Source organism: Robertmurraya sp., from assembly GCF_036676585.1.
In the GTDB taxonomy this organism is placed as follows: Bacteria; Bacillota; Bacilli; order Bacillales; family Cytobacillaceae; genus Robertmurraya_A.
On record NZ_JAKFCQ010000055.1, the window covers coordinates 57,672 to 173,014 of the forward strand.

Below are 115,343 nucleotides of genomic sequence, written 5' to 3' on the forward strand. Positions count from 1 at the left end.
CCACATTAATTTCATACGCTTTAGAGCCTAAATCGTATTCATCCAATACTAGACTAGTGGCACCGAATGTATTGGTTTCAATAATATCGGCTCCAGCACGTAAGTACTCTAGGTGAATTTTTTCAATCACATCAGGGGCGGTGAGGTTTAATATTTCATTGCAACCCTCATACTCTTCTCCACCAAAATCCTTAGCTGTTAATGCTTCTTGTTGGAGCATCGTACCCATCGCACCATCCATGATGAGAATTCGTTTATTTAGTTGTTCATTTAACGATGCTGTTTGCATTCAGCTTCCTCCTTAACACTTGGCTGTTTATCGTATTTGTATAGGTAGCGAGCTGTGCGGTCATTTCATATCGCATAAAAGGAGTTATTAAATAAATTCCATTAAACAATTCAGAAGCTGCGTCAATCAATGACTTAGTAATAGCGATTCCTTCATTAGTTGATTGAACAGGATCATCTTTTAAAGAAGCCATCAACTCTCTAATAGAATCAGAAATTTTTATTCCAGGTACCTCGTTATGAAGAAACTCCGCATTTTTACTCGATGTTAATGGCATTAACCCAATGTAAATAGGTTCGTTGATATGCCTAGTTGCATGGTAGATCTCTAATAGTTTTTCCTCTGAATACACGGGTTGAGTAATAAAGTAATCTGCTCCATACTTTGCTTTCTTTTCCATACGTAAAACAGCTTTATCTATATATTTTACATTTGGATTAAATGCGGCAGCAACAGAAAATACACCTTTTTCACCTAAGTCCTTGCCAGTAGGGGACAGACCTTCATTAAACTGCTTAATCATGCTAATGAGTTCGAATGAAGAGACATCATATACCGATGATGCACCAGGGAAATCACCGACACGGGCAGGGTCGCCTGTAATAGCTAAAATATCATGTAATCCCAGGGTATGAAGTCCCATTAGATGAGATTGAAGACCAATAATATTTCGATCACGACAAGTAATGTGAACAAGTGGTCGTAAGCCGATATTTGTTTTTGTCAATTGAGCCAAGCTAGTATTACAAATTCTTGGAGACGCTAGTGAATTATCAGCTAATGTAATAGCATCAACACCGGCTTCCTTAAGCGCTTGAGCTCCTTCAAAAAATTTCTTTGTGTTCAGCTTTCGAGGTGGGTCCAATTCAACAATGACTGATGATCTTTCTTTAACAATTTCCTGTAGAGGACGTTCCGTACGTTTTGGTTGTACAGATTTCACTTGAACCACTTCTTTTTTTACTTCCACTTGCTTTTCAGTCACAGGTGAGGTTCCTTTTAGCTCTGAAGCAAAGGCCTCAATATGGGCTGGAGTCGTACCACAGCAGCCTCCTAAAAGGCGAACACCTTGAGATCTGAATTCCTGAGCACTTTTTCGGAAATAATCCGCATCTCCTTCATAATGGAATTTTCCATCAGTGTACGTAGGAAGACTAGCATTTGGGTACGCGGATAAAAGCGCCGTTTTAGGTAATTCAACTTGTTCCAAGCTTTCAAGCATATGATGGGGACCAAGTCGACAGTTCACACCCACTACATCAGCACCAAGATTCTCTAAACGTAAAAGAGCTTCATTAATGGGCGTTCGGTTTTGCATAATGCCAGGGACCTGCATGGAAACTTGAGCAATAATAGGTAAATTTGTTTCCTTTCTCGCAATAGAAAGGACTGCTTCGATTTCATCTAAATCGTAGTAAGTTTCAAGTAACAGGCCATCAATATCTTCAAGCAATAAGTAATGTAGTTGCTGTGAAAAGCTTTGGACAATTTCCTCTAAAGAAAACGAGTTGTGTCGGATGCCACGGTTACCACCAATGGTTCCTACAACAAAGCTTTCATTTGTAATAGCTTGTTTCGCAATTTTTACGGCAGCACGATTAATTTTTTCTACAGAATCTTCAAGGCCATATCTTTGTAGCTTTAAGGAGTTGGCAGCATACGTGTTCGTTTGAATAACATCCGCTCCAGCTCGTAGATAGGCCTTATGGATGTTTAAAATATCATCCGGATGCGACAAGTTTAACTCTTCAAAACAACTATCCGTTCCATAAGAGTAGAGAAGGGTACCCATTGCACCATCACCAATGACAATGTCTTTTTTCAGTTTATCTAAAAGGCTCATCTTACTTTCTCTCCTTGGCTCTTCGCGGCTATCGTTTCAAGGGCAGCCGTGAAGTCTTTAATGATATCATCTGGATGTTCTAGGCCAACAGAAAGGCGAAGGAGACTTTGGCTGATTCCTCTTTTTAAACGTTGTTCAATCGGCATTGCCGCATGTGACATTTTCGCTGGGTAAGAGAGGATCGATTCAACAGCTCCTAAGCTAACAGCAAATACAGGGATCTCTGTTAATTCAACAAATTGTTTTACGGCTTCTTCACTTTCAAGTTCGAACGAAAGAACGGCACCGGCACCTTCTGATTGTTCTTTTTGTATTTCGTACTGTGGATGATCAGTAAGACCAGGGTAGTACACTTTTTTCACAGAAGGATGGTTCTGCAAGAAGTGTGCTATTTTTAGCGTAGATTTCATTGAGAAGTCCATCCGAACCGATAAGGTCTTCATTCCTCGTAACACTAACCAAGCATCTTGAACGCCTAACACAGCGCCAAAAGAGTTTTGTAAAAATCCAATCTGTTTAGCAAGGTCAGGATCGTTTACAACGATTGCACCAGCAACTACATCACTATGACCAGAAAGAAACTTCGTGGCACTATGAAGCACTACATCCGCACCAAGAAGTAAAGGCTTTTGTAGAGCAGGTGTTAAAAATGTATTGTCAACAAAGGTTAAAGCTCCAACACTTTTCGCAATGTCACTGATGGCTCGAATATCCGTCACCTTTAAAAGCGGATTCGAAGGAGTTTCTACATAGAAAACCTTCGTATTCGGACGAATCGCTTGTTTTACAGCTGTAAGGTCCGTCATATCAACAAATGTATGCTCGATTCCAAAACGCGAAAGGACTTCCGTCACCATTCTGTAGGTCCCACCATACACGTCTTCCGTGATCACTACATGGTCTCCTTGAGAGAGAAGGAGAAACGCAGTCGAAATGGCTGCCATACCTGATGAAAAGGCATATCCGTTTGTGCCTTCCTCAAGGTTTGCAATGACTGTTTCAAAAGCTTCACGAGTTGGATTCGCGCTTCGTCCATAGTCGTATTTTCCAAACTCATCCACGCTGTGCTGATGAAAGGTGGATGCATGTTGAATAGGAACGGAAACAGCACCGTTAGTAGGATCAAATTTATGTTCATTATGAAGTAGTTTTGTTTCAAATGAGAAATTGTGTTCTTTTGTCATTTTTATGCCTCCGAACTTAAACGAGTAAGAGCTTGGTCAATATCTTTAATTAAATCCTCCACGTCTTCAATACCAACAGAGAAACGAAGCAGGCGATTACAAACACCAATTGAAAAACGAATTTCTTCCGGAATATCCGCATGTGTCTGTGTAGCTGGGTATGTAATGAAGCTTTCTACACCCCCAAGACTTTCTGCAAACGTAATAAGGTTAAGATTTTGTAAGAATGAATTAACCCACTCTTCTTTTTTAATTCGGAAGGAAAGCATGCCGCCACGGCCAGGGTATAGAACATCTACTACATTTTCATGATTCTTTAAGAAGCTTGCAAGCTCTCTTGCATTTTTTTCATGCTGTTTCATTCTAAGTGCTAAAGTCTTCATCCCACGAATAAGAAGCCAAGAGTCAAACGGACTTAAAACAGCTCCAATAGAGTTGTGGTGGAATCCAAGCTGTTCACAAACCTCTTTTCCTTTCCCGACGATCAAGCCAGCTAGCACATCATTATGTCCACCTAAGTATTTGGTAGCACTATGAATGACAATATCAGCTCCAAGCTCAATCGGTCTTTGAAGTAATGGAGTGTAAAACGTATTGTCGACAATTAATAAAATATTATATTTCTTCGCTAGTTCAGCAACCGCTTGAATATCTGTTTCTTCCATTAAAGGATTGGTTGGTGTTTCAATGAATATGGCTTTCGTTTTTTCTGTAATGGCCTGTTCGATAATGCTCACATCATGAGTTTGTACATACGTACTCGAAAGTCCCCATTTTTTAAATCCTTGCTCTAGAATTCGATAGGTTCCACCGTATAAATCTCTTGAAACGATCCATTCATCGCCAGATTCAAAGAGTGCAAGAATGGTAGTGATTGCAGCCATTCCAGAACTACAGGCAAATCCTTGATCACCGCCTTCTAAATCTGCAATTGCCGCCTCTACAAGTTTTCTTGTTGGATTACCTGTGCGAATATAATCAAAGCCAGTTGATTGGCCAATTCCTTCGTGTCGATAAGCTGTCGAAAAGTAAACAGGTGGGTTTACTGTCCCAGTTTGAGTTTCACTTCTGTTCCCGATCTGTGCTACCTTTGTTTCGTTTTTGTACATTTTAGTCTCTCCCAACATCCAAATAATAAAAAAAAGTCTTCTCTCTAAGAAGAAGACTTTGTTATCAACATGAGCCATTCTTCTTATCTTCCAAGTAAAATACTTGCTGGAATTAGCACCTTTTCAAAAAATTGATGGTTGCTGAGGCTTCATAGGGCCAGACCCTCGACCTCTCTTGATAAGAAATCAAAACATTTAATTTTTTCTAACTTTACTACAGTAAATCGCTAAGTGTCAATCTTTTTTACAAATTAACGACAATTTTGTTCACAATTTCCTAAAATTTACTATATGAATATTCAGAACATTTAATATATAATGGGTTTGAGAACAAAAAGTGGAGGGAAATTCATGCAAACGAAAAGCAGATGTCATCATCGGTATATGTTGAGTGAAGACGCCTTTTTTGTTACCGAAGATGGAATTGAATTGTTTATTTCAAGTGAGAGTCTTCAAGGTTATCCTGTAGGTGGTCACGTGGATTTTCCTCTTGAAATGAGAGAAATGAATGAATCAGCTCAAAAGGAGAAACGACTCTCCAGTCACCCACCGCAACAACTTTACTTAAATATGATCGATCAGTTATAGACGGGGAAACCCGTCTTGTTTATTTTCGTACGATATATAAAACCACCGGCACATGGGAGCCGGTGGTTGTGTCCTACGATTTAATTGTCGGTTTCAAATTTCTTTTCTCAATTTCCTTCTTCAAAAACTTCGCCCATTCTTTATCCTTACCTGACTTTAATGCATTCCGATACGAGACAACTAACATTTCATTACTCATTATCTTCATTTGCAAGCCTCCTTAAATGGACTGAATTTTCTAGCTTTTTACCATTGTATCGGGTTTTAATCCATTTGAAAACCCAAAACTCCATATTTATTGCCATAAAATTATTAATATTCTGTTACAGGATTTTCACGTAATGATTTTTTTCATGATAAAATATGGTAAATAGTTTGTATGATGGGGGAGAAGGATGGATACGATTACACTTTTTGTTTATGGTACATTACGACGACATGAAACGAATCATGGATTAATCAGGGAAGCTACTTGCATAGCTGAACAGGCGTGGGTAAATGGTGTGCTTTTTGATACAGGTAACGGTTATCCTACCCTCGAACTTAATGAATCTGGTAAGGTGCATGGAGAGTTATATGAAGTTAGTAAAAACCTTTTACCTCAGCTCGATGCATTGGAGGATTATGAAGAGGGTAAAGAGTCTAATTTGTATGACAGAACAAATGTAACCGTTCATACTGATAAAGGCACTAAAGTAGCGCTAGTGTATGTGAATGTGGACGAATCAAGCAAGTTCGAAAAAATCACCCACGGAGATTGGAAGTTACATAGGTTCATGAAAAATCGTCCTGAACAAGTATACTACTTTGCATATGGTTCATGTATGGATGATGAACGATTCCGAAAAGCGGGGGTGGATCACTGTTTTAAAAATCTCGTCGGTGCTGCCGTACTAAAGGGATACACCATGAAATACCTTTTCAGAGTAAGTGATGGCGGAAGAGCAGATATTGTGGAAGATGGTGGTGAAACCGAAGGGTTGGTTTACTTAACTCCATATGAAGGGGTCGAGTATTTATTTGCTAGAGAGGGGTTTTATGGAGGATGGTATCGCCCTACCTTTGTAGATGTGGACATCGATGGGGAAACGTTTACGGATGTTTTGACATTTCATGTGTATAACAAAATGCCCGAAGTGTCACCACCCGAACATTATTCGACCGAAATCCTTAGAGGGGCAAAAGGAAGATTGAGCGAGCGATATTATCAATATTTACAAACGGAGCTTAATCGTCTAAAAAAGTCGAGCCATAGTTAATTTTTTATTGTACATCGGTTTAATACGAGTATCCATTGTGGTAAACACTTAATATCACCAACTTAAGGAAGTGGGTCAGAATATGAGTGGAAATCGAGACAATGGCTATTATGAGCTGGTGTATAATAATCGACAATACAACTATCTAGAGTTTATTAGATTAGATACAATATGTGAAATTAGTTATATAACTTTAAAAAATATCTTAACAGGCGAATTTTTCACCTTTGAAGAAAACAAAGTTCGAAAAGTGACAAAAAGAAATTTTCGAATTAGATCTTTTAAGAAGCATTTATTAGAAAAAGTTGCTAAGTAGTTACTTCCTTTCTATAATAAGATAGATAATGTAAAAGGAGTGACTGTAGTGATTCATCTAAAATGGTCAGAGTCAGAAACAATAAAAAAGGTAACTTGTGTTCACACAAAAGCTGAAAAATATATTGTTGATAATAAATTAACACCAGGAAATGTGTACGAAGTAAAAAATGAAACAGAAGAATTTTACTTTATTATAGATAATAGTGGAAAAGTTGGCGGCTATTACAAGGATTATTTTAAAGAAGCTTAACATCGGACTACATAATACTGTTAGCATGGTAGCTAACAGTATTTTCTTTTAATCTGTCATTTTTCTAATAATAGGGTGGATGATATGAAGTTATTATTTGTAGGGATCGGTGGCTCCATTGGAAGTGTGTTGAGATATAGTATTTACTACAATATGTTAGCCATCAATGGAGACTGGTTACCATTTTTAGGAACACTACTTGCTAATTTGTTAGGAGCATTTGCACTTGGTTGGTTTACTTCAAGACTGCTGCAATCAAAGAAGCTCCCTGATGATTTAGCAGCTGCTATTGGGACGGGGTTAATTGGTTCTTTTACAACTTTCTCAACCTTAAGTGTGGAGCTTAGCTCGCTTTTACAGGAGGGACAATATCTTCTAGCCATATGTTATGTATTTATTAGTATGATAGGTGGCCTGGTCTGTGCATTCGGCGGCTTCCGAATAGGGCAGAGAAGGGTGGCTGTTCAATGAATTTCATTCTAATCGCTGCAGGTGGGTTTATCGGAGCTAATGCTAGATATATTATTGGTCTACTTGCGAAAAAGTACATAAACGTTTCCATTCCTATCGGTACACTCTTTATTAATGCAATAGGTTCATTACTTTTAGGTTTGTTGGTAGGTAAGGGGATAAGAGGGGACGTATACTCCTTTTTAGGAGTTGGATTTATGGGTGCTTTTACTACATTCTCTACATTCAAACTTGAACTGGTACAGCTTTGGCAATCAAAAGAACATAAAGCATTCATCTTATATTTGATATTGAGCTACGGTTTAGGAATTGTCCTAGCTTCAATTGGATTTATGCTGGCATAAAGAAGGTCTGCTCTTAATAGAGCAGACCTTTTAGCTATGCTTTTTCTGTATTAGCTGTAAGTGATGGTGCAGGTGTTTGGTATAATTTTTTTCCTATTAGTGTTTGGATAATGAGAAAAGTACCCCCAACTGCCCAATAGAGAGGTAAAGCAGCAGGTGCATTAAATGAGAACATGACAATCATAATAGGTGAAAGAAGTCCCATAAACTTCATTTGCTGCTGTTGTTGACCACTTATGTTAGACATAGACACCTTGAATTGTAAATAATATACAATACCAGCAATAGCAGTAATCCAAATATCTGACTCACCTAAGTTGAACCATAAAAATGAGTGGGTTGCAATTTCGTGAGATCCCCGAATCGCGTAGTAAAATCCCATTAAAATAGGCATTTGAATGAGCATGGGTAGACAACCAATCGCTAACGGATTTACTCCGTGTTTTTGGTATAAACCCATCATTTCTTGCTGCAGCTTTTGTTGCTCTTTGCTATCTTTTGTTTTCTTTATCTTTGCTTGGATTGCATCTAATTCAGGCTTGAGTGCCTCCATTTTCTCTTTCATCTGCTGCTGACTTTTATACTGCTTAAGCATAAGTGGCATGAGAAGGAGACGAACAATTAATGTAAGAAATATAATGGATAAACCGAAGCTTCCGTTAAAAATCATCGCAATGGCATGAATTGCAGTTGAGAATGTGTTTACAAATACTGTTTGAAAAAATTCACTCATTTATCTTTCCTCCGTATCATTTTGTTTTATCTGGCTGAAGGAGGAAAGGTGCTATCTGTATCATCACTGCCTGCAACTTTTCGTCTAATGTATCGAAATATCCAGACGAGTGCAGGGTGTAGTTGGTGAGAGTATGTTCGCTCATAAACAAGTTGTCTATGTTCCGAGCTTAGATCGGTTGAGGAACAAACGGTATCAAGAAATTGGAACTCAATGTTCCAAATCCAAACCAATCGAAGGATCAGGCTGATCACGACAGATGCATAAATGGTATACATTGTTGAAAAATTTGTTAAGTCAAATAGAATCTCATCCATCGAAATCACCTCACTTCTTTTGAATGTTCTCCTTATAAGTATAGTAAATCATAAACTCCTGCGCAAATACGAAGATAATAAGGATTTATTTTGACAATTTACCTAAAATCGTGACATTTAAAGGTAGTTTCGCTATGATAGGTTAAAATGCATTTTTGAAGTTAAGGAGATTTTAGTAATGAAACGTGACTATCCAGACGATAGCTTGACCTTACATACGGATTTATACCAAATCAATATGGCAGAAACTTATTGGGAGGATGGGATACACAACAAGAAAGCAGTATTTGACTTATATTTTAGAAATTTGCCTTTTGGAAATGGCTACGCTATTTTTGCAGGCTTAGAAAGAGTCATTGATTACATAAGAGGATTTCGGTTTACAGATAGTGATATTGAATATTTAAGAGAGGTTGCTCATTATAAGGAAGACTTTCTTGATTATTTAAAAACGTTAACCTTTACAGGAAATATCCGTTCAATGGTTGAAGGGGAAATTGCTTTCGGAAATGAGCCGTTATTAAGAGTGGAAGCTCCATTAGCAGAGGCTCAACTAATTGAAACGGCACTGCTTAATATCATAAATTATCAAACGTTAATTGCAACGAAGGCATCGAGGATTAAACAAGTCATCGGTGATGGAGTGGGAATGGAGTTTGGTACTAGAAGAGCTCAAGAAATGGATGCGGCTATTTGGGGTACAAGAGCAGCTTTTATTGGAGGTTTCCAGGCTACCTCTAATGTCCGTGCAGGAAAGATGTTTGGCATACCTGTAGCTGGCACCCATGCTCACTCTTTGGTCCAAGCATATAAGGATGAGTATATTGCTTTTCATAAATACGCTCGTAGACATAAGGACTGTGTGTTTTTAGTAGATACATACGACACACTACGATCAGGTGTACCAAATGCGATAAAGGTTGCTAAGGAACTTGGTGATAAAATTAATTTTCTTGGTATTCGTCTCGATAGTGGAGACCTTGCTTATCTTTCAAAAAAAGCTCGTGAAATGCTTGACGAAGCTGGATTCACGGAGACGAAAATTATTGCCTCAAACGATCTTGATGAGTACACAATCATTAACTTAAAAGCCCAGGGAGCTATGATTGATACTTGGGGAGTAGGTACAAAGCTTATCACTGCTTATGACCAAGCCGCGTTAGGTGCTGTTTATAAGCTTGTGGCCATTGAGGGTGAAAATGGAGAGCTTGTTGATACAATTAAAATTAGTGGTAATCCGGAGAAGGTATCTACCCCTGGTTTAAAGAGGGTATACCGGATTATTAATAATGAAAATCATAAATCCGAAGGCGATTATATCACGATGGATGAGGAACATCCAGAAGCTGAATCTAGAATTAAAATGTTCCATCCTATACACACCTATATCAGTAAGTTTATTACAAATTTCACTGCCAAGGACCTTCATGAGGATATATTTATTAACGGAAAGCTTGTGTATGAAGTGCCTAGTTTGCTACAAATGCAAAATTACGTAAAAGAAAATCTCCAACTGTTGTGGGAGGAGTATACAAGAGCACTAAACCCAGAGGAATACCCAGTCGATTTAAGTCAAAAATGTTGGGATAACAAAATAAGAAATATAGAAGAAGTTAAGGCGAATATTAAATCTCAGAATATTAGATAAGGAGGAGAAGAGTTGAGAAACATTCAAAGTCTTATTATGAATGAGTTACATGTGAAGCCTTCTATTGACGCTCGCCAGGAGGTGAACGAACGCATTGCTTTTTTAAAGGCATATGTGAAGAAAACAAACGCAAAAGGGTTAGTGTTAGGAATCAGCGGGGGACAAGACAGTACACTAGCTGGTAGGTTATCCCAATTAGCGGTGGAAGAGCTAAGACGAGAAGGCTATGAATGTAAGTTTATCGCTGTACGTTTACCATACGGTATTCAGCAAGATGAAGAAGATGCTCAAAGCTCCCTTAAGTTCATACAGCCGGATGAGGAATTTGTATTTAATATTAAGGAAGCAGTGGATGCAGTAAAGTTTGAATATGATCAAAAAACGGCAGGAGAGCCGTTACGCGACTATCATAAAGGGAACGTCAAAGCGAGAATGAGAATGATTGCACAATATGCCATCGGAGGGCAGGAAGGCTTACTTGTCGTTGGTACAGACCATGCAGCTGAAGCCGTTACAGGTTTTTTTACAAAGTATGGAGACGGGGGAGCGGACTTGCTTCCTCTGTCTGGACTGTCGAAAAGACAAGGCCGAGAGTTACTGAAAGAACTCGGTGCAAGTGAACGTCTATATTTAAAAGTCCCAACAGCTGATCTATTGGATCAAAAGCCTGGTCAAGCTGATGAGACGGAACTCGGAATTACTTACGAGGAACTGGATGATTTTCTTGAAGGAAAAGAAGTGGCGAACGAGGTAGCGGAGAAAATTGAACAGAGATATCTCATAACGGAACATAAACGACGCCCACCGACAACGATGTTTGATGATTGGTGGAAATAAAAAGATGGGGAGCAAATAATTGCTCCCCATTTTCATTATGCATATTTTACTGAAGCAGTTAAAAGCTCAAGAGCCTCTTGGGCTTCTTCATCACTTGGTGGTTGAATACCTTTTAATGGATACTCCATTCCAAGAGCTTCCCATTTATATACTCCGAGCTCATGATACGGAAGAACTTCGACCTTTTTAACATTCGTAAGTGTACCGATGAATTCCCCAAGTTTTTTTAGATCATCACGATCATTTGAAATGGTTGGTACAAGAACATGGCGTATCCATACAGGAACATTTTGAGTAGATAGGAATTGTGCAAATTCTAAAATATGCTCATTAGCCATACCAGTTAAGGAGATATGCTTCTTTCGATCAATATGCTTGATATCAAGTAAAATTAAGTCTGTGTATTGCAACAATTCCTTGAGGTTTGCTTGAAAGTGTTCTGCGTGTGAGAAACAGCCTCCGGAAGAATCAATGGTTGTGTGAATCCCAAGCTTTTTACATTCTTTAAAGAGTTCAATTAAAAAGGGAATTTGTAGAAGCGGTTCGCCACCGCTAACAGTAATTCCGCCACCTGATGATTCGATGAAAGGTAGATATGTTTTTAAATCATCGATGATTTCGGAAACAGACATTTGTTTTCCAGTTCCGATTTCCCAAGTATCCGCATTATGACAAAATTGGCAACGAAGCAAGCAGCCTTGTGTAAATACGACATAGCGAATTCCAGGTCCGTCTACTGTTCCAAATGTTTCGATTGAATGAATGTTTCCGTTCATGATGAAAAACTCCTCTCATTTATCAGGTAGGGAGATGTTAGCAATCTCCCTACATCAGTTTTTATAGTGATCCATGGAATGTTCTGTTAATAACATCCATTTGTTGTTCTCTGGTTAACTTAATAAAGTTAACTGCGTAACCTGATACACGAATCGTTAACTGTGGGTATTCTTCTGGGTGCTCCATAGCATCAAGCAATGTTTCACGATTAAATACGTTTACGTTTAAGTGGTGTCCTTGCTTAACTGAGTAGCCATCAAGAATACTTACAAGGTTATTTTCACGGCTGTCTTCATCTTTCCCTAATGCTTTAGGTACGATGGAGAAAGTATTAGAAATGCCGTCTAATGAGTACGCATAAGGAAGCTTAGCAACAGATGCGAGAGAAGCTAGAGTTCCTTTTGTATCACGACCGTGCATTGGGTTTGCACCAGGAGCAAATGGCTCACCAGCGCGACGACCATCAGGTGTGTTACCTGTTTTCTTACCGTACACAACGTTAGAAGTGATTGTTAAAATAGACATAGTAGTCATAGAGTTTCTATACGTTTCGTGCTTTTTAAGCTTTTTCATGAAACGCTCAACTAAATCAACAGCGATGCTGTCCACACGATCATCATTGTTTCCGTATTTAGGGAAGTCGCCTTCAATTTCAAAGTCAACAGCAATACCGTTTTCATCACGAATTGGACGAACTTGAGCGTATTTAATCGCACTTAATGAGTCAGCAACAACACTTAGTCCAGCAATACCAGTTGCCATTGTACGAAGAATATTTGTATCGTGAAGAGCCATCTCAATTCTTTCATAGCTATACTTATCATGCATGTAGTGAATGATGTTTAGTGTATTAATATAAAGTCCAGCTAACCAATCCATTGTAGAATCAAATTTCGCCATCACTTCTTCATAGTTTAGGACTTCAGAAGTGATAGGGGAGAACTCTGGTGCTACTTGTAGTTTATGTTTTTCGTCTTTACCACCATTAATTGCATATAGAAGTGCTTTTGCAAGGTTTGCACGAGCACCGAAGAACTGCATTTGCTTACCAATTTCCATTGCAGACACACAGCATGCTATTCCGTAATCGTCTCCCCATTCTGGGCGCATAATATCGTCGTTTTCATATTGAATTGAACTTGTTTCGATTGACATTTTCGCACAGAACTTTTTGAAGCCTTCTGGAAGGCGAGTAGACCAAAGTACTGTTAAGTTTGGTTCTGGTGCCGGTCCTAGGTTAGTAAGAGTATGCAAGAAACGGAAAGAGTTTTTCGTTACTAATGCACGTCCGTCATTTGCAACACCACCGATAGACTCCGTTACCCAAGTTGGGTCTCCACTAAATAGTTCGTTATAATCAGGAGTACGAGCAAATTTCACAAGACGTAGCTTCATTACGAAGTGGTCAACCAATTCTTGTGCCTCTTGCTCAGTAAGCACACCGTTTTCTAAATCTCTTTCAATATAAATATCTAAGAAAGTTGAAACGCGTCCAAGACTCATCGCAGCTCCGTTTTGTTCTTTAATAGCTGCCAAGTATCCGAAGTATAACCATTGGAATGCTTCAGTAGCTGTAGTAGCCGGTTTAGAAATATCAAAGCCATAGCTAGCAGCTAATTTCTTTAATTCGTTAAGGGCACGAACCTGCTCTGATAATTCTTCACGAAGCTGAATAACAGATTCCTTCATTACTGGAGTAGTACCAGCAAGATCTTTTTTCTTTTCTTGAATCAAGAAGTCTACACCATATAAAGCAATGCGTCGGTAGTCACCGATAATCCGACCACGTCCGTATGCATCCGGTAAACCAGTAATGATACCAACCTTACGTGCCATTTTCATTTCATCAGTATAAGCATCGAATACACCTTGGTTATGTGTTTTACGGTAGTCAGTAAAGATTTTTTCAACATCTTTATTTAATTCAAAACCGTAAGATTCACAAGACTGTTGTGCCATACGAATTCCGCCATAAGGCTGTAAAGAGCGTTTGAACGGTTTGTCAGTTTGAACACCAACAACTTTTTCTAAATCTTGATTTAAGTACCCTGCACCATGAGAAACAATAGAAGAAACGATTTCAGTGTCCATATCAAGAACGCCACCGTTTTCTCTTTCTTGTTTTGTTAAATCCATTACTTGATCCCATAATTTTGTTGTTGCCTCAGTTGGGCCTGCAAGGAAGGAATCATTTCCTTCGTACGTTTTAAAGTTTCTTAGAATAAAGTCTCTAACGTTTACTTCTTTTCTCCAAGTACCTTCTGAAAAGCCTTTCCACTGTTCCATTTGAGTCCACCTCTTAGTAAATGTTTATATAACAGATGATACAAATACATCATACTTGAAGTATAACAGATAATTAGTGAAATACATCACATAATCTAGGTGACATTTTGACAATGTTATGAACATTAGGTTTGTCAGAGGTTCGTTATGTGACGGAATGATGAAAAAAGAAAACTGTACTATAATGATTCGGCAAAAAATCAAATCTGTTATACAAAAAGTTATTATTAATAACACTATTGTAACGTGATAAATCTCTTCTTGGTCAATTAGGTTATGTAGATATTTTGACAGTTTGAATAGACCAAAAAAAACGATTGTGCGTGTTACACACAATCGTCTACAAGTGTTAATTCACAACAATATAGGCCGTCATTGGTCCGTTTGAATCTGAATCATGGTGGGTTAAGCAAATCAATCGATAGACACCCTTCTTTTGAAACTGGAGATCTAGTTCGGTTTCTTCTCCTTGAAGAATTTTACCGCTAATGTTTGTACCCTCAATTATAAATGGATGATTAGCACCGTTTATGCCCATAATCTTTAATTTTACCTTCTCACCCTTTTGAAGAAAGATGGTGCCAGGGTCAAAGCGATACGCTTCGATTTCTTTTCCATCTTTAGTTGTCGCTTCAAACTCGCCAGTGACTAAATGAATTTCTCTCGTAGAATCATTGACCGATGTTTGAACGACTGCCTCGCTGCCCATGTTTAAATAAATCCAAAGGGAGGCGGAGAAAACCAAACCTAACAGAAGAAGTGAAAATATAATAGAACGTTTTTTGACGACTAGAAACTGCATCGTACCCCTCCAAAAAATTTATTTCTACTAATTTATATGCATCAAGGTAATGGAAACTTGTCTATACTTTGTCTATGAATGTAAATTTACGACCTTAGTATCGGTTTTTTCGTTATAAAGCACGAAATATTACCTAGTTTTTCAATTTCGTAACAAATGTATAATTTATGCGTTTACATGTTATTTTTTTGGTACAATCGAAAAAGACTGAATTCAAACAAGGTGTGTGCATACAGTGATAAAAAAACTATCTATTATTTTTCTAACTATCCTTGCATTAAGTGCAAATCAAGTGTTTGCTGAGCAAATGGACGAGCTGTCCATAATAAGCGATTCGGTAATATTAATGGACTCACAATCCAATGTGGTCCTTTACTCAAAAAATGAGCATGAACGTATGTATCCTGCTAGTTTAACAAAAATTGCAACTGCCATTTATGCAATTCAAACTGTAAAAGTAGATGAAGTTGTAAAAGTAAGTAGTGAAGCTATTGAAGTTGAAGGAACTAAAGTATATTTAAATGAGGGAGAAGAAGTTACTTTAAAGAAATTAATTCAAGGTATGCTTATTAACTCAGGAAATGATGCTGCAGCTGCCATTGCCCTTCATATCGACGGTAGCATGGAGACATACGAAAAAAATATCAATGAATTTCTAAAAAATGAGGTTGGAGTTAAGAATACTCATTTCACGAATCCGCATGGACTCTTTGATGAAAACCACTATACAACAGCGTATGATTTAGGTCTAATCACGAATTACGCACTAAAAAATGAAACATTTAAAGAAATTTTCGGAACAAAAGATTTGGCTTGGGATGGTCAATCATGGGATACGACTTTGTTTACACATCATTTACTCTTGAAGGGAGAAATCCCATTCGAAGGTATCACAGGTGGAAAGACTGGTTTTGTCAATGAATCAAGGCAAACGTTAGCAACGACTGCTTCTAATGGTCAAATTGGATTAACAGTCATTGGTTTAGGAGCAACGTATAAACGTGATATCTATAATGATACAATTAATTTGCTAAGCTTTGGATTTTCTAACTATAAAACTTCAACTATTCCTGTGAATACAACATTTGAAAATGAAAAGGATAAGTTTGTTGTGACGGATCCGTTATATATAACAGAACCTCTTACTGGTTCTGCTGTAGTGGATGTAACAAAAGAGGGAGACTTAACTGTATTTGATTCTTCGAATAAAGAGCTCCAAACGATCTCTTTAGCTAAATATAAACTCAAAACAGCTCCAGAGAGGGCTTCTGTCATAGGAGAAACCACATCGAATGATAAATCTACACCTATTATGATGAAAGCCATATCAATTGGATTATTATTTGCGTTAATTGGAGCATTCGTAGGAATGTGGAAAAAACGAATATTGAATGGATGAAAAATAGCCATGAGTAAGCTCATGGCTATTTTATATGGCTTGATAGATAAAGCATAACATACGATAAAATGATCATCAGAAGGACCCAGGACCAAGCGAGACTACTATTACCAGACTCGAAGGCAACATATATAGCTGTTGGAAGGGTTTGGGTTTTTCCAGGTATGTTTCCAGCGAACATGAGTGTAGCTCCAAATTCCCCAAGAGCACGGGCAAACGCAAGAATAGAACCAGAAACAATGGCCTTTACACTCAACGGAAGAGCGATAAATAAAAATACCTTCCATTCCCCAGCGCCGTCAACTCTTGCTGCATCCTCTATTTCACTATCTACCGATAAAAAACCGGTCTTACATGATTGATACATAAGAGGGAAGGCAACAACTGTTGAAGCAATGACTGCTGCCCACCAGGTAAACATAACGGGTTGTTTAAAAATTTGTTCAATGAATCGCCCTACAGGACTATTAACACCAAAAATCATGATTAATAAAAATCCAACAACGGTAGGGGGGAGAACGATAGGTAAAAGAAGTGCTGTTTCGATAATGGTTTTACCTTTAAAGGAAGATTGATACATCATCCTAGAAACGAACACGCCAGAAATAATCACAAAAAGTAGCGAAACCGAGGCAACTGTTAAGGAGAGTTGCACTGGTGACCAAAATTGTAAATTCATATAATCAATCCAATACGTTAAATCCATATTTTTTAAATACTTGTTGTGCAGCTGTTGATTGTAGAAATTCAAACAAGGATTTGCTCTCTTTGCTGTTGGTTGTATATTCTAAGACACCATAATAGTACATGATAGGGGAGTGAAGAGATGGATTTATGTTTTCAGTCACTTCTACTTTCTTTGATGTTAAGGCATCTGTTTTATAAACCATTCCAGCATCCACATTTTTCGTTTCTACATATGTAAGTACTTGAGAAACATCTTTCGTATATATTAGTTTGTCTTCGATTAGATTCCATAATTTAGCGTTTTGCAATACTTCCTTCGCATAACTTCCAGCAGGTACCGTTTCTGGTATTCCTATAGCAATTTTTTCAATTGTATGATCCTGAAGATTAGAGAGTCTCAATTGAATATTGTTATCAATCTTAGGTGTAATTAGAACAAGGGAATTAGCTACTAACGGTGAGTGGTAATTAGCGAGTATTCGTTGTGTTTCTACTAACTCATCAACATGATCCTTTGATGCCGAAATAAATAGATCAACAGGTGCTCCTTGAATAATTTGTTCCTTTAATGCCCCAGAACCACCAAAGTTAAATAAAAGCTCAACCTGATGATTTTGTTCGTATAATTCTTTAAGCTCAGTTAACACATCTTTCATACTTGCTGCGGCTGAGATCGTCAATTGAATAGGTTCCTCTTTTTCTTGGCTGCAGGAACTTAATAAGCTAAACAAGCATGAAATGAGGATGGCAATGGTTATTTTTCTCACAAGTAAAGAAGCCTCCTATTTATTATGCATACAAAAAATTATAGCGAAATTTAGACAGTTGTGACAGTGACAATTAAAAAAAGTTGTCTAAAGGTTCGGATAAAAACCATCGAAATATAAGAAAATAACAGAGGAGGTGTTTTCATTATGTCAAATAGAAAAAAAGATCCTTCTACCGTTGGATTAAGTTCTCCGCAAGTTGAAGGGCAAGGCACGACAGAAAATGAAATGGCTGGTACAAAAAAAGATAGTGCAAGACGAAAAACAAAAAGACATTAAAAGAGAGCCAATTGGCTCTCTTTTAAATTTATTTATACATTTCTTCTACTTGTTTTTGGATCTCGCTGTTTTCTAAATACTCATCATAAGTCATTTGCTTATCTACGATGCCGTTCGGTGTAATTTCAATAATTCTGTTTGCAATGGTTTGGATAAATTGATGGTCATGTGATGCAAACATAAGTGAACCTTTAAAGTTTATTAACCCATTATTTACAGAGGTGATGGATTCTAAGTCAAGGTGGTTAGTTGGCTCATCTAAAAGAAGTACATTCGCACCACTTAACATCATTTTAGAAAGCATACAGCGCACTTTTTCTCCTCCAGAAAGAACGCTAGCTTTCTTTAATACTTCTTCACCTGAAAATAACATTCTTCCCAAAAAGCCACGAAGGAAGCTTTCACTTTGATCCACTGGAGAGAACTGGCGTAACCAATCGACCAGGTTAAGCTCACTTCCTTCAAAGTAAGAAGTGTTGTCCTTTGGGAAATAGGCTTGAGAGGTGGTAACACCCCATTTATACGTACCACTGTCAGCTTCCATTTCTCCCATTAAGATCTTGAATAAGGTTGTTTTAGCAAGTTCATTTGCTCCAACAAGTGCAATTTTATCTTCCTTATTCATTACGAAGCTAACATTGTTTAAAACTTTTTCTCCGTCGATTGTTTTTGTTATTCCTTCAACACGTAATAGGTCGTTTCCAATTTCTCTTTCAGGAGTAAAACCAACATACGGGTATTTTCTAGAGGATGGACGAATGTCATCCAAAGAAATTTTATCAAGTAATTTTTTTCTTGATGTTGCTTGCTTTGATTTAGATGCGTTAGCGCTAAATCTCGCGATAAATGCTTGAAGTTCTTTGATTTTTTCTTCTTTTTTCTTATTTTGGTCTTGAGCCATTCTCTGAGCTAACTGACTTGACTCATACCAGAAATCGTAGTTTCCAACGTATATTTGGATTTTCGAGAAGTCTAAGTCAGCAATATGTGTACATACCTTATTAAGGAAATGTCTATCATGGGAAACAACAATAACAGTATTTTCAAAGTTAATTAAAAACTCTTCTAACCATTGAATGGCTTTTATGTCTAAGTGGTTCGTCGGCTCGTCAAGTAAAAGAACATCTGGCTTACCAAATAGTGCTTGAGCAAGTAATACTTTTACCTTTTCAGAACCAGAAATATCGGCCATCTTTTTTGTATGAAGGTCTTCAGTAATCCCAAGTCCCTTCAATAAAATGGCAGCTTCAGACTCAGCTTCCCAACCATTGAGTTCGGCAAATTCTCCTTCAAGCTCAGCAGCTCTCATACCATCTTCGTCTGTAAAGTCAGCTTTCATATAGATAGCATCTTTTTCCTGCATAACTTCATATAGACGCTTATGTCCCATGATAACGACTTTCATTACTTCTTCTTCTTCAAATTCATAGTGGTTTTGCTTTAAAACTGCCAATCTTTCTCCAGGTCCAAGCGAAACTTGACCTGTTTGTGACTCTATTTCACCAGAAAGGATTTTTAAAAATGTTGATTTTCCTGCACCATTTGCTCCGATTAATCCGTAGCAATTACCAGGAGTGAATTTAATATTTACATCTTCAAATAGTTTACGGTCACCATATCGTAGGCTTACGTCTGTTACTGTAATCATTTCTTTTCCTCCAAACAAAATAAACAATAATTTTCATTATAACACTTTTTACTGGTTGTTCGCATGAAATTCTATATCATCATCATTGCCAAAAAAATCAACCTTAAATAAAAGTTTCATTTTCATAGAAAAAAATGATGAAATTTCATATTTTTTTCATATTTATCATGTACAATAAAGCTAATCAGATCGGAAAAGGAGTCTTTAATATGGCTAAAAAACAATTAATAGACTTAGTTAATCGGTTAAAGGGGTCAGGAATTAAGGTAAGCTTTTCAAAACCTCGCCCAAAATCAATTCTCCTATTACAGCAACAGGCAAAATTATCATCTACAACAAATTAATAAAACGAGCGGCTATTGACGCCGCTCGTTTTATTGTATTTCCTTCATAATTTTATTAAAGACATCTTCTCGATTAAAATCATCACCCATAGGGAATTTCTTAATGAATTTATTGTTTTCATCTACTAGAAAAACGAAAGTAGAGTGGACATAGAATCCATCACCTGGATCTCTATATTGAAACTGAAAGGTATTGGCTAAACGTTCAATATCCTTTTGATCTTCCTTAATATGATTGGGGTCTCCAGTTAAGAAGATCCAGTTTCCATCGTCTTTAATTTCAAAATGGGACATGTGACTTTTCATCACTTCCGGTGTGTCACGATAGGAATCAATACTAACGGTTAGAAATTGAATTTTATCTCCGAATACGCCTTCCTCTTCAAGATCCTTTTTTAATTGATTCATTTTCAATGTTGTGGTTGGGCAAATATCAGGACAATGCGTATACATAAATTCAACTAGTTTTATTTTTTTCTCTGTTTTACTAAAATCAAAGCTTTCATTGTTCATTGTTGTTAAAACGATATCATCAGGAATGGTTGCATTTGCATCACGAATTAAAAAAAAGGATATACCAGCAGTTATACCAACGATGACAATAATTGAACAAATTATATATATTTTCTTCATGAACATACCCCCTCTATTTAAGATAATGAATCTTGAAGGAAAATCCTATGGACATATTGTGAACATATTTAATTGACCCCATATAGGACATTCATCTATACCGTTGACATCCCGTCTGAATACACTAGGAGTGAAAAGGCTATAGAGGAGGGTTAAATAACATGAGTGGAAATTATGGAGGCGGCTTCGCTTTAATCGTTGTCCTGTTTATCTTGCTAATCGTTGTTGGAGCAGGATTCTTCGGTGGAGGCTACGGCTACTAATATTTGTATATAAAAAAAGCGAGAGGGAAGACCCTCTCGCTTTCTTGTGGTTATTAATTCATACCGATCCAAACACTCTTAACTTCGGTATAGTTGTTGAGTGCATAAGAGCCCATTTCACGACCAAGACCAGATTGCTTATATCCACCGAACGGAGAAGCGGCATCAAATGCGTTGTAGCAGTTCACCCAAACCGTTCCAGCTCGTAAATTGTTTGCTACGTAGTGTGCTTGAGCTACGTCACGTGTCCATAACCCAGCAGCTAAGCCGTATTCACTTTGATTAGCACGAGCAATAAGCTCATCTAAGTCTTCATATGGAAGGGCAGAAATAACAGGGCCAAATATTTCTTCTTTAGCGATCGTCATTTGGTCACTAACATTGGCGAAGATCGTTGGTGAAACAAAGTATCCTTGCTCATATGGACTATTTCCACCAACCAATAGCTCGGCTCCTTCGTCAATTCCTTTTTCAATATACCCAAGAACGCGTTTTTGTTGTGTACTTGAAACAAGAGGTCCGATTTCTGTGTCAGAGTGTAGACCTGCCCCCTGCTTTATGTTCTTCGCATGACTCACCATATCAGCAACAACATTATCAAATTGCTTTTTCTGAATGAAGACACGAGAACCCGCACAGCACACTTGACCTTGGTTAAACATAACCCCATTTAGTGCTCCAGGAATTGCTTTTGAAAGATCAGCATCTGGCAGCAGGATGTTTGGTGATTTTCCGCCAAGTTCTAGGGTTACTCTCTTTAAGGTTTTTGCTGCTCTCTCCATAATCATTTTCCCAATTTCAGTTGAACCGGTGAAAGCAATTTTGTCAACTTGTGGATGGTCAACAAGCGGTTGACCTGCTGTTTCACCGAATCCAGGAATGATATTGACAACACCAGGAGGGAAGCCTGCCTCTTGAATTAACTCAGCTAAGTATAGGGCAGAAAGAGGTGTTTGCTCTGCTGGTTTTAGTACGATTGTACATCCTGTTGCTAGTGCAGCACCTAATTTCCACATTGCCATTAGAAGAGGGAAGTTCCAAGGAATAATTTGTCCAACAACACCGACCGCTTCGTGTCGTGTATAGTTAAAGTACGGCCCATTAACCGGAATAGTTTGCCCAACAATTTTCGTTGCCCAGCCAGCATAATATCGCATATGTTCAACAGCTAAAGGAATATCAGCATTCGTTGTTTCTCTAATTGGTTTACCGTTGTCCAATGTCTCAAGTTGAGCTAGTTCAGCTGCATTTTCTTCCATTAGGTCAGCAAGCTTATACATTAATCTACTTCTTTGAGCACTACCCATTTTTGACCAAGGACCTTCATCGAAAGCTTTTCTAGCTGCCTTCACAGCAAGGTCTACATCTACTTCATTGGCTTCAAAAACAGTTGCAAGCACTTCGCCAGTAGCAGGGTTATAGGTTTCGAATGTCTTTTGAGTTTGACTCTCGACGAATTCTCCATTAATAAAGAGCTTCTTTTTACCTGATAGGAACTTCTCTACTTTTTCATGCAATTGAACAGTTAATTGACTCATTGTTTCCCTCCCGCTATTAAATGGTTAAGTAATTTCCAAACTATGACAACGCTTACATCGTTAATACTATCATTTTATAAAACTACTTTTCAATCATAAATATAGTGAATATTACGATAATATTTGACACGATTTTTCGACAAAAATAAAATAATCGCCTAAAAAAGGCGATTACGATTAATCAATATTACAATATTCAATCGGACAATTCTCACAATCTATTTCTTTTTTTAAATAATCTAGGTCATGGACAGTAATTATTTTTTTGCTAATAGAAATGATATGGTTCTTTCTTAATTCAGTCAGCATTCTACTAACGCTTTCTCTTGCTGTACCACAGAAATTCGCTAGATCTTGATTTGTTAATGGAACCGATATTTCAATTCCATTTTCTCTTAATACACCATAACTATTACATAACCGGATAATGGTAGAATAGAGTGCACCTTTTTTTCCATTTAACACTAAATCACGAAACTTAGTAATGGTTTTTCTTATATGATCATTCATCCATCGGAGGAATTCAAAAGCCAACTGACTATTTTTAAAAAAGGCTTGTTCAAGATCGGCAATATTTATGGCTGCTGCTTCACCATTCTCTATTATTTTAGCATTAAATATATACCTTGGATCCACAGTAAATAAGGTTAGTTCTCCTACAATATCATTATGCTTACAAAGTCTTAAACTCAGTTCATTTCCTTCGGCGTTCATTTTAGAAATTTGAACCTTACCTGATAAGATAATATACATTTCTCGTGCTTCTTGTCCTTCTTTAAACAGATAGCTTCCTTTTTTTATAGGTACAATTCGTTCAGCCGATTTTAATAATTCGCCAAGTTCGTAGGACAATTCTTCCTTATATTTTTGATTCACCATCGGTATCCTCCTTTAAGCGGGGCCATATATTTTATTTAAAAGAATGTCATGTAGCTGGTCAATATAGTTTACTTAATAAAGAGTTAACGTTTTGTGACAGAAATCACGTTAAATTTAAAAATTTCTTTTTAAAAGTGATATTTGTAACAGGGGAGAAAGGGAAGTTTTTAATATTCCTATATTGAAAACCCTAGTTTTCAATATTTTAATAATGAAATAAGGAGTGTGAAACCGCTTCATAAAGAGTCACCAAGCGTTCAATAGTTTTTCTATTAACAAAAGCAGGAAAGAGGGGTAAAATGACAGTAAATATTGTGATGTTTTTCACATTTTGAAAAGAGAAAGGATCCTGAACATGTATAATGAGCTTACACCCATTGAGGAAGCGGCATTAAACGCTAAGAAAAAAAGAGATACTTGGATGTCATCTAAATTACATTACTTTATTAAAGCGATGCTTGCTGGGGTCTATATTGGTTTCGGAATCATGGTATCTTATAAAACTGGGGAATTTTTCTTTGATGCCGGGTCTCCATCTGCCATGATGTTGGTAGCTATTTTCTTTGGGACTGCACTAGTTATGATTATTTACGGTGGGGCGGAGTTGTTTACTAGTAACACAATGACAATGACCATAGGAACGTTAAAAAAGGAAACTACCTGGTATGAGACGTTCCAAGTCTGGGTGGCTTGTTACTTTGGAAATTTAGCAGGTGCATTGTTTTTTTCTCTTCTGATCATGCTATCAGGCTTATTTTTATCTCCAGACAAATCGCAGCTTTTGATGGACGTTGCAAGTTATAAGATGCACGGACATACCTTGGAAATCTTTTTTCGTGCGATTCTTTGTAATTGGCTCGTATGTTTAGCCATTTGGTTACCAATGCATGTAAAAGGTGACGTAGCAAAACTCCTTTTAACCCTCTTACTTGTATTTGGTTTTGTTATCTCTGGCTATGAACACAGTATTGCAAATATGGCACTATTTGGTATTGCACTAATGGTTCCACATCCAGAAACGATTACAATAGGGTCAGCTATCCATAACATCATACCTGTAACCATTGGAAACTTAATTGGCGGAAGTATTTTTGTCGGAGCTTTCTATGTGTACCTAAATAAAAAGCCTGTTGTGAAAGATAAGAAAGTACTAGAAAATGAAGTTTCTTTTTCCGTTTCTGAGAAGAGAGTAGCAAAAATGTAAAAATTTAATGGTATGCAATCACTCCTTGATATAGCTCAAGGAGTTTTTTGATGAAGAAGCCCTGTGCGTCTGTACGTACTTCACTCCCAATGGTCACATATGATAAATGTGTACAAACCATCGGAGGTGAGAAAGTGTCAAATAGAAACTACTATGAAATGTGTCGTGGCGGTGTTGGAAGACCAGTAAGAATAACAACAAGAGATGGTAGAACTCATACTGGAATGATCCATCGTGTTACTAATTCAAGAGTATATTTACAACCATTTGGACAAGGAAATAGAGGGAATTTCGGAGGATTTGCTTATCCATGGGGAAGAAGAGGTTATGGATATGGCTACGGTGGTTTTGCTGCAGGTATTGCTATTGGAGCAATCATCGGACTTGCATTCGTGTCATTCTTTTTCTGATAAGTTTGTTAATTAGTGAAAACGCCCATACAGGACAACTTTGCCACACATATACTGCCGATAGATGTCATGGGAGGTGGAAGTAATGAGCGCAGAAGCTGGATTCGGCTACGGCGGTGGATTTGCTTTGATCGTCGTTTTATTCATCCTATTGATTATTGTAGGAGCAGCATATGTAGGATGGGGATATTAATTAGTAATATAATAAAAGGGGTTGAAAGGTATGGGCTATAACTACGGATATGGTTATGGTGGATGTGGCTATGGATACGGAGGATTCGTGTTAATCGTTGTATTATTTATCTTATTAATCATTGTAGGCGCCTCTTGGTTATAAGAAGAAATAAACAACCTGCTCAAATGGGCAGGTTGTTTGTTTTTGGATACACAGGAAAAAATACTTTTAAAATATAATAAATTGTACATACTAAATAAAAAGAACGAAAGAATCTCTAGAATGGGGGCAATTGCTATGTTCTTTAACAGAAAAGCTCAAGAAGAAAAACCAGAAGATATTTTAATGGATATTGAAGTGTATTCATGTGCTGATAACGATTGTATTGGTTGGATGAGAAAAGAATTTGCAAGCTCCGATTTAAAATGTCCATTGTGCGGACATGACACAACAATGGAAGTTAGAGAGCTGCCCAAAATCAATTAGGGATTAGAAGCAAGGCGTAGCCTTGCTTCTTTAGTGTGTATCCGAATTAAAGTAGTGGTCATTAAATGCTTGTTTAGCAGCAGCTTCAGAAGCAAAAAGGGCATCGTCATCTTCAATTACATGAAAGGTCTCATTTAAGAATAAGGCGACTGCATCTGGATTATGAGGATGTTGTACGATTTCAGCGGCTCGTATATTAGATACAGTCGGAGTATGTGGGTTATTGTAAATCACAAACACCTCATCACCTACTTTGACCTCTTTTGGATTGATCATCTCCATCACATGATTACCTCCTTGAATTTGATAAGCATATATATATCGTTCTCATCAAATTCAAGTGTTATTCTTTCTGAAGACGTGGAAACGTTCACATAACTATCACAGTTATGGGGAGTATTCCTTTGTTCAGGTGATATAATAAGAGTGTAAAGAAAAACAAGTCAAAAAAAGAAAGGAGTTAACATTTTAGGAGACTCAACCATATAGTGTTCGTTCCGTAAGTAAGTGTACTGAGAACGAGTAAACTATAAAGTCCACACATAATCTATGAAGCGGTGAAAAGAAAGGAAAAATGTAAAATCCCTACTTTTTAATCACTACTTATTCAGTAAAAAGTTACTTAGTAAGTAGCAAAGACCTGAAGCTGAAATTCTCATTTTAAGTATTGTAGCTATATAGAGTTAGGAAAAAATAGTTACGAGAAAATAATAAAGGGGAAAGAAGCCAATGCCTTGGGTTAAGAAGTAGACCAAAAACGGAAATTTTGGTTATGGAAATTACAACTTCCTTTATGGAATTCTAATAAAGCTTCAATTATGTGAATATGAGTTAAAAAATTAAAACTAAATAAGGCTGTTTGTTATACGGAAGGAATACCTTCTCACTTCGCGAAGTAAGTGAGACCATCCAACGTAATCCTAACACGGAACAAACACACATCAGCAAAGTTTTAAAAAAGCTTAACCTTGTTATTTGAAGTAGGGAAATAACTAAACCGGAAGCAAAGCTGGTGAAAAATGGTTGGGTCCCCTAAGATGTTGACTTGCTCTCTAGTTTAACTAGAGAGCTTTTGTTTACTCAAAAAAGCACAGACTACGTAAAAATAATCTGTGCCATTTTTATTATTGATAGCTTGCTTCTAGTTCATCAATTAAAGTCCCTACGTAGCTTACGGCTTTCTCAATAGGGGCTGGTGTTGACATGTCAATTCCAGCATGTTTTAGCAGCTCTAATGGACGCAGAGTGCCCCCAGCTTTTAACACTTCTAACCAACGCTCAACAGCCGGTTGACCTTCTTCTTTTATTAACTGAGCCATAGCAGTTGAAGCAGTTAAGCCAGCGGAATACGTATATGGATATAGTCCCATATAGTAATGAGGCTGTCTCATCCATGTTAGACTTGCACCTTCATCAATTTCCACAGTATCTCCCCAGAAGTCAGTTAGTACATTTGCTTTTTGTTCGCAAAGTGTTTTAGCTGTTAATGGTACACCTTCCTCAGCTAAACGATAAACTCTTCTTTGGAATTCTCCCTCTAGAAGATGTGTAACAAAGTTATGGTAATACGTTCCTAACAATTGTAATACAACCCAGCGCTTCATTTGAACATCATTCGTTTGGGAGAGTAAGTAGTCACCCAAAAGCATTTCATTCATTGTTGAGGGGGCTTCAATAAAATACATGGATGGGCGAGTATTCATAATTCGTTGATTTTTGTTTGCTAAATAAAAATGTCCTGCGTGTCCAAGCTCATGGGCAAGTACAAAAGCACCTCTCATGGTGTCTGTCCATGTTATTAGAATATACGGGTGGGAGCCGTATGGGCTAGAACAGAACGCTCCGGTTGATTTCCCAACATTATCAGCTAAGTCAACCCATCTTTCCGTTAATCCTTTTTTCATGATGCTGCTATACTCAGGCCCCATTACTTTTAATGCTTCTAAAATCACTTGGCTTGCTTCCTCATAGGTCGTAGATGGATTAAAAGATGGATCTAAAGGTGCCTTTAAATCACAGAATCTCATCGTTTCAAGACCAAGAACACGCTTTTTTAACTGAGCAAACCTTCTCATATGCGGAGCAAGTTCCCTTTGAATAACATCTAATTGATTTTCGTAGGTAACTTTCTCAACCTTTTGTGGATGTAAAAGCATATCTGTTACAGAGTCATATCCTCGTAATTTAGACAAAGCGACTTGTTTTTTTACTTCTGTTGCATACACAGCAGCGTACGTATTTTTGTACTTGCTTAATGTAGAAACAAATGATTCATACGCATTTCTTCTCACTACTGGATCTGGTGAAAATTCGTATCGGTCTTCGAATAAAGCGAAGCTATTTGGTAACTCGTTTCCTTCGTCGTCTAAAAAAGAAGAAAAAGTCATATCGGCAGATTTACTTGTTTGATAAATTTGGTAAGGTGCTCCATGAACTTCCCCAAGAGCAGCAAGTACTTGTTCAGTTTCAGGGGATAAACGGTATTTTTTTGTATCTAGTAAATCAGCTAGCATATTCTGAAAAGGAAGGAGATTCGGTTGTTCTTGTACGAATTGTGAAAGGGTTCCTTCGTCAAGTTTTAGTAACTCTGAATCAATAAAAGATAATGATGAGTTTATTTTTGATAGTAGCGATGAAAGCTTTCCAACATTCGCTTGATTAGTTGGATTTGTTCCATCTTCTGATTGCCTTAAAGAAGCAAAAGTAGAAATTTTAATTAACTTATGGGTTAACTTTTCACGTTGTTCTAAACACTCAAGTAAAGTAGCGGAGTTTTCGGTTACTTTTCCTTTAAAAGCATCAAATAGACTTAGATCGTTTTCCACCAATTTGAGATTGTCTTGCCAAGTCTCTTCAGAATCAAACAAATCACTTAAGTCCCATGTTAAATGCTCAGGTACCTCTTCACGTAAATACCTTTTTTCAGATGTTTTCTCCATTTTCTTTCCTCCCCAACTATGTATTTCGTATTCCTAAGTATATACATTGTTAGTATACATGATTTGGAATGATTTTTCTAAATATTTTAACAAATCAACACAAAAAAACGGTGAGATTATCTAACCTCACCGTGCTCAGTTACTGTTACTCTTCCATTTTCTTTGAAAGGCATCTGTCACATTCCAAGATGTATGATTCAGCCTGTTCATGTACATGTTGACCACACTCGGGACAAACCTTTTTCGGTAAGGTACGGAAAAACTCAACTGGACTCATTAACATTTTTACTCCTCCTTATATAATACAGATAATTTAGATTTCCTTTGTTATAGAACAGTATACACGAGGAAATCCGAAATGTGTAGACCCTTTTCATAAAAAATTCAAAATATTTTATGAATTAGCGAAATGTTCTAAGATATCATTTTCGGTGGGAAAACTAAAGAAAATAATTGTGACAAAAACCAAAACTTTTTCTTTTATAAACGGTATCAATCCATTAAAATCAAGTAGATATATACTGTTTCTGAAAAGGAGGCATCTCTTTTTATGCAAGAAATTATTGGATCGTACAATCCTATTTTAATTTTTTCTGCATTTATTTTAACGATAATGGCTTCCTATACGTCAATGAACCTTGTTGCAATGCTTCATTCCTCCGAAAGAAATAGGAGGTTTTTATTAGTTGCCGGTACCTTATCGATGGGTGTTGGTATTTGGTTAATGAATTTTATCGGAATGCTTACTATAGATGGAGCGGCTTCCTTTCATTATCGTATTCCACTCATTTTATTATCACTTATTATTGGTATTTGCTTTGTAGGGCTTGCATTTTATACTGTTACAATACATCACTTCCATAAAACTAGTCTGTTATTAGGAAGTATTTTTATGACTTGTGCAGTTTTGTTCGTTCATATGGTTGGGATGCTAGGACTGGAAATCGTGTTTTCTTATGATCCTCTTATCCTTATCGTTGCTCTTATTTTGATGTGTGCATCATTTTGGTTCGTATTTTGGATGCTGTTTTTTGCTAAAAACTTTTCAGTTAGTCATCGCATTTGGATGAAGCCTTTAGCAGCTTTAGTATTAACGATAGCTATTGTAGAAGGGCATTTTTTACTTGTAAAATCAGCTGCAATTATTAGGTTTAAAAATACGGATCAATTAGGGAATATGTACGATGAACGGTTATTTATTTATTTTGTTCTTTTCTTATCGATAGTCATTTTAATTGGGTTAATTTCATCCTCAGCGTTTATCAGCAGAAAGTTGGCTATTACTGACACAAATCTTAAAGATATCACAGCTGCATTAGACGAGTCTTCCATTGTTGCTATTACAGATCCAAAAGGGAAAATTACCTTTGTTAACGACAAATTTGTTGAAATCTCTAAGTATCAAAGAGAAGAGCTTCTCGGTATGGATCATCGGATATTAAATTCAGGGTACCATCCACGTAGTTATTTCCAACAACTTTGGAAAGAGATTAGCTCAGGGAGAGTTTGGAAAGGGGAAATTCGAAATAGAGCGAAGGATGGAAACTTCTATTGGGTCGATACGACCATTGTTCCGTTTCTAGGAAAAAACGGCAAACCGTATCAATATGTCGCGATTCGACATGATATCACCAATAGAAAATTAGCAGAAGAGCAATTAAAAGATTCGTTAAAAGAAGTCAACGACATAAATTTTGCTTTAGATCAATCCTCCATTGTTGCTTTTACGGATGAAAAGGGAAAAATTACAAAAGTGAATGATAAATTTTGTGAGATTTCTAAATACACTCGTGAAGAGCTTATTGGGGAAGACCACAGAATATTAAACTCAGGGTTCCATTCCAAAGCTTTCTTTAAGGAGTTGTGGAGCACAATAGGGAACGGACATGTTTGGAAAGGTGAAATAAGAAACAAAGCAAAGGACGGAACATATTATTGGGTCGATACAACCATCATCCCGTTCATGAATGAAAAAGGGAAACCGTATCAGTACCTTGCGATAAGAAATGATATTACTGAAAGAAAGAAAACAGAAGAAACACTTCATCGTCAGGATAAGCTCGCTGCTGTTGGTCAATTAGCTGCCGGAGTGGCCCATGAAATACGAAACCCACTCACTTCCATGAAGGGATATGGAGAGTTTCTATTAGAGGATGAAACCGATCCACAAAGAAGAGAATTTATTGAGATAATTCTTGATGAGATTGGTCGTGTAAATACGATTGTTGAAGATTTTATGGTTCTTGCCAAGCCTAAGGCAGTAGAACTTGAAGAAAAAAATATTGTCACGATTATAAAAAATGTATTTTCACTATTAGAATTTGAAGCACGAAAAAAGCATGTGAAAATGAGCTTTGAAGCAAATGAAGAAATCATTCAAATCGAGTGTGATGAAGATAGACTAAAACAGGTGTTTCTAAACTTTGTAAAAAACGGCATTGAGGCTATGCCGAATGGTGGGGAATTAACTGTTAAAGTAAGTGTCGAGGATAACCAAGTACAAATCTCAATCCAAGATACGGGGGTTGGGATACCAGAGGATAAGCTCAAAAAGATTGGTGAACCGTTCTATACCACAAAAAAGGAAGGGAACGGTCTAGGGTTAATGGTTAGCTTTAAAATCATTGAGAGCCATCAAGGGAAAGTATATATAGAAAGTGAAATAAACAAAGGCACCACCTTTAATATCATATTACCTGCAAAAACTGCTTAAGCTTAAACCCCAGTCATTATGAACTGGGGTTTCTTTATTATTTTTGCTCATTTTTTTCTTTTTGTACAAAAAATCGATGAACAGGTTTAGCAACTTTGCTAAAGTTCGTCTCTATTTTTTCCGCCAAGTGTGATGCTCGCTCATAAATGGCCGTCTTTAAATGATCGAGTTGTCTTTGAATTTTTTCCGACATGGCCTCTTGATGGTCTAGCCTTTCCATCACTGTTTGATGAAATACCTCTTGTAATCCCATTTTCTCTGAAATCTCTTCGTACATATTTTCATGTACATGTAGTTGTTTCGTTAACTCAACTGTTTGTTGTTCGTGTGAAGACAGTGTTGAACTAAGCTCGAGTAAACGCTGATCTTGTAAAGATAGTTGATCCACCATTGCTTCATGCATAAGCCCTTCTTTTGTAATTTCATTAAGGACAAGTTCATTTTCTTTTTCAAGCTTTTCGAGTCTTTCAAGAATTTTTTGATTGGTTTTACTTTGTTCAATCATTATTGATGCAATCTCTCGTAAAGATTGTTCTGATCGGCTGATTTCTTGTAGTAGCTCATTAAATTTTATCTGCTGAGAGGAGGTGGTTTCACTAAGCGTGCTATGAAATGATTCAATGGATTGTGATAAAGTAGAGTTAGTCATTTTTTGGTTTTGTAGTACTTCTTGAAAGTAGGAATACCGGAATATGGTCTGATTGGAGTTTGGTTCTCCTTGATTGGAAAGTATTAACGGATTCTGATTATTTAACGGCATCAAATCTCTCCTTTATGGAATTAAAAGTAAATAGGTGGAACCCTTTCTTTATGTTATGATAAGTATCGATTATTTGTTTATAGGCGTTCTGCAAAACTGTGAAGTTAAAATGTCTTTAAATTGAGGGGGCATTTTTTATGGAGTTATTTTCTTTAGATTCTTCTGTTGAAACGAATGATATTAAGTTAACGGTTAATTCGGAGATATTAATGTTTTGGATTCATTTTTCATCTTTTCACTTGCATTGGCGTGGTTATGAGGTGGAAGATAACGAGGATATTGATGATGTAGAGAGGGAGCATCTTCATCATGAGTTGCAGTTCTTTGATTTTCTCTACCACAAGTTTTTAATGTATGTTCCAGAAGCTGACGGAGGAGGAGAGCATTTGATTATAATTTCCCTTCCATTACAGGTGGTTGAAAAAATCTTTTTTGAACTAGATGATTTTATTCAGTATTGTCAAATTTATGGAGAGAATGAATTATTAACGATAACGAAGAATTATAAGTCCACCTTCGCTACTTTATTTCAGGACATTAACCCAAATACATGTCATTAAACCTTAGTCATTACCAGAACTTTTTAAGATCTGGTTTTTTTTATACAAAAATAGTGGGACAAGTTTTATAATTTAGAAATACGAAATAAAAGGAAGTGTAAACATAGTGATTGATTTACGAAGTGACACAGTGACAAAACCGACAAAAGAAATGAGGGAGGCCGCTTTTAATGCAGAGGTTGGTGACGATGTATATGGAGAGGATCCTGCTGTAAATAAATTAGAAGAGGAAGCTGCTGCCATTCTTGGTAAGGAAGCGGCACTATTCGTAACAAGTGGGACACAAGGTAACCAAATTGCTGTTCTAACCCATTGCCGTTCGGGACAAGAACTTTTACTAGAAGCGGAATCACATATTTTTTATTATGAGTCAGGTGCGGTGTCCGCGTTAGCTGGAGTGCAAACTAGAACGATACAAGGCTCTAGAGGAGCGATGGATCCACAATTAGTACGTTCGGCTATTCGTCCCGAGGACATTCATTTTCCAGATACGGGCTTAATTTGCTTGGAAAATACACATAATCGTGCAGGTGGTGCGGTCGTTCCTGTTGAAAACATGAAACAGATCTATGAAATAGGAGCAGAAAATCATATTCCTGTTCACGTGGATGGAGCTAGGTTGTTTAATGCAGCTGCAGCTTTAGGTGTTTCTGTAACTGATTTTACGCAGTACTGTGATACTGTACAAGTATGTTTATCAAAAGGGCTTGGCGCACCTGTTGGTTCCATCTTGGCTGGAGATAAAGATTTTATTGTCAAAGCAAGAAAGTGGAGAAAAAGATTAGGTGGAGGATTACGGCAGGCTGGGCTGATTGCGGCACCAGCGTATGTAGCTTTAACCACTATGAGAGAAAGGTTAATTGAAGACCATCAGTTAGCTAGGAGCTTTTCTGATGCCCTTAAAAATATAAAGGGGATTCAAGTGGTCAATGAAGTTGAAACAAATATTGTGGTTGTTGATGTAGCAAATTTACAAATGAGCTCTCAAGCATTTGTAAATGAATTAGAAAAACAGGGAGTGCTAGCTGTCACCTTTGGACCAACCTCTGTTAGGTTTACCACTCATCATCAAGTGAACAAACTGGATATCGAACGTACCATTGATCTGGTTGCAAAGATATCAGCTGTACCATCAAAATAAAAGTCACCTGAGATAGCCTTCAATAAGGTTATCTTTTTTTTATGTCATTTTTCCTTGTTTATGCCATTTTTATTCTCGATTTTTCCCATCTATGTTTTGTCTCGAAAGAAGAAACAATACATATGTAACACTTATTTACTAAGAGGAGGGGTTTACATTGAACAAGCGTCTACTTTCTGTAGGTTTTTCTTTAATGTTGCTTACTGCTTGTAACAACAATGCAGCCGAAGATACTAATAACCGCACGACCGGTACTTCGGATGTAGGATTTACAAGTGACCAAGCATCAAGATATACAACAAACAGAACTCAACGAGTGAATAATACCGATATGAATCCTCTTGTTCGTTTAGGTCGAGGAGATCATCAATATCATATGGACTCCGATTACCGAGGCGGAAGAGAGATTGGCCGTACAGATGTGGGAACTAATCCGTCCCCAACCGATGATTATCGGTATGTGAAAAAAGGCAGAGGAGAGAATCGAGGCTTCGGAGCCGCTGGGATGAACGGGTCGTCAAACGAACAAGGAAAATCCAAAGCATTAGCGCATAACGGTGACATATTAAAAATTAAAACTGGCGTTATCACAATTGATCCAAATGCTTATAGTACAGGTACACCAAGTGGTAAATATCCACATAGCCAGATTATTAAGCAAGGTCAATGGAAGATTGTTACTGGTCAAGCTGGACAGCAACAACCAACACAACAACAGCCGAATGCCACACAGCCGCAACAAGCACCAACACAAAATCAAAACCAAGCAGCTCCTGCTCCTGCTGCCCCAGCTCCAGCACCAAAAACTACACCTGCTGCTGGATCCATTAGCTCTATTGAATCGCGAGTAATTGAGTTAACGAATGCGGAACGTAAAAAAGCTGGTTTACCTGCGCTTCAAGCTGATACAAAACTTAGTAACGTAGCTCGTGAGAAATCACGTGACATGCAACAAAAAGGATATTTCTCGCATACCAGTCCAACTTACGGCTCTCCATTCGATATGATGCGTGATTTCGGAATTACGTATCAAAGTGCTGGAGAGAACATTGCAAAAGGACAGAGAACTCCTGAGGAAGTTGTCCAGGCTTGGATGAATAGTGAAGGACACCGTAAAAACATTTTAAGTGGTAACTATTCACATATTGGTGTTGGTTATGTGGAAGCTGGAAACCATTGGACACAAATGTTTATTAAGAAGTAGTAAGAAAGCTCCCCTCAAGGGGGCTTTTTTTCGGTAAAAAAACAAAATGGAATAATTACGGTAATAATGCAAAAGTTAGAAATGGAGCTTTTTTGAATGAGGTGGCTAGTTTGTTCAAATCTTCAACTGTTTTTGAGCGAAGAATGTTCATGTTCGCAATAGTAGTTATAGCTGTGTATTTACTGCCTTTATTTGTACTAGGAGAAAATGCGCATATACGAGTTCATGATAACTTGGATTCCAATCTTGCTTGGTATAAAGTTCTTTCCCGTAGTGGGGAATTATTTGGAGGGATTGATGCCGTAATCCCACAAGTCATAAATGGTCTGCCTAGAAATGCATTTGGAACCGAATTTAGTGGAATTGTTTGGCTTCATCATTTTCTTCCAACGATGACGGCGTATGCCATTAGTCAGGCGATCACTCGTTTTTTTGCTTTTCTTGGAATGTACTTATTGCTTAGGGATTACTTTGTTTCAAATAGTCCTGATACGGTAATTCGTATAGGTGTCGCATTAGCGTTTGCGTTAACTCCCTTTTGGCCATCAGGGATGTTAAGTACACTTGGTATGCCTTTGGCCTTATGGGCATTCCTTAATGTTCATAGTGGAAAGAAAACTTGGAATAACGTAATCATTTTTACTTTTTTACCTTTCTATTCTAGCTTTGTACTAGGTTTTTTCTTCTTTTTGGTAGCGATGGGTATCTTTTGGTTCTACGAGCTTTTAACGAGAAAAAAGCTTCAAATTCGATTTTTTCTTTCTATCGTGTACATGGCATTGGTTTTTTTACTCGTAGAATATCGTCTAGTTAGCTCCTTCCTCGTTGCTGGTGAACCGAACAGTCGAGATGAATATATTCATGCTACGTTACCATTATGGCGCGTGATTCGCTTAACCTTTAAGAATTTCATCCTAGGACATACACATGTGATGACCGTTCATGGTTTAGTCATCCTCCCGATTCTCTTAATAGCCCTTTTTTTAGTACTAAAAAACAAGAGTTGGAAAGTTCATAAAGTGTATCTTACCTTGTTCGTAATAAACTTTTTCTTATCCCTTTGGTATGCATTTTGGTTTTATGAAGGTTGGGCTCCGATCGTAGAAAGATTTCATTTTTTGAATACGTTTAATTTCGCAAGGTTTCACTTTCTTAGACCACTTATTATTTATATCAATTTCGCACAAGCGTTGTTCATTATTAAGTCATACATTCAAAAAAACGGATATATTCGTTACATCCTTGTTGCACAGATCATGCTGTTATTTGCCTTTAATGAAGAGATCATTAATCATCGAAAGCCAACCGTAAAACAATTTTACGCAACAGAACAATTTGCTAACATAAAAGCGTTTATAGGAAGACCAGTAAACGACTATCGTGTGGTAAGTATCGGAATTCACCCAGCAATCGCACAGTATAACGGTTTCTACACACTTGATACGTATAATAACTTCTATCCTTTAACTTATAAGCATCAATTTCGAACTATTATTGAAAAGGAATTAAGTAAGAACAAAAAAATCAAAAGATATTTCGATGAATGGGGGGGAAGATGCTATATTTTTACAGCCCAAATTGGAAAGCATTATATGGTCAAAAAGAATTCTTCTAAAACTCTAAAAAATTTGCAGCTGCAGCCATCTAAATTAAAGGAATTAGGTGGAGAGTATGTATTTTCAGCAATGCCTATTAAGAATGCGAATGAAAACAAATTACAGCTTGAAAAAATATTCCAATCGGAAAACTCTGCTTGGACCATTTATTTATACAAATTATATTAAACAGCTAGGAGGAGCAATACTTTGAATCCAACAAACGTAACGATCGTTGTACCTTGTTACAATGAAGAAGAAATATTACATAAAACCATTTCTGAGTTATCCAACTTGTTGACTAGTATGGTAGATGATGGGCTAATTTCTCCTAAGAGTAAGATCCTGTTTGTAGATGACGGTAGTAAAGATCAAACATGGAAACTAATTTATAAAGAAACGTTAAAAAACGGAATGATTAAGGGAGTCAAATTGTCTAGAAATGTGGGACATCAAAATGCCTTATTAGCCGGAATTCACATAGCAACAGAGTCATCTGACGCTATCATTACGATTGATGCGGATCTACAGGACGATATTTATGTTATGCGGGAGTTTATCGAGCAATATCAGATGGGATATGAAGTTATCTACGGTGTAAGAGAGAAGCGTGATTCAGATACATTCTTTAAAAGATTTACTGCTGAATCATTCTATAAGTTAATGAACAAAATGGGAGTAGAACTTATTTATAATCATGCGGACTATCGTTTATTGAGTAAGCGTGCAGCAGAGTACCTACAAGGATTTGAAGAAGTGAATATGTTTTTAAGAGGAATTATTCCGCTCCTTGGTTTTCAATCTACAAAGGTTTTCTATGAAAGAAAAGAACGAACAGCAGGTGAGAGTAAATATCCATTACGTAAAATGCTATCGTTTGCATTTAATGGAATTACTTCCTTTTCAGTTACTCCGATTCGGTTAGTCCTCGTTGGAGGTTTAGTATCTTTTTTTATCAGTCTTTTCTTTGCACTTTATTTTCTAAGTTTAAAGTTTTTTGGAAATACAGAGCTTGGCTGGACTTCCCTTATCACATCTATTTGGCTGATTGGTGGTCTTCAATTAATCGCTATTGGTTTAATCGGGGAATATATCGGAAAAATATACAAAGAATCCAAACGCCGTCCAAAATACATCGTTGATATTGATATGTTCAAGCTGCCACTCGGACGAAACTTTGCGCTTGAAGAGGGCCAAGAGTTGTTCAAGGACGACCATATGCCAATTCCAAGCCTATCTGAATATAACAATTAAACCTATTTTTTTGTACCAATTAAAGCTATAATATGAGCTCGGGACGAAACTCAGTGTGTACGCTCTGAGTTTTTACTATTAATAAAAGGGAAGACAAAGATGGCAACTTATTTACAACTTTGGCAGAAGGCACTGCAAATAGAGATTTCATATTTGAAAAAGTACGGTAGCACAAGGTATCGCCTTACTCATGGCTACGCGATTAACGAGAGGGCACCTTATATTTATTATTTTAATACGGCATCAACAACGACGAGTATTCCAATTGGGTCTAAAGTAACGTTATGGTGGGGAGAGCGAAAAATTGCAGGTAGAGTTTTATCATCAGAAGGAAAAAGTATGATGGTAGAACTCGAACAATATATTGGAGCTGTCTTAAGTGAACTCATGCTCCAATATGATCCATGGGAACTTTTAGATGAATTAATTAATCGACTTCAAGACATTCGTTCAAGCAAGAAGAAAAGGACCAGGATTCAAAAAATGTTGGAGCCTACCATGGTGCCGCTTCATCCAATAGAAAAAATAAAAACGAATGTACATGAGCTTGTGCTCAGGTCAAAATACAATCCAATTACCTTTGTTTGGGGCCCACCTGGAACTGGAAAAACATACACACTAGCTAGGGTTATTGCAAATAAATATTTAAAAGGGAAAAAGGTTCTTGTTTTGTCTCAAAGTAACCAAGCTGTTGATGTGTTAATGTTAGAGATAATGCGTTTTGTTGACAAACAAAATAAGCTACAGGTTGGAGAACTTCTTCGATATGGATCACAAGTAAGTGAAATATTACAGGACACTCCTTTAACTATTGATTTTTTATTAAAAAAAGATCACCCTGAACTTTCAAAGCAAAGAGAAGAAATTAGAAATGAGAGGCATCTACTAAAAAAAGATTTAGGAGGTTCTTTCTCCACTAGAGACTCTGAAACACTTTTAGAAGTAGAAAGAAAGCTAGCTCAAGTACTAGATAAAATTCGTGCGAAAGAAATGACGTTTGTAAAAGATGCAGAGGTAATCGGAACTACACTCGCAAAAGCTGCAACAGATCCCTCTATTTATGAAAAGGAATATGATCTCGTTATTATAGACGAGGTAAGCATGGCATATATTCCGCAAGTTGCATTCGCAGTTTCTTTAGGAAAAAAGAGCATTGTATGTGGTGATTTTAAACAGCTTCCACCCATTGCACATGCCAATCACCCTCTAGTAAATGAATGGTTAAAAGAGGATGTGTTTAATAAGTCTGGAGTTGTAGAGGGGTTAAAAGAGGGGGCTTTGCATCCTCATTTATTTTTGCTATCTGAACAAAGGAGAATGCATCCTGACATCTCCGCATTTACAAACCAATTTGTATATTTTGGTATGGTAAAAGATTACAAAAGTATGTACACCGTAAGAGAGCCGATCGCAAACAGAGCTCCATTTCCAAAGATGGCGTCGATCTTATTAGATACGAGCCATATGGGGGAGTATTGTATGCGTTCCACGTCAGGATCACGATTTAATTTGTTGCAGGTTTTGCTCTCATTTCAAGTCATTCATGAATTATATGTGGGTGGTTCTAAAAATATAGGGTATACGACTCCGTACCGTGCCCAAGCAGAACTAATGGATACACTGTTACAAGATTTATACAATCAACAGCTTCAGAATGGGGAGATTCTATCTGCAACGGTACACAAATTTCAAGGAAGTGAAAGGGAAGTAATAGTTTTTGATACGGTTGATTCGTTTCCTGAAAGTAGGCCGAGCATGTTATTAACCGGCAAAGAGAGTGAGAGGTTAATTAATGTGGCAGTGACAAGGACAAAGGGAAAATTTGTTCATCTTGCTAACCGAAATTACATAAAACAGAAGGTATACCGAGATAAAACGATTCGAAAGTTAGTAGAATTTCAGGAAAGTACGAATCAGCTTATCACTTCTGGGCAAATAGGTAACTGGATAAAAAATCAACATGAAGAAGTATCCTGGATGCATGCAAAAAAGCTTGAGAAATTGATGAGCGATGTAAGGTCAGCCAAATCTGAAATTCTCGTTTCTCTCCCAGAAGGAAAAGTATTATCAGATGAGTGGAACCGCCTTCTACAAGGCTCCTCCGTTAAGCCAATATTTAGACAAGAAGAGAAACAACCACCGTTTCCTTTTGTCATGGTGGATAACAAAATATTCTGGCTTGGAGTCCCTTATGAAGCTGCCAATGGAACATTGCCACCATATATATCTGTCCGAGTCCATTCAGAAAGGCTTTGCACCTATTTTTTATCACAGCTATAGAAATAAAAAAGAAAAGACCCCCGTAGGAGTCTTTTCTGCGTATTGCGGCGACGAGACTACACGCCACATTCGTGTATTCCAATAAAGGAGCGTCTCTCGACTTATGCAATTCAGCTCATCGCTTCATAACTATAACACGACTAAACATTAAGTACAAGAGAAATTTATTATTTGCAATCAGATGTAAAATAGTGCACAATAAAATAAATACTTTTAAATTGAGATATTTTAATTAAAGATAAGGAAGTGCTAATATTGGAGCAGTTATTACCTTTAAAAGGACAACACCATGTATCCGCCATAACAGCTAACGCAAAGGGAAATTATGAATTTTATACAAAAACACTCGGTTTACGACTTGTGAAGAAAACCGTAAACCAAGATGATACGTCTGTCTATCATTTATTTTATGCAGATGAACGAGGGAATCCAGGCACCGATCTGACATTTTTTGAAATACCTCATGCAGGCCAAACAAGATACGGTACAAATAGTATTTCAACCACTTCTCTACGTGTTCCATCAGATTCTGCGATTCAGTATTGGAAGGAAAGATTTGATTCCTTAGGTGTAGAATATGAGGAACAAAAGGTATACGAAAGATTATCTCTTACATTTAAGGATTTTGAAGGTCAAAGATTGATGCTTGTATCAGACGAGAATAATCATGGTGTTGAAGGGGGAAGGCCTTGGGAGAAAAGTCCAGTTCCCGTTGAACACGCAATTATAGGATTGGGTCCTGTGATGTTGACGGTAGCAAAGCTTGAATCCACATCTATGATTTTAACTCGGGTTTTAGGATTCAGGGAAGTAGGAACCTATATGATACAAGAAAAGAAAGTGACAGTATTTGAAACCGGGTTAGGAGGAACCGGAGCCGAAATACATGTCCTTGAAGAGTCAGATCTTCCTGTGGAAAGACCAGGACGTGGAAGTGTTCACCACGTAGCTTTTCGAGTGGAAAATGAAGAACAATTGAGAAAGTGGGTTCAGTATTTAAAAGAGTTGCGAATCCCTAGCTCAGGATTTGTAGAAAGATATTACTTTAAGTCTTTATATTTTCGAGAGGCTAATGGAATCCTATTCGAATTAGCGACGGATGGTCCAGGGTTTGAGGGAGATGAATCGTTTGAGCATCTTGGAGAACGTCTCGCTCTTCCTCCATATTTTGAAGCGCAAAGAAGCAGTATAGAAGCGAAATTAAAGCCGTTAGATACAAAAGAATAAAAACGTTAAAAGATGTCCGTGAAAACGGGCATCTTTTTTTGATAGACATTGTTGTTTATATTGATATAATTATGTTAGCAGATGCTAGCAAATTGATAAAAAAGAACTAGGAGGATGGTTGCAGGGATGGGAGAAGAGAAAAGAGTCCAACTAAATGTGCGAGTGACAAAAGAAACATTAGAAAAACTTGATGAAATTGTTGAGTATTATCAGGAGCATACAAAAATAGGAAGAGTCTATAAAGGTGATGTACTTACTGATATTATTGATAAATCTTATGAGGTAATGAATAAACAAAAGAAAAATATTAGAAAAATATAAAAAACTTCGAGTCGTGAACTCGAAGTTTTTATATTGATTTAAAAAATCATATTAAGGACAAAATAGCATAGGGCTGCGATAGTCGCTGAAATTGGTAAGGTAATAACCCAAGTGATTAGCATTCTTTGAGCTGTTCCCCATTTCACACCCTTCAGACGGTGAGAAGCACCCACTCCTAAAATGGAGGACGAAATAACATGCGTTGTACTTACTGGTAGGTGAATATACGTTGCACCAAAAATGATCATTGCTCCAGTTAAGTCAGCGGCTACCCCATTAACAGGTCTAATTTTCATGATTTTTCCACCAACTGTCTTGATGATTTTCCAACCACCAACACTTGTTCCTAATCCCATGGCTACCGCACAGGAAAATTGAACCCAGAAAGGAATATCCGTAGAAGTAGTAAACCCGTTGGCGATCAATGCCATCGTAATAATCCCCATCGCTTTTTGAGCGTCGTTTGTTCCATGTGTATAAGCTTGCAGGGCAGCTGTGAAAATTTGAAAAGTACGGAAACTTCTGTTAGTTTTAGCTAAATTATTGTTCTTAAAGATCACTTTAAAAATACTGTAAACGATATATCCAGCGACAAACGCAAGGATCGGAGATAAAATCAAAGCTTGTAAGATTTTTAAGAATCCATTGTAATTCAATGAAGTGAATCCGGCAGCAGCAATAGCTGCACCCGCAATGGATCCGATAATGGCATGAGACGAGCTGCTTGGAATACCATAATACCAAGTTAGTAAGTTCCAAAAAATGGCTGCAATTAAGGCGGCTAAAATAACAAGTGATCCGTTTTGAAGAGTGAAGGGATCGACAATGTCTTTTGTTATTGTTTTTGCAACACCTGTGAAGGTCATTGCTCCCAAGAAGTTCATGACTGCAGCAAGGATAATCGCGTGCCTTGGTTTTAACGCTTTTGTAGAAACAGCAGTCGCAATCGCATTTGCTGTATCGTGAAAGCCATTAATAAAGTCAAATGCAAGGGCACCGACCACTATTAAAATCGTTATCACAAATAATGCATCCATGTTAGTATGTCCCCTTATGCATTTTTCATGATGATGGTTTCAAGTGTGTTTGCCACGCCTTGACAGCTATCAGCAATCTCTTCAAGTTCTTCGTAAATTTCTTTGTATTGAATAACACGAATTGGATCTTTTTCTACTGAGAATAAATGCTTGATTGACTGGCGAAGGATTCCATCACATTTTGACTCATAGTCTTTAATTTTAATCGCGTGTTCACGAATTGATGGAAGCTTTTTTGTTGAAAGCAGTTCAACCGATTGCTGAATTTCAATCGCACAGTTTCTGATAGCCTCTACAAACTTCACCATGAATTCGTCAGCTTGAGTAATATTGTACATTTCAAACATAGCTGCACAATGCTCAATTCCATCGATTACATCATCCATACTCATAGCTAGAAGAAGGATGTCTTCACGCTCAATAGGAGTAATAAAAGCGTTATTTAACTCTTTTATTACTTCGTGTACATATGTATCTCCTTTAGTTTCGTAGTCCTTTAATGTCTCGGAGAATATTTTTAGATCGCTCACATTTTTCAACTTGTAATCAGCGAAATAATCTGCACCTTCTTTAAGGTTTTGTGCAATGCTGCTTAACAAAGTATTAAACTTGTCTTTCTTCTTGAAAACCATCATGTAACCTCCAGTTATATATCACTTCATCCAAACGAGATTAATTTTATACGAAAACTATTAAATAGGAAAGAATTTTGTCGAAAAAATACAGGTTTTTTCACAAGTCGTTCATAATTTCTTTAAAATCAAGGCTTCTGAACTGAATACTTGACTTTTCATACCCTCTCATGTCTTTTATATTAGTTTCTGTAAAAACGCAAAAAAAAACACATCTTAGATGCTAAGAACTGTGTTGGGTGGAAGAACGGAAAACACTTTGTAGGATACTCTGTTTTTTCTTTCTTCGAGGCTTTATATTTATGGGTTGTTCGGAAGGGGTAATAAGGGATGAAGGAGGTACTTGTTGTGTTTCTAATAATCGAATTCTCTCTTCAAGTTTTTCAAGGGTAGCTTGCATTTCCTCCATTTCTCTCCGATGTTGGAGTATCTGATATTCCACGACCTGGTCCGCCTTTGACTGAATAATGGACTCTAGACATTTGATACGATTGAGAAGGACCGTATTTTCATCAACAATGGATGTATGAACTGAGCCTCTTCGTAAATAGTCTTTACCAGCCGCAATTTCATTGTAAACGAGTAAAGCTTCGTTTTGCTGTTCCTTATAAGTCATTAATAGGTCAATGTCTTCTTGTTGGTAGGTGAAATGCCCCATATCATTTTTCTCTAAGTTTAGTTTTAATTGTTTTACCCAACGTTTTACGGTACTTGAAGAAACTCCTAATTGTTTAGCAACCGAACTCGTATTCATAGTCTCAACTCCTTTATAGTAATGTTCTTCTTTAAAAATTGAATTTCCTATCTTGGCGACAAAACTTCTTTTATTTCGCCAAAAGAAGTGCAATTTTTTAAAAAACAAAAAGCAGAAGGTCACGGCCTTCTGCTTCACTTATTTTCGTCTATTTGCATATTCTTCGACCATTTCCTTGGTTACAAGTTTTCGAGGTGGAAGATTTTCAATTTTATTAGAAAGTTTGTTCATTTGAATCGTAATAGAATTAATATTATCGGTAGTGAAGGGAAGGCCTCTTTCATAAAGAGATAATGCTTCTTCTATGTAGAATTCCCGTTCACGGTCAAGATTTGCGTATTGGGTTAAAATAGCGTTTAGTTTTTTCGCATGATCAGATAAAGCTTTATGTACACTCACAGAAATTCGCCCCTTTTGTTATTAAAAATGGTGTCTGCTAAGCAGACACCAACTCCCTCCGTCCGTACATGGTTAAGTGTCCCGCAACAAGCGAATGTTCGGAGGGAGCAAAATAATCATAGCATCTTTTTTGATAGTACGCAAAGGTCAATAATAGGATAAAAAGCCATATGATTTAAAACAATATTAAATAATGGTATGGTTAATTGATTAGATGGTTATTTGGAGGGTGAAAAATGTTATTACAAAAAATACATGATGAAAGTATTGTACATACAAAAATGAAAATCCATCAGGATATAGAGTCATTCTTCGAGCAACAGGAAGAGAGGCCTAACTTTGAGGAGTATTTACGGGCAAGGGGTCATTATTTGGATCAAATATGGGTAAATGTTTGGCTTACAAGAGTGTCTAACCAGGTTCCCCGAGTAGATAAAAAGGATTTTTTGCAGGACCGTGGGATTGAAACAGAGGGAATGGCTAGAAAAATGATTGACCACCTGTTTCGAACAGAAGTCAGAGAGTATGCCCCTTTTAAAGTGACTGACTGGCTCGAGGAAACATATGCTCAGGAATTCGAAAAATGGAATGATTTATATGACCATACAATGGAGCAGGTTCAAAAAAGAAAAGAAGCGACTCAGAAATTAATTAAAAAGGAGTCTGTCCTAGAAGCGATAAAGGAAAAGGCTTCGGATGTATTCTCTAGCGGCTATCAAGGTCTTTATTTGTATATTAGATATATAGTTGGATTACAGATGAAAGCAGATCTTCAATCCAAGCCTAGATATAAAAGGCTTGATACATATGCATTAGAAGAGAAGCTTGAAATAGAAGGAAGCTTTGAGGAACTTCGTGAACAGTCCTTTTCTCTCTTTTTGGATGAGCTAACAGGGGATATTCAAAAAACGAATTATGATGGCAGGTTTTATTATGAATATGAAACCTATGGCGACTTATATAGTTCCTTCGTTTGGAAAAATCTTTTGTCTCTTGCTCCATCAAAAGTGATGACAAATCTTGATGATGAAACGAAAAATGATTATATCCAGCTAACTGGCCAAACTCTTTCGAAATCAAAGATGAAGGAGCTTGTGGAAGAAGAGCTTGAATCTCTATTTTCCAAAATGCTTTCTGAATTAGAAGATGAATATATTGATCACTTGTTACAAGCAGTGGATACACCTTATGATCTTGATTTTCATAGCAAATTATATGAAGATCAAAAAGCAGAAAGAGAGAAACGGAAAGCCGAGGAGGAGGCTGAACGACAAAGAAAGATCGAAGAAGAAGAGCGGATGATGGACGATATATTTGGCAGGGAATATGGAGTGATCTATGATCCAAATGTTGAATATGTCATCCATGTAGGAGAAACAAATACGGGTAAAACACACCATGCTCTTGAAAGAATGAAAAAAGCAACAAGCGGCCTCTACCTTGGACCACTTAGACTTCTTGCACTTGAGGTATATGATAAATTAAATGCGGAAGGCATACCATGTTCTTTAAAAACAGGTGAAGAAGAGAAATTGACTCCAGGAGCAAGCCACATTGCTTCAACCGTTGAAATGTTCCATGAAAAAGATCGATACGATTGTATAGTTATTGATGAAGCTCAAATGATTACTGATAAGGATAGAGGGTTTTCGTGGTTTAAGGCGATTACGAAGGCAAGAGCTCGAGAAGTTCATATCATAGGTAGCAGAAATTCGAAAAATATGATTTTACAATTACTAGGAGAATCGAAAGCGGAAATTCATGAATATAAACGGGACATTCCGCTTGAGGTGGAAGGAAATGAATTTTCCATCAAACATGTGCGAAAGGGCGATGCACTAATTTGCTTTTCTCGTCGAAGAGTGTTAGAAACGGCATCAAGACTTCAAAACGATCGTCATTCGGTCAGTGTGATTTATGGAAGCATGCCCCCTGAGACAAGAAAAAAACAAATTCAACAATTCATTGAAGGAAAGTCGAAGGTCATTGTTTCAACGGATGCAATTGGGATGGGTCTTAATTTACCGATACGTCGAATTGTATTTTTAGAAAATGAGAAATTTGATGGTACAAGAAGAAGGCTTTTAACTTCACAGGAAATCAAGCAAATTGCCGGGAGGGCAGGCAGAAAAGGGATTTATGATGTTGGAAAAGTGGCATTTACAAAGGATATCCGGCTTATGAGAAGGAAACTAGAACAAGAAGATGAACCAGTTCATACTTTTGCAATTGCCCCTACAACCGGAGTGTTGGAAAGGTTTCAAACGTATTATCGTGATCTTGGTACTTTTTTTGAATTATGGGATCGCTTTAAAAATCCAAGGGGTACGGAAAAGGCAAGCTTAGCTGAAGAGCGGGAGCTATACAACATTGTGAAAGAAACTGAAATTGAAGCCCGTCTTTCTTTACAGGATTTATATGGATTTTTACATCTTCCGTTTGCATCAAGGGAGCAAGCCTTAATTCAGCAATGGTATGAAACGATTTTTGCAATCATCAATAACGAAGACCTGCCAGAGCCAAATATAAAAAAGCGAACATTGGAGGACCTCGAGTTATCGTATAAAAAATTAGGATTACATTTATTGTTTTTATATCGGTTAGATCGGAGAACGGAGGCAATTTATTGGGAAAGAGTAAGGGATGAGTTGAGTGACGAGGTCCATGAAAAGCTTCAAACAGATGTTGGTTCATTTGCAAAAAAATGCCGTAGTTGTGGACGTCATTTGCCATGGAATTATGAATTTCCTATTTGTGACCAATGCCATTCAGCACGCTATAAAAGATCATAAAGATTATTTTGTATAACGATTTGCATAGCTGGAGGCAACGAAGGAGTCAGGCTTGATCTTAGGTTCAAAACCCATTGATTCGATTCTTGTGACCATTTCTTCCACATATTCACGGGTTTTGTTTCGCTGACCTGAACCAATATCAATATGTCCTTCCATCGTGAACGAGGCACCATGGTATATATGGGGAAGAACGATATCAATAAGACGATTTTTATGTGCTTCGGTAAATAGGGACACAATTCTTTCGGTAAGAGTCGTTTCATAGGAAATCCTCTCATGAAGCTGTTTCATTTCTCTAGGTTCTACAACCTTCCGAATACAGGCCCAGGCACCTTTACCGATGTTTTGAATGACAACTCCACTTATAAAAAGGGTACGATTATGATGAACCTGTGAGTCTGTACCAACCATCAGTCGGTAGTTACCACTGGGGTGCAGCTGCATAAACGTAATAATTCTTTCAAATATATCTTCAAATGACATATGATTTTCTTGAAGGTTTTGAAACAGAAATATTTCCTTTTGATTGTGAGACAAACCGCCACCTACTTTCGCATGCTCTTAGAAAAGTATATGGCTTATACTCGAGGAAGTTGTCATCTTTCTTTTTCTATAGTCATTTCCTTTTTCTACGATAAAAATGGTCAAGGTTCCTAATGATGGGTCCTTGGCTTTTTTTTGCTAAAATAAGCTATATAAAGCAAATGGGGGACATTTATGATCGGTAAAAAAATAGCTGTTGTTACAGGTGCATCAAGTGGTTTTGGCATGCTAACCAGTATTGAGCTAGCTAAACAGAATTATTATGTAGTTGCGACAATGAGAAATGTAGATAAAAAGTTAGCTTTACTAGAGAGGGCAGGAGAAGCAAGGGTTACACAACTTATAGAGGTCTTTCCTTTGGATGTAACAAACGACCATTCTTTACTAGTATTTAAAGAGAAACTTAGAGAGCTTGGTCGAGTAGATGTGTTAGTCAATAACGCAGGTTATGCTGGCGCTGGATTTTCTGAAGAGATACCGATCGAAGAGTATCGGCAGCAGTTTGAAACGAATGTGTTCGGAGCGATTTCTGTCACACAATTATGCCTTCCTTATATGCGAGAACTAAGGAACGGGAAAATTATTAATGTTAGCAGTATTAGTGGAAGAGTTGGTTTTCCGGGACTATCACCCTATGTAGCGTCCAAACATGCGTTAGAGGGATGGAGCGAGAGCTTAAGATTGGAGGTAGGGCCTTTTGGTATTGATGTGGTGTTAGTGGAACCCGGTTCTTTTCAAACGAGTATTTGGTCGTCTGGAAAGCATATAACAGATAAATCATTGCAGACGCATTCACCCTACTTTTCTTATATGAAAAAACTATCGTTACATCTGGAAAAGGGAGAAGCCTCATATGGCGACCCATTAGAGGTAGCTAATCTCATTATAAAAATCTGCAAACAATCCTCGACAAAGCTAAGGTACCCAATTGGAAAGGGAGTAAGATTTACTTTGTTCGTAAAGAACTGTCTTCCATGGCGACTTTGGGAGCGTATGGTAATGAAAAAAATAGAGTAGATTTACATAGATTGAATTTCTATAACATATATTAGTAGGACTGAAACGATTAATAAAGGAGCAGAGATATTGTACCGGTATAAAATCATAGTCATCGTCTTAAGCCTACTATTTACATGGTTATTACCTGCTCTCACTGCTACTGCTCCCCATGTAAAAGCAAATACTCAAGACTCAGTTCTTAGTCAGCAATTGGATTCGTTTATTAATGAAGAGCCACTTTTAGCAGGAGCAATGGTAGGTGTGAGTATTAGAAACCAACAAACAGGTGAATTAATTTATGATCATCTCGGATCAACCAGACTTCGACCTGCTTCCAATTTAAAGTTATTCACGGCGGCTAGTGCTTTGGAAGTGCTTGGAGAAAACTATACTTTCTCTACCAAGCTTTTTGTAAATGGAACGATTGAAAAAGGAGTTCTAAAGGGAGATGTTATTTTACAGGGAGGTGGGGACCCTACCCTACAGCAAGCTGATTTACAAGCTTTTGCTCAAAGCCTCAAAGAGATCGGAATTAAAAGAATTGGTGGACAAATCCTTGGAGACGATACAAGGTATGATGATATTCGTTATTCTATTGATATGCCTTGGAGCGATGAAGAAGCCTATTATGGAGCAGAAATATCTGCATTAACTTTATCGCCTGATCAGGATTATGATGCGGGAACAGTTGCATTAGAAGTAAAGCCAGCAAAGAGAGTGGGAGAAAAAGTAAGCTTTACGATGAAGCCGGAAAATACATATGTTCATGTTATAAATGAAGCAGTAACTAGCGCAAAAGATAGTAAGGAGGACCTTACGTTCTCAAGGGATCACTCTACCAATACCATTACCATTTCTGGTCAAATTCCTCAAGGTGGTACAAGTGAAAGTGAATGGATAGCGGTTTTCGAAGCTAGTAAATTTGTTGTTCATCTTTTTGAAGAGGAGTTAAAAAAAGTTGGTATCAAAGTTGAAAAAGGATATCGCCTAGGAGTGACACCAAGTAATGCGCGTTTAATCAACGAGCACAAATCGATATCACTTGCAGAGTTATTACTCCCTTTTATGAAGCTTAGCAATAATGGCCACGGTGAGCTATTGATGAAGGAAATGGGGAAGGTTATAAAAGGAACGGGTAGTTTTGAAGCAGGATTAGCTGTTATGAATGAAAAGCTAACCCCATTTGGAATGGAATTTGCCAACCAAGTGATAAGAGATGGTTCAGGGATTTCTCATGTGAATTTAGTACAACCGAATGAACTCACAAAGCTGTTGTTCTCCATTCAATCAAAAAGCTGGTTTCCAAGCTATTATCGTGCCTTGCCAGTAGCTGGAGCAAAGGAAAAACTGGTGGGTGGAACATTACGATATCGGATGAAGCAAGAACCTTTAGTAGGGAATGTTGTGGCAAAAACCGGAACGTTAACGACAGTAAGTTCCATTTCGGGTTATGTAAGGACGAAATCAAAGGGCAACTTGATATTTTCTATCCTAATAAATAATGTGATAGATGAAGATAAAGCCAAAAAAGTAGAAGACCGAATGATATCAATAATAGCCAATCAATAAAGAACCTAGGGAAACAGCCCTAGGTTCTATTCCTTTTCTTTGGGTTGATACTTTAATAACTTCATTAACTTCTCTGTTGGTGCTTTAAACGTGTAAAAGTGAGGACGGTTTTCGTCATCCCAAATGAGGATATATGGATCTTCCTCCTCATATGAGAAAATAAGAACAGCTTCATTGACAAAATCATTGAACCATTCATTTTTTAAAGTGATGGGTGGATCTAGAGGTATCTTGACCATCACACCTTTTTTCGGAAGGGGATCTAGATTTTTGTACACGCCTGAAATACTTTTAATGATTTTTTCTGTTTCCTTTTGAATATCAGAAGTTGCAGGACTCTCTTGAACCACTTTTCCTTCTTCGATATCAAAAATCTCAACAGGCTTTTGTTCGGCAAAACTAGCAAGTGGGGCTAGAAGGAAGAATACGAAACAAATAACTATAGTTTTTATTTTCATCATGCATCACCTCATAGCTATTATTCCCAATTTAACCGAAATTTTGCTAAAATAAAAGAAGTTGAAAAAGGAGGCATTCATGATGAATATTATTCATGCACATTTAAAAATAAAGCCAGAAAAACGTGAAGAATTCTTGCAAGTGGTTAAGCCGTTGGTAGAGGGTTCACAAGCGGAAGAGGGAAATATCCGATATGAACTATATGAGTTAACCACGGATACTAATACATTTGTCGTATTAGAGGAATGGAAGGACATGGAAGCGATTAAGTTTCATAACGAAACTCCGCACTATAAAGAATGGGGTAAGGTAAGCTCAACCTATCTTGATGCTCCACCTGTTGTGTCTGTTTTTGAAGCAACTAAAAAAAATTAATCATTTATAGCGAAAAAACAATCATGTAAATGGTTGTTTTTTTTCTATTTGGGGAAGTTAAGAAAGAATGGAAGAGCGTACTGTTGATATCTAGTCGTCTCATATGAAGAGGAAATAGCACATTTACAACTAAAATGGGGAGGCCTTAATAAACAAGATTAAACTACTTGTAAAAGGTGAAAACATGAAGATGTTATGTATTGATGGTGGAGGAATTCGAGGGGTTTTTGCAGTTGCCATTCTTCAGGAATTAGAAAAGGATATAGGAACGAACATTCGCGATTCCATTGACCTTGTTGCGGGTACAAGTACAGGCTCAATCATAGCTGCTTCCATTGCGGTAAAAAGGGAAATGGATGAACTCCTCGAGGGGTACCGTCACTATGGAAGAAAAATTTTCAAACGAAAAGCAAGAATTGGCTTGTTTCGCAGTATTTATAGTGATCGTGATCTACGCCGCTTTATTCAAAAAGCCTTCAAGGAGCAATCGCTTGCTGATGTAGGTATTCCACTTTTAATTCCTGCAGTTAATGTAACTGAAGGGAAACCATATGTTCATCGATCGCATTATGCCATTCATGAAAAAGGCGAAAATGATCATATAAAGCTCTGGGACGCTGTTCTATCCTCATGCTCTGCTCCTATTTATTTTCCACCTAACAATATAAATAATCAAGTCATTACCATTGATGGAGGCCTTTGGGCCAACAATCCTTCACTCGTATGTATTACGGAAGCAATAAACCATTACGAATTAGAAATGAAACAAATAAAAATATTATCGATTGGACTTGGTCAACAAAAAATCAATTTCAATTCTAAAAAATCTCATTTGTGGGGGATTAAGCATTGGATGCCTTTCCGGTTCCATACGATGACCTTTACACCAAAGCTCTTGGACCTTGCCCTTCATTTATCGTCTGAATCTATCTCGTATCAGTGTCAACATTTACTTGGAGAAAACTACTTACGATTAAATACGGATTTAGGCAAAGAAGTTCCTTTTGACCAGGTAGAGACAATTGAATGGCTAATAGAATTAGGCAGACAAGTTTACAAGGAGAAAAAGCAGGAAATTCTTCAGTTTATACAAACCTAAAAATGAGGATGCAGAAACGTGCATCCTTTTTTTGAAGATAAAAAAGGATAAATTATTGAACTTTAAACATTGTCTAGCTCCAGCGCCCAGCGACTAGTGTACTTCGCTCTCTTCCCTACGATAAGTCAACATCGGATCGCTAGCGCTCTCCGTGTTTCCTTTATCTCAGTCAGAGCGCTCCAGTCCTGTCGTGCGCAAAACGGGCGCTTGCGCTTTTCTTATTTTGGACAGACGTTATAAATTATAGTAAAATGAGCCTCAGATTTAGATAGAGGAGAAAGATAGATGAAGTTTATATCTTGGAATGTGAATGGTTTAAGAGCTTGTGTAAAAAAAGGCTTTCTAGACTATTTTAATGAAATGAATGCAGATTTCTTTTCAATACAAGAAACGAAGCTGCAAGAAGGTCAAATTGACTTAGAGTTAGAGGGTTATTATCAATTTTGGAATTACGCAGAAAAAAAGGGTTATTCAGGGACAGCCATCTTTACAAAACATAAACCACTCTCCGTTTCATATGGTGTGGGTGAACATGAATCCCAGTCAGAAGGGCGAATTATTACCCTTGAGTATGAAAATTTCTACGTAGTAAATGTGTATACACCAAATTCACAACGTGATTTAGCTAGATTGCCCCTCCGTTTGCAATGGGAGGATGAATTATCTGACTACTTAACTCAACTAGATAAGAAAAAACCGGTCATTTATTGTGGGGATTTAAATGTGGCCCATGAAGAGATTGATTTAAAAAATCCAAAAAGCAATATTGGAAACTCTGGTTTTACTACGGAAGAAAGAGGTAAAATGTCCAACCTGCTAAGCTCTGGCTTTGTGGACTCCTTCCGCTATTTATATCCAGAACAAAAAGATACGTACACTTGGTGGTCGTATATGAGCAAGGTCCGAGAAAGGAACATCGGATGGCGTATTGATTATTTTATTTTATCAAATAGGATTGCTACGAATTTAATAGACTCACAGATTCATTGCGATGTAATGGGAAGTGACCACTGCCCGGTATGCATTGAAGTGAGTTTGTAAAAACTGAAGATAGCAATTACTTAGGAGGATTCTCTCATGTTAAAAGAATCATTACAGAATTTAATGAAAAATCAAAGCAAGGTTGAATTATATCCAGAGGAATACGATTTTGTCATAAACAATGGATTAACCAACTCTGATACGGAAGTTGTCAAAATTGACGGGAAATCTAGGTTTCTTGATGCCTATATGGAACGCTCAAATAAGGAAACAGAAGAATTTCTGGGAGAGGAAAATGCGAACTTCTTAAATGAGCCTATTACGTATTTTAAGGAACATATGAATGAGTTTCTATATATGGAATCGAAATGGTTCACGTTAATTGGAATCGATGCGATTTCCTTTGAAGTTGACGACTTATTTGGAACCTACGATGTAATGCTCGGTCTTAAAATTCAAAAGAAGTTTTCCTCACAGCTTAGAGACTATTTTACACAACACTCAGAAGATCCTGAAGAGCCTGTAGACTTAATGTTCGACGCGCAAGAAGGCATTTGGAATATCAATTTTTCCCTACATACACTTCCAGGTTTTCGTGAGGATATGACCGTTGCGGAGGCTTACCAACTGGTATACTCATTTATCTTTTCATTTGTTCAAACGATATAATTGAAATATTAATTAGTCAAGAACATAGGATAGAGAGTACTTGCTTAACACTATTAGGAGGAAAGAAAATGAAGCTGATAAAATGGATTTGTATGGTTGCCCTAGCTTTTGTAGTGGTCAGTTCAAATCAATTGGTTTATGCCTCAACTGATTCAAATGACGAAGAAAGTATAAATGAAAAATTTGGTCTTCCGATTGTTGTATATGGTGAAGCCTTGTCCGACAGCCAGAAAGCAGAGGTAAGAGACCTGCTCGGGGTGAAGGATACAAGTAAAGTAACTGAAATTACCGTAACAGGGGAAGACCTTGTTTATTATATTGATGGAGATAAAAACTCAAATATGTACTCCTCCGCAAAGATTACTCGTAAGGAAAAAGGGGAAGGACTGGTTATTAACCAAGTCACACCAGAAAACATTACAGAAGTAACGAGTGAAATGTATGCCAATGCTTTATTGACTGCGGGGATTGAGGACGCAGTCGTAGATGTAGCATCTCCAGTTAAGGTAAGTGGACACTCCGCTCTTGTTGGTATTTATAAAGCTTACGACGAGGGTGAAGGTAGCGAACTGAATCAAGAGCGTACCGAAGTAGCGAATGAAGAACTAACGCTAGCTACAGATCTAGCCAAAAAAGAAGGGCTCGATGAAGATAAGGTAAGTGAGCTGCTAACGGAAATAAAGAAAGAAATTGCCGAACAAAAACCAGCAACAAAGGAAGAATTGGAGCAATTGATTGATGAAAAGCTCCAAACCTTAAATGTTCAATTAAGTGAAGAAGATCGTCAGCTACTAATTGACCTTTTTGAAAAAATGCGAAATCTAAATATTAATTTTGATAATGTTCAATCACAGCTTGAAGATCTATCAAAGGATATCCAAAATCGTATTGAAAATGCAATTAGTGAAAACCAAGGGTTTTTGGACACTATTGCAAATTTCTTTAAGTCGTTTATTGATAGTTTGAAGAGCTTGTTTTCATAAACATTGAATCCCACTGTAGAGTGGGATTTTTTCATGTGAGCAGAATGATTTACAGCGAAATGTGGGAGGGGTACAATTAACAAATCACAAATGTGTTAAGTTACTATTTGTTGTTGCAAACTATGTTCATAAATGCAAATAAATTATGTTGTAGGTGGGGTTTCTATGAAGATTGAAGTATGGTCAGATTTTGTTTGCCCATTTTGTTATATTGGAAAAAGAAGACTAGAGGAAGCAATTAATCAATTTGAACATAAAGACCAAGTAGAGGTAGAGTTTAAAGCATTCGAATTGGATCCTAATTCGCCGATAGAGCCTACTATGAAAATTCATGAGGCATTGGCAAAAAAATATGGGATGAGTGTGGACGAAGCAAAACGAGCGAATGAAAATATGGCGAAACAAGCGGCTTCTGTCGGATTACAATTTCGATTTGACGATATGATGCCTAGTAATACCTTTGATGCTCACCGTTTAGCCAAGTATGCTAAAACGGTAGGGAAAGAAAAGGAACTGACTGAAAAGCTTTTGTATGCTTATTTTACCGAGAACAAACAGTTATCTAAAAAAGACGTATTAATAGAAATTGCTGAAAGTGTGGGCATTGAAAGAGCAGAAGCAATGAAAGTGTTAGACGATAACACCCTTTATGCGAATGATGTTCGTATCGATGAGACAATGGCACAGCAATACAAAATAACAGGCGTACCATTCTTTGTTGTGAATAATAAATATGGTATTTCCGGAGCACAGCCTTTGGAAACGTTTAAAAACGCGCTAGAAAAGGTTTGGGAAGAGGAGAACGCAAATAGTCCACTTCAAAATCTGTCTTCCGATGATGCGGGAGTATGTACAGATGATTCTTGTGAGATCCCAGAGAAGTAAGACTATACAAAAGGAGTGAGAAGGGTTGAAGTTAGTAGGAAAAAAAATCATCCAGCTGGTTAGCAATGACTTCGAGGACTTAGAATTATGGTATCCTGTTCTGCGACTTCGTGAAGAAGGAGCAATCGTTGATATTGTAGGAGAAAAAGCTGGAGAAACGTATATCGGGAAATATGGAGTGCCTATTAAATCAGATCGGGCCTTTGCAGATATTAACCCAGAAGATTATGACGCCATTCTTGTACCAGGTGGATGGTCACCGGATTTATTAAGAAGATTTGAATCAATTCTCTCCATGGTTCGTTCCATGGATCAGGCAGAAAAACCGATTGGCCAAATCTGTCACGCCGGATGGGTATTAATCTCTGCAAAAATCTTATCAGGTAGAAAGGTAACAAGTACTCCAGGGATTAAAGATGATATGATCAATGCTGGAGCTGAGTGGGTAGATGTTCCAGTTATCGTCGATGGACATATTATCTCAAGTCGCCGTCCCCCAGACTTACCTGACTATATGAGAGAATTTATAGCAGTTTTAGCTAGTAGATAGTTACCACTCATTTGAGTGGTTTTTTAATGTTTTGAATCTTTTTAAACATTGACCCGTATGTAAGATAAGTTAAAAGCAAGTTAGGGGGAGTTTCGGTGAACCAAAAGAAACTGTACTTTTCCGATACATTCTTTTCTACGGGGAAGACGGATATTTTAACGGAAGAGGAAGAAAAGATTGGAGAGATTGATCTTAAAAGTATGTTTTCTTCATCTGTAGATATATTGAATGGAAAACAAGAAGTTTTAGTGAGTGGAAAGTTTCCGATGCTAGGTATTCATTGGAAAGTATTAGATAGAGATGGTACAGAGTTAGGGAAGCTAAAGGAGAAATTTGCTTTCTTTTCAAAAAAATATTCGTATGAAGCATATGATCGGGACACTTTTTTTATCGATTCTGAATTGTTCTCAAAGGAATATGTATTCAAGCGAGAGGCAGACGAAGCGTTGATTGCGACTTTTAAGAAAGTAAGTGGTATTTTTTCATCCGCCGCCTACGAATTAGATAATCACTCTAATACGTTAACATCACCAGAATTAATAGCGGTAATCATGGGGGTAAACGCTATACAAAAGCGTAATAACTCATCTAATGCCGTAACATAATCTAAAGTTCCCTTACAAAGGTTGCTTATAATAGGCAACCTTCTTTTCATTTCACAAAGATATGATACTATATAGAAAAAGCTGGTAAGAAAATGAGGTTTGATTCGTGTTAAATTCAAAAAGAAATTGGGGCATTTCGCCATATATTTGGAGCGTTATCAGTATACTTCCTTTTTATTTTATCTTCCAATCATCGTCCACTCCTGAAATTGTTGCAGGAATCATACTGACTGTCATATTTTTCATTACCTTACGATTTGCGTTCTTATCAAAACGTTGGCCAGTCTACTTATGGACGATTATATTAATTAGTATTTCTATTACTATGGCTATACTTTTTTCGTTTGTGTACTTTGCTTTTTACATAGCGTATTACAACGGCAATATTAAAAAACGTGTTGCTTTTATGACTTTATACGTAATCCATCTTGTCGCAACCACATTTGCGATCAATTACAATGTGGTTCTACAAGACCCTCAGTTTTTAAGACAGCTGCCATTTGTCATTATCATATGGATAAGTGTTATTTTATTACCTTTTAATATATATAATCGTAAAAAGCAAGAGGTGCTTGAAGAAAAGTTGGAGGATGCGAACAAGCGGATTGCCGAATTGGTGAAACAAGAGGAAAGGCAACGGATTGCTCGCGATTTACATGATACTTTGGGACAAAAGCTTTCCCTAATCGGCTTAAAAAGTGACTTAGCTCGAAGATTGATTACAAAGGATCCTGAACAGGCTAAGGATGAGTTAAGGGATGTACAGCAAACTGCAAGAACTGCGTTAAATGAGGTTCGACAATTAGTATCACAAATGAGAGGGATTCGGCTAGATGAAGAAATTGTACTCGTTAGACAAATATTAAAAGCAGCCGATATTGAGTTTATCTATAGTCAAGAAAAACCAGTTACTAATGTATCGTTATTTCTTGAAAATATTTTAAGTATGTGTATTAAGGAAGCAATAACCAATGTCGTTAAGCATAGTCAGGCGAATGTCGTTCAACTGACTATAAAACAATCATCAAAAGACATAACGATAATCGTACAAGACGATGGAATAGGTCTTTGGCAAAAGCAGAGCCAATCATCAGGACATGGGTTAATTGGGATGAGAGAACGTCTTGATTTTGTTAATGGAAGTCTAAAAATCATTGGTGATGGTGGAACCAAGCTAATTATGAAGGTGCCTCTTGTACAGGTCGCAAAGGAGGAAAATTCAGTATGATCAAAATCGTCATAGCAGAGGACCAGCGAATGCTGTTAGGAGCTTTAGGATCTCTTCTAAGCCTAGAGGATGATATGGAAGTGATCGGGAAGGCGAATAATGGAAACGAAGCGGTTTCCCTGGTAAAACAATTACAACCTGATGTTTGTATCATGGATATTGAAATGCCAGAAAAGACAGGGCTTGAAGCGGCTGAAGAGCTAAAGGGTGGAAACTGTAAGGTGATTATTCTTACTACATTTGCGCGTTCAGGCTATTTCCAGCGGGCGTTAAAAGCGGGAGTAAGAGGGTATCTCTTAAAGGATAGTCCAAGTGAAGAATTGGCAAGCTCGATAAGAAATATTGTAGCTGGCAAGCGAATTTATGCACCTGAACTAATGGATGATCTTTATACTGAGGAAAATCCTTTAACGGAAAGAGAACGCGAGGTTCTTGAGCTTGTTGCTGACGGAAGGAATACGAAGGAGATCGCTGAGCAGTTAAACATTAAAACAGGAACGGTTAGAAATTACATATCAGCGATCTTGGAGAAACTTGAGGTTACAAACAGAATTGAAGCCATTACACAATCTAAAGAAAAAGGCTGGTTTAAGTAATAACACTTATACATGCCCACCTGACCTACCATAGGATAAATTCCTATGGTTTTTATTTTTTCCTAGAAAATGGTCAAATACCCTTAACACATCAAGAAGTATCGTGACATAACCTATATTAAAAAGGTAGGAGGGATTTGAATGAGCAATAAAGAAGAATTTGAAAAAATTTCAAAACAAAGTATGGATTTATTAATTAATGCAACGTTAAAAAGACATGGCATAAATCTTAATACAAAGCCACAGCTTTCAGATGAAGATAGAGCAGAATTAAAAAGTCTAATTGAAGGACTTAAGCAAAACGTGGAGTCTCTAACTAATATTACAAAAAAGTAAGGAGTAAAAGTGGTTGTGACAAACAACCACTTTTTCTAGTTTTTTACCTAAAAAAATGACTAGTCTATAGTCCATTTTTCTAAAAATATAGTCTTTTGCCCTGCCAGACCGGGTCAAACTTACATATACCAATAGTGTAATAACTAAATTCAATAAGGAGGAAATCATATATGAGTTCAAAAGTATGGAGAGGCCAGGCGCCAGTTCTTTCTGACAACAGAGGATGCGCAGCACCTCAAAGATTTAATGCATTAGACCCTAGCAGCACACACCCTTGGGATTGTGATAACGACACACAAGAAGCAGATCAAACAACTAAAAGCGTGCAAGCATCATACGAGTCAATCGTAATCAAAGATTCTTGTGATGTTGAAGTAATCACTACTGACACACAAGCAGCCATCAACCTTCAAGTTGCTCTTCAAGCGGCTATTCAACTAGTCATTAGCATCTCAATTGCAAGTAGCGACCAAGCTGAAGTATTAACTCAAGAATTAACGCAAAAACTAATTAACAAGCAAGTGAATCGTCAACAAACGTATATCGAAAACTCTCGTGGTGTAAAAGTAACAACTACTGATACAGATTTAGCTGTTAACGTACAAGTGCTTCTACAAGTTCTACTAGCTCTAGTTGCTAGATTAGATATCCTATAATCATGAGAAAAAACAAGGAGCTTAGGGAATAGCTCCTTGTTTCTTTATTTATCTCACTCCAGCAGCTTTTTCGACTTGGGCTTGGTGAGAAGGATCTGGTTTGCCATCCACATGTCTTGAACTACCTGAAAAGTACACATCAAAGTGACCCGTAATTCCATTATCCATAATGTATTCTCTTTCATGAGGGTAGAAGCTCATACTTGCGGCCAGTTTTCTTCCATCTACCTCAACAATGACAGCGCGTGGTGTCCAGGAATAGCCTCCCCATATGGTTTTGGCAGTATTTGAATCAGTTACTGTAACAGTCTCACTATCTGCGTGATTCGCGCCAATCGTTCGTTTAATATTAAATGATTTGCCTGTAGCAAGATCTGTTACCTTTGCTACTTTGCCAATTGTAAATACATATTGGGCTTCCGTCCACCAATTTAATAATTCACCATGATTCGGACTGACGGTCTCTTTTACAGGTATATTATGAACGGGGATTCGTAACTCTTGACCGATTGAGAGCATACTTGAGGTGGTTAACCCATTCGCTTGTAATAGTTCTGCCTGTGGAATTCCGTATTTTATACTCAGACTCCAAATCGAATCTCCAGCTTGGACTTTATGCGTGGTAAAGCTAACTGTGCTAATAGGAGTGGAAACGGCCTTTTCACTAATTTGTAAAACTTGACCAATTCGTAATACATCACTAACTAATTGGTTACGAGATCTTAGTTCATCCAATGTTAATCCAAACTTTAGCGCGATTGAATATAGACTATCTCCACTAACCACTGTATAAGTATCAGGGAGCGATGGGGTAGTTGTGGTAGGTCCTGGAGTTGGAGCTACCGATTGTGTTGAAGGAATCGTTAATATTTGTCCTAAGCTTAATACGTCGCTTGTTAGCTGATTATTCTTTTTTAGTTCATCCACCGTAGTATTATATTTTTTGGCGAGACTATAAAGTGTATCTCCTGCAACAATCGTGTGGGTGACACTAGTAGGAGTGGCTGTGGTTTCCGTAACTGCAGGTGTTTGTGGTATTTCTAGTATTGCTGGAATAATCAGTTTTTGATTTAGAGATAATGTCGTGGATGACATTTGATTTGCTTCTTTAATGCTATCAACGGTTGTATTGTATTTTTTCGATAAACTATATAATGTATCTCCAGATTGGACCGTATGTATCGCTTTTGGAATGACGAGCTTTTGTCCGATCGTTAATGTGTCAGAGGATAGCTTATTCGCACTTTTAATAAGATCCACAGAGGTCCCAAATTTTTTGCTTAATCCCCACAATGTATCACCAGGAGAAACGGAGTAAAAGACGTTAGAATTTGTCTGCTGAATAGAAGTATTAGCTAAGGCGCGATCAGCTGCTACTGGCAAGGTACTCATTACGAAACCACCTAACACAACCTTGACAACTGTAATCTTGATCGAAGGATAACGATTTTTTATTAAAAGAGTTGCTTGCTTCATAATATCAGAGCGGATGGATGACTTTGTGCCAAGTTCCTGTGAAAACTCTGTTAAAGTATCGTCTAAGTAAAGAATGAGCTCATATGCTCCGTCATGATTTTGGAGTAACTTATGCCTGATAAAAGTGTCCATTCAAATACCTCCTAGTAAGACTACCTAGGAGGTATTTTCCACAGTAAAAAATTTGTTATGCATAAATGGTCTTATTCGCTTAAAATCTATAAATATTTTCGTTGATAATTGCTAATTGTAACTAGTGGCCAAATGTAGTTATAACTATGATAATGAATATAAAAACCTCCAGGCAAACCGGCCCCTGTTGGATACTCAATCGTCCAATTTGTTTTTTCGAATGACGATAAGAGGAATTCCATTCCAATCTCTATTTCTTTTGTTGGTTTATCATAATAATAAATCAGTGCATCTAGAGCCCACGCGGTTTGTGATGGGGTACTTGCATAAAGTGGCGTATATTTCTTTTTTATATCGCTTGAGCATGATTCACCCCATCCGCCATTTTTGTTTTGAATCGAATTCAACCAATTTATCGCTCGTTTGAGGGAAGGATCGGATCGACTAACCCCGCAAGCTAATAATCCTGTAACGGCAGTCCAAGTACCGTAAATATAGCAAATTCCCCATCGCCCGTACCATGAGCCATCCTCTAGCTGATGCTTCTTAAGCCAATTGATTCCTTTCTTAATCGTGGCTGAATTTCTTTCGATATTTGTGTATTCTCCTAGAAAATGAAGTGTCCTACCTGTCAAATCAGCAGTGGATGGGTCAAATAGCACTCGATCCTCATATCTGAAAGGGATAAAGGAGAGCCACCTGTTCGTAATATTTTTTTCAAAAGCAGCCCACCCGCCGTCTTTGTTCTGCATAGAAAGTACCCAGTTTATTCCTTTTTCCCAAACAGTTGAAGGAATTATTTTTGCAATAGTGGAAGGTGCAAGCGCACGTAAGGCAGCGGTTGTATCATCTATATCTGGAACCATCGTGTTGATTGGAGAAAAACCCCAACCACCCGGTGGAGTGTCTGGACAATTTATCATCCAATCACCAAAGGTAGTGTGTTGGTGGTTTAATAAATATTGAGTTGAGCTTGCTATCATTGGATCCGTATTCTTTACACCTGCGATATGCAAGGCATTACTTATTAGTGCAGTATCCCAAACCGTGGATGGTGAGTTTTCAATATAATAGAGGTCTTTCTCTTCAAAAAGAAAAGATTTCATCCCCTCGATGGCACTTTTAATAATGTGATGATCTTTTTTGTATCCGAGTGCTAATAGGGAGTAAATCATAAAAAAGGTAGAGCTAAAATAGCTATATAATGTACCATTCGACTCTATTCTTTCAAGCATGTAAGCTTCACCTTTATGAAAAGACTCCTCATGAATTTGTTCTGGTATTTCTGCTAGTTTTGTAGCTTCTGATTTAATCTTTGAGATTAATTTCATTGAGCGTTCATCTATTTGTGACTGATCTTCTTCTCTATCTATATTCAAGTCTTCTAGAGAAGGTTGTTGTGGGTGGACATTCTTAAAGTTTTTATTCGAACAAATGATAATAGGGACCCAGTGAGCTCTAGCGTAGCCAACGATCTCAAACATGGAAATGGGCGACCATGTCGGTAAAAGCATGATTTCTATTGGAATGAGTTTAATAATGGTTGGCCAGGGTATTTGCCCCGTAATAGCTAACATGGATTTTGTTAACCACTCAGATTTTTGAAGTCCACCATTATTGGTAATAAATGACTTTGCCCTTTGCAGAACATCTGAATCCCTTGGTAAGTAACCTGAATAAAGTAGTGCAAAATAACATTCAATCGTATTAGATAAGTTTCCGAATCTTTCATCATAATAAAGTTTCCATGAGCCGTTGTTCTCTTGCTTTCTACATATCTCATTCACCAATCGTTTAATGAGCGTCTCCTCTGTTTGGATGTTCAATGACCGTAACAATATAATCATATAGGCATTTGTCATTAAACTTCCTTCAAAACAAAATTTCCACGAACCATCTCTTCTCTGCTTATCTCTCAGGCTTTCAATTAAATGATCTTTCGTCTTCGTTAATTTTTCACTTCTCATTAGCACCACACCTCTTATTCGAGATTGTCAGTTAAAAATATGAGGATGGATAAGAAAACATACGATTTGAATGGAAAGAACTTTTTAGACATAGTGACAAGCGGTATTCGAGTATATTTTATAAACTGGGTAAAAAGAGGTGGAAATTATGGCTAACCAGCCTAAACAAGTATTTACAAACATGAAAACGTACCAACCTTACCACAGTCCATTTGATCCTTGTCGTCCGATTGGAGTTAAGTTTTACTCAACACCCCCAAATCTTTATGTAGGATTTCAACCACCTAATCTTCCGCAATTCTCCCCAAGAGAAGCGTTACAAAAAGGCACCCTTTGGCCTATTTTTTATGATTATTATGAAAACCCTTATGAAGCAAAAAGGAGGGAGGACAAGTGAAGCAGTTGCCTGAAAGATACTATCAATTAATGGAAGAAATTCAAGCCGTTGACTTCGTCCTAGTAGAACTCACATTGTACTTAGATACTCACCAAACCGATCAACAAGCGATGCAGCAATTTAATCAATTCGCACAATATAGTAAACAGATTAAACAACAGTTTGAAGCAGAGTTCGGTCCACTTCTACAATATGGAAATAGTTATACAGATGCAAATTGGAGCTGGGGAACATCTCCTTGGCCCTGGCAGGTGTAGAAAGGGAGGGTAAAAATGTGGGTATATGAAAAGAAATTACAATATCCGGTAAAAGTAACAACCTGTAATCCAACCTTAGCAAAATTCTTGATAGAACAATATGGCGGAGCAGATGGAGAATTGGCTGCTGCGTTAAGATACTTAAACCAAAGATATACGATTCCAGATAAAGTGGTTGGTCTGTTAACTGATATAGGAACAGAGGAATTTGCACATTTAGAAATGATTGCAACGATGATTTATAAGTTGACAAAGGATGCCACACCAGAGCAATTAAAGTCTGCAGGTATCTCTGACCACTATGCCAATCATGATTCGGCTATCTTTTATCATAACGCTGCTGGTGTTCCTTTTACCGCTTCGTATATTCAAGCAAAGGGAGATCCCATTGCCGATCTTTACGAGGATATTGCGGCAGAAGAGAAGGCGCGTGCTACTTATCAATGGATTATAGATATGTCAGATGATCCTGATTTAAATGATTCACTCCGCTTTTTAAGGGAAAGGGAGGTCATTCATTCACAAAGATTTCGTGAGGCTGTTGAGCTCTTGAAGGAAGAAAGAGATCGAAAGAAAATATTTTAATATAATAAAACAAGAGATGCCAGCTAATTGATATAGCTGGCATCTCTTGTTTTTAACATGCTCTGTCCCTTTACCAGAGTAGTAAACTACCATTCTAATATACTAAAATTTACCAATTTTTCATTGACCTTTCTAAAAACATCCACTTACAATAGAATTATAAAAACTTTCAGAATATATTATTTGAATGTTAGTCATTTAAAGAGGTGAAGTTGGAGGGAGCATCATGAAGGTTGTGTTAACTGGTCAATCCTTAACGCTTTCGCAAGTAAAGGATATTTGCTATCGGTTTGCAACGGTAGAGATAGAAGAAGCAAGTATGAAGAAAGTTGAGGAATCTCGATACTCAGTTGAGGAAATTGTAGCAAAAAAGAAAACGATCTATGGGATTACTACCGGCTTTGGGAAATTTAGTGATGTCATGATTGCGGAAAAAGATGTGAATGATTTGCAGTTGAACTTAATCCGCTCTCACGCGTGTGGAGTGGGTGATCCATTTCCAGAAGTTGTCTCACGTGCAATGGTGCTTCTCCGGTTAAATGCTCTTCTAAAAGGTTTTTCTGGAGTTAGGGTAGAGATTATAAAACAGCTCCAAACATTATTAAATGAGCGAATCCATCCGGTTGTGCCCCAACAGGGCTCATTAGGCGCATCAGGAGACCTAGCCCCTTTATCACATTTAGCACTCGTGCTTATTGGTGAAGGACAAGTGCATTTTGAAGGTGAAATATATGAAGCGAACCAGGTACTAAAAGAAAAAGGAATTCAACCCATTTCTTTAAAGGCAAAGGAAGGGTTGGCACTCATTAATGGAACACAAGCAATGACTGCGCAGGGTGTCATTAATTGGATTGAATCAATGAGATTGTTTTACCAAAGTGAAATCATTGCAGCTATGACGATTGAAGGTTTAGAAGGAATTATTGATGCCTTTCATCCTGCCATTCATGAAGCACGAGGATATGTGCAACAAACAGAAGTTGCTGCAAGAATGTGTGAGCTGCTTAAAGAAAGTAAGCTTATAACAAGTCAAGGCGAAAAGAGAGTTCAAGACGCATATTCTTTACGATGCATTCCACAGGTACATGGTGCAACGTTACAAGCGTTAGATTATGTAAAGGAAAAGCTCGAAATTGAAATGAATGCAGCAACCGATAATCCACTTATTTTTAATGGTGGCCAAATGGTCATTTCAGGTGGGAATTTCCATGGTCAACCGATCGCGTTCGCTATGGATTTTATGAAAATTGCCATGGCTGAACTCGCCAATATATCAGAACGTCGAATTGAACGGCTCGTAAACCCGGGATTAAATGACCTCCCACCGTTTTTAAGTCCCCAACCAGGATTACAGTCTGGAGCAATGATCATGCAGTATTGTGCGGCTTCTCTCGTTTCTGAAAATAAAACTCTAGCACATCCAGCAAGTGTAGACTCCATTCCATCCTCTGCCAATCAAGAAGACCACGTAAGCATGGGAACCATCGCCTCACGGCACGCTTATATGATAATCCAAAATGTACGGCGTGTCCTAGCAATCGAATGCATATGTGCCCTTCAGGCTGTTCAATACCGCGGGATTGAAAAAATGGCCCCAGCTACCCTAGCTTTTTATAAAGAAGCAAGAAAAATCGTCCCATCTATCGATTGTGATCGAGTGTATTCGAAGGATATTGAGGGGATGGCAGCCTGGTTGAAGGAAAGGGAGTTTGGTTATTAGGCGGGATTTCCTAAAACGATGTTAATTACTGCATTATCTTAACAGGACTACCAACCACTGATTCAAAAAAAGGAGGATATGTTCAATGAATGCAAATCAAAATCGTGTAGTCATAGCCAAACGAGGAAATGAACTGGAGTGCAAAGGCTGGGAACAGGAAGCGGCACTTCGCATGCTTTGTAATAATTTAGATCCTGATGTGGCGGAGAAACCGGAGGAGCTTGTCGTCTACGGTGGAATTGGGAAAGCTGCTCGAAATTGGGAGGCATTTGACGCGATCGTTGAAACATTAAAAAGGCTTGAAAACGATGAAACGTTGCTCATTCAATCAGGGAAACCTGTAGCTGTTTTCAAGACGCATGCTGCTGCACCACGCGTACTTTTATCCAATTCGGTCATTGTTCCGAAGTGGGCAAACTGGGAACATTTTCACGAGTTGGATCAGAAGGGACTCATGATGTATGGACAAATGACGGCAGGTAGCTGGATTTACATTGGAACACAAGGGATTTTACAAGGTACGTATGAAACGTTTGCTGAGATAGCAAGACAGCATTTTGGTGGCTCCTTACAAGGAACGATCACCTTAACTGCTGGTTTGGGTGGAATGGGAGGTGCACAGCCTTTGGCAGTCACGATGAATCGAGGAGTTTGTATCGCGGTTGAGGTCGACGTTGACCGGGTCCAAAAAAGAATCAAAACGAAATATTGTGACCGAGTCACACACTCTGTTGATGAGGCAGTTGCCTGGGCACAGGAGGCAAAGGTAAATGGATTACCACTTTCGATTGGACTCGTTGGTAACGCTGCAGATGTTCATCACGAACTGTTACAAAAGAAGATTCCTATAGACATTGTGACGGATCAAACATCTGCGCATGATCCACTTAATGGTTATATTCCAAGTGGTCTCTCACTTGAAAAAGCTCAAATCCTTCGAAATCAAGATCCTGGTAAATATATAAGTTTGTCAAAAAAATCTATGATGGCTCATGTTCAAGCGATGCTTGAGTTTCAACAAGTAGGTTCCATCACATTTGACTACGGAAATAATATTCGGCAGGTGGCGTTTGATGAAGGAGAAAAAAACGCATTTGATTTTCCAGGCTTTGTACCTGCTTATATTCGGCCATTGTTTTGTGAAGGAAAAGGCCCGTTTCGCTGGGCAGCTTTATCAGGGGACCCCATTGATATTTACCGTACTGATCAGTTAATCAGAGAGCTTTTTCCTGAAAATGAACCTTTGCAAAGATGGATTACAATGGCTCAAGAAAAAGTGAGCTTCCAAGGGCTTCCGTCTCGTATTTGCTGGCTAGGATATGGGGAACGAGTGAAAATGGGCCTTGCGATTAATGAATTGGTGCAAAAAGGAGAGCTAAAAGCACCTATCGTAATTGGGCGTGATCATTTAGATTGCGGGTCAGTAGCATCTCCTAACAGGGAGACAGAAGCAATGAAGGACGGAAGTGATACCGTAGGTGATTGGGCTATATTAAATGCATTAATCAATGTGGCAGCAGGCGGATCTTGGATTTCTGTTCATCATGGTGGTGGAGTTGGTATGGGCTATTCCTTGCATGCTGGAATGGTAGTTGTAGCTGATGGAACAAAACTTGCAGAGGAAAGACTACAACGTGTGTTAACAACGGATCCTGGTATGGGGATTGTCCGTCATGCTGACGCTGGATATGAAAAAGCGATAGAAGTGGCAAAAGAAAAAGACGTGGATATTCCGATGCTCCGTCCTAAAAAATAATATTTTCAGAGAAAGGTGATCACGATGCACGATTTGCTTTTATTTAATATCGGTCAGCTGCTTCTGCCTGCATCCTCATCTCGTCCATTAAAGGGCGAGGAAATGAAGCATCTACATGTAATTGAAAATGCAGCGCTTGCGGTAAAAGAGGGAAGGGTTGCCTGGATAGGTCGATCGGAAGAAGGAGAGAAGCTAGAAGCTTTGTCTTATCTAGACGTCCAGGGGAAAGTGATATCTCCTGGTTTAGTAGATCCGCATACCCATTTCGTATTTGCAGGATCACGTGAACATGAATTGGCGCTAAAACAGGCGGGCGTTCCTTATCTAGACATACTAGCCTCTGGAGGTGGAATTCTATCAACCGTACAATCTACTAAAAACAGTACAGAAGAAGAATTGCTTGCAAAGTCTTCTTTTCATCTAGAGCGAATGATTTCTTATGGAGTAACAACGGTGGAAGGAAAAAGTGGTTATGGTCTCGATCGCGAAACGGAGCTAAAGCAGCTACGGGTCATGAAGAAGCTTCAGGAAAAGTATCCAATACAAATTGTATCTACATTCCTTGGTCCTCATGCAGTTCCGTCAGAATATAAGGGGGAAAGTGATCTATTTTTAGATGAGATGATTTCTTTGTTAAAGGAAATAAAAGAGCAGTCACTCGCTGAGTATGTAGATATTTTTTGTGAAACAGGTGTTTTCGCTGTCGAGCAGTCTAAGCGGTTTTTAGAAGAAGGGAAGAAGCTCGGTTTCGGAATGAAAATCCATGCAGATGAAATTGCTTCACTTGGTGGCACAGAGTTAGCGGTAACATTAGGAGCAACGAGTGCCGACCATTTAGTGGCAGCTTCTGAAGATGGAATTAAGCAGCTGGGCAATAGTAATACGGTAGCTGTGTTATTACCAGGCACTACGTTTTATCTGGGGAAAGAGCATTACGCAAAGGCGAGAAAAATGATCGACGGTGGGGCAGCTGTGGCATTGGCAACCGACTTTAATCCAGGAAGCTGTGTAACGGAGAATCTACAAATGATTATGTCTTTAGCGGCATTAAAACTCAAAATGTCAGCAGAGGAGATTTGGAACGCCGTAACGATAAACGCAGCCTTTGCTATTGGGAAAGAGGATGTGGCTGGGACGCTGACAATTGGTGCACAGGCCGATTTTGTTATATGGGATATTCCCAATTATCATTATCTTCCGTACCATTTTGGAGTGAATCATGCAAACTCCGTGTTTGTAGCAGGGGAAATGATTCGGAGGAATGAGTCATGAGCTTTGAGTACGTATCGTTAGGGAAGGAAGCTGTCTTTCGAGATCGACATGTGACAAAGGTTTCCGAAACCATATTGCCATTTAGTAAAGGGGAAAAAGGAGAGATTGGTATCATCGGCCTCCCACTCTCAAAAACATCTATTTCTCTTTCACAGGCAGCCGAGGCACCGCAAAAAATTCGCTCTCATTTTAAAAGCTTCACCACCTATTCTGCTGAAGCAGAAAAGGACTTTCATGACATGAAAATTCTAGACTTTGGTGATTGCCTGACTCATCCAACTGATTTAATTGAGTCGATCGAGCGATTATATAAAAGTGTGTCAGATATGCTTGAGGTGAATTCGTGTGAACGTTATGTGATCTTAGGCGGTGACCATGGAGTGAGTTTTCCCTCGATTCGTGCCTTTTCTGAAAAGCTTGGCCGAATAGGAGTCATTCAATGGGATGCTCATCATGATGTACGAAACTTTGAAGATGGCGGGAAAACAAATGGTACTCCCTTTCGAAGCTTAATTGAGGGTGGATATCTCAAGGGAGATCACCTTGTTCAAATTGGAATAAGAGATTTTTCCAATGCAAAGGTTTATCATGAATATACTAGAGAAAAAGGGATCCATGTTTACACAATGGCTGATATAGAAAAAATAGGATTGGCTTCTATTCTAATAACTGAATTGACACGTTTAGAGAAAGAAGTAGATTATCTATACTTGTCTGTTGATATGGATGTTGTGGACCAAGCCTTTGCACCTGGCTGCCCAGCAATCGGTCCCGGGGGTCTTACGAGTAGAGAGTTACTATCTTCTATTGAAATAGCTTCTGCTCATCAGAAGGTAAAGGCTATGGATATTGTTGAAGTTGATCCATCTAAGGATATTCGTGATATGACAACAAGACTTGCTGCCTATACGGTACTGAAGTTTATGTATTTGTAAGGTTTTAAAAGTAATTAAATAGTAGAAAGGAGTAGCTTTTTGAATAGCTACTCCTTTCTATTATTTTCTTAAAGCATCTGCGACAATCTCGTATGACTTCAGTCTTGCTTCATGATCGAAAATTTGCGTATGAATCATTAATTCGTCTGCTTGTGTGTCATTTAAAAAGTCCTCGAGTTTTGCTTTTACCGTGTCACGGTCCCCGACAATTGGTTCACCAAACTGCTGCAGGAGAGTTGCCTTTTCATACGGACTCCAAATCTCATCCATGTTTTCAACAGGTGGTGGAAGCTGACCAGGGTTACCTCTAATTAGATTAAGAAATTGTTGTTGCATACTTGTCGCTAGTTTCTTTGCTTCTTCACCAGTATCTGCAGCAACGACATTTGCCGCAACCATAGCGTATGGTTTGTCTAACACTTCAGATGGACGGAAATGTTGGCGGTATAATTGCAAAGCAGGTAAAGTGTATAAAGGTGAAAAATGGCTAGCAAAGGCGAAAGGCAGCCCTAATTGTCCGGCAAGTTGCGCACTAAAACCGCTTGAACCAAGTAGCCAAATAGGAACGGTTTGACCTTCACCAGGAAATGCACGAACCCTTTTATCATCACTAGGTATGAAGTAGGATTGTAATTCCTCTAGTTGCTCAGGAAAATCGTTTCCATCACTTCTTCGGTCTCTTCTTAGTGCATGGGCCGTTATTTGGTCGGTTCCAGGAGCACGGCCAAGTCCTAAATCAATTCGGCCAGGAAACAAAGCTTCAAGTGTGCCAAACTGTTCTGCAATAATAAGGGGAGCATGGTTAGGTAACATGATTCCACCTGAACCAACACGGATCGTTGACGTATGGCCAGCCACATGAGAGATAACGACAGAGGTGGCTGCACTTGCGATCCCCGGCATATTGTGATGCTCGGCTAGCCAATAGCGATGGTAACCTAATGATTCGACATGTTGAGCTAAAGTTGCAGAATTTCGCAACGCTTGTGAAGCAGATCCTCCTTGTACAATGGGAACTAAATCCAATACAGAAAGAGGAATGTTTTTATTTTCAATCATACCTATCATCTTCTTTCGTTTTCCTAAATAATGAACAGTTGTATTTTAGCAAGTAATTGCTGGTTATCAAAATAATTTGCTTCATAAATATGATAAAATCATTTTATTGAATTAAGTATTGGGGTTGAAATATATGACAAAAGTCGGATTAGTTATGAGAAAGATACAGTTTAGTGAGGCACAAGGTCCTCGAATATTTGCTGAACGTTTAAAAGCAATCTCAAGTGAGCTCGGAATAGAAATTGTATTCATTTCTCCTGAAAGAAATGTAAGTGGATATGATTGGCTTCCAGGCTATGAACATGAAAAAGGAGACCTTGTCAATTATGATATCGTCTTAGACCAAATCTATTCCCAAAATATAGACCATGTGATTTATACGGTCTCCGGTTTTACCTTTTTAAATATGTTTTTAAAGAATAGTGTTTTATTTCCACATAGCTTCCCAGATCCAGCATTAACAGGATATGAAATGATGAAGCCATTTTACTCTATTGTGGACAAGGCTATTGTTCAAACAGAATTTTTAAAAGGGGAAATGGCGAGAAATTTTGGTGTTCACGATGTGACTGTAATACCGATTGGCTTTAATGAGGAGATTGCAAACAAGTATTACGACCCTTCTCAAGTAGTAAACAATCGTCTCCTTTGGATTGGAAGAGATGAAGAAAACAGGCGTCCAGATCTAGTGATTGAATATGCGAAACAAAATCCTCAAACGGAAGTGTTCATGGTTTTTGGAGGCGAGCGTTACAGGGAAAGTATGAAAAAATATGACATTCCTTCAAACGTGAAACTACAATTTGCACTTTCACAAGATGAGGTCTTTACTTTGATGAATTCTTCAAAAGTCTATTGGAGCAGCTCAAAGTTTGACACATTTGCCATGCCGTTAACCGAGGCACTAGCTATGGGCAAGATTGTTGTAAAGCCTGAACATCCTTGCTACAACCATATTAGTGCACCACATTCTTTTGCTGGTAATGAGAAAAATTGGTTTGAGCTAGTAAATATGGCATTAAGTTCTCCTATTCAAACTTCAAGCGTTAATCGAGACTATGCGTTTAGTGCCTTCTCAAGTACTGTCATGAAAAAAGGATATGAGAAATTTTTCGAGGGTTGGATCAAATAAAGAAGCTAGCATAACAACCCATCCTAAGAGCACAATAAGGAGGGGGTTACATCACCCAATAACGATGTGTGGAGGGATTTGAGCGATGAATATACGCGAAGGTTTAATTCCAACTGCATTAGGTTCTGCTGTGACTGCCACTGGGTATGCACTGAAACAAAAACGTGGAGCGAACAAAATGGTTGCAAATACGGTTTTTGGTTTCGGCTTAGCACATGTCGTTTTAGGGGTCATTGACCTAGTCCAACACCGTCGTTAAAAGAAACGGGCAGCGAATGCTGCTCGTTTTTCATTTAATGGTTAACAGTAATTATATTATGTAAACTAAAAACAAAGTGGCTTCAAAATTAAGCCACTTTTTCTTATTTCTCCATTGAATGATAATAAGCTAATTCCTTCTCAATTTCCTGCAGCTTTCCTTCTAGTTTTTCAACAGATTGATTAAATGATTCAAGCTTTTCAATATCGTTTTGAATTTGTACATATTCTACTTTTAATTCTGAAATCTTTTGTTCAATTTCTTGATTTGTCATCATTTCACACCACTTTCTATTTTTCATGCATAGTTTTAGTGTAGCGCAGAAACCTAAAATGTACAAAAAAGTAAGGAGGTATGAAAAATGAGTGACTGGAATGAACAAGCAGCACCAAACAATAATCTTTCTCCTAAAACCATTCGTACATCAAAGCTGGTTGGACAGAAGAGTTCAAACACCCATGAATTTTCGGAAGAGCTAGCAGATGGTGGGGAGAGAGACGATCTAATTAACAAGCAATTAAAAAGCCATCAGCCAGGTATGGGCTGATCTCTTCGTAAAGCACCCTATTTGGGTGCTTTTTATAAGTTTTCATTTTGCTGTTTAATTTCATCTCCCGTAATGATTTGGTTTGCCACCTCTTGATCTTTGTGTTCATCAACTGAATCACCTGGAATATTTTTCAAATTAGGAAAATCTCCTCCATTTTGGATGGTCACTTGATTTTGCCTGGCTGCATTGGTTAAGTATTCGTTATTTTTTTTCATCCATAACAACTCCTTTTTCATAGGCTTTGATAATTTTCTATTGTTTATGCGAGAGTTGTTCTGAAGGAATTTCCATGCTTTGTTCATCCTCTGTATGGAAAATATAAAGCTATGATAGGAGGGTACATATGCGTATTAATGACAAAAGAATTAAGGATATAAAAAATCATTCTGTTCGTTTTGACACCTATGATGATTTATCAGAAATAGTTGAGGTAGCTGGAGAAGCAGACTTTGTTTTATTAGGGGAGGCTACCCACGGTACAAGTGAATTTTATAAAATTCGAGCTGAAATCACAAAGAAATTAATAGAAGAAAAGGGCTTTTCCTTTGTTGCTGTCGAGGGAGATTGGCCATCTTGTTTTACGGTCAATGAGTATGTTAAGGGCTATCGTGGTGGAGCAGCAAAAGATGCCTTTACTCATTTTGACCGATGGCCGACATGGATGTGGGCCAATGAAGAAGTTTTGGATTTTATCACTTGGTTAAAGCAACATAACGAAAGGACTCATTCCCAAGTTGGTTTTTATGGAATTGATGTGTACAGTCTATGGGAGTCGATGGATGAAATCATTTACCAGCTAGAGAAAGTGTCACCCTCTCTAGTGGAACCTGCGAAAAAAGCTTTCGAATGCTTTGAACCATTTAACCGTAAAGCAGAAGACTATGCGGTGTCTGCTGCTTTTTATGGTGAAGGTTGTACAGAGGAAGTATTAAATGTTTTAGTAACGCTGCAACAAAATAAGCACAAATATGATGGAAATAACGAGCAAGGCTTAAATATCGACATAAACAGTTTGGTGATGTTAAATGCAGAGCGATATTATCGGGCCATGGCTAAAAGGGGACCAGATGACTGGAATATACGAGATGGCCATATGGTAACTGCCCTAGAAAAAATCATAGCATCCCATCAAAAAAAGGCGAAATGTGTGGTGTGGGAACACAATACCCATTTAGGAGATGCTCGTGCAACAGACATGGCGGAGGAAGGGTTAGTAAATGTTGGCCAATTGTTACGAGAGAAGTACGGAAATAGTGTGTATGCGGTCGGGTTTGGTACTCATCGTGGAACCGTTATTGCGGCCCGCGAGTGGGGTGGTAAGGTTGAGGAGCTTCCTGTACCAAATGCTAGGAAGGGAAGTTGGGAGTACATTCTCCATGAAGCGGGACCTTATAATAAATACTTTTTGTTTGATGATCAAAACAGAGAATTGTTTAATGATGTCATTGGACATCGTGCGATCGGTGTAGTATACAATCCAGAAGTAGAGCATTTAGGAAATTATGTTCCAACTAGAGTTTCAGACCGCTACGATTGTTTTATTCATGTAGATGAAACAAATGCTTTATCACCATTATTTACAAAACAACCTGTTAAAATATAAAATCGGTTGGGTTCCCCCAACCGATTTCTATTATTTACGGCTTATCTTCCCATTCTTTGTTCAACCTGACGACATACCTCATCAGCAGAAAGACCGTTTGCTTCGATTACAGGCCCTTGAATGCTAGCATCAGACATCCCCATAACGTTTGAGTCAATCCCAGTAACTACACAGCATTCACAGCCTTGTACATCAGATTCTTGCTTAAGTTCAACTACATCGTATCCCTTTTCACGAAGCGCACTAGTGATATTCGATAATGATTCTTCAACTCCAACTCTTGGCATATGTACCACCTCCTCCAACTCTAAGTTTCCCAATTTATTACTGTTTAATTCCATCTTTTGTGTGATCAACATTGTGACCTAATGAAACCATTTAATTACATAACCACATATATAATGATCGATTGGTTGGTTATGCTGATACCTTACTAGCTGTTCATGCTGGTCCAAATTCCTATCAGGCAGAATAAAAATCAAATTAATAAGATTTTTGGGTAATCACATAATAAAACGGTCATGTTATATCATAATCTGGAGGGGAAATCATGAGCAAAACAGAAGAATTGAAACAGGAATTGCAGGTCTTGACTGGTCGGCGTGAACGCATGCAGAAAAACCTTTATGAAGTGGAAAAACGTATTAATGAGATTGTTAAGGAATTGAAAAAATAAAATACTAAACGGAGTGGGAGAGTCCCTGATGATTGTTTTTGTATGGGTTTTTGACAGAATTATGAACAAAACAAAAATAAACAAATATATTTTGTTTTGTTTTGTTGATTTATCTTTTGTTTGAGTATATTATAATGGTATAAACAAACAAAAACAAAAAACAAAAACCGGGAATCAGGTGAGTATAATGAATAAAGATATTTTACAATCCAAATTTGTTAATGAAATGAAAGATGCGACAGCTAATTTATACCGTCTAGGATGGGACGAAAGAAATGGTGGAAACATTAGTTATTTGTTAACAATGGAAGAAGTATATCCTTACTTAGATGGAAATATAGAAGTCCGTACAATACCGATGAATTTTGACGCCTCTTCTCTTGCTGGAAGATATTTGATCGTAACTGGTTCAGGCAAATATTTTAAAAATGTAACAAATGACCCTGCCGTTAACCTCGGATTAATTCGAATTTCTGAGGATGGTAGACATTACGACATTCTTTGGGGCTTTGAAGATGGAGGAGTAGCAACGAGCGAATTACCAACCCATTTAATGAACCATATGAAACGCTTGACGGTAGACCCAAATCACCGTGTCATCATGCATTGTCATGCTACTCATTTGTTAGCAATGACTTTTACACACAGTCTCGACGAGATAGACTTTACAAAAACTCTTTGGGAAATGTGTACAGAATGTATTGTTGTTTTCCCAGATGGTGTGTCTATTATCCCTTGGATGGTACCTGGAACAGATGCGATTGGTGAAGAGACAGCTGTGAAAATGGAAAATGCAAGACTTGTACTATGGCCACACCACGGAGTATTTGGAGCAGGTACGACAATAGACGAGACGTTCGGATTAATCGAAACCGCTGAAAAAGCAGCTGAAGTTTACACAATCGTTTGTTCACAAGGCGGTAAGAAACAAACAATATCTGACGAACAACTACAAACTTTAGCTGATGCATTTAAGGTGATTCCGAGAGAAGGGATATTGGAGCTAACAAATGTAAGCAAATAGTTGAAAAATCTAAGAACCATTTGTAAGGTTTAAACCTAGCGAATGGTTCTTTATTTCATCTCACCAAAAAGAAATTTTTTCCTATACTTTTTATAGGACTTTTATACTAAAATGGATATATAATTGGAAAAATACTAATGATTGTTTATAAGAGAAGGGTGAAATGAAATGAGTAACACGAATCCATTCTCGTTATTTGATGCGAAGGCAGTTCTAACGGAGGACCTACTTACTTTATCGGAAAATGAAAAACAACTGCGTTTTTTAATTGACATGATACAAGAGTTTATCGTAGTTAAGGACGGATTTGGCCGGTGGATAGTAACAAACCTACAAGTTTTAGAAGCATATGAGCTAGAGGAAATCGACTATCGAGGAAAAACAGACTTGGAGTTAGCTGAATTAAAACCAAAATTTAGAGAGTCTTTTGAATATAACACAAGTACTGATGAGCAGGCTTGGATTAAAGGCTCAGCTTTAAAAATTGAGAAAACGATAATGGGTCAAGTATGGGAAGTCATCAAAACTCCTTTCTTTGAAGAATCTGGAGAACGTCATCATTTAGTTATTGTCAGTAGAAACATAACCGAGCGGAAAAAAGCAGAGACTCAACTTCAGGAAAGTGAGCGGACATACCGTTTGATTACTGAGAATATGAAGGATATTATTATTACGGTCAATGAAGAAGGAAACGTTTTATACTTATCTCCTTCTTTTGAGCATATCCTTGGTTACTTAGCTGAGGAATTTATTGGTAAACCCTTGTTTCCCATTATGCATCCTGATGATGCGCGGAGAATTAATCAAATGATTGAAGATATGGTAGATAGAAGTATCCTTAAAAATAAAATTGAAGGTCGATTACAAAGAGCCGATGGAGATTATATATGGTACGAATCCATTTGTTCGTGTGTTTATAAGGAAAATGGAGAATTTGATCATATTATTATAGCAGCTCGAGATATTACTGATCGAAAAAACAATGAGTCATATCTAGAAAAGCTTGCTTACCAAGATGCACTTACAGGTGTTTATAATAGACGCTTTCTAATGGAAAAACTACCGAATATTCTATTAGACTCTGAAATAAGTGGAACAAAGGTTGGGTTAATTTACTTTGATATCGACTCATTCAAACATGTAAATGATTCGATGGGGCATGAGATAGGGGATCAATTACTTATTCAATTCGTGAAACGGGTTCAATCAAATTTTCGCTTCACGGATCCAATTATACGAAATGGAGGAGATGAGTTTATCGCCATAGTCCCGAATCTACCAAGTGACCATTATATTGTTCCTATCGCTTATATGTTATGCGATTCATTAAGGAAACCTTGGAGGCTAAATGGCAAGGCAGTGGAAGTAACCTCATCGTTGGGAGTGGCTGTTTTCCCGAAGGACGGAAATACTGTACAAAGCATTTTATCAAATGCGGATAAAGCTCTTTATAAGGCAAAATTGAAAGGAAAGAGCCGGGTAGAGATATATAAAAAAGAGATGGGAAAATAAAGGCTTTTACCTAGCCTTTATTTTTTTGTTTGATTTAATAAAAAAATTAGATCGATATAATAATAACAATGTGATTCGAAGTGTGATTAATGAATAAAAATATGTGTTGGTATCCTAAAAAAAGTAGAAAAATGGGCGATAATGCTTTGTTTTAATAAGAATTAGCACCGTTTGAATTTACAAACAATTAAGAATCTTTTTAAAAAATAGTTGTTTTACTCAATTTATCTGTTATATACTATAAACACAGAGAAATTATGGATATAAATTAGATCGATTTAATTCTTTCCAATTATATCCCAAAAGTTAGATAAAGTAGATATGAGAGGAGGAGATCCAGCTACCGTTAAATTAATTAAATCGATCTCATAAATGAAAGCGTATTCTGAATAGCTAAATTTTCATAGTTTTTCACACGATCAAAGAGGGGTCAGAGGTAAGTTATTGTAAATTTTTGAAAGCGTTATCTTTTTGTGGGTCAAGATATGTAAATGTTTAGTTTCTAACACTATCAATTAGGAGTGAATGAGAAATGAAAAGAGTTTTATCATTATTATTCGTCTTATGTTTAATGATTCTAGGTGCGTGTTCACAACAATCTACAAATAATGAGAATAATGAGGAACCAAAGGATTCCGATGTTAAGACCAGTGAAAAATTAATGAAATTAGCAGTCGTTACATCAGAAGATCGATCGCTTACAAAAGGGTTAGTGAAGTTTGGAGAATTAGTAGAAAGTAAAACAAATGGATCCATAAAAGTAGAGGTATATCCAAACGGTCAACTAGGTGGGGATCGTGAAGTATTTGAATCGTTACAATTTGGATCAATTCAAGGAACAACAATGTCAACAGGACCAATTGCTCAGTTTGTTCCTAAGTTTAACGTATTTGACTTACCGTTCTTATTTCCGAATTCTGAAGTAGCTTATGGAGTTTTAGATGGAAAGATCGGAACTGATTTATTAGCAGAGTTGGAGAGTCAGAATGTAATTGGATTAAACTATTGGGAGAATGGTTTTAGACATTTAACAAATGGTGTAAAGGAAGTAAAAACGCCAGATGATGTAAAAGGATTGAAGATTAGAACTCTTGAAAATGATCTTCATATGGATATTTGGTCTGAATTAGGTGCTAACCCAACTCCTATGGCGTTCACAGAATTATTTGCAGGATTACAGCAAGGGGTAGTTGATGGTCAAGAAAATCCAGTAGGAAATGTTACAGCAAATAAATTTTATGAAGTACAAAAATACTTATCGAAGACTGGCCATGTATATAATGCAAGTCCATTCTTAATTAGTAAAGATTTCTGGAATACACTAAGCGATGAGGAAAAAAAGGCAGTACAAGAAGCAGCTGATGAAGCTAGAGACTATCAAAGAGAGTTAAACCAAAAAGAGGATGAAGATGGATATAAATTCCTAACTGAAAATGGTATGACGGTTACTGATATTACAGACGAAGAAAAGGAAGCGTTCCTAGAAAAGGTTAAACCAGTTTATGAAAAGTATTCTGTAAGTATTGGTGAGGAATTTGTAGATGAATTATTAGCAGAAATAAATAACTTGAAAAAATAAGCTACAGCGAGCTTAAGGGGCAAATCCCCTTAAGCTTTCATCATATCTTCCGTAATTCCTAAATAGATGAAGTATTCTACCTTTAGAAAGAGGTGAATGGAATTTGAAATTATTACATTGGCTTGACGAGCATTTTGAAGAGTTATTTATAGGCGTTTTTTCTTTTGTAATGGTATTTGTTATTTCTGTGCAGGTATTTATGAGATATGTTCTGCAGGATTCATTACCTTGGTCAGAGGAGTTAGCTAGGTACTGCTTTATTTGGCTAGTGTACTTAGGTATTAGCTATGGAGTGAAAAAACAAAAACATATGAGTGTGGATGTGCTTTATTTAGCCGTAAAAGGGAAATCACAAGCGGCCTTGAGGATAGCAGGGAATTTATTATTTTTGGCATTTGCTCTTTTTGGAATGATTTATGGATACCAAATTACAATGAAGCTCCTTACATGGGGGCAGTTGTCACCTGCTCTTAGTTTGCCAATTGGTTTCGTTTACTTAGCAGGGCCAATTGGAATGGGATTAACATCGATTCGTTTGATTCAGCAAATTGTCCAACAGGTAAAAATTCTTTTTGGGAAAGAAGTTCCACAGTAATAACTGCTCTGTTGTTATTTTTAAAATGTAAATGAAACGGAGGGGAAAACGATGACAGCACTTGTCTTATTTGGCAGTCTTGCTCTTTTTTTAATACTTACGGTGCCGATTGGAATTTCAATAGGATTATCAACATTAGTGACCATTTTATACACTGGTTCTATGCCGTTAGAATACTTAGCACAGGGTTTAATTACTTCAATTGATTCATTCCCTCTATTGGCTGTTCCCTTTTTTATTCTAGCTGGGGAGATTATGGGGAAGGGTGGACTATCTGATAGACTATTTAAAGTTGCTAATACGATTGTTGGAGACAAAACAGGTGGTATTGCTATTGCAGCAATAATTACTTGTATGTTTTTTGCAGCCATTTCTGGGTCAGGACCTGCAACTGTTGCTGCTGTTGGAGGGATCATGATTCCCGCAATGATCAAACAAGGCTACGATAAGAAATTTGCAACAGCAGTTGTCTGTGCGGCGGGTTCAATAGGCGTAATAATTCCTCCAAGTATTCCGATGGTTATGTACGGCGTAGTTGGTAGTCAATCAATCGGAAAGTTGTTTATCTCTGGAATCTTACCAGGGATATTAGTCGGTGTCGCCTTAATGATTTGGACTTATATTTATTCCCGAAAACAAGGGTACAAAGGTATTGGAAAAAGTACTTTTAGAGAATTCTTGAAAGCTACTTGGGATGCAAAATGGGCACTCTTAGTCCCAATCATTATCCTAGGTGGAATTTATGGTGGGGTTTTCACTCCAACTGAAGCAGCTGGAGTTGCCGTTGTATACGGATTTATCGCTGGTGTATTCTTATATCGCGAGCTTAAAATTAGGGATTTACCTCGAATGCTGATCGATAGTGGTATTACTACAGCAACGATTATGCTCATTGTTGGAACAGCAACTGCATTCGGTCGAATACTTACGGTCGAACAAATTCCGAGTCAAATAACCGAGGGATTACTCTCTATTTCTAGTAACCCGATTATTATTCTTTTGTTAATCAATATCTTACTTTTAATAGTAGGATGTTTTATGGATACGGTTGCAGCTATTATTATTTTAACTCCACTCTTATTGCCTGTAGCAATGAATATTGGAGTAGACCCTATTCACTTTGGTTTAATAATGGTTGTTAATTTAGCTATAGGATTTATCACACCTCCACTGGGAGTTAATTTATTTGTGGGATCTGGTGTTTCGGGGATTTCAATAGAAGCACTAGCAAAAGCGGTTATGCCCTTCTTTGTTGCAATGGTTATAACACTGCTTATTTTAACTTATATACCACAAGTATCTTTATTTTTAGTTGAGTTTATGGAATAACAAAGTTGACACTAATACTTATATACTACATAGTAATAGTATATTAATTGATTAGCTGTAGTATTTAAATTACAGAATAGAAACTAAATTATTTTTGGTGAGCTGGTGATTAAAGATGACGCATAAAAAAAGAGTAACTCTGCAAGATGTAGCAAATCATGCTGGTGTTTCCCGAGCGACTGCATCATTAATTGTTCGTGGCAGTTCTAAAATTGCAGAAAAGACAAAACAGAAGGTATTGAATTCAATGCATGAGCTAGGCTACGTGTATGACAGAGTTGCTGCCAATATGCGTTCACAGTCTTCTTCGACAGTTGGATTAATTATTACCGACATCGCGAATCCATTCTACGCAGAACTACTAAGAGGTGTTCATCATTCATTAGAAGAAGCAGGTTATACTGTATTCCTAGGTACTACTTTTGATTCAGATATGAAACAGGAACAGCTTATATCTAGAATGCTCGAACATCGAGTTGGTGGGATCATTTTATGTCCTGTTTCAGAAAGCTCAAAAAATAGTATTGAACGGGTAAAGTCGATCGACATCCCACTTGTTTTAGCGGTGAGGGAAATTGAAAACGTTTCCTGTGATTATGTAGGAATTGACTATGAAGTGGGAGCTCAAATGGCTGTAAACCACCTAATTCATAGAGGCCATAGAAGAATTGCTTTTCTTGGCGGAACTTCCCATTCAACTGCTTGGAAGGAAAGACGGAATGGGTATTGTAGTGCGTTAAAACAAGCGGGTTTAGATATCGATGAGACACTTATTGTAGAAAGTCCTGTTACTAGAGAAGGCGGAATGGGAGCCATTCGTAAAGTGTTATTCCAGGCGAATCCACCTACGGCTGCCTTCTGTTTTAATGACTTAGTCGCACATGGTGTCATGCTTGGATTAAATGATGCGGGATTAAAACCAGGGCAAGATCTCGCTGTTGTTGGTTTCGATAATAATAATGAGGCACCATTATATAATCCTCCATTAACAACCGTTTCTTCATATGCTAGACTTATAGGCTCACAGGCGGCAATTCTGCTTCATCAAAGAATTGTCAATCAAGATCGTGAAAACCAACGGATTATCTTGCAGCCTGAATTGGTAGTAAGAAAATCTTCATAATTGATTGTTGTAACATGAAAGGGAGCCTAGAGGCTCCCTATTTTAAATGATAAAGCTAAGTTGATAGGCGATAAGTATACATATAATCATAAAAGAAATGGCGAATAAAATATTCCATCTTCCCATTCGATAAGAATTTAGTTTTAACTGATCAGCTAAGAGTGATACGGATAAGTTAAAAGGACTATACATGACGGATGCTAGGCTACAAGTGATTAGTACAACGGCCAATGAGACCGATGAAATGCTCGGTAAAAGTGGATGTAATAAAGTTGCTATAAGGGTAAGAGACACCAATGGATGAAAACCAATAAGAGATAATACAAGAAAATATCCACCAATTACTAAATAAAACAATAACCTATGATCTGAAGTTTCTATAAATATTGTTTGTAAAAAAAAGATTAACTTAGATTTAGAAATCATTCCTACCAAGAACCCAGCACTTAAAAACATAAAATAATAATTGGAAAGTTCTTTTGTTCTTTCTATCCATTGTGGAACGGCAACTTTACTATACCTTTTCCCTATACCAATGAAGGATGCCCATAGAAAGGAAATGGGAATGATCACTAATACCATAGAAAAAAGAAAGCCCTTATCAAGGAACCGTTGAACTACCGTAACAACTAATACAAGGACCAGGAGCAATAGGATTAATTCAATAATTTTTTTATACGTTTTTACTAGATTTATCTGGTCTTTATATTCGACTTCTATTACCGTCCGTGAATGTTTAAAATGAGACAGAAGCCAATCGACCAAAATAAACAATAGGACGATTAAAATAATTATTGGAAAAAATTTAAAATAATCGGTATTAGTAATGTCTAGAGATGTCACAACCATAACTTCAAGTGGATTCCATATAAGACAAAGCGCATATGAACGTAAAAGGTTTTGTGTATAAAATTTTTCTTGGCTTTTTTTTGGAATTTGCTGAAGAGTTTTTTTTAAGGAGTTTCTTAGTATTGGAATGGTAGCAATATTTAAAAATAGTCCTAAAAGATGGCAAACAAGAAAACTCCTTCTGTATAGTTTACTTACGTTCTTAATTCCTTGCTGAAGTAATAAATTCAGATTTTTATCGTATTTACCCACTCGAATAAGAGTATTTATAAAGGGGAGAACCAAAAAAAGGGAGAGCATTCCTAGCATTGACTCAAAATGCAAAAATAGATGATACCAGGGAAGATCATCTTTTAAGATGTTGATGAAATATAAACAAACCCCTATAGACAGAAATACCAATCCAGAATACCGATAAATTCCTGATGCATGAAAAAAAGCGACGATTAATCCAATGATAGCTACCATACCAGTAATAAAAGGGAGCACAGGGCTAGATGTGAAGTTGGATGCAATATACAAAATGATAAGAAGTACATATACATAGAATCGCATAGGATTAGGTAACTCCTTTATTATTAGAACGATCTACTACTTACTAAATAATACTAAACCTCCTCATTAACGTCCATTCTTTTTTAAATTATTGAGAAAATTCAGTAAATGTGTTTGCAAACAATCGGAAATCATGTATTATTATGGTAACGCTTTCTTTATTGCTGTTACCATGGTTAAAAGGTGGGGATCTAACTTAAAATATTTTTTTAATAATTTATTAGATCGATATAATAACTCTTTTTCAGTTTTTGTACAGTAAGAACTATTAAGCAAAGGAGTGAACGTATGAACAATCTAACAGTATTCGCGCTACCTTCAAGGGCTTATATTTGCGAAGTTGCTCCTCGTGACGGATTCCAAGCTATAAATGATCAATGGATTCCTACAGAAGAAAAAGTATCAATCATTCGATCGTTAGCAGAAACAGGAGTTACTACAATCGAAATTACGTCGTTTGTTCATCCAAAGGCAATACCTCAATTAAAAGATGCTACAGAGGTTGTCAGATCATGTAATGACTTAAAAAATATTAAATTTAGAGCATTAGTACCAAACGTAAAAGGAGCAGAAAGAGCCATTGAGGCAGGCATAAAAAAGATAAAACTCATGTTATCTGCCACTGACTCACATAGTATCTCTAATGCCAATTGTGGAACGGAAGAAGCTCAGAATGGTTTTTATCCGATCATTGAATTAGCACAGATGAAGGGGATAGAGGTTGGAGGGTCTATATCCGTAGCCTTTGGATGCCCGTTTGAGGGGAAAGTTCCTCAGGAAAGAATAAATCAGATTGTATATAGATACGAATCCATGGGCGTCAAAGAAATTTCATTGGCGGATTCCACTGGTGCTGCAAATCCAAAGCAAGTATATGAAATGCTTGGCCATTTACGTAATACTTTTCCCGATATTTTATTTACTTTGCATCTTCATAATACAAGAGGTCTTGCTATTGCAAATGCGGTTAGTGCCTTGCAGCAGGGAATTGTTCATTTTGATAGTTCGATAGCCGGACTTGGAGGATGCCCATATTTACCTGGAGCAACAGGAAATGTCGCGACCGAAGATCTAGTTTATGCTTTTCATGAAATGGGGGTTGAGACGGGAATTGATCTTAAAAAGGTTATCCACGCAGCAAAGGCTGTAAAACAGAAGCTAGGATGCGACAGTGAAAGTTATATGTTGAAAGCTGGTCCATCTTCTCTTTTACACACAAAGGTAACCAGTCAACGGAAAATAGAAAAATAAATGGGTAACGAGATTAGTCTGGTATGTTGGGGAGGGAAATGATGACAAGACCATTTTCAATTGCGCACCTTACTGCACTGAATTGTACTCCAGCTGAAATCATTCATATTGCTTCAAGAGTGGGGTATGATTTTGTGAGTCTTCGTCCGATTTATATGGGGTTACCGGGAGAGCCTAATTATGACCTTGCAAACAATAAACAGATGATGAGAGATACAAAGGCAGCACTTGCAGACACAGGTTTGAGGTTACTGGATATTGAGTTAGCTAGAATTTTTGATGGAATGGATCCATTAAACTACTTGCCAGCTTTTGAAGTTGCTGCAGAGTTAGGTGGACGCCATGTTCTAAGCAGTATTTGGACAAATAACCGGAATTATGCGATTGAGAAATTTGGAGAAGTCTGTGATCTTGCTAAACAATTTGATCTTACAGTTGAACTTGAATTTGTACCCATAGCAAGCGTCAGGACTCTTGCAGATACGCTAGATATTCTTCATTCTGCTAATCGATCTAACGCTGGAATTATGATCGATACGCACCATTTTCACCGTTCAGGAGATCAACTAGTGGACCTCCAAAAAATTCCTAGTTCTTACTTTCGTTACTTCCACCTATGCGATGCTCCTTCTCAAGCACCAACATCAGTTGATGAAATGAAACGGATCCTTAGAGAGGAACGTCTCTATGTTGGCGAAGGGGGAATCGATATTGCTGGTATCGTCAACAGTATACCAGTGAATACACCATGCTCGATTGAAATGCCAAATATTAAACGAGTAAAAGAGCTTGGTTATGAAGAGTACGCGCGACGCTGTTTGGAAACTGCAAAAGAGTTTCTTTCTATTCATGCAACCGAAGAGAAATCGTTACGTAAAAAAATTGGTCTATAATTTTCTGATTAATTTATATTTTCAGTTATATAAGTAATATTTAATTGCTATTCTTTGTAACAACAGGTACTATTATGTTAACGCTTTCTTTATTTTAGATCGATCTAACTATATTTGTGGTGGTGGTATTTTATGTGGGGATTACATTTGAAAAACCCCGGGGAACTAGAACTAAAAGAATTTCCAGTTGAATCCCCTCTTAAAGAAAACGAAGTAAGAATTAAACTCATTTATGGCGGTATCTGTGGTTCTGATATTGGTGTTTATAAGGGAAAGATTGGGCACGCAAAGTATCCGGTTCGACCAGGTCATGAGTTAGTCGGAAGGGTTATTGAGGTCGGTGAAAAGGTCGATCTTACTACTGGAACAAAGGTTGTTGTTACACCTAATACTTTTTGTGGCGAATGTGAGAATTGTCAAAGAGGCTATCGAAATATTTGTTCTTTTAAGGAATCTCTTGGAGTCAATGTGGATGGGATATTTTCAGAAGAGATTACCATTTCATCAAAGTATGTCCTTCCCATTCCTGAGGAATTACAAGATGAAAAAGCAGTTTTAATTGAACCATTCGCCGTTATCACCCATGCTTTTGAAAAAGCTTTTATTACAAAAGGTACAACTGTAGGGGTCATTGGTTGTGGAACGGAGGGAATGCTTTCAATTGCATTAGCCAACTTTCTAGGTGCGAAGGTTACTGCGATAGATATTTACCAATCAAAGCTTGAAAAAGTAAAATCTGCGTTTGGGGTTAATACCGTTTTAGCTCATGAAGTGAAGGACGAAAAGTTTGATGTTGTAATTGAGGCGGCTGGGGTAAAACAGGCTGTGGAACAAGCGGTACGAGTGGTTAAACAAGGCGGTTCCGTCATTTTAATAGGTCTAACTCCAGAAGCAACCCTGCCAATTGTACAAATTGTAAGAAATGAAATTACGATTCATGGATCAATTATTTATAATTTTCCTGAAGATTTTTCTAAGTGTGTAGACTATCTTCTTAATGATGATTTTGATGTAAAGCCAATTATTTCTAATATTTTCCCTCTAAAAGAGTTTAAAAAGGCATATATTTACGCCATCTCAGGTCAGTGCGGCAAAATATTATTAGATTTCAAAGGAGGCCATATATGAAACAGTTAATATCATATCAATTAGTAAATTATCTTGAAGAAAGAGGCATTGAACATATTTTTGGACTTTGTGGTCACACAAATATTGCCGTACTTTCTGCTTTAGAAAATAGCAAAATTAAGTTTGTGAATGTTAGACATGAGCAAATTGCCGCGCATATGGCTGATGGATATGCGAGGGTAAAGAAAAAAGCAGCCGTTCTTTTAAGCCACTTAGGGCCTGGACTCACGAACGCGGCAACAGGAGTGGCGAATGCAGCTTTGGATTCGATACCGCTGGTCGTAATTGCAGGCGATGTACCAACTCATTACTACGGAAAGCATCCACACCAAGAAGTAAATTTACATGGAGATGCAACTCAATATGAAATCTATCGTCCTTTTGTCAAGAGAGCTTGGAGGGTCGATAGTGCACATCTCTTTCCTGAGATTTTAGAAAAAGCCTTTCAATTAGCTGAAAGCGGAAATCCTGGCCCTGTATTAATATCCGTGCCAATGGACATTTTTTCAAAAGAATTAGAAACCTCTTACTTTGAAAAGCAAAAGCTGAATGCAAAGAATCTTCATAAGCCATCAATTGACAACGAAACAGCAAAGAAAATCATCCAAACGCTAGCTGAAGCAAAAAGTCCGATCTTTTATGTAGGTGGAGGGATCTTATTAGCTGACGCAGCAGATCAGCTTAGAAAACTAGTAGATCGATTGAACATGTCTGTAGCCCATTCCTTAATGGGGAAAGGTGCAGTTTCTGATGATCATCCGTTGACACTAGGGATGACTGGATTTTGGGGAACTAAATTTATAAATGACAAATGCAAGTCCGCAGATTACGTCTTTGGATTAGGAACTCGCTTTGCCGAGGCAGATAGTAGTTCATGGGAACCGGAATACACGTTCAACTTCCCTCCAACGAAATTGATACAAATAGATATTGATCCGAGCGAAATTGGAAGGAACTACCCAGTTGAAATTGGTGTAGTCGCAGATTTAAAACAAGCATTAACCGTTTTAAATCGAGTAGCGGAAGAAATGTTCCCATACGGGGTACAACGTGACTCTCTTGATACATTAAAACAAGAGATTGAGAGATATCGCAAAGAGTTTAAGGAAAGCAATCGAAAGTTTATTGAAGATGAATCATTCCCAATGATGCCACAACGAATTGTTGACGAAGTACGTCAAGTCCTCCCTAAAGATGCTCTTATTACAACGGATGTTGGGTGGAATAAAAATGGAGTAGGTCAGCAGTTCCCTATTTATGAGGCTGGGTCCATTCTTACTCCTGGAGGATACGCTACAATGGGATTTGGAGCACCAGCTGCACTTGGTGCAAAGATTGCGGCACCAAATCGAATCGTTGTTTCATTAGTGGGTGACGGTGGTTTTGGTCAAAATCCAGCAGTATTAGCAACAGCAGCAGAGGAAAATATCCCGGTTGTTTGGGTCATTATGAATAATTTTGCATTTGGCACGATCGCAGGTCTGCAAAAAGCTCATTTTGGTACGACTTTAGGGACTGTCTTCCAAAAAGATGGAGAACCTTACTCTCCAGATTATGCAGCAATTGCTAGAGCTTACGGGGTGGAAGGGATCAAGGTTCAGTCTGCAGGAGAATTCAAACCAGCGTTAGAAAGAGCCATTAAAGCGAATAAGCCAGTCGTAATTGACGTAGCTATGCTGAATAACCCAGTACCTACCGATGGCCATTGGAACATTATGGACATCTATTCTCCTGGGAAAAGTGTACACCACGTATCAGTCTAATCAATCAAGGGATTCAATGATTTTGCTAAGCTGAAATAAGATCGATCTACTAAGCTATCAAATTTGTAGGAGGTAATGTTATTGTCTACCAATGCAGTAAAAAAACAAACCGAACTCACGGAAGAACAACAAAAGGAATTAGATCTCGCGTTTGAGAAAGCCAAAAAGGCAATGGAGATGATTGAGTCATATAGTCAGGAAAAGCTGGATCGCTTATGCCAAGCAGTGGCATGGGCAGTATCGAATAAAAAAACTTTTACTGAACTAGTTGATATGGGAATTGAGGAAAGTAAGCTTGGTGACCGTGTGAGTCGAATGGGAAAACGAATGAAAATTCGAGGGATTTTACGAGATGCCCTCCGCCAAAAAAGCGTTGGTGCTATTGAGGAAATACCTGAAAAAGGAATTGTTAAATATGCGAAGCCAGTAGGTATTATCGGTTCGATTGTGCCAACAACGAATCCTGATTTAACCCCAGCAGGTACGGCTATTTATGCAATTAAGGCACGAGATGCCGTTATTTTTTCACCGCATCCTCGTTCGAAAAAAACAACCTTTGAAACCGTTAGGCTCATGAGGGAAGCGCTTGAGAGGGAAGGAGCCCCAGCTGATCTTCTACAGTGCTTAACATTAGTTAATATACCAATGACAAAAGCACTCATGTCAAGGGCAGATCTAGTCCTTGCAACGGGTGGGAAAGATATGGTCAAAAGTGCGTATAGTTCAGGAACACCAGCTTACGGTGTAGGAGCCGGTAACTCAACGATGATCATTGATGATACAGCTGATGTAAAGGAAGCAGCACTAAACACCATGCTTAGTAAAACATCAGACTTTGGTTCCGGTTGTTCAGCAGATGGAAATTTAATTATTAGTGACAAAGTATATGAGGCGATGCTAGAAGAATTGGTGAAGGTGGGTGGCTATTTAGCAAATGATGACGAAAAAGCTAGCCTTCGTTCTGTTATGTGGGATGCAGAGGGGCATCGTCTTCCTAACACGGTCGCTGTTGCTCCGCAACAATTAGCTATAGAAGCAGGCTTTTCGATTCCTGAAGATCGAAAATTTATCATTGTAAAAGGCGATCAAATCGGAAAAGAATACCCTTTTTCAGGGGAAAAGTTAACCACATTGTTAGCGGTGTATAAATATGAAGGTGAGTTTGAACATGCACTTGATATGATGAGAGCCATTTATGAAGTGGGAGGAAAAGGGCATTCATGTGGTATTTACTCGTTTAACGACGATCATATTCATCGCCTTGGGTTAGCGGCACCGGTAAGCCGGATTATGGTTCGCCAACCTCAGTCAAAAGCAAACGCTGGTTCGTTTACGAATGGTATGCCAATGACATCAAGTCTTGGTTGTGGAACATGGGGAGGAAATATCATCTCAGAGAACGTGAACCTTAAGCATTATATGAACTATACATGGGTGTCGAAACCAATTCCTGAAGATAAACCTTCCGATGCGGAGTTATTTGGTGAATTTTTTGATCCAGAGCTAGAAAAATAAAATAGTTAGATAGATAAAGAGGCAGACTCGTAGAAACAATAAATTGTGACTTTTGAGTGGCCTCTTTATTTTCATCTATTATACCTCTGCCATTAATTGATAGGAGGTGATGTTAAATGTAGATAATTTTGAAAGCGCATACAAAAAAAGGAAACTGCAAAGCTTCCCATACTTAACTATCCTATTTACACCATTGCTAACGTTACAAGGGTGGTGTTAGGAAGTAATAGGAGCGATTCAGTAAGGTACTTAAAAGGTAAACATGAGGAGGAAGATGATGTCTAAACTTAGGAAACAATTTAAGATTTTCTTAGCCTTGATTATGGTCGTCATGTTAGTACCAAGCTCTCCCTTTGCATCTGTTGAGATTGGAGACAACATTACAAAAGCAGAGTTTATCGGAAAGATTTCTAACTATTTCGCGTGGCCACACCCTAGTGATTACAATGATATTTGGAAAGCGCCACTTAAACAGTTCAATGACGTAAAAACGACAGATCCATTTGGGAAACAGATAGAGGCTGCTTATGAGGAAGGAATTATAAGCGCAGATGCTTCGGGCAATTTCAATCCTGAAAGCGAAATCTCACGTGAAGATGCAGCTGTGATACTTGTAGATGCATTTAAGATCGCAGAGTCAGATCAGCCTGCACCTTTTACAGACTATGAAATGATAAGTTCAGAGGCTAGAGGAAGCGTAAATGCCTTAGTAGATTTAGGATATATGACTGGAAAGACAGCAAAGCTATTTAAGCCAAATGAGCCTATTAAGAGATCTGAGGTAAATCAGATTTTTAACAAAATAATCAGTACAATGGTAACACCTGTCCAAGCGCTACCTAAACAAAACGCTGTTGCTCCAAGACGATACATTAAACTCTATACTCCTACACCTGGCGCTACTATCTACTACACTACAGACGGTTCAACTCCAACCACATCTAGTCAAATTTATTCAGTGGAATCTAAAGGTCATATAAATGAAATGTTGAGTAATAGTCAGTTACCTGAACGAACGGTCGTATACAAGGCCATTGCGGTTAAGGACGGAATGATCACAAGTCCAGTCCAGACTTTCACCTGGAAACTTTATCGACCTGCCATCGATGATTTCCAACATGTTATTATCCAGGAGGGAACAGCCACAAGTCCTGCTGTATATCAACTATATAATGATTCTGAGTCTGTCCGTGCTATGGCTTACTATATTGAAGGACAAGAGAGTGGAATCATGTTCGATGCACTACAAACCCAGTTTAATGTGAAAAACCTGAAAGAGTATATTGATAAAAACATAGCCACAAAGCCTTACTCCATGATCGTTTCCCATACTCATGTCGACCATATTATGCAAATCCCTAACTTCTTAAAAGATCATGAGGTTTATATTAATGAGCGTGGCTGGGCAGATATATCTAGACAATTGGTTACTAATCCAGAGGACCAAGCAAAAATTAAGAACATTGACGAGGGTGATGTAATCGATATTGGTGGAAGTATCTTAGATGTATATGCCTTACCGGGTCATAGCAATAGTCTAATCATGCTGCAAGACAAAAAGAATGGTCTGTTGTTTGCGTCTGATATCTATGGTTGTACCCGAGCCGGTTCAGCAGATAATGTAAACGTGTCAGGTGTAAGAGTTGATCTTCTACTTTCACTTGCTCAACAAACATATTCTAATTACCAGAAAGATGGTGGAAAGGTTACCACATTATTTACTGGTCACGATGAGACACCACTTGGTGACAACAATTTAAGATTGTTTGAGGCTGCTTTACAACAAGTAGTTGATAAGGGGGAAGCGGGTACATCTCCGACCTTACGTGGAAATAATGATGCGCCAAATAGTCGTACAACAACTATAGGGGATATGTGGAAAGATGGAACAAATTGGATTTCGTTGAAGCTTGCGGGGATTATGGGTGACGATACAGAATATTTAACCTCGGATCCAATCAACTATAACGGAGATTCTGGTTATTTGAAGTATTCTGTCCTTTCAAATATTGAGTTTGAAGGTGGAGAACTGGTTGGTAAAACAGTACAGTTCGCTCCGGATTCTCAACCATTCTCATGGGCTGGTGAAACTATTACTGTTAGCAATTCATTACCAAATAAATTTGATCCTTGGTCTTATGACTATACAGTTAAAGTGCCTGAGAATAATGATGAAATAACCGTAATTCCTACAACCATGTCAACTAAAGTAAAGTCAATTAGAGTTAACGGCAAAAAAGTTGATTATCGTTCAGCCAATAAGGTGGCGGTTTCGAATGGCTCCGTTATTAAAATTGAAATAGTAGCACCTGACAAAGTAACAACAAGTACCTATACCTTCACGGTAGAAAAATATTAAATGTCTTCGTAGGAACCATATAGTACTAGAATGGTACTGGTTCCTACGAGACTCATATGTTAGGAGTGAAATATAATGAATGGTAAAAAAATCATGTTCTTAATGGTGATTTCATTATTGATACTAAGCATTGTCATGCCAGTTTCAGCTGCATCAATAGATAGTAAGAATACTTTTAAACTAGAAGCAACCTCCTTAGATGGAATGGAAAAACCAGCTATTGATATTACATTAGGTAACAAGTTGCCATTAAACGGGTATTTTACTCGGAATGTTACTGTCGGTGATGAGACGCGTACGGTAAAAATCTATGTAGCGCCAGAAACGACTGTCCGAGATTACTTTACGGTCATAGCTGCTCCAGATGATATGACAACAGAAGAGTTCCTTCACAAAAGCGGATGGCTGGATATTGCGGATAAGAAATCAGAAGGATTGTTCATACTAGAGCCTGGTGTGAATGGTTGGGGAAGTGCGGAAGAAGAACTTGCCTATATTAATGAAGCAGTAAAGGTGTTAAAAGATACTAAGTATTACAATACTTTTGGTGTCTTTTATTTAGCCGGATATGGAGACGGAGGAACAGCACTTCAAGCTTGGGCGATGCAAAATCCGCTCTTTGTCATTAGCTCCGTTTTTGTAGAAACAGAAGATCTTGATTCAGAATTTATTCGGGAAACAGGAGAAAAGACTTTTGCTGAAAATAAAGAGATTTCTTACTCTGAGGTTCCTGTTCCTACTTGGTTTGTAAATGATCACCCAAGTTCTGTAGAAAACTTAGTCGAATATTGGAAGGGTGCTAATGACACAGTTGCATCGGGAGAGAAAGGATCAACAGAGGGATTGATGGGAAGTACCGTCTATATACAAAAAGAAGATTCTAATAGTATTGTCACTTCTTACAGCGATGTACGTTCCAAAGTGGCAGTTCTGGATCAAGGCGGAAACGGAGTATATAAGACGGGTTTCACCAAGAAAGTTTATGATTTCCTTTCTTATTATACGCGCTATGACAACACAACCGTTAACGGCAATGTACTAGGTGTAAGACCTGATTACGAAAAAATGGGTGTTGAAATCAAGGAAATGAGTTTGGATGGATATACTCGCGAGTATTTAGTTTATGTCCCGGATTCTGCACCTGAGGAGAACATTCCGGTAGTGTTCGTACTTGCAGGAAACACTCAAACTGCACGAGTATTCTTTGACGCCAGCCATTGGTGGGAAGTAGCAGACAAACACGGATTTATGCTTGTTATGCCTAGTGAACAATACAATTCATCGACTGAAGTAACATGGAACGTTAACTACGCATCCAATAAACAAGATGATTTTGTCTTCCTTGAGGAAGTAGTTAAGCAAATTGACAAAGATTACAACATTGATCCTGGGAAGAGGTATTTAACTGGTCAATCTCTTGGCTCTATGTTCACGAACTATGCGAGTGCCGTCATGCCCGAATACTTTGCTGCTTTTGGTTCAACTTCGGGTCCGCTTTTAAGACCTATTGAAGGGAAAAATGATAAAGTACCGTTTTATCTGCTCTTTGGTGAATATGATATTTGGAGTTGGGACCACAAGATTCCAGGACAAACAAATACTACTGTGCAATACTGGCTGGATAGAAACGAACTTGGTGAGCTGAGTGATTCTATTGTTACCACAAAGGATAGATATACCACTTATACTTGGTACGATAACAATGAAACACCGATGTACAAATATACTCAGACAAAAGATAGAGCCCATAACTTCATTGTGTCAGAAGTGTGGGAACTATGGGAAAACTGGTTCTCTCACTGGGAAATGGATGGAGAAGGAAACCGTCATTATACGGAGTAAGTCCAGAACAATTATTTACCATATAGAGGAAGCTGTGTTATACTAATGCTACCAAATAGAAAGGGATGATGGGTGAACGATGAAGAACTAATCTTATTTTAAAACGATTGAAATTTCATATTTCAAATCACAAAAATAGGATTAGTCTGCCCATTATCTATACGGTTCTTAGCTTTTTACGGAAAAGCTTTATTTGATTATGGTATGAAACGACTAATCCTTCCAATTCAACTGGGAGGATTTTTTTATTCTCCCTGTAAACCGAGGGGATGAAATCATGAGAGAACTTTTTAAATGTAAAGATGTTAGCTATGAAATAAATGACGTGACCCTTTTTAAAGATGTAAATGTTCATGTTCATGAAGGAGATATCATAGGGATTATTGGAAAAAATGGAGCTGGGAAATCAACCTTACTACATGTTATATACAATCATTTAACTCCCACTAAAGGAAGTATTCAGTGGGTAGAAAGAAATGTAAAAATGACTTTAGTCGAACAAGAAACGGAAGTCTTTTCTGGGGAGGAAGAGTCACACGTTTTTAATAAAAAATGGATGGTGCCAACACACACTGATTTTTCCAATCTAAGTGGAGGAGAAAGGCTAAAGCTTCGATTAGCACATGGCTTTTCAAAAGAATCTGACCTCTTGTTATTGGATGAACCAACCAATCATTTAGATGAACAAGGCACACAACTTTTGATTGAGCAAATAAGAAATTATAAAGGTTCGATTATTCTTGTTTCACATGATCGGTATTTTTTAGATAAAATAGCTACAAAAATTTGGTCTATTGAAGGGACTAAAGTTTTTGAACAGAAAGGTAATTATTCTAGTTATATGTTAGCTCGTGAACAGAAAAGACTATCGCAGCAGCGAGAATATGAGAAACAACAAAAAATGGTCGAACGCATTGAAGCTCAAATGAATGAGCTCACTTCTTGGTCACAGAAAGCACATTCACAGTCCACGAAAAAGGAAGGATTTAAAGAATTTTATCGTGTAAAAGCAAAACGCATGGATTCCCAAGTAAAGTCCAAACGAAAGCGTCTTGAAAAAGAGTTAGAAAAAGCGAAATTCGAGCGGGTGGAACCAGAGTATGATGTTCGTTTTACAATTGAAAATAATAACAAGGTTGGGAAACGGTTTTTAGAAGTGAAGGACTTGTCAAAGAATTTTGAAGATCGAGTGCTATTTAACAACGGCAATTTTACACTTCTCCACGGGGAGAAGATCTCCATAATTGGTCCGAATGGAAGTGGTAAAACAACATTGTTAAAAATCATACTTGGTCAAGAACCGTCAGAAGGAGATGTATGGATTTCACCAACAGCAACAATTGGTTATTTGACGCAAGAAGTGTTTGATTTACCATTAGAAAAAACACCAGAGGATCTTTTTTACAAAGAAACCTTTGATGCAAGAGGAAAAGTTCAAAATCTCATGAAGCATTTAGGTTTTACAGCTTCTCAATGGAAAGAACCTCTTCAAAATATGAGTATGGGAGAACGGGTAAAGTGTAAACTGATGGGATATATCTTAGAAGAAAAAGATGTGCTCATATTGGATGAACCAACCAATCATCTCGACTTACCTTCCCGAGAGCAGCTGGAAAGGACTTTAGCAGAGTATAATGGTACGTTAATAATTGTTTCTCATGACCGATATTTTTTGGATAAGACGACGAATACAAAACTGGTTATTAATAACATGACGATCCAAAAGCAACTTAGTGACGTATCACAAAAACCAAGTAATCTAGACGAATTGCGGCTAAAGCTTGAAACCGAGAGACAAGAAGTTCTAGGTAAACTAAGCTTTATGACCCCTAAAGATCTAGCATATAAAGAACTTGATCGTAGATTTAATGAACTGACACGAAAATTAAAAGAGCTTATTTGAAGTAAAAACTAAGAGAGCCTTTCATATAGAGAGGTTCTTTTTAGTACTTTCATACTTGTAATCTGTATAGAGTAAATATTACAATACATATGGAATTATGAATCAATAAAAAATAAGTTTCTGAAAAATTAAAAAATGTTATAATAGTATTGTTATACAAATTTGTGAGGTGGCGAACATGCAACGAACTGCAGAAAATATTTCAGAACAAAAAAAGGAAGAGACTATGGCTTATTCTAGAACAAATCCCTTTCAAGCAAAGGTCCTTAAAAATATTAATTTAAATGGCCCTGATTCTAATAAAGAAACAAGACATATAGAGTTGTCGTTAGAAACTTCTGGTCTTTCATACGTACCGGGAGATTGCCTTGGGATTTTTCCACAAAATGATCCTGATTTAGTTGCTTCTATTCTTGAAGAAATGAAGTGGGATGCAGAAACGCCTGTAATCATTGATAAAGCGGGTACAACACTACCACTGGAAGAAGCTTTATCCACTCACTTTGAAATTACGTTATTAACAAAGAAGATTTTACAACAAGCTGCGGTACTAACTGAGAACGAACAGCTAAAAAGGCTAGTAGCAGCTGAAAATATTGCTGAACTCAAGGAATATGTGGATGGGCGTGACTTACTTGATTTGTTACACGACTTTGGACCGTGGAACGGGACAGCTCAAGAAATTGTAACTTTATTAAGAAAATTACCACCACGTCTTTATTCTATCGCAAGCAGTTTTGTCGCTAATCCTGGGCAAGTACATTTAACAATTGGTGCTGTACGATATACAGCTCATGGTCGTGATCGTAAGGGAGTATGTTCAGTACAATGTGCAGAACGTCTTGAAGAAGGCGATACAATTCCTGTATTTATTCAACAAAACAAGCACTTTAATCTACCTGAATCTGGCGAAGTAGATATTATTATGGTTGGACCAGGAACAGGAATTGCTCCGTTCCGTTCATTCATTCAAGAACGTGCAGTGGCTAAAGCAGAAGGTAGATCTTGGTTATTCTTTGGAGACCAGCACGCGGCAACAGATTTCTTATACAAAGAAGAGTTAGAGGGCTATGTAAAGGAAGGTTCTTTAACAAAATTAGAGACTGCGTTCTCTCGTGATACAGAGCAAAAGGTGTATGTACAACACAAAATGCTTGAAAATAGTAAGGAAATTTATGAGTGGCTAGAAAAAGGTGGATATTTCTACGTTTGTGGAGATAAGACCTATATGGCAAAAGATGTGCATGAAGCACTGATCACTATTATTGAAACAGAAGGTTCGATCTCACGTGAAGATGCTGAAAGCTATTTAAATGATTTGAAAAAGCAAGGCCGATACCAACGTGATGTATACTAATTTATAGTAAGAGAGCTATTCGATTTTTCGAATAGCTTTTTTTAGTTGAACTTTTATGACCATAGTTTCTGTTTTAGGAGACAAAAACTCTATTTTTGGAATAATATTTTTAAGGATAATCATTTCATTTAATATAGCGGTTATTTCTTACTTGACACTAGCTTGTTGTGATATTATAGTTGCTTACATAAAGTAACTAAGTGGTAATTAATGAGGAGAATTAGGTAATGCATGTGAAAAATTCAGGAATAGAAATTGGTCTATATACGCTTGGTGATATTGTACCGGATCCTCATAGAGGAAAAGTGATTAGTCCAGGGCAAAGACTTAAGGAAATACTCAAAGCAGCAAAGCTTGCTGATGAAGCGGGGCTTGATGTTTTTGGGGTTGGAGAGCATCACCGTTTAGATTATGCAATATCTTCTACCCCAGTGGTACTGTCAGCAATTGCTCAACTAACTAAAAAAATCAAACTAACGAGTGCAACAACTGTTCTAAGTACCGTGGACCCTGTTCGTTTGTTTGAGGATTTTGCAACATTGGATTTACTTTCTGATGGACGCGCAGAAATCATTGCTGGACGAGGTGCTTTTTTAGAATCTTTCCCTCTCTTCGGTTTTGATATTAATGAATATTACGAACTATTTTTAGAAAATATCGATCTATTTTTACAATTAAATCAACAAGAGAAGATCACTTGGAATGGTCAATTTCGATCATCATTATCAAACGCGGAAATTGCTCCAAGACCTTTTCAAGATAAGCTACCAATTTGGGTTGGTGTTGGCGGTTCACCAGAAAGTGCTGAACGTGCGGGGATGCTTGGTGTTGGGATGGCTATAGCGATTTTAAGTGGAGATTCGATGAAGTTTAAGCCATTAGTTGATTTATACCGACAAGCTGGTAGTAAGGCAGGTCACTCATCAGATAAACTAAGAGTAGGGGTTACAGGCCATGGGTATTTTGCCAGTACCACCCAAAAAGCAAGAGATGAATTTTACCCTTATTATTCTGTATACAAGTCATATGTCAATCAGCAATTAGGCAAAACTGGAAAATTATCAAGAGACGAATTTGACCAATTGACGGATCCCGATACAGCTCTTTTTGTGGGGAGTCCGCAACAAATCGTCGAGAAAATTCTCCGTCAGTATGAGCTTTTTGGCCATCAGCGCTTTATGGCGCAAATTGATATTGGTGGGTTACCGTTCGAAAAAGTAGCCGAAGGGATCGAGATCTTAGCTACAAAGATAGCTCCTATCGTTAGGAGAGAAACAAGTAAATAGAAGTGACAATAATGATGAAAAGGGGTTACTTAGTTGACGCAGACAAAATTTGATTCAAAAGTTCTTTCTGTTTTAGAAGACAAAATTCAATTAATTAAAACGGACAAAGGAGCCATTTATTTAGTTGGTCCAATCAAACTACCTGTAAACCTTTATGGTGAAACAGTTGTTTTTCAATGGTATTGTTGGTTAAATTGTGATGAAGTAACCGAAGACTTCGAAAGAATTATCAATAAATTATCTTCTGTTAATTTAGCAGAACTACAACAATCGAGCGTTCTAGCATATGGAGATTTTTCTTATGGGGAAGATGCCATTATTCGAATGCATTCTATTTGTCACACGGGTGATATTTTTGGAAGCAAGAGATGTGATTGTGGATACCAATTAAAACAATCGATGAAAATGATCGTTGACCATGGAACGGGTGCATTATTTTACTTAGCTAACCATGAAGGGAGAGGAATTGGTTTATTTAGTAAAGCAATGGCCTATATTCTCCAGGAAAATGGGTACGATACAGTCGATGCAAACGAAAGTCTCGGTTTTGTAGATGATTCAAGAAATTATTCAGATGCGATTCAAGTACTAAAGGCACTTCGCTCAAAACCAGTTACACTTATGACAAATAATCCGAAAAAGCTTGAAGCATTAAAAAATGCAGGGTTAACAGTCTCAGATAGAAAACCATTGTGGGGAGATATATCCGAATACAATGAAAATTACCTTCAAACAAAAATCAAACGTTCTGGCCATTTAGAAGAAGAAGGGACTTGTCCAAATGACTAACGATGAATTTTATATGGACTTGGCATTGAATAATGCCATTGCCATGAAAGGACAGACAGATCCAAATCCATTAGTCGGATCCGTAATCGTCAATAATAATCGGGTAGTAGGAATTGGGGCGCATTTAAAAGTGGGCGAACCACATGCCGAAATTCACGCCATACGGATGGCCGGTGATCAAGCGAGAGGGGGAACCATCTATGTTACCCTTGAACCTTGCTCTCATTACGGGAGAACTGGTCCTTGTGCAGTCGCGATTGTAGAAGCAGGTATTAGGAAGGTGGTCATTGCTACCCTCGACCCAAATCCTGTTGTTTCAGGTAACGGTGTCAAAATCCTTAAGGATGCGGGTATTGAAGTAGTTGTTGGGGTAGGAATGGAAAAATCTCAACGAATGAACGAAGTCTTTAATAAATTTATTGTTCAGAAAAAGCCGTTTGTCACATTAAAATCCGGTATTACGCTAGATGGAAAAATAGCCACACACACCTCCGATAGCAAATGGATTACTTCTGCAGAGGCTAGAGAGGACGTTCACCACCTTAGAAATCAAAATCTAGCTATATTGGTCGGAGTAAATACAGTGGTTAAGGATGATCCGGAATTAACTGCTCGTATCCCTAATGGACGTAATCCTATTCGAGTAATAATGGATTCCACCTTAAAACTTCCCCTTGAATCAAAGGTTGTAACCGATAAGAAGGCAGAAACATGGATTTTCACTAGTGACACCTATGATAGAGAAAAGAAACACACATTAGAAAGCATGGGAATCACCCTATTTCACACATCAGGAAAAAAACAAGTAGACCCTAACGAAGTGGTAAGTATCTTAGGTGAAAAGCTTGTATCTTCTCTACTAATTGAAGGTGGGGGAGGAATTAATGCGTCGTTCTTTGAAAATCATTTGATAGACAAAGTTGTTCTCTATATGGCTCCGAAATTAATCGGTGGGAGTTTGTCTCCATCGTTCCTTGAAGGGACTGGAGTAGATAAAATGAAGGATGCAGTGGAACTTTCCGATGCTTCAGTAACACAAGTGGGGAAAGATTTCAAATTCGTTGGTTATCCGATTTATAAATGAAGGGAGATATCCTTATTTGCTCGTTCCTAGTAAAATATAGTAAAATGAATGGAGTTCATTCATTTTGAGGTGGTAATGATGAGTCACTCCAATGAAAAATATGATAAAATTTTACAAGCTGCCATTGAAGTTATTTCTGAAAAAGGCCTAGAAAAAACATCAATTTCCGATATTGTAAAAAAAGCTGGAGTTGCACAGGGTACTTTTTATCTCTATTTTCGATCCAAAAATGCTCTTATTCCAGCCATTGCTGAAAACTTACTCATGTATTCACTCAGCAATATAAAAAAGAGAGTAGTAGACACATCGACCTTTTGGGAGAAAATAAAGGTGTTTATTGACGAAACGTACAGAATTACGAATGAGTACAAGGATGTTCTTGTACTTTGCTATTCGGGTCTTGCTTTAGAATATTCATTAGAAACGTGGGAAACGATTTATCAGCCTTATTATCAATGGTTTGAGGATATTCTGCAGCATGCAATTGCCCATGAAGAAATTATTAGTAGTTTTCATGTAGAGTGGACGTCAAAAATGATTATTAACCTCGTTGAAAATGCAGCAGAGCGTTTTTACATAGCTAAAGATCAAGACATGGAACTCCAAGACTCGAAGGAAGAGCTTTTCCGATTCCTAGAGAGGTCATTATCAATAAAATGAGGAAATGATTCTATAAAAAACGACAAAAAACACTATTTTTGTCGTTTTTTATTTGCTCTATAGAATATATTCTTGTTTAAAAATACCTTGCAATCTCATTCATCATGAAATAAGATAGTCTCAATTGAAAGCGATTACAATTAATGTTTGTTTGAAGTTTGTAAGAAAGTCTAACGAAGAAGTGGAAAGAATAGAAAAGTATGAGTATATTAACAAAAAAAGGTTTCTCAATTTGTATTTTTATGAATGACGTTCAGTCATTAGTGAGTAAAGAGGAAGGAGGTAACTAAGTTTTTTAATTAGTAGTGATGATTACATGTTTATAATTATCTAAATATTCAATAAACATTTATTTTGATTGGGGGAAGATACATGCCGGCTGAAAGAATTGTATTAAGAAGGTCACTTAAGCTATCGCATATTGTGTTAATGGGTATTGGGTATATGACACCAATGGTTGTTTTCGATACCTTTGGGATTGCTTCCGAAGCTACAGCAGGTCATGTTCCTACAGCATATATCCTCGCCTTGGTTGCGATGTTGTTAACGGCACTTAGTTATAAACAAATGGTTCAAGTTTATCCAACGGCTGGATCTGCTTATACGTACACTCAAAAGTCAATTAATTCACATTTAGGATTTTTAGTTGGATGGGCAGCGCTAATGGACTATTTATTTTTACCGATGGTCAATGCCCTTATTTTTCAAATCTATTTATCTTCTATATTTCCAGCTGTATCTGAGTGGATATGGGTTGCAGGATTTGTTATGGTTGTGACCTTTTTTAACTTAATGAGTATAAATTCAACGGCAAACTTTAATACTTTCTTAGTTATTCTTCAAGGAACGATTATTTTATTGTTTATCGGAGTCGCTATTAAATATTTATTAAGTGATGGCGGTGTAGCACAAGCATTCTCCATTCAGCCATTTTTTGAACAAGGGATAGATTCCTCACTTCTTATTGCAGGAGCAACGTTAATGTGTTTTTCTTACTTAGGATTTGATGCGGTGGCTATGCTAGCAGAAGAGACACCAAACCCGAAAAAGACGATTCCAAGGGCCATTTTTCTCACAGCGTTACTAGGTGGATTGATGTTTATTGTTACCTCGTATTTTATTCAGCTCGTTTTTCCTAATCCACAAGACTTTACTGACCTAGAAGCTTCATCTCCAGAAATTGCTGCCTCGATTGGAGGATCTATATTTCAGATTATCTTTATTGCTGGGGGAATAGCCGGCACTCTTTCGTCAGGTATTGCTTCACATGCAAGCGTGTCGAGACTGTTATATGTTATGGGGAGAGATAAGATCCTACCGGAGAGAATCTTTGGGTATGTACATCCGAAGTTTAGGACTCCAGCTTTAAACATTATCATAGTAGGAATTGCTTCTCTATCTGCGATCTTTTTCAGCCTGGCAACTGCTGCTTCATTTATTAATTTTGGAGCATTAATTGCTTTTACATTTGTAAATTTATCAGTCATTGCACATTATGCCTTTAAAAACAAACAATACACAACACTAAAGGGCTTGTTTTCATATGTCATTATGCCATTGCTAGGTGCGGGAGCAATTTTTGTTTTGTGGTTAAACCTTGAAAAAAGTTCTATTATTCTTGGTGCCACATGGCTTACCTTCGGAATTTTGTACCTAATATATCTTACGAGGATGTTTACTAGAAAGATTAGTAATATTGAATTTAATGAAATGGAAGAGCTTCAACCAACTACGTTAATTAAGATGTAAGTTTTTTATGAAATAGAAGGGGTGCGAGAAGAACAACATGCACCTACATGGAATAACAACTCCCCTTCCCAATTGGAAAAAAGATGGAGATAATCACTTGATCTTTTTTTGTTTTTCACTTATATTCAGATTATTAAAATAATTTTGTGTTATTTTATTTTTTAGGATTAATAATGAATGACAGTCATTCATAACATTTAACAGAAAGTTGAGGCGATAAAAAAACATGTTACATTTTTTGATTCCAGTACTTCTTTCAATGGATTTAATTTTGAATATGACTCAACCATTCAAAATAAATTACAGGAGGAAAATAAAAAATGAAATATCCATTATCGCCCGAGGTCAAACCTGAATTTTGTACAACAGGATCTTTTGTGAGACTACCAGAACAAAGAGAGAATGCCAAACTAGCTATAATTGGCATGCCTTTTGATACAGCCGCTTCCTTTCGGGTAGGAGCGCGTTTTGCTCCGCAGGCCATCCGACAAGCATCTATGACTTTATTTCCGTACCATCCGATTCACAAGGTGTATCCTTTTGATGAAACAAATGCCATTGATATCGGAGACGTTTCTGTCATCCCTCATAATATTCATAAAAGCTACGAACTTATGGAAGAAGCAGTTAAAGGACTTATGAAAAAAGGGATCATCCCCATTGGACTAGGAGGAGATCATTCAATTACTCTTGCAAGTTTACGTGCCGCAGCAAAAGTCCATGGACCCGTAGCATTGATTCACTTTGATTCCCACACGGATACTTGGGATACGTATTACGAAGAAAAGTATTGGCATGGCTCTCCATTTATACGTGCACATGAGGAAGGTTTGGTTGATCCGTCCAAGGTCTTTCAAATCGGGATAAGAGGTACGCTCAACCATCCTGGCGACGTTCAAGAAAGCTATGAATTAGGGTATAACGTCATAACTACTCACGATCTAGAACAAATGGGATTTGAGAGCGTGCTTACAAAAATGCGAAAAGTCATTGGTGATACTCCCGTCTTTTTAACCTTTGATATTGACTTTGTTGACCCCTCCTGTGCCCCAGGGACAGGTACGTTAGAGGTAGGTGGTTTCAGTAGTAGAGAAACATTACAAATGATTCGATCTCTTACTGGATTCAACTATATTGGATTTGATGTAGTAGAAGTGCTGCCTCAGTATGATCAAACACAAATCACCGCTTTATTAGCAGCAACCATTGTGCATGATTTTGCTAGTTTGGCTGCGTTGAAGATAAAAGAGAAGAAGGAATAGAATGTGAGAGAGGGAGTCGAAGTACTTCCTCTTTTTTGGTTGTTTGAAATAACAATTTGCTTGTTTATAAAAAAATCTCTTGCAATAATTGCTAATTTATATAAAAATTAAGTAAGCGCTTAACTAAATAAATTAGTGCATCTCAGATTTAAATTTAGGAGTGGAACGATGAAAGTAACTATATATGATGTTGCCAGGGAGGCAAACGTATCAATCGCAACTGTCTCTAAAGTAATTAACAATACAGGGAGAATAGGAGAAAAAACAAAAAGAAAAGTAGAAGAAGTGATGAAGAGGTTGGATTATCAACCCAATATGATGGCTTCTGCTTTAATGGGGAAACAAACGAAAACAATTGGACTTCTTATTCCTGATTTAGCAAATCCATTTTTTTCTGAGCTTGCACGAAGCATTGAGGACCGTGCTCATGAGTTTGGATATAATTTAGTGATCTGTAGCACAGATTATTTGCCAGAGAAAGAAAACAAGTACCTTAATCTGCTTAAAAGAAAGAATGTGGATGGATTTATTTTAGCGTCGGGTTTTGAAAACTTAGAAAAAGTGGAAGAAATGGTGAAGGAAAAGGTACCTGTAGCGATTGTTGCTAGAGACTTCCCAATGTTCTCAATTAATACAGTTGCCCTAGACGATTTTATGGGTGGATATTTGGCTGCTTCTCATTTAATAAAGCTTGGACATCAAAAGATAGCTGTTATTGCTAGGGATGTATGGAGTAATAGGGAAAGACTTCGTGGGTTTAAGCAGGCGTTAGAGGAGAAAAACATAGAGTTTATGAGTAACTTTGAATATATTGATGGTCCGAGCCATGTGGAGCCAGGTAAGAAAATGGCACTTAAATATCTTACAGGTGATGATGTTCCTACTGCTATTTTTGCTTGCAATGATTTATTGGCGATTGGTGCTATCCAGGCTGTAAAAGAACTAGGAAAAAGTGTTCCTACCGACGTTTCTATTATGGGGTTTGATAATACACTTATTGCAACTATTGTGGAACCACCACTAACTACCATTGCACAACCGATTCAGAACATGGGTAAAGAGGTTTTGGATTTAATTATATCCATGATCAACGGCGAAAAAAAAGAGGTAATGCGCTTAACATTATTGCCTTCGCTTGTAGAAAGAAACTCAACTGCTCCCTTGCTATAAGCTAATGGTATAGCAATATAGTAGTATAAAATATTCAAAATTTTTTAATAAAACGGTTGATTTTTTTTAAGGTATTGAATACAATTTAACCAACGAGAATTTGATAAAGCGCTTAACTAAAAATGAGTGACTTCGTTAGCTTAATAAACTAATAGAATAAAATACTTTATTTTGACTCTAAAAGTAAGCGCTTTACATAGTTGTTCTAGCATTGATACATAACAGCATGAGAATAATATTTTTTTTAAAAATTAGAGTAAGCGCTTTCTATAACAAAAGGAAGGAGCGGATCATTTTGAAAGCATTAGTTAAAGTGCAAGCAGGAGTAGGTAATGTTTCTTTAGTAGACATCAATGATCCAGCATGTCCAGCAGATAAAGTTAAGGTTGAGGTGAAATACACCGGAATTTGTGGAACGGATCTACATATCTACCACGAAACATTTAAAAACTACCCTCCTGTCATTATGGGCCATGAGTTCTCTGGGATTGTTTCCGAGGTGGGTAGCAACATCACCAAGGTAAAAGTAGGTGATCGAGTTACTGTTCTTGGTTCCACTGCTTTAACCTGTGGGGATTGCCACTATTGTAAAACTGGCCATTATATGTTTTGCTCCAATCGAAGAGGTATGGGACATGGGGTCGATGGAAGTTTCACGAAATATGCAGTTGTTCGGGAAGATATGATTTATAAGCTACCTGACCATGTGAGTCTTGAAGAAGCTGCGATGTCTGAACCACTCGCATGTGCCGTGCAAGCCATTGAAGAATTAACTACGATTCACGTTGGTGATACCGTTTTATTATCTGGCCCAGGTCCAATTGGATTGATTTGCTTATCTCTTCTAGCAGTTAAAGGGTGCAAGGTGATTGTAGCAGGTACATCCTCCGATTCATTACGATTGAAGATTGCAAAAGAACTAGGTGCTGATATCGTCGTCAATATTGATGAACAGAATCTTGACACAATAATTCAGCAAGAAACCAAGGGTTTGGGAGTAGATGTAACAGTTGAGTGTGCAGGTGCTGGTCCATCCATCAAGAGTTGTTTGAAGGCACTAAAAAAGCTAGGAAGACATATCCAAGTTGGAATAGCTGGTAAGGAGATTACTTTAGATTTTGACTTAATTCTTTATAAGCAAATCAAAGTTTACGGATCCCTCGCACATTCGATGAAAACGTGGGATCGTGTAATCCAAATCTTAGAACAGAAGAAGGTCAACCTAACCCCAATTATTACTCATAAGCTTCCACTGTCTGAATGGGAAGATGCCTTTCAATTATGTGAGCATAAGCAATGTGGAAAAGTATTACTTAGTCATGATTAAGTTGAATTAATCCAAGGATTCAATATGGAATAAAGGAGGAGAATTGGGATGCCTAGCATAAAAGTAGAGTCTTCAGATAATCTCGACCTGGCTATACCTAAAAAAATGAATGTAGCTTATCTTCAAAAACCATTGGAAGTGAGTGTGGATCAAGAGGAGGTACCTTCCGTCTCTGGAAGAGAAGTGCTAGTCAAGGTGATGGCAGTAGGGATTTGCGGATCGGATGTCCATTACTATGCTCACGGTAGGATTGGAAATCGACTAGTTACCTATCCTCATATTCAAGGACATGAGTGTGCTGGAATTGTCGTTGCAACAGGAGACAAAGTTACTCGATTTAAAATAGGCGACCGTGTTGCTGTTGAACCAGGTGTTGCTTGTATGTCCTGTTCGTGGTGTAAGGAAGGTAGGTATAATCTCTGCCCGGATGTAAAGTTTTTATCTACACCGCCAGTAAAAGGAGCATTTGTTCAGTTTTTAAAGCATCCTGAAGATTTTCTATTTCCTATTCCAGATTCACTTTCATTTGAACATGCTTCATTAGCAGAACCTCTATCGGTAGCCATTCATGCAGTTAACAGAGGTAATTTAAAACCCGGATCAACTGTAGTCATTACAGGAATGGGGCCAGTAGGCTTAATGACAGTAGTAGCTGCTAAAGCTTATGGTGCAAAAGAAATAATTGTAACGGATATGGAGCCATTAAGACTCGAGACCGCTCGAAAGCTTGGTGCCACCCAAGTCATAGACATATCGAGTACAGATACAATAAAAGAGATAAAGCATGTAACCTCAGGAATAGGTGCTGACCTAGTCTTTGAAACTTCTGGTAATGTAAGAGCCTTGCAATCTACTGTAGAGATGGTCAAACGGGGCGGTTCAGTAGTAACGATTGGATTTCCCAATGCAGATGAAGTTCCTTTGAATGTGACACTAATGCTGCAGAAGGAAATAGATCTTTACTCTGTGTATCGATATACAAATACTTATCCGTTAGCTATAAAAATATTAGAAGAATTAGGCAGTCAAATCGAAGCGATTATTACGGATCGGTATGCTTTAGATCGAATAAACGAGGCGATGTATCAAGCATATGCAAATCGAAGTAAAAGCTTGAAGGTAATCGTTTTTCCTAACTAATTATTTAGTTTAATAGATTCTGGTTACAGGGGGAGAAGAGTAATTTTTCCATAACGAAATTACTCATTAAATAAAAGGGGGAAATGAAAATGAAGAAACTGGTAAAAGGGACTACACTGGCAGCTGTACTAGCAATGGCGTTAGCAGGATGCGGGGGTGGGTCAGAAACTCAGTCTGCCAATGCTGATGCTTCAGAAAAAAAACAAATCGTATTGGATTTAAGTATACCTGAGCCAGAAGGCGCAAAGTTCGATGTGGCAGCAAAGGCTTTCAAAGATGAATTAGAAGAGTTAACCGACGATCAATTAACCGTAAAAATTCACTATAATAACTCGCTTGGTGGAGAACGAGAAGTGTTTGAATTAATGGGTATGGGCTCATTGGATATGGCTGTTCAATCTGCTGGGCCAATGGGTAACTGGGTTTCAGAATTTAATATGTTTGATCTTCCTTTCCTTTTTGATAATCTTGAACACGCTCGAGCTGTATTAGATGGTGAAATAGGGGATGAACTTGCTCAAAAATTTGAAACAGAAACAAATGTAAAAGTACTTGGTTGGGTTGAAAATGGTTTTGTTGCAACATCTTCAAATAAACCTATTAATAGTGTTGAAGACGTAAAAGGTTTAAAAGTTCGTGTGCAGGAAAATGAGTTGCAGATTGATGCATGGAAAGCATATGGAGCGGATGCTACACCAATGGCATGGACTGAGGTTTTTACCGGATTACAACAAGGGGTTATTGATGGCCATTCTAACTCTTTGGCAACCATTCAAACATCAAAGATCTTCGAAGTTCAAAGCCATGTCGCTTTATTAGGAGACCGCTATTCCCCAGGTCCGATTTCTATTAGTAAGAAAACGTTTGATAGTCTTACACCAGAGCAACAAGAGGCTGTTATTAAGGCAGCTGAGCATGCAGAACCAATTGGAAGACAAGCAAACGATGACAAAATTAGTGCAGCAGCTGATTTTCTTAAAGAACAGGGCTTGGAGTTGACAGAACCTGATAAGGAATCGTTTAAAGCAAAGACCGATTCTGTATATAAGAAATGGGCACCTAAGATTGGTGAGGAAATGATTGAAAAGGTACAGAATTTTAAGTATTAAGATCTTCTTGAGGGCAATATGAACGGTGAAATATTGTCCTCTCCTTTAAGGAGTTGGAAAAATGAAGAGTATAAGCGGAATGTATATTCGAACCATCGATAAGCTGAACAAATTTTTTGGATATGCCTTAGCCTGCATATTGGCATTTATGACGATTATTATCTTCTGGCAAGTAGTTGCAAGATACGTAGTAGGCTCCTCGCTGGCTTGGTCAGAGGAACTGTCACGATTCTTGATGATTTTAATGATTTTAATTGGCTCTTCCTTAGCTCTTAGAGATAACGAGTTAATATCCGTGGAAATTCTTCCGGAAGTTCTAAAAGGAAAAGCTAAAAAATGGCTAATTATCTTAGTGCATTTTATATCGACTTTCTTTTATATCGTCTTAATGTTCTATGGGTGGAAGGTAGCGCAAAGTTTCGGAAATCAAATCGCTCCTGGAACAGGAATTTCAATGTTCTTTATTTACCTTTCCTTACCTCTTGGAGGCTTACTGCTTCTATTAAATACGATTACATGTATCTTAGAACAGTTTCTAGGAAGAAAGGAGTGATGGGATGTTACCAGTATTTTTTGTCTCTCTATTTGTCTTCATATTTTTAAGTGTACCGATCGCGTTTTCTTTGGGTCTGTCAACGGTATTAGGCGTGTGGATGCATGATACCCTTCCTTTGGAGATAGTTCCTCAAAGAATATTTGTTTCTATGAATTCCTTTCCTTTGATGGCGATCCCTTTCTTTATTCTTGCTGGAAATTTAATGGGTGCAGGGAGTATGTCAAAGAGACTAGTTAATTTCGCTAGTTCCCTAGTTGGCCATTTTACCGGTGGATTAGCCATGGTGGCAATTGTTACATCCATGTTTTTTGCAGCTATTTCTGGTTCGGGAGCAGCAACTACGGCCGCTATTGGATCTATACTGATTCCTGCCATGGTAGCCAGAGGTTATAAAATTGAATATGCAGCTGCCAACCAGGCGGTAGCTGGTGCTCTAGGTATTATTATCCCACCGAGCATCGCGATGATATTATATGGAGTAGCAGCTGAGGTTTCAATTGGCGATCTTTTCATAGCTGGAATTCTTCCAGGATTATTGATTACTTTTTCTCTACTGATAAGTGCCTTAATAATTGCAAAGCGAAGAGGTTACGTTGGAGAAGAACGTAAAACGTTTCCGGATATAATTAAATCGTTTAAGGAATCTATTTTAGCCTTGTTAATGCCTATTATCGTCCTAGGAGGAATCTATTCAGGAATATTCACACCAACAGAAGCATCGGTCGTTGCGGTTGTATATTCTTTTGTAGTCGGGTATTTTGTTTACCGAGATCTGACCATACAACAAGTGGCTGATACATTGAAGAAATCCGCTATAAGCAGTTCTGTCATTATGATTGTAATTGGGACTGCTGGATTATTTGGGTTCTTTATAGAAATGAATGGTGTACCGGGTATGATTTATAGTTCTATATCTGATGTCATAACAAATAAATATATCTTCTTAATTATCGTTAATATCATTTTATTTGTGGCTGGGATGTTCCTAGAGGGTGGAGCAGCAATACTAATATTTGTGCCATTATTATTAGGTACTGCAGTTAATTTAGGAATAGATCCTGTTCACTTTGGGGTCATAATGGTGTGTAACTTAGCGATTGGCCTAGTAACACCACCAGTTGGCATTGATTTATTCGTGGTTTCACAGCTAACGAAGTTATCGATTGTAAGAATTGCCAAAGCAGTCATTCCATTAATCTTTATATTAATCGTAGACGTGCTAGTGATTTCTTTCTTCCCGCCACTTTCTACTTGGCTGCCATCTCTATTAAAATAGCAAGATTGTTTGATTAAAAAGCAAGATAAGTTCATCTTCTTATCTTGTTTATTTTTCACCATTTGGTAAAGCGCTTAACTAAATATAATCATTTGAACTAAAGGAGGATTTTATTATGAACTCATCGTTAAGTAAGGAAAAAATAATGCTGCTAAAAAAGAAAGCATCTGAGGCTAGGAAACTGATTATCGAGACCGTTCATCATGCAGGTGCAGGTCATATTGGTGGTCCAATGTCAGCAACCGATATTCTAACCAATTTATATTTTCATGAAATGAATATCAATCCAGATGATCCAACAAGTGAGGAAAGAGATCGATTTGTATTATCTAAAGGACATTCAGCGATCGGTCTCTATGCAGTTTTAGCATTGAGAGGCTATTTACCGGTAGAGGAACTTCAAACCTTTGATTCATTAAATTCCCGTTTGCAGGCTCATCCAGATATGAACACTCTACCTGGTCTTGACATGTCTACTGGTTCTTTAGGTCAGGGAATTTCGGCGGCTGTGGGAATTGCCTTAGGGGCGAAGCTTCAAGGTAAAAGATACCGTACGTACTGCATGATTGGAGATGGGGAATCTCAAGAAGGGCAAGTATGGGAGGCTGCGGATATTGCTTCTAAGTATGAACTAGATAATTTAGTTGGCATTCTTGATTATAACAAGCTGCAGCAATTTGGTTGGAGTGGAGAAGAGAAGTCAAGAAAGAGCCCTATCCATGACCCAAAAGATAGATGGGAATCCTTTGGATGGCACGTGATTGAAATTGACGGCCATAACCAAGAGGAAATAGAGAATGCATTCAATGAAGCGAGAGAAGTTAAGACAAAACCAGTTATGATCATTGCAAACACAGTAAAGGGCAAGGGTGTTTCATTTATGGAAAACCAATATCTATGGCATTCGCGTATCCCGACAGATGATGAGCTAAATCAGGCGAAAAAAGAACTTGAAATGGGGGCATTGTAATGAAAAGTGTAGTTCCACAAAAAAATGTATCAATGAGAGACGTGTTTGGCGATACACTACTTAAATTTTCCTTAGAGTCCAGTCGAGTATATGCGATTGATGGTGACTTAGCGAACTCTACCAAATTAGATACAGTGGCTAATGGCAATCCAAAGAAGTTTCTACAAATGGGAATTGCTGAACAGAATATGATGAGTGTTGCTGCTGGACTTGCGACAACGGGTTTACAGCCGTGGGCATGTACATTTGCTGCCTTCTTGTCCAAACGGGCAATTGACCAAATACAAGTTCAAATTGCACAGCCAAAGCTAGATGTAAAAATGATTGGTGCTTATAGCGGTTTATTAACTGGTGTTACAGGAAAAACACACCAGGCGCTTGAAGATATTGCGATCTTCCGCTCTCTTGCCAATATGGTTGTTCTTGCTCCTGCAGATGCCATAGAAATGAAGCAAATGATGGAGTTTGCACATAAGTACGAAGGGCCTGTCTATATACGAATCGCACGTGATCCGTATCCTGTAATTGTTGATGGTAAATATCAATTTGAATTCGGGAAAGCAGCTACCTTAAAGGTTGGAAAAGATGTAACGATTATTTCAACAGGAACACAAACTAGTCGTTCATTAGTGGCTGCGGAACAATTAGAAGCGGAAGGGATTTCAGTTGCGGTTGTTCATATGCCAACGATCAAACCTTTGGATACTGATGCAATTATTAAAGCAGCAAAAAGCACAGGAGTTATTGTAACAGCTGAGGAACATAGTATTTATGGTGGATTAGGAAGTGCAGTGGCAGAGGTACTAGTTGAAGAATGTCCAGTACCGATGTTACGTGTAGGTGTAAGAGATGTAAACTCTGAATCTGCGAATAATGACGACTTGCTTGAAAAGTATGGGCTTTCTGAAGGACATATTGTTAAAACAGTGAAAGAAGCTTTAAAGAAGAAACAATAATAAAACAAATGAGAGGGGACTGGAAAGAATGCAAACGAGTATTGTAACGGAAAAACTTTTTATAGATGGTAAGTGGGTCGAAACGTCAAACACACACAAAGTGTATAACAAATTCACGGGTGAGCTATTTTCAGAAATTTGTGTAGCTGATGAATTGAGAATAAATCAGGCAGTTGAAGCAGCGGTCCATGCACATAAACATACGCAGTTTCCAGCAGATTTCCGCTACCAAGTTTTGATGAAAACTGCTGACCTATTGTTACAGGATGTTGATGCTTTAGCAGTAATCATTGCGAAGGAAGGGGGGAAGCCGATCACTGACGCTAAGGCAGAAGTGAGACGTTCAGCATCTACCCTACAGATCGCTGCTGATGAAGCAAAAAAGTTAGTGGGTGAAATCATACCGAACTACAATGTACAAGGACGCTTTCTTTATACAATAAAAAAGCCGGTCGGGGTAGTCGCTGCGATTACACCGTTCAATTTCCCACTGAATCTGGTGGTGCACAAAGTAGCACCAGCATTAGCAGCAGGTAATCCAGTTATTCTAAAACCGGCATCCGACACAGCCACTATTGCTATTAAACTATGTGAATTGTTAGAACAAGCGGGTGTTCCTAAAGGTTACTTACAATGTGTAATTGGAAGCGGTGGGACAGTGGGTGAACAGCTCTTAAAGGATGAAAGAATTGCTCATTATACTTTTACTGGATCACCAGCAGTAGGAAAGCATATACAAAAAACAATTGGACTAAGAAAAGCTACATTAGAGCTTGGTTCAAACTCCGCTACGATCGTTCATGGAGATGCGGACATCAACAAAGCAGCCGCAAAGCTTGCTAAGATGGCCTTTGCCCATGCTGGACAGATTTGTATTTCTGTTCAGAGAATATTTGTTCAAAACTCAGTAAAAGAAAAATTTCTTGAAGTATTTTTGAACGAAGTATCTCGCTTAAAGGTAGGAGATCCTCTCGACCCAGAAACCGTTGTTGGTCCGATGATAAGTGTAAAAGAAGCGGAGCGAATTGAGCAGTGGGTAGAGGAAGCTGCATCTGCTGGTGCAGAAATACTAACAGGCGGAAAACGTGAGGGAAGTATTTATTATCCGACAGTAATTACAAATATAAAAAAGGGAATGAAAGTGTCAGACGAGGAAGTGTTTGCCCCAGTAGTAACTGTGACCTCGTACGAAACCTTAGAAGAGGCGATTGAATTGGTGAATGATTCAAAATATGGCCTTCAAGCTGGTATTTACACATCTGATTTAAGTCTTTCTTATAAAATTCCATACCTTCTTGAAGTTGGTGGAGTTGTAATCAACGATACTTGCTGTTTCCGGACAGATCAGATGCCATATGGTGGAGTAAAAGAAAGTGGGAATGGCAAGGAAGGTCCAGCTTACGCCATTCAGGAACTTGTTGAAACGGTAACAGTTGTAGTGAACCTCGAAGATTAATAATTTAAAAGTTAATATTATAGGAAGGTTGGTTATCATGAAAACCTTTAAGATTGCCGTCATACCAGGTGATGGTATTGGTCCCGAAGTGATTAATGAAGGAATCAAGCTAATGAATAGAATAGCCGAATTGGATGGACGAATGAAATTTCAGTTTACGCATTTCTCATGGGGGTGTGAATATTATTTGAAGCATGGGAGGATGATGGATGAAGACGGTATCGAGCAGCTAAAAAGCTATGATGCCATCTATCTTGGGGCAGTTGGCTATCCAGGTGTTCCGGATCAT

Annotated in this window: 116 protein-coding genes and 1 riboswitch (2 of these 117 cut by a window edge); of the genes, 83 read left to right on the plus strand and 33 right to left on the minus strand. The window is 37.7% G+C overall.

The genetic code is table 11. The features are described from left to right. The 4 genes in view from metH to ACGLXV_RS06875 are tightly spaced (at most 2 nt apart) and all read right to left on the minus strand, a layout consistent with a single transcriptional unit that may run on beyond the window. On the minus strand, positions 1 to 289 hold the 5' end (the start) of the coding sequence (gene metH, locus ACGLXV_RS06860; protein WP_391558045.1) for a methionine synthase. Its footprint begins 3,164 nt before the window's first position; the window shows 289 of its 3,453 coding nt (coding positions 1-289); it begins with the start codon at positions 287 to 289; its stop codon lies off the left edge, out of view. Continuing rightward, positions 267 to 2,132 carry a bifunctional homocysteine S-methyltransferase/methylenetetrahydrofolate reductase gene (locus ACGLXV_RS06865; protein ID WP_391558046.1) on the minus strand — a complete coding sequence of 622 codons (1,866 nt, stop codon included), beginning with the start codon at positions 2,130 to 2,132 and terminating at the stop codon, positions 267 to 269. Before ACGLXV_RS06865 ends, metH begins: the two co-directional genes overlap by 23 nt. Continuing rightward, positions 2,129 to 3,316 (minus strand): cystathionine beta-lyase, encoded by a 1,188-nt coding sequence (metC, locus tag ACGLXV_RS06870; RefSeq protein WP_119708685.1) that lies wholly within the window; start codon positions 3,314 to 3,316, stop codon positions 2,129 to 2,131. The genes ACGLXV_RS06865 and metC overlap by 4 nt, the downstream gene beginning before the upstream one ends. Before the next feature lie 2 nt (positions 3,317 to 3,318). Beyond that, a complete protein-coding gene (locus ACGLXV_RS06875; protein WP_391558047.1) occupies positions 3,319 to 4,425 on the minus strand; it encodes a methionine biosynthesis PLP-dependent protein in 1,107 nt (368 codons plus the stop codon). Between the two features lie 80 nt (positions 4,426 to 4,505). Beyond that, positions 4,506 to 4,610, minus strand: a riboswitch (SAM riboswitch). A 166-nt stretch (positions 4,611 to 4,776) separates the two neighbouring features. Here ACGLXV_RS06875 and ACGLXV_RS06880 point away from each other — a divergent pair. After that, the gene (locus tag ACGLXV_RS06880) at positions 4,777 to 5,013 is read left to right on the plus strand and encodes a hypothetical protein (RefSeq protein ID WP_391558048.1); all 237 of its coding nucleotides are present in this window, start codon (positions 4,777 to 4,779) and stop codon (positions 5,011 to 5,013) included. Positions 5,014 to 5,086: 73 nt separating this feature from the next. On the opposite strand, the gene sda is transcribed toward ACGLXV_RS06880, so the two are convergent. After that, on the minus strand, positions 5,087 to 5,221 hold the full coding sequence (sda, locus tag ACGLXV_RS06885) for a sporulation histidine kinase inhibitor Sda (protein WP_119708683.1): 135 nt from the start codon (positions 5,219 to 5,221) through the stop codon (positions 5,087 to 5,089). A 187-nt stretch (positions 5,222 to 5,408) separates the two neighbouring features. Here sda and ACGLXV_RS06890 point away from each other — a divergent pair, with 187 nt between their 5' ends. From ACGLXV_RS06890 to crcB (ACGLXV_RS06905), 4 genes are all read left to right on the plus strand, one after another. Beyond that, positions 5,409 to 6,272 (plus strand): gamma-glutamylcyclotransferase family protein, encoded by an 864-nt coding sequence (locus tag ACGLXV_RS06890; RefSeq protein WP_391558049.1) that lies wholly within the window; start codon positions 5,409 to 5,411, stop codon positions 6,270 to 6,272. Positions 6,273 to 6,636: 364 nt separating this feature from the next. Continuing rightward, positions 6,637 to 6,840: a DUF6501 family protein gene (locus tag ACGLXV_RS06895; RefSeq protein ID WP_119708680.1), complete on the plus strand. Its 204-nt coding sequence runs from the start codon at positions 6,637 to 6,639 to the stop codon at positions 6,838 to 6,840. An 84-nt stretch (positions 6,841 to 6,924) separates the two neighbouring features. Beyond that, complete coding sequence (gene crcB / locus ACGLXV_RS06900; protein WP_391558050.1) at positions 6,925 to 7,311, plus strand: fluoride efflux transporter CrcB; 387 nt, start codon at positions 6,925 to 6,927, stop codon at positions 7,309 to 7,311. Then, a complete protein-coding gene (gene crcB, locus ACGLXV_RS06905; protein ID WP_391558051.1) occupies positions 7,308 to 7,655 on the plus strand; it encodes a fluoride efflux transporter CrcB in 348 nt (115 codons plus the stop codon). Before crcB (ACGLXV_RS06900) ends, crcB (ACGLXV_RS06905) begins: the two co-directional genes overlap by 4 nt. A 34-nt stretch (positions 7,656 to 7,689) precedes the next feature. Here crcB (ACGLXV_RS06905) and yidC read toward each other — a convergent pair whose 3' ends face one another. Both yidC and ACGLXV_RS06915 read right to left on the minus strand, forming a co-directional pair. Continuing rightward, entirely contained in the window at positions 7,690 to 8,388 is a 699-nt protein-coding gene (gene yidC, locus ACGLXV_RS06910) for a membrane protein insertase YidC (protein WP_391558052.1), read from the minus strand. A 26-nt stretch (positions 8,389 to 8,414) separates the two neighbouring features. After that, complete coding sequence (locus tag ACGLXV_RS06915; protein WP_119708676.1) at positions 8,415 to 8,705, minus strand: hypothetical protein; 291 nt, start codon at positions 8,703 to 8,705, stop codon at positions 8,415 to 8,417. A 178-nt stretch (positions 8,706 to 8,883) separates the two neighbouring features. Here ACGLXV_RS06915 and ACGLXV_RS06920 point away from each other — a divergent pair, with 178 nt between their 5' ends. Both ACGLXV_RS06920 and nadE read left to right on the plus strand, forming a co-directional pair. Further along, positions 8,884 to 10,353, plus strand: coding sequence for a nicotinate phosphoribosyltransferase (locus ACGLXV_RS06920; RefSeq protein WP_119708675.1), 1,470 nt, complete (start codon positions 8,884 to 8,886; stop codon positions 10,351 to 10,353). A 12-nt stretch (positions 10,354 to 10,365) separates the two neighbouring features. After that, complete coding sequence (gene nadE / locus ACGLXV_RS06925) at positions 10,366 to 11,190, plus strand: ammonia-dependent NAD(+) synthetase (RefSeq protein WP_119708674.1); 825 nt, start codon at positions 10,366 to 10,368, stop codon at positions 11,188 to 11,190. Between the two features lie 35 nt (positions 11,191 to 11,225). Here the strand turns inward: nadE and pflA are convergent, their stop codons facing one another. The 3 genes from pflA to ACGLXV_RS06940 all read right to left on the minus strand — a co-directional run bounded on the left by pflA (position 11,226) and on the right by ACGLXV_RS06940 (position 15,055). After that, a complete protein-coding gene (pflA, locus tag ACGLXV_RS06930; protein ID WP_391558053.1) occupies positions 11,226 to 11,966 on the minus strand; it encodes a pyruvate formate-lyase-activating protein in 741 nt (246 codons plus the stop codon). 61 nt (positions 11,967 to 12,027) lie between these two features. Further along, positions 12,028 to 14,253 carry a formate C-acetyltransferase gene (gene pflB / locus ACGLXV_RS06935; RefSeq protein WP_119708672.1) on the minus strand — a complete coding sequence of 742 codons (2,226 nt, stop codon included), beginning with the start codon at positions 14,251 to 14,253 and terminating at the stop codon, positions 12,028 to 12,030. A 349-nt stretch (positions 14,254 to 14,602) separates the two neighbouring features. After that, a complete protein-coding gene (locus ACGLXV_RS06940) occupies positions 14,603 to 15,055 on the minus strand; it encodes a cupredoxin domain-containing protein (protein ID WP_391558054.1) in 453 nt (150 codons plus the stop codon). 235 nt (positions 15,056 to 15,290) lie between these two features. Here ACGLXV_RS06940 and ACGLXV_RS06945 point away from each other — a divergent pair, with 235 nt between their 5' ends. Continuing rightward, positions 15,291 to 16,454 (plus strand): D-alanyl-D-alanine carboxypeptidase family protein, encoded by a 1,164-nt coding sequence (locus ACGLXV_RS06945; RefSeq protein ID WP_391558055.1) that lies wholly within the window; start codon positions 15,291 to 15,293, stop codon positions 16,452 to 16,454. A 25-nt stretch (positions 16,455 to 16,479) separates the two neighbouring features. Here the strand turns inward: ACGLXV_RS06945 and modB are convergent, their stop codons facing one another. Further along, positions 16,480 to 17,133 carry a molybdate ABC transporter permease subunit gene (gene modB / locus ACGLXV_RS06950; protein WP_119710618.1) on the minus strand — a complete coding sequence of 218 codons (654 nt, stop codon included), beginning with the start codon at positions 17,131 to 17,133 and terminating at the stop codon, positions 16,480 to 16,482. Positions 17,134 to 17,137: 4 nt separating this feature from the next. Next, a complete protein-coding gene (gene modA / locus ACGLXV_RS06955) occupies positions 17,138 to 17,908 on the minus strand; it encodes a molybdate ABC transporter substrate-binding protein (protein ID WP_391558056.1) in 771 nt (256 codons plus the stop codon). Positions 17,909 to 18,055: 147 nt separating this feature from the next. Between modA and ACGLXV_RS06960 the strand changes: the two genes are divergently transcribed. Further along, complete coding sequence (locus ACGLXV_RS06960; RefSeq protein WP_119708670.1) at positions 18,056 to 18,187, plus strand: YuzL family protein; 132 nt, start codon at positions 18,056 to 18,058, stop codon at positions 18,185 to 18,187. A 28-nt stretch (positions 18,188 to 18,215) separates the two neighbouring features. On the opposite strand, the gene ACGLXV_RS06965 is transcribed toward ACGLXV_RS06960, so the two are convergent. Then, complete coding sequence (locus ACGLXV_RS06965; protein WP_119708669.1) at positions 18,216 to 19,835, minus strand: ABC-F family ATP-binding cassette domain-containing protein; 1,620 nt, start codon at positions 19,833 to 19,835, stop codon at positions 18,216 to 18,218. A gap of 209 nt (positions 19,836 to 20,044) precedes the next feature. On the opposite strand from ACGLXV_RS06965, the gene ACGLXV_RS06970 reads away from it, so the two are divergent. Next, the gene (locus ACGLXV_RS06970; RefSeq protein WP_276131113.1) at positions 20,045 to 20,179 is read left to right on the plus strand and encodes a hypothetical protein; all 135 of its coding nucleotides are present in this window, start codon (positions 20,045 to 20,047) and stop codon (positions 20,177 to 20,179) included. A 30-nt stretch (positions 20,180 to 20,209) separates the two neighbouring features. On the opposite strand, the gene ACGLXV_RS06975 is transcribed toward ACGLXV_RS06970, so the two are convergent. Further along, positions 20,210 to 20,812, minus strand: coding sequence for an SCO family protein (locus tag ACGLXV_RS06975; RefSeq protein WP_391558057.1), 603 nt, complete (start codon positions 20,810 to 20,812; stop codon positions 20,210 to 20,212). A 161-nt stretch (positions 20,813 to 20,973) separates the two neighbouring features. On the opposite strand from ACGLXV_RS06975, the gene ACGLXV_RS06980 reads away from it, so the two are divergent. After that, entirely contained in the window at positions 20,974 to 21,075 is a 102-nt protein-coding gene (locus ACGLXV_RS06980) for a YjcZ family sporulation protein (RefSeq protein ID WP_119708667.1), read from the plus strand. A gap of 53 nt (positions 21,076 to 21,128) precedes the next feature. Here ACGLXV_RS06980 and ACGLXV_RS06985 read toward each other — a convergent pair whose 3' ends face one another. Both ACGLXV_RS06985 and ACGLXV_RS06990 read right to left on the minus strand, forming a co-directional pair. Continuing rightward, the gene (locus ACGLXV_RS06985) at positions 21,129 to 22,613 is read right to left on the minus strand and encodes an aldehyde dehydrogenase family protein (RefSeq protein ID WP_119708666.1); all 1,485 of its coding nucleotides are present in this window, start codon (positions 22,611 to 22,613) and stop codon (positions 21,129 to 21,131) included. 177 nt (positions 22,614 to 22,790) lie between these two features. After that, a complete protein-coding gene (locus ACGLXV_RS06990) occupies positions 22,791 to 23,492 on the minus strand; it encodes a Crp/Fnr family transcriptional regulator (protein ID WP_119708665.1) in 702 nt (233 codons plus the stop codon). A gap of 355 nt (positions 23,493 to 23,847) precedes the next feature. Here ACGLXV_RS06990 and ACGLXV_RS06995 point away from each other — a divergent pair, with 355 nt between their 5' ends. From ACGLXV_RS06995 to ACGLXV_RS07015, 5 genes are all read left to right on the plus strand, one after another. Further along, on the plus strand, positions 23,848 to 24,696 hold the full coding sequence (locus ACGLXV_RS06995; RefSeq protein WP_119708664.1) for a formate/nitrite transporter family protein: 849 nt from the start codon (positions 23,848 to 23,850) through the stop codon (positions 24,694 to 24,696). Positions 24,697 to 24,746: 50 nt separating this feature from the next. After that, positions 24,747 to 25,106 (plus strand): hypothetical protein, encoded by a 360-nt coding sequence (locus ACGLXV_RS07000; RefSeq protein ID WP_391558058.1) that lies wholly within the window; start codon positions 24,747 to 24,749, stop codon positions 25,104 to 25,106. An 85-nt stretch (positions 25,107 to 25,191) separates the two neighbouring features. Continuing rightward, positions 25,192 to 25,299, plus strand: a complete 108-nt coding sequence (locus ACGLXV_RS07005; RefSeq protein ID WP_084361915.1) for a YjcZ family sporulation protein — start codon at positions 25,192 to 25,194, stop codon at positions 25,297 to 25,299. A gap of 30 nt (positions 25,300 to 25,329) precedes the next feature. After that, complete coding sequence (locus ACGLXV_RS07010) at positions 25,330 to 25,443, plus strand: YjcZ family sporulation protein (protein WP_119708663.1); 114 nt, start codon at positions 25,330 to 25,332, stop codon at positions 25,441 to 25,443. Between the two features lie 42 nt (positions 25,444 to 25,485). Next, complete coding sequence (locus ACGLXV_RS07015; protein ID WP_240390575.1) at positions 25,486 to 25,767, plus strand: cold-inducible protein YdjO-related protein; 282 nt, start codon at positions 25,486 to 25,488, stop codon at positions 25,765 to 25,767. A gap of 30 nt (positions 25,768 to 25,797) precedes the next feature. Here ACGLXV_RS07015 and ACGLXV_RS07020 read toward each other — a convergent pair whose 3' ends face one another. The 3 genes from ACGLXV_RS07020 to yhfH all read right to left on the minus strand — a co-directional run bounded on the left by ACGLXV_RS07020 (position 25,798) and on the right by yhfH (position 28,989). Further along, the gene (locus ACGLXV_RS07020; RefSeq protein ID WP_391558134.1) at positions 25,798 to 26,049 is read right to left on the minus strand and encodes a transcriptional regulator SplA domain-containing protein; all 252 of its coding nucleotides are present in this window, start codon (positions 26,047 to 26,049) and stop codon (positions 25,798 to 25,800) included. A gap of 842 nt (positions 26,050 to 26,891) precedes the next feature. Continuing rightward, entirely contained in the window at positions 26,892 to 28,706 is a 1,815-nt protein-coding gene (gene pepF, locus ACGLXV_RS07025) for an oligoendopeptidase F (RefSeq protein ID WP_391558059.1), read from the minus strand. Positions 28,707 to 28,851: 145 nt separating this feature from the next. Next, positions 28,852 to 28,989: a protein YhfH gene (gene yhfH / locus ACGLXV_RS07030; RefSeq protein WP_119708660.1), complete on the minus strand. Its 138-nt coding sequence runs from the start codon at positions 28,987 to 28,989 to the stop codon at positions 28,852 to 28,854. A gap of 267 nt (positions 28,990 to 29,256) precedes the next feature. On the opposite strand from yhfH, the gene ACGLXV_RS07035 reads away from it, so the two are divergent. Further along, entirely contained in the window at positions 29,257 to 31,419 is a 2,163-nt protein-coding gene (locus tag ACGLXV_RS07035) for a PAS domain-containing protein (protein WP_391558060.1), read from the plus strand. Positions 31,420 to 31,456: 37 nt separating this feature from the next. Here the strand turns inward: ACGLXV_RS07035 and ACGLXV_RS07040 are convergent, their stop codons facing one another. After that, positions 31,457 to 32,179 carry a hypothetical protein gene (locus ACGLXV_RS07040; protein WP_119708658.1) on the minus strand — a complete coding sequence of 241 codons (723 nt, stop codon included), beginning with the start codon at positions 32,177 to 32,179 and terminating at the stop codon, positions 31,457 to 31,459. A 137-nt stretch (positions 32,180 to 32,316) separates the two neighbouring features. On the opposite strand from ACGLXV_RS07040, the gene ACGLXV_RS07045 reads away from it, so the two are divergent. The 8 genes from ACGLXV_RS07045 to ACGLXV_RS07080 all read left to right on the plus strand — a co-directional run bounded on the left by ACGLXV_RS07045 (position 32,317) and on the right by ACGLXV_RS07080 (position 41,761). Next, positions 32,317 to 32,739 (plus strand): hypothetical protein, encoded by a 423-nt coding sequence (locus ACGLXV_RS07045; RefSeq protein ID WP_391558061.1) that lies wholly within the window; start codon positions 32,317 to 32,319, stop codon positions 32,737 to 32,739. Positions 32,740 to 32,845: 106 nt separating this feature from the next. Then, on the plus strand, positions 32,846 to 33,880 hold the full coding sequence (ltaE, locus tag ACGLXV_RS07050; protein ID WP_391558062.1) for a low-specificity L-threonine aldolase: 1,035 nt from the start codon (positions 32,846 to 32,848) through the stop codon (positions 33,878 to 33,880). Positions 33,881 to 34,385: 505 nt separating this feature from the next. Beyond that, entirely contained in the window at positions 34,386 to 35,084 is a 699-nt protein-coding gene (locus tag ACGLXV_RS07055) for a CAP domain-containing protein (protein WP_391558135.1), read from the plus strand. 143 nt (positions 35,085 to 35,227) lie between these two features. Continuing rightward, positions 35,228 to 36,868 carry a DUF6044 family protein gene (locus ACGLXV_RS07060; RefSeq protein ID WP_391558136.1) on the plus strand — a complete coding sequence of 547 codons (1,641 nt, stop codon included), beginning with the start codon at positions 35,228 to 35,230 and terminating at the stop codon, positions 36,866 to 36,868. Between the two features lie 21 nt (positions 36,869 to 36,889). Continuing rightward, positions 36,890 to 37,933, plus strand: coding sequence for a glycosyltransferase family 2 protein (locus tag ACGLXV_RS07065; RefSeq protein WP_391558063.1), 1,044 nt, complete (start codon positions 36,890 to 36,892; stop codon positions 37,931 to 37,933). Positions 37,934 to 38,032: 99 nt separating this feature from the next. Next, a complete protein-coding gene (locus ACGLXV_RS07070; protein WP_391558064.1) occupies positions 38,033 to 40,213 on the plus strand; it encodes an AAA domain-containing protein in 2,181 nt (726 codons plus the stop codon). Between the two features lie 255 nt (positions 40,214 to 40,468). Beyond that, the gene (locus ACGLXV_RS07075; protein WP_391558065.1) at positions 40,469 to 41,440 is read left to right on the plus strand and encodes a ring-cleaving dioxygenase; all 972 of its coding nucleotides are present in this window, start codon (positions 40,469 to 40,471) and stop codon (positions 41,438 to 41,440) included. A 126-nt stretch (positions 41,441 to 41,566) separates the two neighbouring features. After that, positions 41,567 to 41,761, plus strand: coding sequence for a hypothetical protein (locus ACGLXV_RS07080; protein WP_119708652.1), 195 nt, complete (start codon positions 41,567 to 41,569; stop codon positions 41,759 to 41,761). Between the two features lie 38 nt (positions 41,762 to 41,799). Here the strand turns inward: ACGLXV_RS07080 and ACGLXV_RS07085 are convergent, their stop codons facing one another. From ACGLXV_RS07085 to ACGLXV_RS07100, 4 genes are all read right to left on the minus strand, one after another. Further along, positions 41,800 to 42,798: an inorganic phosphate transporter gene (locus tag ACGLXV_RS07085; RefSeq protein ID WP_391558066.1), complete on the minus strand. Its 999-nt coding sequence runs from the start codon at positions 42,796 to 42,798 to the stop codon at positions 41,800 to 41,802. A gap of 14 nt (positions 42,799 to 42,812) precedes the next feature. Further along, a complete protein-coding gene (locus tag ACGLXV_RS07090) occupies positions 42,813 to 43,430 on the minus strand; it encodes a DUF47 domain-containing protein (protein ID WP_391558137.1) in 618 nt (205 codons plus the stop codon). A gap of 223 nt (positions 43,431 to 43,653) precedes the next feature. After that, entirely contained in the window at positions 43,654 to 44,184 is a 531-nt protein-coding gene (locus tag ACGLXV_RS07095) for a MerR family transcriptional regulator (protein WP_391558067.1), read from the minus strand. A 138-nt stretch (positions 44,185 to 44,322) separates the two neighbouring features. After that, entirely contained in the window at positions 44,323 to 44,583 is a 261-nt protein-coding gene (locus ACGLXV_RS07100; RefSeq protein ID WP_391558068.1) for a DUF2533 family protein, read from the minus strand. A gap of 236 nt (positions 44,584 to 44,819) precedes the next feature. Between ACGLXV_RS07100 and ACGLXV_RS07105 the strand changes: the two genes are divergently transcribed. Then, entirely contained in the window at positions 44,820 to 47,375 is a 2,556-nt protein-coding gene (locus ACGLXV_RS07105) for a helicase-related protein (protein WP_391558069.1), read from the plus strand. A gap of 3 nt (positions 47,376 to 47,378) precedes the next feature. Here ACGLXV_RS07105 and ACGLXV_RS07110 read toward each other — a convergent pair whose 3' ends face one another. Next, positions 47,379 to 47,861 (minus strand): ribonuclease H-like YkuK family protein, encoded by a 483-nt coding sequence (locus tag ACGLXV_RS07110; RefSeq protein ID WP_119710614.1) that lies wholly within the window; start codon positions 47,859 to 47,861, stop codon positions 47,379 to 47,381. A gap of 237 nt (positions 47,862 to 48,098) precedes the next feature. Here ACGLXV_RS07110 and ACGLXV_RS07115 point away from each other — a divergent pair, with 237 nt between their 5' ends. Together ACGLXV_RS07115 and dacB are read left to right on the plus strand one after the other, a co-directional pair. Continuing rightward, positions 48,099 to 48,938, plus strand: a complete 840-nt coding sequence (locus ACGLXV_RS07115; protein WP_391558138.1) for an oxidoreductase — start codon at positions 48,099 to 48,101, stop codon at positions 48,936 to 48,938. A gap of 69 nt (positions 48,939 to 49,007) precedes the next feature. Continuing rightward, positions 49,008 to 50,489 (plus strand): D-alanyl-D-alanine carboxypeptidase/D-alanyl-D-alanine endopeptidase, encoded by a 1,482-nt coding sequence (gene dacB, locus ACGLXV_RS07120; protein ID WP_391558070.1) that lies wholly within the window; start codon positions 49,008 to 49,010, stop codon positions 50,487 to 50,489. A gap of 26 nt (positions 50,490 to 50,515) precedes the next feature. On the opposite strand, the gene ACGLXV_RS07125 is transcribed toward dacB, so the two are convergent. Next, positions 50,516 to 50,950, minus strand: coding sequence for a hypothetical protein (locus tag ACGLXV_RS07125; protein WP_162927773.1), 435 nt, complete (start codon positions 50,948 to 50,950; stop codon positions 50,516 to 50,518). A 76-nt stretch (positions 50,951 to 51,026) separates the two neighbouring features. On the opposite strand from ACGLXV_RS07125, the gene ACGLXV_RS07130 reads away from it, so the two are divergent. From ACGLXV_RS07130 to ACGLXV_RS07185, 12 genes are all read left to right on the plus strand, one after another. Continuing rightward, entirely contained in the window at positions 51,027 to 51,323 is a 297-nt protein-coding gene (locus ACGLXV_RS07130) for a putative quinol monooxygenase (protein WP_391558071.1), read from the plus strand. Between the two features lie 184 nt (positions 51,324 to 51,507). Then, positions 51,508 to 52,422 (plus strand): CBASS cGAMP-activated phospholipase, encoded by a 915-nt coding sequence (locus ACGLXV_RS07135; protein WP_391558072.1) that lies wholly within the window; start codon positions 51,508 to 51,510, stop codon positions 52,420 to 52,422. Between the two features lie 285 nt (positions 52,423 to 52,707). Next, the gene (locus tag ACGLXV_RS07140; RefSeq protein ID WP_391558073.1) at positions 52,708 to 53,463 is read left to right on the plus strand and encodes an exodeoxyribonuclease III; all 756 of its coding nucleotides are present in this window, start codon (positions 52,708 to 52,710) and stop codon (positions 53,461 to 53,463) included. Positions 53,464 to 53,499: 36 nt separating this feature from the next. Continuing rightward, a complete protein-coding gene (locus tag ACGLXV_RS07145; RefSeq protein WP_391558074.1) occupies positions 53,500 to 54,072 on the plus strand; it encodes a branched-chain amino acid aminotransferase in 573 nt (190 codons plus the stop codon). Between the two features lie 68 nt (positions 54,073 to 54,140). After that, on the plus strand, positions 54,141 to 55,055 hold the full coding sequence (locus ACGLXV_RS07150; RefSeq protein ID WP_391558075.1) for a DUF1002 domain-containing protein: 915 nt from the start codon (positions 54,141 to 54,143) through the stop codon (positions 55,053 to 55,055). A 165-nt stretch (positions 55,056 to 55,220) separates the two neighbouring features. Beyond that, positions 55,221 to 55,940, plus strand: a complete 720-nt coding sequence (locus ACGLXV_RS07155; protein ID WP_391558076.1) for a DsbA family oxidoreductase — start codon at positions 55,221 to 55,223, stop codon at positions 55,938 to 55,940. 25 nt (positions 55,941 to 55,965) lie between these two features. Further along, entirely contained in the window at positions 55,966 to 56,490 is a 525-nt protein-coding gene (locus tag ACGLXV_RS07160; protein WP_119708638.1) for a type 1 glutamine amidotransferase domain-containing protein, read from the plus strand. A 95-nt stretch (positions 56,491 to 56,585) separates the two neighbouring features. Further along, entirely contained in the window at positions 56,586 to 57,095 is a 510-nt protein-coding gene (locus ACGLXV_RS07165) for an LURP-one-related family protein (RefSeq protein ID WP_391558077.1), read from the plus strand. A gap of 106 nt (positions 57,096 to 57,201) precedes the next feature. Next, positions 57,202 to 58,323, plus strand: coding sequence for a sensor histidine kinase (locus tag ACGLXV_RS07170; RefSeq protein ID WP_391558078.1), 1,122 nt, complete (start codon positions 57,202 to 57,204; stop codon positions 58,321 to 58,323). Then, positions 58,320 to 58,919 (plus strand): response regulator transcription factor, encoded by a 600-nt coding sequence (locus ACGLXV_RS07175; RefSeq protein ID WP_119708636.1) that lies wholly within the window; start codon positions 58,320 to 58,322, stop codon positions 58,917 to 58,919. The genes ACGLXV_RS07170 and ACGLXV_RS07175 overlap by 4 nt, the downstream gene beginning before the upstream one ends. Positions 58,920 to 59,060: 141 nt before the next feature. Beyond that, positions 59,061 to 59,255 carry a hypothetical protein gene (locus ACGLXV_RS07180; protein ID WP_119708635.1) on the plus strand — a complete coding sequence of 65 codons (195 nt, stop codon included), beginning with the start codon at positions 59,061 to 59,063 and terminating at the stop codon, positions 59,253 to 59,255. 170 nt (positions 59,256 to 59,425) lie between these two features. Next, positions 59,426 to 59,911, plus strand: coding sequence for a spore coat protein (locus ACGLXV_RS07185; RefSeq protein ID WP_391558079.1), 486 nt, complete (start codon positions 59,426 to 59,428; stop codon positions 59,909 to 59,911). Positions 59,912 to 59,959: 48 nt separating this feature from the next. Here ACGLXV_RS07185 and ACGLXV_RS07190 read toward each other — a convergent pair whose 3' ends face one another. Together ACGLXV_RS07190 and shc are read right to left on the minus strand one after the other, a co-directional pair. Next, on the minus strand, positions 59,960 to 61,519 hold the full coding sequence (locus ACGLXV_RS07190; protein WP_391558080.1) for a LysM peptidoglycan-binding domain-containing protein: 1,560 nt from the start codon (positions 61,517 to 61,519) through the stop codon (positions 59,960 to 59,962). 86 nt (positions 61,520 to 61,605) lie between these two features. Next, entirely contained in the window at positions 61,606 to 63,486 is a 1,881-nt protein-coding gene (gene shc, locus ACGLXV_RS07195; protein WP_391558081.1) for a squalene--hopene cyclase, read from the minus strand. Positions 63,487 to 63,634: 148 nt separating this feature from the next. On the opposite strand from shc, the gene ACGLXV_RS07200 reads away from it, so the two are divergent. From ACGLXV_RS07200 to hutG, 7 genes are all read left to right on the plus strand, one after another. Then, positions 63,635 to 63,883 (plus strand): spore coat associated protein CotJA, encoded by a 249-nt coding sequence (locus ACGLXV_RS07200; RefSeq protein WP_119708631.1) that lies wholly within the window; start codon positions 63,635 to 63,637, stop codon positions 63,881 to 63,883. Then, positions 63,880 to 64,140, plus strand: a complete 261-nt coding sequence (locus tag ACGLXV_RS07205) for a spore coat protein CotJB (protein WP_119708630.1) — start codon at positions 63,880 to 63,882, stop codon at positions 64,138 to 64,140. Before ACGLXV_RS07200 ends, ACGLXV_RS07205 begins: the two co-directional genes overlap by 4 nt. 15 nt (positions 64,141 to 64,155) lie before the next feature. Beyond that, the gene (gene cotJC, locus ACGLXV_RS07210; RefSeq protein WP_119708629.1) at positions 64,156 to 64,725 is read left to right on the plus strand and encodes a spore coat protein CotJC; all 570 of its coding nucleotides are present in this window, start codon (positions 64,156 to 64,158) and stop codon (positions 64,723 to 64,725) included. A gap of 226 nt (positions 64,726 to 64,951) precedes the next feature. Beyond that, complete coding sequence (hutH, locus tag ACGLXV_RS07215) at positions 64,952 to 66,445, plus strand: histidine ammonia-lyase (protein ID WP_391558082.1); 1,494 nt, start codon at positions 64,952 to 64,954, stop codon at positions 66,443 to 66,445. Positions 66,446 to 66,530: 85 nt separating this feature from the next. Then, complete coding sequence (hutU, locus tag ACGLXV_RS07220) at positions 66,531 to 68,201, plus strand: urocanate hydratase (RefSeq protein ID WP_391558083.1); 1,671 nt, start codon at positions 66,531 to 66,533, stop codon at positions 68,199 to 68,201. Between the two features lie 24 nt (positions 68,202 to 68,225). Further along, entirely contained in the window at positions 68,226 to 69,473 is a 1,248-nt protein-coding gene (gene hutI / locus ACGLXV_RS07225) for an imidazolonepropionase (protein WP_391558084.1), read from the plus strand. Then, positions 69,470 to 70,408 carry a formimidoylglutamase gene (hutG, locus tag ACGLXV_RS07230; RefSeq protein ID WP_391558085.1) on the plus strand — a complete coding sequence of 313 codons (939 nt, stop codon included), beginning with the start codon at positions 69,470 to 69,472 and terminating at the stop codon, positions 70,406 to 70,408. The genes hutI and hutG overlap by 4 nt, the downstream gene beginning before the upstream one ends. 60 nt (positions 70,409 to 70,468) lie before the next feature. On the opposite strand, the gene ACGLXV_RS07235 is transcribed toward hutG, so the two are convergent. Further along, entirely contained in the window at positions 70,469 to 71,467 is a 999-nt protein-coding gene (locus ACGLXV_RS07235) for an LLM class flavin-dependent oxidoreductase (protein WP_391558086.1), read from the minus strand. A 133-nt stretch (positions 71,468 to 71,600) separates the two neighbouring features. Between ACGLXV_RS07235 and ACGLXV_RS07240 the strand changes: the two genes are divergently transcribed. Continuing rightward, positions 71,601 to 72,599 (plus strand): glycosyltransferase, encoded by a 999-nt coding sequence (locus ACGLXV_RS07240; RefSeq protein WP_391558087.1) that lies wholly within the window; start codon positions 71,601 to 71,603, stop codon positions 72,597 to 72,599. 85 nt (positions 72,600 to 72,684) lie between these two features. Beyond that, positions 72,685 to 72,858 carry an asparagine synthase gene (locus ACGLXV_RS07245; RefSeq protein WP_119708622.1) on the plus strand — a complete coding sequence of 58 codons (174 nt, stop codon included), beginning with the start codon at positions 72,685 to 72,687 and terminating at the stop codon, positions 72,856 to 72,858. Positions 72,859 to 72,961: 103 nt separating this feature from the next. On the opposite strand, the gene ACGLXV_RS07250 is transcribed toward ACGLXV_RS07245, so the two are convergent. Then, entirely contained in the window at positions 72,962 to 73,135 is a 174-nt protein-coding gene (locus ACGLXV_RS07250; RefSeq protein WP_391558088.1) for an SE1832 family protein, read from the minus strand. An 84-nt stretch (positions 73,136 to 73,219) separates the two neighbouring features. Between ACGLXV_RS07250 and ACGLXV_RS07255 the strand changes: the two genes are divergently transcribed. Next, entirely contained in the window at positions 73,220 to 73,405 is a 186-nt protein-coding gene (locus ACGLXV_RS07255) for a hypothetical protein (protein WP_119708621.1), read from the plus strand. A 32-nt stretch (positions 73,406 to 73,437) separates the two neighbouring features. On the opposite strand, the gene ACGLXV_RS07260 is transcribed toward ACGLXV_RS07255, so the two are convergent. After that, a complete protein-coding gene (locus ACGLXV_RS07260) occupies positions 73,438 to 73,623 on the minus strand; it encodes a hypothetical protein (RefSeq protein ID WP_119708620.1) in 186 nt (61 codons plus the stop codon). A 128-nt stretch (positions 73,624 to 73,751) separates the two neighbouring features. Here ACGLXV_RS07260 and ACGLXV_RS07265 point away from each other — a divergent pair, with 128 nt between their 5' ends. Then, on the plus strand, positions 73,752 to 75,011 hold the full coding sequence (locus tag ACGLXV_RS07265) for an erythromycin esterase family protein (protein ID WP_391558089.1): 1,260 nt from the start codon (positions 73,752 to 73,754) through the stop codon (positions 75,009 to 75,011). A gap of 41 nt (positions 75,012 to 75,052) precedes the next feature. Here the strand turns inward: ACGLXV_RS07265 and ACGLXV_RS07270 are convergent, their stop codons facing one another. Continuing rightward, complete coding sequence (locus tag ACGLXV_RS07270; RefSeq protein ID WP_119708618.1) at positions 75,053 to 75,298, minus strand: YkuS family protein; 246 nt, start codon at positions 75,296 to 75,298, stop codon at positions 75,053 to 75,055. A 263-nt stretch (positions 75,299 to 75,561) separates the two neighbouring features. Between ACGLXV_RS07270 and ACGLXV_RS07275 the strand changes: the two genes are divergently transcribed. The 7 genes from ACGLXV_RS07275 to ACGLXV_RS07305 all read left to right on the plus strand — a co-directional run bounded on the left by ACGLXV_RS07275 (position 75,562) and on the right by ACGLXV_RS07305 (position 82,849). Then, entirely contained in the window at positions 75,562 to 75,687 is a 126-nt protein-coding gene (locus ACGLXV_RS07275; RefSeq protein ID WP_391558090.1) for a hypothetical protein, read from the plus strand. A gap of 187 nt (positions 75,688 to 75,874) precedes the next feature. Next, a complete protein-coding gene (gene rhaD, locus ACGLXV_RS07280) occupies positions 75,875 to 76,711 on the plus strand; it encodes a rhamnulose-1-phosphate aldolase (RefSeq protein WP_391558091.1) in 837 nt (278 codons plus the stop codon). Between the two features lie 168 nt (positions 76,712 to 76,879). Next, positions 76,880 to 78,223 carry a diguanylate cyclase gene (locus ACGLXV_RS07285; protein ID WP_391558092.1) on the plus strand — a complete coding sequence of 448 codons (1,344 nt, stop codon included), beginning with the start codon at positions 76,880 to 76,882 and terminating at the stop codon, positions 78,221 to 78,223. A gap of 532 nt (positions 78,224 to 78,755) precedes the next feature. Next, positions 78,756 to 79,802: a TRAP transporter substrate-binding protein gene (locus ACGLXV_RS07290; protein ID WP_391558093.1), complete on the plus strand. Its 1,047-nt coding sequence runs from the start codon at positions 78,756 to 78,758 to the stop codon at positions 79,800 to 79,802. Positions 79,803 to 79,905: 103 nt separating this feature from the next. After that, positions 79,906 to 80,397, plus strand: a complete 492-nt coding sequence (locus tag ACGLXV_RS07295) for a TRAP transporter small permease (protein ID WP_391558094.1) — start codon at positions 79,906 to 79,908, stop codon at positions 80,395 to 80,397. 51 nt (positions 80,398 to 80,448) lie between these two features. Beyond that, the gene (locus ACGLXV_RS07300; protein ID WP_119708613.1) at positions 80,449 to 81,726 is read left to right on the plus strand and encodes a TRAP transporter large permease; all 1,278 of its coding nucleotides are present in this window, start codon (positions 80,449 to 80,451) and stop codon (positions 81,724 to 81,726) included. Between the two features lie 115 nt (positions 81,727 to 81,841). Then, positions 81,842 to 82,849, plus strand: a complete 1,008-nt coding sequence (locus ACGLXV_RS07305) for a LacI family DNA-binding transcriptional regulator (RefSeq protein WP_391558095.1) — start codon at positions 81,842 to 81,844, stop codon at positions 82,847 to 82,849. Between the two features lie 42 nt (positions 82,850 to 82,891). Here the strand turns inward: ACGLXV_RS07305 and ACGLXV_RS07310 are convergent, their stop codons facing one another. Then, entirely contained in the window at positions 82,892 to 84,253 is a 1,362-nt protein-coding gene (locus tag ACGLXV_RS07310) for a hypothetical protein (protein WP_391558096.1), read from the minus strand. A gap of 288 nt (positions 84,254 to 84,541) precedes the next feature. Here ACGLXV_RS07310 and ACGLXV_RS07315 point away from each other — a divergent pair, with 288 nt between their 5' ends. From ACGLXV_RS07315 to ACGLXV_RS07435, 25 genes are all read left to right on the plus strand, one after another. Then, positions 84,542 to 85,504: a hydroxymethylglutaryl-CoA lyase gene (locus ACGLXV_RS07315; protein ID WP_391558097.1), complete on the plus strand. Its 963-nt coding sequence runs from the start codon at positions 84,542 to 84,544 to the stop codon at positions 85,502 to 85,504. 41 nt (positions 85,505 to 85,545) lie between these two features. Further along, positions 85,546 to 86,397, plus strand: coding sequence for a sugar phosphate isomerase/epimerase family protein (locus ACGLXV_RS07320; protein WP_119708609.1), 852 nt, complete (start codon positions 85,546 to 85,548; stop codon positions 86,395 to 86,397). 147 nt (positions 86,398 to 86,544) lie between these two features. Then, the gene (locus ACGLXV_RS07325; protein ID WP_391558098.1) at positions 86,545 to 87,525 is read left to right on the plus strand and encodes a zinc-dependent alcohol dehydrogenase; all 981 of its coding nucleotides are present in this window, start codon (positions 86,545 to 86,547) and stop codon (positions 87,523 to 87,525) included. Further along, entirely contained in the window at positions 87,522 to 89,288 is a 1,767-nt protein-coding gene (locus tag ACGLXV_RS07330) for a thiamine pyrophosphate-binding protein (protein WP_391558099.1), read from the plus strand. Before ACGLXV_RS07325 ends, ACGLXV_RS07330 begins: the two co-directional genes overlap by 4 nt. Before the next feature lie 81 nt (positions 89,289 to 89,369). Continuing rightward, complete coding sequence (locus ACGLXV_RS07335) at positions 89,370 to 90,803, plus strand: aldehyde dehydrogenase family protein (RefSeq protein WP_391558100.1); 1,434 nt, start codon at positions 89,370 to 89,372, stop codon at positions 90,801 to 90,803. Between the two features lie 274 nt (positions 90,804 to 91,077). Next, the gene (locus tag ACGLXV_RS07340; RefSeq protein WP_391558101.1) at positions 91,078 to 93,162 is read left to right on the plus strand and encodes an S-layer homology domain-containing protein; all 2,085 of its coding nucleotides are present in this window, start codon (positions 91,078 to 91,080) and stop codon (positions 93,160 to 93,162) included. A gap of 75 nt (positions 93,163 to 93,237) precedes the next feature. Further along, positions 93,238 to 95,004, plus strand: a complete 1,767-nt coding sequence (locus ACGLXV_RS07345) for a CE1 family esterase (protein ID WP_391558102.1) — start codon at positions 93,238 to 93,240, stop codon at positions 95,002 to 95,004. 277 nt (positions 95,005 to 95,281) lie between these two features. Continuing rightward, positions 95,282 to 96,907: a ribosomal protection-like ABC-F family protein gene (gene abc-f, locus ACGLXV_RS07350; protein ID WP_391558103.1), complete on the plus strand. Its 1,626-nt coding sequence runs from the start codon at positions 95,282 to 95,284 to the stop codon at positions 96,905 to 96,907. A gap of 178 nt (positions 96,908 to 97,085) precedes the next feature. Next, complete coding sequence (locus ACGLXV_RS07355) at positions 97,086 to 98,264, plus strand: sulfite reductase subunit alpha (protein ID WP_391558104.1); 1,179 nt, start codon at positions 97,086 to 97,088, stop codon at positions 98,262 to 98,264. Positions 98,265 to 98,491: 227 nt separating this feature from the next. Further along, positions 98,492 to 99,550, plus strand: a complete 1,059-nt coding sequence (locus ACGLXV_RS07360; RefSeq protein ID WP_391558105.1) for an LLM class flavin-dependent oxidoreductase — start codon at positions 98,492 to 98,494, stop codon at positions 99,548 to 99,550. 33 nt (positions 99,551 to 99,583) lie between these two features. Then, a complete protein-coding gene (locus ACGLXV_RS07365) occupies positions 99,584 to 100,339 on the plus strand; it encodes a GTP cyclohydrolase II (protein WP_391558106.1) in 756 nt (251 codons plus the stop codon). Beyond that, positions 100,332 to 101,423 carry a bifunctional diaminohydroxyphosphoribosylaminopyrimidine deaminase/5-amino-6-(5-phosphoribosylamino)uracil reductase RibD gene (gene ribD / locus ACGLXV_RS07370; RefSeq protein WP_391558107.1) on the plus strand — a complete coding sequence of 364 codons (1,092 nt, stop codon included), beginning with the start codon at positions 100,332 to 100,334 and terminating at the stop codon, positions 101,421 to 101,423. Before ACGLXV_RS07365 ends, ribD begins: the two co-directional genes overlap by 8 nt. Positions 101,424 to 101,498: 75 nt before the next feature. Continuing rightward, positions 101,499 to 102,083, plus strand: coding sequence for a TetR/AcrR family transcriptional regulator (locus ACGLXV_RS07375; protein ID WP_391558108.1), 585 nt, complete (start codon positions 101,499 to 101,501; stop codon positions 102,081 to 102,083). Positions 102,084 to 102,455: 372 nt separating this feature from the next. After that, positions 102,456 to 103,832: an APC family permease gene (locus ACGLXV_RS07380; RefSeq protein ID WP_391558109.1), complete on the plus strand. Its 1,377-nt coding sequence runs from the start codon at positions 102,456 to 102,458 to the stop codon at positions 103,830 to 103,832. 320 nt (positions 103,833 to 104,152) lie between these two features. Then, on the plus strand, positions 104,153 to 105,094 hold the full coding sequence (speB, locus tag ACGLXV_RS07385) for an agmatinase (protein ID WP_391558110.1): 942 nt from the start codon (positions 104,153 to 104,155) through the stop codon (positions 105,092 to 105,094). A 168-nt stretch (positions 105,095 to 105,262) separates the two neighbouring features. Next, positions 105,263 to 106,264 carry a LacI family DNA-binding transcriptional regulator gene (locus tag ACGLXV_RS07390; RefSeq protein WP_119708595.1) on the plus strand — a complete coding sequence of 334 codons (1,002 nt, stop codon included), beginning with the start codon at positions 105,263 to 105,265 and terminating at the stop codon, positions 106,262 to 106,264. A gap of 295 nt (positions 106,265 to 106,559) precedes the next feature. Beyond that, positions 106,560 to 107,591: a zinc-dependent alcohol dehydrogenase gene (locus ACGLXV_RS07395; RefSeq protein ID WP_391558111.1), complete on the plus strand. Its 1,032-nt coding sequence runs from the start codon at positions 106,560 to 106,562 to the stop codon at positions 107,589 to 107,591. A gap of 48 nt (positions 107,592 to 107,639) precedes the next feature. Continuing rightward, complete coding sequence (locus tag ACGLXV_RS07400; protein WP_391558112.1) at positions 107,640 to 108,731, plus strand: NAD(P)-dependent alcohol dehydrogenase; 1,092 nt, start codon at positions 107,640 to 107,642, stop codon at positions 108,729 to 108,731. Between the two features lie 89 nt (positions 108,732 to 108,820). Continuing rightward, entirely contained in the window at positions 108,821 to 109,840 is a 1,020-nt protein-coding gene (locus ACGLXV_RS07405; RefSeq protein WP_391558113.1) for a TRAP transporter substrate-binding protein, read from the plus strand. Between the two features lie 61 nt (positions 109,841 to 109,901). Next, entirely contained in the window at positions 109,902 to 110,393 is a 492-nt protein-coding gene (locus tag ACGLXV_RS07410; protein WP_119708591.1) for a TRAP transporter small permease, read from the plus strand. Positions 110,394 to 110,397: 4 nt separating this feature from the next. Further along, positions 110,398 to 111,672: a TRAP transporter large permease subunit gene (locus tag ACGLXV_RS07415; protein WP_160547918.1), complete on the plus strand. Its 1,275-nt coding sequence runs from the start codon at positions 110,398 to 110,400 to the stop codon at positions 111,670 to 111,672. A gap of 115 nt (positions 111,673 to 111,787) precedes the next feature. After that, positions 111,788 to 112,642, plus strand: a complete 855-nt coding sequence (locus ACGLXV_RS07420) for a transketolase (protein ID WP_391558114.1) — start codon at positions 111,788 to 111,790, stop codon at positions 112,640 to 112,642. Beyond that, a complete protein-coding gene (locus tag ACGLXV_RS07425; RefSeq protein WP_391558115.1) occupies positions 112,642 to 113,598 on the plus strand; it encodes a transketolase family protein in 957 nt (318 codons plus the stop codon). The genes ACGLXV_RS07420 and ACGLXV_RS07425 overlap by 1 nt, the downstream gene beginning before the upstream one ends. 28 nt (positions 113,599 to 113,626) lie before the next feature. Then, positions 113,627 to 115,054, plus strand: a complete 1,428-nt coding sequence (locus ACGLXV_RS07430; RefSeq protein ID WP_391558116.1) for an aldehyde dehydrogenase family protein — start codon at positions 113,627 to 113,629, stop codon at positions 115,052 to 115,054. A gap of 37 nt (positions 115,055 to 115,091) precedes the next feature. Further along, on the plus strand, positions 115,092 to 115,343 hold the beginning of the coding sequence (locus tag ACGLXV_RS07435) for a tartrate dehydrogenase (protein WP_391558117.1). Its footprint extends 837 nt past the window's final position; 252 of the gene's 1,089 nt are visible here — the first part of the coding sequence; it begins with the start codon at positions 115,092 to 115,094; its stop codon lies off the right edge, out of view.

Coding starts and splice junctions, on each gene's coding strand:
- ACGLXV_RS07130 (WP_391558071.1), top strand. CDS start 51,027: ATGATGAATATTATTCATGCACATTTAAAAATAAAGCCAGAAAAACGT.
- ACGLXV_RS07290 (WP_391558093.1), top strand. CDS start 78,756: ATGAAAAGAGTTTTATCATTATTATTCGTCTTATGTTTAATGATTCTA.
- hutU (WP_391558083.1), top strand. CDS start 66,531: ATGAATGCAAATCAAAATCGTGTAGTCATAGCCAAACGAGGAAATGAA.
- hutI (WP_391558084.1), top strand. CDS start 68,226: ATGCACGATTTGCTTTTATTTAATATCGGTCAGCTGCTTCTGCCTGCA.
- ACGLXV_RS07200 (WP_119708631.1), top strand. CDS start 63,635: ATGGCTAACCAGCCTAAACAAGTATTTACAAACATGAAAACGTACCAA.
- ACGLXV_RS07415 (WP_160547918.1), top strand. CDS start 110,398: ATGTTACCAGTATTTTTTGTCTCTCTATTTGTCTTCATATTTTTAAGT.
- ACGLXV_RS07285 (WP_391558092.1), top strand. CDS start 76,880: ATGAGTAACACGAATCCATTCTCGTTATTTGATGCGAAGGCAGTTCTA.
- ACGLXV_RS07005 (WP_084361915.1), top strand. CDS start 25,192: ATGAGCGCAGAAGCTGGATTCGGCTACGGCGGTGGATTTGCTTTGATC.
- ACGLXV_RS07035 (WP_391558060.1), top strand. CDS start 29,257: ATGCAAGAAATTATTGGATCGTACAATCCTATTTTAATTTTTTCTGCA.
- ACGLXV_RS07320 (WP_119708609.1), top strand. CDS start 85,546: ATGACAAGACCATTTTCAATTGCGCACCTTACTGCACTGAATTGTACT.
- ACGLXV_RS06865 (WP_391558046.1), bottom strand. CDS start 2,132: ATGAGCCTTTTAGATAAACTGAAAAAAGACATTGTCATTGGTGATGGT.
- ACGLXV_RS07245 (WP_119708622.1), top strand. CDS start 72,685: ATGAATATACGCGAAGGTTTAATTCCAACTGCATTAGGTTCTGCTGTG.
- ACGLXV_RS07315 (WP_391558097.1), top strand. CDS start 84,542: ATGAACAATCTAACAGTATTCGCGCTACCTTCAAGGGCTTATATTTGC.
- ACGLXV_RS07410 (WP_119708591.1), top strand. CDS start 109,902: ATGAAGAGTATAAGCGGAATGTATATTCGAACCATCGATAAGCTGAAC.
- ACGLXV_RS06915 (WP_119708676.1), bottom strand. CDS start 8,705: ATGGATGAGATTCTATTTGACTTAACAAATTTTTCAACAATGTATACC.
- rhaD (WP_391558091.1), top strand. CDS start 75,875: ATGAATAAAGATATTTTACAATCCAAATTTGTTAATGAAATGAAAGAT.
- ACGLXV_RS07405 (WP_391558113.1), top strand. CDS start 108,821: ATGAAGAAACTGGTAAAAGGGACTACACTGGCAGCTGTACTAGCAATG.
- ACGLXV_RS07080 (WP_119708652.1), top strand. CDS start 41,567: ATGGGAGAAGAGAAAAGAGTCCAACTAAATGTGCGAGTGACAAAAGAA.
- hutH (WP_391558082.1), top strand. CDS start 64,952: ATGAAGGTTGTGTTAACTGGTCAATCCTTAACGCTTTCGCAAGTAAAG.
- ACGLXV_RS07040 (WP_119708658.1), bottom strand. CDS start 32,179: ATGCCGTTAAATAATCAGAATCCGTTAATACTTTCCAATCAAGGAGAA.
- ACGLXV_RS07085 (WP_391558066.1), bottom strand. CDS start 42,798: ATGGATGCATTATTTGTGATAACGATTTTAATAGTGGTCGGTGCCCTT.
- ACGLXV_RS07235 (WP_391558086.1), bottom strand. CDS start 71,467: ATGATTGAAAATAAAAACATTCCTCTTTCTGTATTGGATTTAGTTCCC.
- ACGLXV_RS07125 (WP_162927773.1), bottom strand. CDS start 50,950: ATGATGAAAATAAAAACTATAGTTATTTGTTTCGTATTCTTCCTTCTA.
- ACGLXV_RS07355 (WP_391558104.1), top strand. CDS start 97,086: ATGCAACGAACTGCAGAAAATATTTCAGAACAAAAAAAGGAAGAGACT.
- modB (WP_119710618.1), bottom strand. CDS start 17,133: ATGAATTTACAATTTTGGTCACCAGTGCAACTCTCCTTAACAGTTGCC.
- ACGLXV_RS07420 (WP_391558114.1), top strand. CDS start 111,788: ATGAACTCATCGTTAAGTAAGGAAAAAATAATGCTGCTAAAAAAGAAA.
- ACGLXV_RS07300 (WP_119708613.1), top strand. CDS start 80,449: ATGACAGCACTTGTCTTATTTGGCAGTCTTGCTCTTTTTTTAATACTT.
- ACGLXV_RS06980 (WP_119708667.1), top strand. CDS start 20,974: ATGAGTGGAAATTATGGAGGCGGCTTCGCTTTAATCGTTGTCCTGTTT.
- ACGLXV_RS07135 (WP_391558072.1), top strand. CDS start 51,508: ATGAAGATGTTATGTATTGATGGTGGAGGAATTCGAGGGGTTTTTGCA.
- ACGLXV_RS07155 (WP_391558076.1), top strand. CDS start 55,221: ATGAAGATTGAAGTATGGTCAGATTTTGTTTGCCCATTTTGTTATATT.
- ACGLXV_RS07330 (WP_391558099.1), top strand. CDS start 87,522: ATGAAACAGTTAATATCATATCAATTAGTAAATTATCTTGAAGAAAGA.
- ACGLXV_RS07270 (WP_119708618.1), bottom strand. CDS start 75,298: ATGCCAAGAGTTGGAGTTGAAGAATCATTATCGAATATCACTAGTGCG.
- ACGLXV_RS07275 (WP_391558090.1), top strand. CDS start 75,562: ATGAGCAAAACAGAAGAATTGAAACAGGAATTGCAGGTCTTGACTGGT.
- ACGLXV_RS07000 (WP_391558058.1), top strand. CDS start 24,747: ATGAAGAAGCCCTGTGCGTCTGTACGTACTTCACTCCCAATGGTCACA.
- crcB (WP_391558051.1), top strand. CDS start 7,308: ATGAATTTCATTCTAATCGCTGCAGGTGGGTTTATCGGAGCTAATGCT.
- ACGLXV_RS07045 (WP_391558061.1), top strand. CDS start 32,317: ATGGAGTTATTTTCTTTAGATTCTTCTGTTGAAACGAATGATATTAAG.
- speB (WP_391558110.1), top strand. CDS start 104,153: ATGAAATATCCATTATCGCCCGAGGTCAAACCTGAATTTTGTACAACA.
- ACGLXV_RS07055 (WP_391558135.1), top strand. CDS start 34,386: ATGAACGGGTCGTCAAACGAACAAGGAAAATCCAAAGCATTAGCGCAT.
- hutG (WP_391558085.1), top strand. CDS start 69,470: ATGAGCTTTGAGTACGTATCGTTAGGGAAGGAAGCTGTCTTTCGAGAT.
- ACGLXV_RS07185 (WP_391558079.1), top strand. CDS start 59,426: ATGAGTTCAAAAGTATGGAGAGGCCAGGCGCCAGTTCTTTCTGACAAC.
- ACGLXV_RS07095 (WP_391558067.1), bottom strand. CDS start 44,184: ATGAATACGAGTTCGGTTGCTAAACAATTAGGAGTTTCTTCAAGTACC.
- ACGLXV_RS06970 (WP_276131113.1), top strand. CDS start 20,045: ATGGCTAAAAAACAATTAATAGACTTAGTTAATCGGTTAAAGGGGTCA.
- ACGLXV_RS07260 (WP_119708620.1), bottom strand. CDS start 73,623: ATGAAAAAAAATAACGAATACTTAACCAATGCAGCCAGGCAAAATCAA.
- ACGLXV_RS07305 (WP_391558095.1), top strand. CDS start 81,842: ATGACGCATAAAAAAAGAGTAACTCTGCAAGATGTAGCAAATCATGCT.
- ACGLXV_RS07105 (WP_391558069.1), top strand. CDS start 44,820: ATGTTATTACAAAAAATACATGATGAAAGTATTGTACATACAAAAATG.
- ACGLXV_RS07020 (WP_391558134.1), bottom strand. CDS start 26,049: ATGGAGATGATCAATCCAAAAGAGGTCAAAGTAGGTGATGAGGTGTTT.
- ACGLXV_RS06985 (WP_119708666.1), bottom strand. CDS start 22,613: ATGAGTCAATTAACTGTTCAATTGCATGAAAAAGTAGAGAAGTTCCTA.
- pflB (WP_119708672.1), bottom strand. CDS start 14,253: ATGGAACAGTGGAAAGGCTTTTCAGAAGGTACTTGGAGAAAAGAAGTA.
- cotJC (WP_119708629.1), top strand. CDS start 64,156: ATGTGGGTATATGAAAAGAAATTACAATATCCGGTAAAAGTAACAACC.
- ACGLXV_RS07110 (WP_119710614.1), bottom strand. CDS start 47,861: ATGTCATTTGAAGATATATTTGAAAGAATTATTACGTTTATGCAGCTG.
- pepF (WP_391558059.1), bottom strand. CDS start 28,706: ATGGAGAAAACATCTGAAAAAAGGTATTTACGTGAAGAGGTACCTGAG.
- pflA (WP_391558053.1), bottom strand. CDS start 11,966: ATGAACGGAAACATTCATTCAATCGAAACATTTGGAACAGTAGACGGA.
- abc-f (WP_391558103.1), top strand. CDS start 95,282: ATGAGAGAACTTTTTAAATGTAAAGATGTTAGCTATGAAATAAATGAC.
- ACGLXV_RS07070 (WP_391558064.1), top strand. CDS start 38,033: ATGGCAACTTATTTACAACTTTGGCAGAAGGCACTGCAAATAGAGATT.
- ACGLXV_RS07250 (WP_391558088.1), bottom strand. CDS start 73,135: ATGATGACAAATCAAGAAATTGAACAAAAGATTTCAGAATTAAAAGTA.
- ACGLXV_RS07010 (WP_119708663.1), top strand. CDS start 25,330: ATGGGCTATAACTACGGATATGGTTATGGTGGATGTGGCTATGGATAC.
- ACGLXV_RS07140 (WP_391558073.1), top strand. CDS start 52,708: ATGAAGTTTATATCTTGGAATGTGAATGGTTTAAGAGCTTGTGTAAAA.
- ACGLXV_RS07345 (WP_391558102.1), top strand. CDS start 93,238: ATGAATGGTAAAAAAATCATGTTCTTAATGGTGATTTCATTATTGATA.
- ACGLXV_RS07145 (WP_391558074.1), top strand. CDS start 53,500: ATGTTAAAAGAATCATTACAGAATTTAATGAAAAATCAAAGCAAGGTT.
- ACGLXV_RS07340 (WP_391558101.1), top strand. CDS start 91,078: ATGATGTCTAAACTTAGGAAACAATTTAAGATTTTCTTAGCCTTGATT.
- ACGLXV_RS07240 (WP_391558087.1), top strand. CDS start 71,601: ATGACAAAAGTCGGATTAGTTATGAGAAAGATACAGTTTAGTGAGGCA.
- ACGLXV_RS07265 (WP_391558089.1), top strand. CDS start 73,752: ATGCGTATTAATGACAAAAGAATTAAGGATATAAAAAATCATTCTGTT.
- ACGLXV_RS06875 (WP_391558047.1), bottom strand. CDS start 4,425: ATGTACAAAAACGAAACAAAGGTAGCACAGATCGGGAACAGAAGTGAA.
- ACGLXV_RS07375 (WP_391558108.1), top strand. CDS start 101,499: ATGATGAGTCACTCCAATGAAAAATATGATAAAATTTTACAAGCTGCC.
- ACGLXV_RS07190 (WP_391558080.1), bottom strand. CDS start 61,519: ATGGACACTTTTATCAGGCATAAGTTACTCCAAAATCATGACGGAGCA.
- ACGLXV_RS07060 (WP_391558136.1), top strand. CDS start 35,228: ATGTTCATGTTCGCAATAGTAGTTATAGCTGTGTATTTACTGCCTTTA.
- ACGLXV_RS07150 (WP_391558075.1), top strand. CDS start 54,141: ATGAAGCTGATAAAATGGATTTGTATGGTTGCCCTAGCTTTTGTAGTG.
- sda (WP_119708683.1), bottom strand. CDS start 5,221: ATGAAGATAATGAGTAATGAAATGTTAGTTGTCTCGTATCGGAATGCA.
- metC (WP_119708685.1), bottom strand. CDS start 3,316: ATGACAAAAGAACACAATTTCTCATTTGAAACAAAACTACTTCATAAT.
- ACGLXV_RS07380 (WP_391558109.1), top strand. CDS start 102,456: ATGCCGGCTGAAAGAATTGTATTAAGAAGGTCACTTAAGCTATCGCAT.
- ACGLXV_RS07425 (WP_391558115.1), top strand. CDS start 112,642: ATGAAAAGTGTAGTTCCACAAAAAAATGTATCAATGAGAGACGTGTTT.
- ACGLXV_RS06940 (WP_391558054.1), bottom strand. CDS start 15,055: ATGCAGTTTCTAGTCGTCAAAAAACGTTCTATTATATTTTCACTTCTT.
- ACGLXV_RS07180 (WP_119708635.1), top strand. CDS start 59,061: ATGAGCAATAAAGAAGAATTTGAAAAAATTTCAAAACAAAGTATGGAT.
- ACGLXV_RS07310 (WP_391558096.1), bottom strand. CDS start 84,253: ATGCGATTCTATGTATATGTACTTCTTATCATTTTGTATATTGCATCC.
- ACGLXV_RS06880 (WP_391558048.1), top strand. CDS start 4,777: ATGCAAACGAAAAGCAGATGTCATCATCGGTATATGTTGAGTGAAGAC.
- ACGLXV_RS07430 (WP_391558116.1), top strand. CDS start 113,627: ATGCAAACGAGTATTGTAACGGAAAAACTTTTTATAGATGGTAAGTGG.
- ACGLXV_RS06890 (WP_391558049.1), top strand. CDS start 5,409: ATGGATACGATTACACTTTTTGTTTATGGTACATTACGACGACATGAA.
- ACGLXV_RS07090 (WP_391558137.1), bottom strand. CDS start 43,430: ATGGTTTTCAAGAAGAAAGACAAGTTTAATACTTTGTTAAGCAGCATT.
- ACGLXV_RS06995 (WP_119708664.1), top strand. CDS start 23,848: ATGTATAATGAGCTTACACCCATTGAGGAAGCGGCATTAAACGCTAAG.
- ACGLXV_RS07175 (WP_119708636.1), top strand. CDS start 58,320: ATGATCAAAATCGTCATAGCAGAGGACCAGCGAATGCTGTTAGGAGCT.
- ACGLXV_RS06975 (WP_391558057.1), bottom strand. CDS start 20,812: ATGAAGAAAATATATATAATTTGTTCAATTATTGTCATCGTTGGTATA.
- crcB (WP_391558050.1), top strand. CDS start 6,925: ATGAAGTTATTATTTGTAGGGATCGGTGGCTCCATTGGAAGTGTGTTG.
- ACGLXV_RS07400 (WP_391558112.1), top strand. CDS start 107,640: ATGCCTAGCATAAAAGTAGAGTCTTCAGATAATCTCGACCTGGCTATA.
- yidC (WP_391558052.1), bottom strand. CDS start 8,388: ATGAGTGAATTTTTTCAAACAGTATTTGTAAACACATTCTCAACTGCA.
- ribD (WP_391558107.1), top strand. CDS start 100,332: ATGACTAACGATGAATTTTATATGGACTTGGCATTGAATAATGCCATT.
- ACGLXV_RS07390 (WP_119708595.1), top strand. CDS start 105,263: ATGAAAGTAACTATATATGATGTTGCCAGGGAGGCAAACGTATCAATC.
- yhfH (WP_119708660.1), bottom strand. CDS start 28,989: ATGTTAATGAGTCCAGTTGAGTTTTTCCGTACCTTACCGAAAAAGGTT.
- ACGLXV_RS06960 (WP_119708670.1), top strand. CDS start 18,056: ATGTCAAATAGAAAAAAAGATCCTTCTACCGTTGGATTAAGTTCTCCG.
- shc (WP_391558081.1), bottom strand. CDS start 63,486: ATGAGAAGTGAAAAATTAACGAAGACGAAAGATCATTTAATTGAAAGC.
- ACGLXV_RS07255 (WP_119708621.1), top strand. CDS start 73,220: ATGAGTGACTGGAATGAACAAGCAGCACCAAACAATAATCTTTCTCCT.
- ACGLXV_RS06965 (WP_119708669.1), bottom strand. CDS start 19,835: ATGATTACAGTAACAGACGTAAGCCTACGATATGGTGACCGTAAACTA.
- ACGLXV_RS06920 (WP_119708675.1), top strand. CDS start 8,884: ATGAAACGTGACTATCCAGACGATAGCTTGACCTTACATACGGATTTA.
- ACGLXV_RS06990 (WP_119708665.1), bottom strand. CDS start 23,492: ATGGTGAATCAAAAATATAAGGAAGAATTGTCCTACGAACTTGGCGAA.
- ACGLXV_RS07360 (WP_391558105.1), top strand. CDS start 98,492: ATGCATGTGAAAAATTCAGGAATAGAAATTGGTCTATATACGCTTGGT.